Origin of the sequence: Pseudomonas extremaustralis (assembly GCF_900102035.1) — a bacterium.
Classification (GTDB): Bacteria; Pseudomonadota; Gammaproteobacteria; order Pseudomonadales; family Pseudomonadaceae; genus Aquipseudomonas; species Aquipseudomonas extremaustralis.
Window position 1 is genome coordinate 2,706,923 of sequence record NZ_LT629689.1, and the last position, 115,343, is coordinate 2,822,265.

113 protein-coding genes (2 of these 113 running past the window's edge) are annotated in these 115,343 nt (G+C 54.9%); 60 read left to right on the plus strand and 53 right to left on the minus strand.

Annotated elements, in window-relative coordinates:
- The 8 genes from BLR63_RS12345 to BLR63_RS12380 all read left to right on the plus strand — a co-directional run.
- Positions 1–236: the 3' end of a DUF1989 domain-containing protein gene (locus BLR63_RS12345; protein ID WP_010565176.1), read on the plus strand. 475 nt of this gene lie to the left of the window's left edge; 236 of the gene's 711 nt are visible here — the last part of the coding sequence; its start codon lies beyond the left edge, outside the window; its stop codon occupies positions 234–236.
- An 82-nt stretch (positions 237–318) separates the two neighbouring features.
- A complete protein-coding gene (locus BLR63_RS12350) occupies positions 319–924 on the plus strand; it encodes a cupin domain-containing protein (RefSeq protein WP_010565175.1) in 606 nt (201 codons plus the stop codon).
- Between the two features lie 495 nt (positions 925–1,419).
- Positions 1,420–2,418 (plus strand): BMP family protein, encoded by a 999-nt coding sequence (locus BLR63_RS12355; protein WP_081480366.1) that lies wholly within the window; start codon positions 1,420–1,422, stop codon positions 2,416–2,418.
- A 7-nt stretch (positions 2,419–2,425) separates the two neighbouring features.
- Positions 2,426–3,601, plus strand: coding sequence for an ABC transporter ATP-binding protein (locus BLR63_RS12360; RefSeq protein ID WP_158000186.1), 1,176 nt, complete (start codon positions 2,426–2,428; stop codon positions 3,599–3,601).
- A gap of 12 nt (positions 3,602–3,613) precedes the next feature.
- Positions 3,614–3,943: an ABC transporter-like protein gene (locus tag BLR63_RS12365; protein ID WP_010565172.1), complete on the plus strand. Its 330-nt coding sequence runs from the start codon at positions 3,614–3,616 to the stop codon at positions 3,941–3,943.
- Positions 3,940–5,049: an ABC transporter permease gene (locus BLR63_RS12370; protein WP_010565171.1), complete on the plus strand. Its 1,110-nt coding sequence runs from the start codon at positions 3,940–3,942 to the stop codon at positions 5,047–5,049. The genes BLR63_RS12365 and BLR63_RS12370 overlap by 4 nt, the downstream gene beginning before the upstream one ends.
- Positions 5,039–5,965 carry an ABC transporter permease gene (locus BLR63_RS12375; RefSeq protein WP_010565170.1) on the plus strand — a complete coding sequence of 309 codons (927 nt, stop codon included), beginning with the start codon at positions 5,039–5,041 and terminating at the stop codon, positions 5,963–5,965. Before BLR63_RS12370 ends, BLR63_RS12375 begins: the two co-directional genes overlap by 11 nt.
- A 39-nt stretch (positions 5,966–6,004) precedes the next feature.
- Positions 6,005–6,919: a polysaccharide deacetylase family protein gene (locus BLR63_RS12380; RefSeq protein ID WP_230633867.1), complete on the plus strand. Its 915-nt coding sequence runs from the start codon at positions 6,005–6,007 to the stop codon at positions 6,917–6,919.
- Between the two features lie 427 nt (positions 6,920–7,346).
- Here BLR63_RS12380 and BLR63_RS12385 read toward each other — a convergent pair whose 3' ends face one another.
- Positions 7,347–8,036 carry an isochorismatase family protein gene (locus BLR63_RS12385; protein WP_010565168.1) on the minus strand — a complete coding sequence of 230 codons (690 nt, stop codon included), beginning with the start codon at positions 8,034–8,036 and terminating at the stop codon, positions 7,347–7,349.
- Between the two features lie 153 nt (positions 8,037–8,189).
- Between BLR63_RS12385 and BLR63_RS12390 the strand changes: the two genes are divergently transcribed.
- On the plus strand, positions 8,190–9,056 hold the full coding sequence (locus BLR63_RS12390; protein ID WP_231998166.1) for a LysR family transcriptional regulator: 867 nt from the start codon (positions 8,190–8,192) through the stop codon (positions 9,054–9,056).
- A 9-nt stretch (positions 9,057–9,065) separates the two neighbouring features.
- On the opposite strand, the gene BLR63_RS12395 is transcribed toward BLR63_RS12390, so the two are convergent.
- The 9 genes from BLR63_RS12395 to ltrA form a co-directional block, all read right to left on the minus strand.
- Positions 9,066–10,571 carry an NCS1 family transporter gene (locus BLR63_RS12395; protein WP_081480365.1) on the minus strand — a complete coding sequence of 502 codons (1,506 nt, stop codon included), beginning with the start codon at positions 10,569–10,571 and terminating at the stop codon, positions 9,066–9,068.
- 158 nt (positions 10,572–10,729) lie between these two features.
- The gene (locus BLR63_RS12400; protein ID WP_010565165.1) at positions 10,730–12,499 is read right to left on the minus strand and encodes a hydantoinase B/oxoprolinase family protein; all 1,770 of its coding nucleotides are present in this window, start codon (positions 12,497–12,499) and stop codon (positions 10,730–10,732) included.
- A gap of 17 nt (positions 12,500–12,516) precedes the next feature.
- Positions 12,517–14,607 (minus strand): hydantoinase/oxoprolinase family protein, encoded by a 2,091-nt coding sequence (locus tag BLR63_RS12405; protein ID WP_010565164.1) that lies wholly within the window; start codon positions 14,605–14,607, stop codon positions 12,517–12,519.
- A gap of 100 nt (positions 14,608–14,707) precedes the next feature.
- Positions 14,708–16,042: an MFS transporter gene (locus BLR63_RS12410; protein ID WP_010565163.1), complete on the minus strand. Its 1,335-nt coding sequence runs from the start codon at positions 16,040–16,042 to the stop codon at positions 14,708–14,710.
- A 161-nt stretch (positions 16,043–16,203) separates the two neighbouring features.
- Positions 16,204–17,397 carry a beta-ketoacyl synthase N-terminal-like domain-containing protein gene (locus BLR63_RS12415; protein WP_010565162.1) on the minus strand — a complete coding sequence of 398 codons (1,194 nt, stop codon included), beginning with the start codon at positions 17,395–17,397 and terminating at the stop codon, positions 16,204–16,206.
- A gap of 354 nt (positions 17,398–17,751) precedes the next feature.
- Positions 17,752–18,996: a cytosine deaminase gene (codA, locus tag BLR63_RS12420; protein WP_010565161.1), complete on the minus strand. Its 1,245-nt coding sequence runs from the start codon at positions 18,994–18,996 to the stop codon at positions 17,752–17,754.
- A 2-nt stretch (positions 18,997–18,998) separates the two neighbouring features.
- Positions 18,999–20,216: a PucR family transcriptional regulator gene (locus BLR63_RS12425; RefSeq protein ID WP_010565160.1), complete on the minus strand. Its 1,218-nt coding sequence runs from the start codon at positions 20,214–20,216 to the stop codon at positions 18,999–19,001.
- Positions 20,216–21,478, minus strand: a complete 1,263-nt coding sequence (codB, locus tag BLR63_RS12430) for a cytosine permease (protein WP_010565159.1) — start codon at positions 21,476–21,478, stop codon at positions 20,216–20,218. The genes BLR63_RS12425 and codB overlap by 1 nt, the downstream gene beginning before the upstream one ends.
- Before the next feature lie 1,183 nt (positions 21,479–22,661).
- Positions 22,662–23,948, minus strand: a complete 1,287-nt coding sequence (gene ltrA / locus BLR63_RS12435) for a group II intron reverse transcriptase/maturase (RefSeq protein WP_010565158.1) — start codon at positions 23,946–23,948, stop codon at positions 22,662–22,664.
- Between the two features lie 1,206 nt (positions 23,949–25,154).
- Between ltrA and BLR63_RS12440 the strand changes: the two genes are divergently transcribed.
- Complete coding sequence (locus tag BLR63_RS12440; RefSeq protein ID WP_010565157.1) at positions 25,155–26,174, plus strand: GlxA family transcriptional regulator; 1,020 nt, start codon at positions 25,155–25,157, stop codon at positions 26,172–26,174.
- Between the two features lie 86 nt (positions 26,175–26,260).
- Here the strand turns inward: BLR63_RS12440 and BLR63_RS12445 are convergent, their stop codons facing one another.
- From BLR63_RS12445 to BLR63_RS12475, 7 genes are all read right to left on the minus strand, one after another.
- On the minus strand, positions 26,261–27,502 hold the full coding sequence (locus BLR63_RS12445; RefSeq protein ID WP_233095443.1) for an MFS transporter: 1,242 nt from the start codon (positions 27,500–27,502) through the stop codon (positions 26,261–26,263).
- Between the two features lie 395 nt (positions 27,503–27,897).
- Positions 27,898–29,109 (minus strand): M24 family metallopeptidase, encoded by a 1,212-nt coding sequence (locus BLR63_RS12450; RefSeq protein WP_010565155.1) that lies wholly within the window; start codon positions 29,107–29,109, stop codon positions 27,898–27,900.
- A gap of 890 nt (positions 29,110–29,999) precedes the next feature.
- The gene (locus BLR63_RS12455; protein ID WP_010565154.1) at positions 30,000–30,632 is read right to left on the minus strand and encodes a type 1 glutamine amidotransferase family protein; all 633 of its coding nucleotides are present in this window, start codon (positions 30,630–30,632) and stop codon (positions 30,000–30,002) included.
- 129 nt (positions 30,633–30,761) lie between these two features.
- Entirely contained in the window at positions 30,762–31,559 is a 798-nt protein-coding gene (locus BLR63_RS12460; protein ID WP_034128263.1) for an amino acid ABC transporter ATP-binding protein, read from the minus strand.
- 8 nt (positions 31,560–31,567) lie between these two features.
- Positions 31,568–32,227 (minus strand): amino acid ABC transporter permease, encoded by a 660-nt coding sequence (locus BLR63_RS12465; protein WP_010565152.1) that lies wholly within the window; start codon positions 32,225–32,227, stop codon positions 31,568–31,570.
- A 9-nt stretch (positions 32,228–32,236) separates the two neighbouring features.
- Positions 32,237–32,887, minus strand: a complete 651-nt coding sequence (locus BLR63_RS12470; RefSeq protein WP_010565151.1) for an amino acid ABC transporter permease — start codon at positions 32,885–32,887, stop codon at positions 32,237–32,239.
- Positions 32,888–32,917: 30 nt separating this feature from the next.
- Positions 32,918–33,769, minus strand: coding sequence for a transporter substrate-binding domain-containing protein (locus BLR63_RS12475; protein ID WP_010565150.1), 852 nt, complete (start codon positions 33,767–33,769; stop codon positions 32,918–32,920).
- A 178-nt stretch (positions 33,770–33,947) separates the two neighbouring features.
- Between BLR63_RS12475 and BLR63_RS12480 the strand changes: the two genes are divergently transcribed.
- The 25 genes from BLR63_RS12480 (at position 33,948) to BLR63_RS12600 (ending at position 56,808) form a co-directional block, all read left to right on the plus strand.
- Positions 33,948–34,874: a LysR substrate-binding domain-containing protein gene (locus BLR63_RS12480; RefSeq protein WP_010565149.1), complete on the plus strand. Its 927-nt coding sequence runs from the start codon at positions 33,948–33,950 to the stop codon at positions 34,872–34,874.
- Between the two features lie 114 nt (positions 34,875–34,988).
- On the plus strand, positions 34,989–36,203 hold the full coding sequence (locus BLR63_RS12485; RefSeq protein ID WP_010565148.1) for an aminopeptidase P family protein: 1,215 nt from the start codon (positions 34,989–34,991) through the stop codon (positions 36,201–36,203).
- 319 nt (positions 36,204–36,522) lie between these two features.
- Positions 36,523–37,272 (plus strand): caspase family protein, encoded by a 750-nt coding sequence (locus BLR63_RS12490; RefSeq protein ID WP_010565147.1) that lies wholly within the window; start codon positions 36,523–36,525, stop codon positions 37,270–37,272.
- 115 nt (positions 37,273–37,387) lie between these two features.
- The gene (locus BLR63_RS12495; RefSeq protein WP_010565146.1) at positions 37,388–37,612 is read left to right on the plus strand and encodes an AlpA family transcriptional regulator; all 225 of its coding nucleotides are present in this window, start codon (positions 37,388–37,390) and stop codon (positions 37,610–37,612) included.
- A gap of 5 nt (positions 37,613–37,617) precedes the next feature.
- Positions 37,618–38,463: a ParA family protein gene (locus tag BLR63_RS12500; RefSeq protein ID WP_010565145.1), complete on the plus strand. Its 846-nt coding sequence runs from the start codon at positions 37,618–37,620 to the stop codon at positions 38,461–38,463.
- Between the two features lie 79 nt (positions 38,464–38,542).
- On the plus strand, positions 38,543–38,752 hold the full coding sequence (locus tag BLR63_RS32370; RefSeq protein WP_010565144.1) for a hypothetical protein: 210 nt from the start codon (positions 38,543–38,545) through the stop codon (positions 38,750–38,752).
- 14 nt (positions 38,753–38,766) lie between these two features.
- Complete coding sequence (locus BLR63_RS12510; RefSeq protein ID WP_010565143.1) at positions 38,767–40,356, plus strand: ParB family protein; 1,590 nt, start codon at positions 38,767–38,769, stop codon at positions 40,354–40,356.
- Positions 40,353–40,901, plus strand: coding sequence for a DUF2857 domain-containing protein (locus tag BLR63_RS12515; RefSeq protein ID WP_010565142.1), 549 nt, complete (start codon positions 40,353–40,355; stop codon positions 40,899–40,901). Before BLR63_RS12510 ends, BLR63_RS12515 begins: the two co-directional genes overlap by 4 nt.
- Complete coding sequence (locus BLR63_RS12520; protein WP_034128264.1) at positions 40,898–42,088, plus strand: STY4528 family pathogenicity island replication protein; 1,191 nt, start codon at positions 40,898–40,900, stop codon at positions 42,086–42,088. Before BLR63_RS12515 ends, BLR63_RS12520 begins: the two co-directional genes overlap by 4 nt.
- A gap of 264 nt (positions 42,089–42,352) precedes the next feature.
- Entirely contained in the window at positions 42,353–43,108 is a 756-nt protein-coding gene (locus BLR63_RS12525; RefSeq protein ID WP_010565140.1) for a PFL_4669 family integrating conjugative element protein, read from the plus strand.
- Complete coding sequence (locus BLR63_RS12530) at positions 43,105–43,623, plus strand: DUF3158 family protein (protein WP_034128265.1); 519 nt, start codon at positions 43,105–43,107, stop codon at positions 43,621–43,623. The genes BLR63_RS12525 and BLR63_RS12530 overlap by 4 nt, the downstream gene beginning before the upstream one ends.
- Positions 43,620–44,075: a single-stranded DNA-binding protein gene (locus tag BLR63_RS12535; protein ID WP_010565138.1), complete on the plus strand. Its 456-nt coding sequence runs from the start codon at positions 43,620–43,622 to the stop codon at positions 44,073–44,075. The genes BLR63_RS12530 and BLR63_RS12535 overlap by 4 nt, the downstream gene beginning before the upstream one ends.
- Before the next feature lie 228 nt (positions 44,076–44,303).
- The gene (locus BLR63_RS12540; RefSeq protein WP_010565137.1) at positions 44,304–46,271 is read left to right on the plus strand and encodes a DNA topoisomerase III; all 1,968 of its coding nucleotides are present in this window, start codon (positions 44,304–44,306) and stop codon (positions 46,269–46,271) included.
- 1,088 nt (positions 46,272–47,359) lie between these two features.
- Positions 47,360–47,941 carry an STY4534 family ICE replication protein gene (locus BLR63_RS12545; RefSeq protein ID WP_010565136.1) on the plus strand — a complete coding sequence of 194 codons (582 nt, stop codon included), beginning with the start codon at positions 47,360–47,362 and terminating at the stop codon, positions 47,939–47,941.
- Between the two features lie 70 nt (positions 47,942–48,011).
- Positions 48,012–48,269 (plus strand): hypothetical protein, encoded by a 258-nt coding sequence (locus BLR63_RS12550; RefSeq protein ID WP_034113377.1) that lies wholly within the window; start codon positions 48,012–48,014, stop codon positions 48,267–48,269.
- A 100-nt stretch (positions 48,270–48,369) separates the two neighbouring features.
- Positions 48,370–48,864 (plus strand): RadC family protein, encoded by a 495-nt coding sequence (radC, locus tag BLR63_RS12555; RefSeq protein WP_010565135.1) that lies wholly within the window; start codon positions 48,370–48,372, stop codon positions 48,862–48,864.
- 52 nt (positions 48,865–48,916) lie between these two features.
- Positions 48,917–49,663, plus strand: coding sequence for a DUF5983 family protein (locus tag BLR63_RS12560; RefSeq protein WP_010565134.1), 747 nt, complete (start codon positions 48,917–48,919; stop codon positions 49,661–49,663).
- 106 nt (positions 49,664–49,769) lie between these two features.
- Entirely contained in the window at positions 49,770–50,312 is a 543-nt protein-coding gene (gene pilL2, locus BLR63_RS12565) for a PFGI-1 class ICE element type IV pilus protein PilL2 (RefSeq protein ID WP_010565133.1), read from the plus strand.
- Complete coding sequence (locus tag BLR63_RS12570; RefSeq protein WP_010565132.1) at positions 50,309–50,980, plus strand: chemotaxis protein; 672 nt, start codon at positions 50,309–50,311, stop codon at positions 50,978–50,980. The genes pilL2 and BLR63_RS12570 overlap by 4 nt, the downstream gene beginning before the upstream one ends.
- Before the next feature lie 9 nt (positions 50,981–50,989).
- The gene (locus BLR63_RS12575; RefSeq protein WP_034128266.1) at positions 50,990–51,709 is read left to right on the plus strand and encodes a TIGR03759 family integrating conjugative element protein; all 720 of its coding nucleotides are present in this window, start codon (positions 50,990–50,992) and stop codon (positions 51,707–51,709) included.
- Positions 51,691–52,239 carry a lysozyme family protein gene (locus BLR63_RS12580; protein ID WP_010565130.1) on the plus strand — a complete coding sequence of 183 codons (549 nt, stop codon included), beginning with the start codon at positions 51,691–51,693 and terminating at the stop codon, positions 52,237–52,239. Before BLR63_RS12575 ends, BLR63_RS12580 begins: the two co-directional genes overlap by 19 nt.
- Complete coding sequence (locus tag BLR63_RS12585; RefSeq protein WP_010565129.1) at positions 52,236–52,751, plus strand: integrating conjugative element protein; 516 nt, start codon at positions 52,236–52,238, stop codon at positions 52,749–52,751. The genes BLR63_RS12580 and BLR63_RS12585 overlap by 4 nt, the downstream gene beginning before the upstream one ends.
- A gap of 9 nt (positions 52,752–52,760) precedes the next feature.
- The gene (gene traD, locus BLR63_RS12590) at positions 52,761–54,920 is read left to right on the plus strand and encodes a type IV conjugative transfer system coupling protein TraD (RefSeq protein WP_010565128.1); all 2,160 of its coding nucleotides are present in this window, start codon (positions 52,761–52,763) and stop codon (positions 54,918–54,920) included.
- A gap of 40 nt (positions 54,921–54,960) precedes the next feature.
- A complete protein-coding gene (locus BLR63_RS12595) occupies positions 54,961–55,689 on the plus strand; it encodes a TIGR03747 family integrating conjugative element membrane protein (protein ID WP_010565127.1) in 729 nt (242 codons plus the stop codon).
- Positions 55,690–55,827: 138 nt separating this feature from the next.
- Positions 55,828–56,808, plus strand: a complete 981-nt coding sequence (locus tag BLR63_RS12600) for an integrase domain-containing protein (protein ID WP_010565126.1) — start codon at positions 55,828–55,830, stop codon at positions 56,806–56,808.
- A 367-nt stretch (positions 56,809–57,175) separates the two neighbouring features.
- Here BLR63_RS12600 and BLR63_RS12605 read toward each other — a convergent pair whose 3' ends face one another.
- The 5 genes from BLR63_RS12605 to BLR63_RS12625 all read right to left on the minus strand — a co-directional run bounded on the left by BLR63_RS12605 (position 57,176) and on the right by BLR63_RS12625 (position 60,484).
- The gene (locus BLR63_RS12605) at positions 57,176–57,655 is read right to left on the minus strand and encodes a hypothetical protein (RefSeq protein WP_231998167.1); all 480 of its coding nucleotides are present in this window, start codon (positions 57,653–57,655) and stop codon (positions 57,176–57,178) included.
- A 414-nt stretch (positions 57,656–58,069) separates the two neighbouring features.
- Entirely contained in the window at positions 58,070–58,258 is a 189-nt protein-coding gene (locus BLR63_RS12610) for a hypothetical protein (RefSeq protein WP_010565124.1), read from the minus strand.
- A 119-nt stretch (positions 58,259–58,377) separates the two neighbouring features.
- Positions 58,378–58,767: a hypothetical protein gene (locus tag BLR63_RS12615; protein WP_010565123.1), complete on the minus strand. Its 390-nt coding sequence runs from the start codon at positions 58,765–58,767 to the stop codon at positions 58,378–58,380.
- Positions 58,768–59,089: 322 nt separating this feature from the next.
- Positions 59,090–59,482, minus strand: coding sequence for a DUF6957 family protein (locus BLR63_RS12620; protein WP_010565122.1), 393 nt, complete (start codon positions 59,480–59,482; stop codon positions 59,090–59,092).
- A gap of 369 nt (positions 59,483–59,851) precedes the next feature.
- Positions 59,852–60,484 (minus strand): antitoxin Xre/MbcA/ParS toxin-binding domain-containing protein, encoded by a 633-nt coding sequence (locus tag BLR63_RS12625; protein ID WP_016963488.1) that lies wholly within the window; start codon positions 60,482–60,484, stop codon positions 59,852–59,854.
- 227 nt (positions 60,485–60,711) lie between these two features.
- Here BLR63_RS12625 and BLR63_RS12630 point away from each other — a divergent pair, with 227 nt between their 5' ends.
- Positions 60,712–61,260, plus strand: coding sequence for a 3'-5' exonuclease (locus BLR63_RS12630; protein WP_010565120.1), 549 nt, complete (start codon positions 60,712–60,714; stop codon positions 61,258–61,260).
- Between the two features lie 28 nt (positions 61,261–61,288).
- Here BLR63_RS12630 and BLR63_RS12635 read toward each other — a convergent pair whose 3' ends face one another.
- From BLR63_RS12635 to BLR63_RS12690, 12 genes are all read right to left on the minus strand, one after another.
- Positions 61,289–61,771, minus strand: a complete 483-nt coding sequence (locus tag BLR63_RS12635; RefSeq protein ID WP_010565119.1) for a Mov34/MPN/PAD-1 family protein — start codon at positions 61,769–61,771, stop codon at positions 61,289–61,291.
- On the minus strand, positions 61,768–63,552 hold the full coding sequence (locus BLR63_RS12640) for a ThiF family adenylyltransferase (protein WP_010565118.1): 1,785 nt from the start codon (positions 63,550–63,552) through the stop codon (positions 61,768–61,770). The genes BLR63_RS12635 and BLR63_RS12640 overlap by 4 nt, the downstream gene beginning before the upstream one ends.
- On the minus strand, positions 63,536–64,786 hold the full coding sequence (locus BLR63_RS12645; RefSeq protein WP_010565117.1) for a nucleotidyltransferase domain-containing protein: 1,251 nt from the start codon (positions 64,784–64,786) through the stop codon (positions 63,536–63,538). Before BLR63_RS12645 ends, BLR63_RS12640 begins: the two co-directional genes overlap by 17 nt.
- Complete coding sequence (locus BLR63_RS12650; protein ID WP_010565116.1) at positions 64,787–65,953, minus strand: SAVED domain-containing protein; 1,167 nt, start codon at positions 65,951–65,953, stop codon at positions 64,787–64,789. It lies immediately after the preceding gene.
- A gap of 356 nt (positions 65,954–66,309) precedes the next feature.
- Positions 66,310–69,453 (minus strand): efflux RND transporter permease subunit, encoded by a 3,144-nt coding sequence (locus tag BLR63_RS12655; protein ID WP_010565115.1) that lies wholly within the window; start codon positions 69,451–69,453, stop codon positions 66,310–66,312.
- Complete coding sequence (locus tag BLR63_RS12660; RefSeq protein WP_010565114.1) at positions 69,450–70,934, minus strand: efflux RND transporter periplasmic adaptor subunit; 1,485 nt, start codon at positions 70,932–70,934, stop codon at positions 69,450–69,452. The genes BLR63_RS12655 and BLR63_RS12660 overlap by 4 nt, the downstream gene beginning before the upstream one ends.
- A complete protein-coding gene (locus BLR63_RS12665; RefSeq protein ID WP_010565113.1) occupies positions 70,931–72,187 on the minus strand; it encodes a TolC family protein in 1,257 nt (418 codons plus the stop codon). Before BLR63_RS12665 ends, BLR63_RS12660 begins: the two co-directional genes overlap by 4 nt.
- A gap of 99 nt (positions 72,188–72,286) precedes the next feature.
- The gene (locus BLR63_RS31875) at positions 72,287–72,628 is read right to left on the minus strand and encodes a hypothetical protein (protein ID WP_080752870.1); all 342 of its coding nucleotides are present in this window, start codon (positions 72,626–72,628) and stop codon (positions 72,287–72,289) included.
- A gap of 74 nt (positions 72,629–72,702) precedes the next feature.
- Positions 72,703–73,641, minus strand: a complete 939-nt coding sequence (gene copD / locus BLR63_RS12675; protein WP_010565112.1) for a copper homeostasis membrane protein CopD — start codon at positions 73,639–73,641, stop codon at positions 72,703–72,705.
- A gap of 3 nt (positions 73,642–73,644) precedes the next feature.
- Entirely contained in the window at positions 73,645–74,028 is a 384-nt protein-coding gene (copC, locus tag BLR63_RS12680; RefSeq protein ID WP_010565111.1) for a copper homeostasis periplasmic binding protein CopC, read from the minus strand.
- A gap of 359 nt (positions 74,029–74,387) precedes the next feature.
- Complete coding sequence (gene copS / locus BLR63_RS12685) at positions 74,388–75,776, minus strand: copper resistance membrane spanning protein CopS (RefSeq protein ID WP_010565110.1); 1,389 nt, start codon at positions 75,774–75,776, stop codon at positions 74,388–74,390.
- On the minus strand, positions 75,773–76,462 hold the full coding sequence (locus BLR63_RS12690) for a heavy metal response regulator transcription factor (RefSeq protein WP_010565109.1): 690 nt from the start codon (positions 76,460–76,462) through the stop codon (positions 75,773–75,775). Before BLR63_RS12690 ends, copS begins: the two co-directional genes overlap by 4 nt.
- A gap of 205 nt (positions 76,463–76,667) precedes the next feature.
- Between BLR63_RS12690 and BLR63_RS12695 the strand changes: the two genes are divergently transcribed.
- The 5 genes from BLR63_RS12695 to BLR63_RS12715 all read left to right on the plus strand — a co-directional run bounded on the left by BLR63_RS12695 (position 76,668) and on the right by BLR63_RS12715 (position 80,736).
- Positions 76,668–77,021, plus strand: coding sequence for a co-regulatory protein PtrA N-terminal domain-containing protein (locus BLR63_RS12695; RefSeq protein ID WP_010565108.1), 354 nt, complete (start codon positions 76,668–76,670; stop codon positions 77,019–77,021).
- Between the two features lie 166 nt (positions 77,022–77,187).
- Complete coding sequence (locus tag BLR63_RS12700) at positions 77,188–77,724, plus strand: cupredoxin domain-containing protein (RefSeq protein WP_010565107.1); 537 nt, start codon at positions 77,188–77,190, stop codon at positions 77,722–77,724.
- Between the two features lie 93 nt (positions 77,725–77,817).
- A complete protein-coding gene (locus tag BLR63_RS12705) occupies positions 77,818–78,063 on the plus strand; it encodes a DUF2933 domain-containing protein (RefSeq protein ID WP_026140267.1) in 246 nt (81 codons plus the stop codon).
- A 2-nt stretch (positions 78,064–78,065) separates the two neighbouring features.
- Positions 78,066–80,423, plus strand: a complete 2,358-nt coding sequence (locus tag BLR63_RS12710; RefSeq protein ID WP_080943238.1) for a heavy metal translocating P-type ATPase — start codon at positions 78,066–78,068, stop codon at positions 80,421–80,423.
- A 112-nt stretch (positions 80,424–80,535) separates the two neighbouring features.
- Entirely contained in the window at positions 80,536–80,736 is a 201-nt protein-coding gene (locus tag BLR63_RS12715) for a heavy-metal-associated domain-containing protein (protein ID WP_010565104.1), read from the plus strand.
- 30 nt (positions 80,737–80,766) lie between these two features.
- Here BLR63_RS12715 and flgB read toward each other — a convergent pair whose 3' ends face one another.
- A complete protein-coding gene (gene flgB, locus BLR63_RS12720) occupies positions 80,767–81,180 on the minus strand; it encodes a flagellar basal body rod protein FlgB (protein ID WP_010565103.1) in 414 nt (137 codons plus the stop codon).
- A gap of 399 nt (positions 81,181–81,579) precedes the next feature.
- Here flgB and BLR63_RS12725 point away from each other — a divergent pair, with 399 nt between their 5' ends.
- The 5 genes from BLR63_RS12725 (at position 81,580) to BLR63_RS12740 (ending at position 85,811) form a co-directional block, all read left to right on the plus strand.
- Entirely contained in the window at positions 81,580–81,786 is a 207-nt protein-coding gene (locus tag BLR63_RS12725) for a co-regulatory protein PtrA N-terminal domain-containing protein (RefSeq protein WP_010565102.1), read from the plus strand.
- 178 nt (positions 81,787–81,964) lie between these two features.
- A complete protein-coding gene (locus BLR63_RS12730; protein WP_010565101.1) occupies positions 81,965–83,917 on the plus strand; it encodes a copper resistance system multicopper oxidase in 1,953 nt (650 codons plus the stop codon).
- Positions 83,918–83,929: 12 nt separating this feature from the next.
- Positions 83,930–84,178 (plus strand): hypothetical protein, encoded by a 249-nt coding sequence (locus tag BLR63_RS31195; RefSeq protein WP_130926104.1) that lies wholly within the window; start codon positions 83,930–83,932, stop codon positions 84,176–84,178.
- Complete coding sequence (locus tag BLR63_RS12735) at positions 84,150–85,214, plus strand: copper resistance protein B (protein WP_017848904.1); 1,065 nt, start codon at positions 84,150–84,152, stop codon at positions 85,212–85,214. The genes BLR63_RS31195 and BLR63_RS12735 overlap by 29 nt, the downstream gene beginning before the upstream one ends.
- A 129-nt stretch (positions 85,215–85,343) precedes the next feature.
- Positions 85,344–85,811 carry a DUF411 domain-containing protein gene (locus BLR63_RS12740; RefSeq protein ID WP_010565099.1) on the plus strand — a complete coding sequence of 156 codons (468 nt, stop codon included), beginning with the start codon at positions 85,344–85,346 and terminating at the stop codon, positions 85,809–85,811.
- A 333-nt stretch (positions 85,812–86,144) separates the two neighbouring features.
- Here the strand turns inward: BLR63_RS12740 and BLR63_RS12745 are convergent, their stop codons facing one another.
- The 16 genes from BLR63_RS12745 to BLR63_RS12820 all read right to left on the minus strand — a co-directional run bounded on the left by BLR63_RS12745 (position 86,145) and on the right by BLR63_RS12820 (position 102,491).
- The gene (locus BLR63_RS12745) at positions 86,145–86,327 is read right to left on the minus strand and encodes a DUF1289 domain-containing protein (RefSeq protein WP_010565098.1); all 183 of its coding nucleotides are present in this window, start codon (positions 86,325–86,327) and stop codon (positions 86,145–86,147) included.
- Positions 86,328–86,363: 36 nt separating this feature from the next.
- On the minus strand, positions 86,364–87,335 hold the full coding sequence (dmeF, locus tag BLR63_RS12750; protein WP_010565097.1) for a CDF family Co(II)/Ni(II) efflux transporter DmeF: 972 nt from the start codon (positions 87,333–87,335) through the stop codon (positions 86,364–86,366).
- A gap of 11 nt (positions 87,336–87,346) precedes the next feature.
- Positions 87,347–87,622 (minus strand): metal/formaldehyde-sensitive transcriptional repressor, encoded by a 276-nt coding sequence (locus BLR63_RS12755; protein ID WP_010565096.1) that lies wholly within the window; start codon positions 87,620–87,622, stop codon positions 87,347–87,349.
- Positions 87,623–88,105: 483 nt separating this feature from the next.
- On the minus strand, positions 88,106–89,431 hold the full coding sequence (locus tag BLR63_RS12760) for an OprD family porin (RefSeq protein ID WP_010565095.1): 1,326 nt from the start codon (positions 89,429–89,431) through the stop codon (positions 88,106–88,108).
- A 217-nt stretch (positions 89,432–89,648) separates the two neighbouring features.
- Complete coding sequence (locus tag BLR63_RS12765; RefSeq protein WP_034101776.1) at positions 89,649–89,981, minus strand: DUF2790 domain-containing protein; 333 nt, start codon at positions 89,979–89,981, stop codon at positions 89,649–89,651.
- A gap of 187 nt (positions 89,982–90,168) precedes the next feature.
- The gene (locus BLR63_RS12770) at positions 90,169–91,800 is read right to left on the minus strand and encodes a TnsD family Tn7-like transposition protein (protein ID WP_231998169.1); all 1,632 of its coding nucleotides are present in this window, start codon (positions 91,798–91,800) and stop codon (positions 90,169–90,171) included.
- A gap of 443 nt (positions 91,801–92,243) precedes the next feature.
- Positions 92,244–93,394, minus strand: a protein-coding gene (locus BLR63_RS12775; RefSeq protein WP_086008206.1) for an IS3 family transposase whose coding sequence is annotated in 2 segments (ribosomal slippage) — positions 92,244–93,160 and positions 93,160–93,394 — 1,152 coding nt in all. Because the reading frame shifts where the segments join, the coding sequence is not laid out codon by codon here.
- Between the two features lie 18 nt (positions 93,395–93,412).
- Positions 93,413–94,876, minus strand: coding sequence for an ATP-binding protein (locus BLR63_RS12780; RefSeq protein WP_083365951.1), 1,464 nt, complete (start codon positions 94,874–94,876; stop codon positions 93,413–93,415).
- Entirely contained in the window at positions 94,873–97,041 is a 2,169-nt protein-coding gene (locus BLR63_RS12785) for a Mu transposase C-terminal domain-containing protein (protein WP_010567714.1), read from the minus strand. Before BLR63_RS12785 ends, BLR63_RS12780 begins: the two co-directional genes overlap by 4 nt.
- Positions 97,038–97,892, minus strand: a complete 855-nt coding sequence (locus BLR63_RS12790; RefSeq protein ID WP_010567715.1) for a TnsA endonuclease N-terminal domain-containing protein — start codon at positions 97,890–97,892, stop codon at positions 97,038–97,040. The genes BLR63_RS12785 and BLR63_RS12790 overlap by 4 nt, the downstream gene beginning before the upstream one ends.
- A 349-nt stretch (positions 97,893–98,241) precedes the next feature.
- A complete protein-coding gene (locus tag BLR63_RS32560) occupies positions 98,242–98,490 on the minus strand; it encodes a DUF7673 family protein (RefSeq protein ID WP_034128269.1) in 249 nt (82 codons plus the stop codon).
- Between the two features lie 107 nt (positions 98,491–98,597).
- The gene (locus BLR63_RS12800; RefSeq protein ID WP_010567717.1) at positions 98,598–98,948 is read right to left on the minus strand and encodes a nucleotidyltransferase family protein; all 351 of its coding nucleotides are present in this window, start codon (positions 98,946–98,948) and stop codon (positions 98,598–98,600) included.
- Positions 98,949–99,050: 102 nt separating this feature from the next.
- Positions 99,051–99,863, minus strand: coding sequence for a hypothetical protein (locus tag BLR63_RS12805; RefSeq protein ID WP_034115539.1), 813 nt, complete (start codon positions 99,861–99,863; stop codon positions 99,051–99,053).
- A 99-nt stretch (positions 99,864–99,962) separates the two neighbouring features.
- Entirely contained in the window at positions 99,963–100,463 is a 501-nt protein-coding gene (locus BLR63_RS12810; RefSeq protein ID WP_010567719.1) for a hypothetical protein, read from the minus strand.
- Positions 100,463–101,755, minus strand: a complete 1,293-nt coding sequence (locus BLR63_RS12815) for an AAA family ATPase (RefSeq protein ID WP_010567720.1) — start codon at positions 101,753–101,755, stop codon at positions 100,463–100,465. The genes BLR63_RS12810 and BLR63_RS12815 overlap by 1 nt, the downstream gene beginning before the upstream one ends.
- Before the next feature lie 73 nt (positions 101,756–101,828).
- Complete coding sequence (locus BLR63_RS12820) at positions 101,829–102,491, minus strand: tyrosine-type recombinase/integrase (RefSeq protein WP_010567721.1); 663 nt, start codon at positions 102,489–102,491, stop codon at positions 101,829–101,831.
- 320 nt (positions 102,492–102,811) lie between these two features.
- On the opposite strand from BLR63_RS12820, the gene BLR63_RS12825 reads away from it, so the two are divergent.
- From BLR63_RS12825 to BLR63_RS12865, 9 genes are read left to right on the plus strand one after another with little or no spacing between them, the layout of a single operon-like run.
- On the plus strand, positions 102,812–103,147 hold the full coding sequence (locus tag BLR63_RS12825) for an integrative conjugative element protein, RAQPRD family (RefSeq protein WP_010567722.1): 336 nt from the start codon (positions 102,812–102,814) through the stop codon (positions 103,145–103,147).
- Positions 103,144–103,383, plus strand: a complete 240-nt coding sequence (locus BLR63_RS12830; RefSeq protein ID WP_010567723.1) for a TIGR03758 family integrating conjugative element protein — start codon at positions 103,144–103,146, stop codon at positions 103,381–103,383. Before BLR63_RS12825 ends, BLR63_RS12830 begins: the two co-directional genes overlap by 4 nt.
- Before the next feature lie 17 nt (positions 103,384–103,400).
- The gene (locus BLR63_RS12835) at positions 103,401–103,772 is read left to right on the plus strand and encodes a TIGR03745 family integrating conjugative element membrane protein (RefSeq protein ID WP_010567724.1); all 372 of its coding nucleotides are present in this window, start codon (positions 103,401–103,403) and stop codon (positions 103,770–103,772) included.
- A gap of 7 nt (positions 103,773–103,779) precedes the next feature.
- On the plus strand, positions 103,780–104,193 hold the full coding sequence (locus BLR63_RS12840; RefSeq protein WP_010567725.1) for a TIGR03750 family conjugal transfer protein: 414 nt from the start codon (positions 103,780–103,782) through the stop codon (positions 104,191–104,193).
- Positions 104,190–104,831 carry a PFL_4703 family integrating conjugative element protein gene (locus tag BLR63_RS12845; protein ID WP_010567726.1) on the plus strand — a complete coding sequence of 214 codons (642 nt, stop codon included), beginning with the start codon at positions 104,190–104,192 and terminating at the stop codon, positions 104,829–104,831. The genes BLR63_RS12840 and BLR63_RS12845 overlap by 4 nt, the downstream gene beginning before the upstream one ends.
- Positions 104,828–105,640, plus strand: a complete 813-nt coding sequence (locus tag BLR63_RS12850; protein WP_010567727.1) for a TIGR03749 family integrating conjugative element protein — start codon at positions 104,828–104,830, stop codon at positions 105,638–105,640. Before BLR63_RS12845 ends, BLR63_RS12850 begins: the two co-directional genes overlap by 4 nt.
- On the plus strand, positions 105,630–107,147 hold the full coding sequence (locus tag BLR63_RS12855; protein ID WP_010567728.1) for a TIGR03752 family integrating conjugative element protein: 1,518 nt from the start codon (positions 105,630–105,632) through the stop codon (positions 107,145–107,147). Before BLR63_RS12850 ends, BLR63_RS12855 begins: the two co-directional genes overlap by 11 nt.
- Positions 107,110–107,526 (plus strand): TIGR03751 family conjugal transfer lipoprotein, encoded by a 417-nt coding sequence (locus tag BLR63_RS12860; protein WP_010567729.1) that lies wholly within the window; start codon positions 107,110–107,112, stop codon positions 107,524–107,526. Before BLR63_RS12855 ends, BLR63_RS12860 begins: the two co-directional genes overlap by 38 nt.
- Positions 107,526–110,279 (plus strand): conjugative transfer ATPase, encoded by a 2,754-nt coding sequence (locus BLR63_RS12865; RefSeq protein ID WP_010567730.1) that lies wholly within the window; start codon positions 107,526–107,528, stop codon positions 110,277–110,279. Before BLR63_RS12860 ends, BLR63_RS12865 begins: the two co-directional genes overlap by 1 nt.
- A gap of 41 nt (positions 110,280–110,320) precedes the next feature.
- Here BLR63_RS12865 and BLR63_RS12870 read toward each other — a convergent pair whose 3' ends face one another.
- Positions 110,321–110,578 carry a LasR-specific antiactivator QslA gene (locus tag BLR63_RS12870; protein ID WP_034128270.1) on the minus strand — a complete coding sequence of 86 codons (258 nt, stop codon included), beginning with the start codon at positions 110,576–110,578 and terminating at the stop codon, positions 110,321–110,323.
- A 167-nt stretch (positions 110,579–110,745) separates the two neighbouring features.
- Between BLR63_RS12870 and BLR63_RS12875 the strand changes: the two genes are divergently transcribed.
- The 5 genes from BLR63_RS12875 to BLR63_RS12895 all read left to right on the plus strand — a co-directional run bounded on the left by BLR63_RS12875 (position 110,746) and on the right by BLR63_RS12895 (position 115,317).
- Complete coding sequence (locus BLR63_RS12875; protein ID WP_010567732.1) at positions 110,746–111,000, plus strand: helix-turn-helix domain-containing protein; 255 nt, start codon at positions 110,746–110,748, stop codon at positions 110,998–111,000.
- Between the two features lie 117 nt (positions 111,001–111,117).
- Positions 111,118–112,074: a TIGR03756 family integrating conjugative element protein gene (locus BLR63_RS12880; protein WP_034115542.1), complete on the plus strand. Its 957-nt coding sequence runs from the start codon at positions 111,118–111,120 to the stop codon at positions 112,072–112,074.
- On the plus strand, positions 112,071–113,453 hold the full coding sequence (locus BLR63_RS12885) for an integrating conjugative element protein (RefSeq protein WP_034115543.1): 1,383 nt from the start codon (positions 112,071–112,073) through the stop codon (positions 113,451–113,453). The genes BLR63_RS12880 and BLR63_RS12885 overlap by 4 nt, the downstream gene beginning before the upstream one ends.
- A gap of 3 nt (positions 113,454–113,456) precedes the next feature.
- Entirely contained in the window at positions 113,457–113,765 is a 309-nt protein-coding gene (locus tag BLR63_RS12890) for a hypothetical protein (protein WP_042947769.1), read from the plus strand.
- 10 nt (positions 113,766–113,775) lie between these two features.
- Positions 113,776–115,317 (plus strand): conjugal transfer protein TraG N-terminal domain-containing protein, encoded by a 1,542-nt coding sequence (locus BLR63_RS12895; protein WP_010567736.1) that lies wholly within the window; start codon positions 113,776–113,778, stop codon positions 115,315–115,317.
- Here the strand turns inward: BLR63_RS12895 and BLR63_RS12900 are convergent.
- Positions 115,306–115,343, minus strand: partial view of a DUF3742 family protein gene (locus tag BLR63_RS12900; RefSeq protein WP_010567737.1) — the 3' portion only. Its footprint extends 361 nt past the window's final position; only the last 38 of its 399 coding nucleotides appear in the window; its start codon lies off the right edge, out of view; it ends in the stop codon at positions 115,306–115,308. The genes BLR63_RS12895 and BLR63_RS12900 overlap by 12 nt on opposite strands.

The window sequence follows — 115,343 nt, forward strand, 5'->3', positions numbered from 1 at the left end:
TGCAGGCTATCGGTCTGCGCTCCCATGAAGTTCCGCAGCCTTTCAATCTGTGGATGAATATTCCGGTCAAGCCTGATTACACTGTTGAATGGTTGCCGCCGGTATCCAAAGCAGGGGACTACGTTGAAATCCGTGCAGACATGGACGTTATCGTGGTGATGTCCGCCTGCCCTCAGGACATCGTGCCTATCAATGACCTTAACCCGGTGGAAGTTACCTTCTCGGTTCACGGCTAATCGTCAATATCCCAGTAGACGACAGGCCTCCGTAACCCTAGGATGCCTGTCGCTCACTTCGTACAAACTTTTCGAGGGATGCATGTCCACACCCAGCAAAACGCCAGTAGCCAAATCCCAGCATTCCGATGGCCTGCCGAGCTTGAGCGTTCGTCTTCGCCATGCGCGCAAGGTGGCAGGCCTGACTCTCAAGCAAGTTGCCCAGGCTGCCAAGTGCTCCGAAAGCCTGATCTCCAAGCTGGAAAACGACGCAGCATCGCCTTCACTGGCCATGCTGCACCGCCTGGCACTCGCGCTCGGCAGCAACGTGTCGGAGCTGACGTCTGAAGACTGGGAGTCTGAAGAGCCCGTGCTGCGCGCCGGCGGTCGACAAGTGAGTCGTTTCGCACAAGGCACCGCGAAAGGCTATATCGATCTGGAACGCATCACTCATCTGCAAAAAGGCGGGCTGCTGCAAGGCGATATCCATATCGTTTCTCCTGGCATGGTCAGCGACATGATCGAGCATGCGGGTGAAGAGATGGGTTATGTGATCGAGGGCAGCCTCGACCTGACTCTCGGCGAGATCACCTACACGCTGAATGCTGGCGATTCCTTTCACTTCCCCAGCAACGTACCCCATGGCTATCGCAATTCGACCAAGAGTGTCGTCCGTATACTTTGGATCAACACGCCCGCAACGTTCTAATAAACTGCTGTCGGTACACGGCAACGTCCGCCTCGTCGACACCGCCGCTGACAGCGGCGCCCAACATCCAACAACATGCACCGCTCTGATCTGAAATGCATCTTCTGCTGTGAAAACCAGGAGCGCAGCCTTGTTGGCAAAGTATTGTCAGCACGCCGCCTCGCAACGCCGTTAGCTCATACAGGTGTTGCATTTGCGGTGCTCTAGGCGATGTCAGCATAGATGGAAATCATCCGACCACAACGCCCTCGACGTGCCTTCAACGTCATAACTGGCAATATTAATCAAGCACCTTGAATATTTATCCTGCCCCGTCCTCTATTAGTGCAACCTCCGTCCCAACGCATCAAACCAGCGCAACTTAGGTTGGCGAAAGACCTTTGATTTGTGGTGCTACATGGCAATAGATCGCGTCTGCGAATTAGGCATGAACATTGCTTTCACGTTATTAAAGTAACTTGAATTTAATGTAAGCCACTATAATCAGGGGAACGTATGACCCAATCCAGAGTCACGACTCCCTTCACCTTGCTCGCTCGCATTGCAGCGATAACTACCATCTGCTTCTCGTGTGTCTACGCGGGGACAGTTGCTGCGGATCCGTTGAAAGTTGCCATTGTGCTAGCCGGCAACATCACTGACCGTTCCTTCAACCAGTCCGGTTATGAGGGTGTAATTCAGGCACGCGACGCACTGAAGATCGAAGTGGCCTACAGCGAAAAGGTCCCGCAACCAGACCAGACTCAAGCCTTGGCAGACTATGCCCGACGCGGCTATGACGTGGTGATTGGTTATGGGGGCGAGTTTCAGGATTCAGTGGACCGGGTTGCCAAACGCAACAGCAAGACCCAGTTCCTGGTTGTAAACGGCACCAAAAGCGGCGGCAATGTCTCGACGCTGGCGTTCGATATGAAGGACATGGGTTATGTCATTGGCTATATCGGCGGCAAAACGTCACTGAGCGGAGTGGGTGGTTTTGTCGGTGCGCAAAAAATCAAAGCGTACTCCGACCTCAACGACGGTTTCGTCCAAGGCTTCAAGGCCGCCCGACCACAGGGCCAGGTCCTGAGTGCATGGACCAACGACTGGGATGACCTGGCCAAAGGCAAAGAAGCGGCCTTGAATCTGATTGGGCAGAAAGCCGATGTGGTGTTCCCGACCATGGATAACGCTGTACTTGGCAGCCTGCAAGCAGTCCGTCAGGAAAACAAACAGAGGTTCGGCATTTACTACGACGCTTTGAGTGACTGGCCGGATAACCTGCTGCAATCAGCCGTGCTGGATATGCGCGGGGCGCTGCTGACGGTGCTCACTCAGGCGCAAAGTTCGTCACTAGGCGGTAAGTCTTATGTTTACGGCTTTGAAACGCCCAAGGCCTTCCGCCTCGGTAGCTATGGCAAAGCAGTATCTGAGCAGACCAAGACCGATGCCGCGGCATTGATCGAGACCATCAAGCAGCGCAATGCCAGCCAGCAGTCGCAGCGGTGGCGGTAAAAACCTGATGAGCTATTTACAACTGGAGGGAATCGGCAAGCGATTCGGGGACTTCACGGCCCTGGAGGACGTCACTCTGGGAGTAAGCAAAGGCAGTATCCATGCGCTGTTAGGTGAAAATGGTGCGGGTAAAACCACACTGATGAACATCCTCTACGGCTTTTACCAACCGGACACGGGCGTGATTCGCCTTGATGGTCGGGAGCTGTCAATCGACTCGCCCCGTCAGGCCCTGTCTGAAGGTATTGGCATGATCCACCAGCATTTCATGCTCGTGGATAATCTGAGCGTTTTGGAGAATGTCATCCTTGGCTTGCCGGGCCGCCTGCGCCTGAAACTCGCTGATCACCGTCGCAAGCTGATCGAACTCAGCGCTCAGGTCGGCCTGGATGTAGCTCCTGACCGCCTGATCTGGCAACTGCCGATAGGCATGCATCAGCGGGTGGAAATCCTCAAGGCGCTGTATCGGGACGTGGAAGTGCTCATTCTGGATGAACCCACCAGCGTTCTGGCCCCTACCGAGATCGACGCATTTCTGCAAATTCTGGAGAACTTGCGCTCAATGGGCAAAACCATGCTGTTCATCACGCACAAGCTCGATGAGGTGTTTCGGGTTTATGATCGGGTGACGGTACTGCGCCGGGGCAATGTCGTCGGACACGCGCAGGTTAGTGAGAGCACGCCACAGGAAATTTCCCGGCTGATGGTCGGCCGCGAACTGGCCCAGCCCGTCGAGCTTCCCAAGGTTGTACAGGGTCCGGTTGTGCTCAAGGTCCGGGCTTTGTCAGCCAATAATGATCGCGGCATTCAGGCGTTGAATGCTGTCAGCTTCGAGATCCGAGCGGGGGAAGTGCTGGGTATCGTCGGCGTTGACGGCAACGGCCAGGCGGAGCTCGCGGATACGATCGCCGGAATGCGCCATGCGCAGTCCGGGGAAGTCTGCATGCGCGGCCAGTCGATGCTTGGCCACGATGTCGCCAGCCGCCGGAAACGGTTCAGGGTCGGCTATGTTCCCGAAGATCGCCACAGTACCGGGCTGGTCCTGGATTTCACGCTGTGGGAAAACGCCATGCTGCGCGATCACCGACGCTCACCGTTTTCGCGTTTCGCCCTGCTCAAATCAAAACGTGCGCGGGAGATTACCCAAGACTGGTGCTCCCGATACGACGTGCGCATGCATTAGGTTGACCAGCAAGTGCGATTCCTCTCCGGAGGCAACCAGCAAAAACTGATTTTTGCCCGGGAAGTCGAATGCGACCCTGACCTGCTGATCGTCATGCAGCCATGCAAAGGCTTGGATGTTGGAGCTATCGAAGCAGTGCAAGGGGTCGTGCGCGAGCAACGGCAAGCGGGCAAAGCGGTGCTTTACATATCGACGGAGCTGGAAGAAGTCATGGCGATTTCTGATCGTATTGGCGTGATGTGCGCTGGTCATCTGACTGGTGTACTGAATCGCGCCGACGCCACGGCGGACCTGATTGGTTCACTGATGACCAGCACGGCTTCACAAGAGGTTTTGTCATGAATGAAGTCTGGCGCTGGCTGCATCGCCTGCGAATGGTCTGGGCGGTGCTTGCAGCCTTCGCCCTGGGTTCGCTGCTCATCCTAGCGGCCGGCAAAAATCCCATGGCGGCTTATCAAGCGTTGTTTAAGGGAGCCTTTTTCGACTATCACGGCCTGGCCAATACCCTGGTCAAAATGTGCCCGATGCTGCTCGCCGGGCTTGCGGTGATCATTCCCATGCGTTGCGGGCTGCTCATTGTCGGTGCCGAGGGGCAGATCTATATCGGTGGCCTGGCAGCGGCAGCCGTCGCGCTGTATCTGCCACAGATGCCTGCGATGCTGCATGTGCTGCTGTGCCTGCTGTGCCTGCTGGCAGGCATGCTGGGCGGTGGCCTGTGGGGTGCGATTCCGGGGTATCTAAGGGCAAAACGCGGCATCAATGAAGTCATCGTGACGCTGCTGATGAACTACGTTGCGATCAATATCGTCAGCTATTTCGCAGGCGGTCCAATGATGCAGGAAGGCGCGCCCTACCCTTACTCAGCAGAAATCAGCGAAGACTTATGGCTGCCCCTTTTGCTGTCGGACACCGACACCCACATTGGCGTGCTGTTCGCAGCGCTGTTAAGCCTGCTGACCTTTGTCGTCTTCAAATACACCACGATCGGCTTTTCCATGACGGCGGTAGGCAAAAGCCCGCAAGCCGCGCGCTACGCTGGCATGTCCGTGAACCGCAACCTGATCGGCAGCATGATCGCAGATGGAGCCATCGCTGGCTTGGCGGGAGCGATAGAAGTACTCGGGGTCAAATACCGGTTGTATCACCTGTTCAGCCCCGGCTATGGCTACGACGGCATCGTGGTTGCCTTCATGACCAGCCTGAATCCTTTGCTGGCGACATTTTCGGCGTTTTTCCTTGCAGGCCTGAGCACTGGTGCGCAGTACATGCAACGCGCCATCGGCCTGGATGTGACAGCGATTGAAGCATTGCGCGGGCTGATCGTGATCTTTGTCGCCGCCGGGTTGATCTGGAAACTGAACCTGCAAAAGCGTAACAACCCGTTGGCGAAAGCGGCCAGCATCCCGAGCCAGAAAAACACAGCGGAGGGTTTGACCGATGGACGCTAGTTATCTGGATATTCTTGCCACCGGGCTGCGCCTCGCCGTCCCGTTGATTTTCGCGGCATTGGGTGGCATCTGGTGTGAACGTGCCGGGGTGTTCAATCTGGCACTGGAAGGCAGCATCTTGGGCGGCGCGTTTGGTGCGGCTGTCGCTGCTTTTTTCATGCACAGCGTGTGGGGAGGTTTGCTGGGTGGAGTACTTGCGGCGGGTTTGATCGGACTGCTTCTGGCAACCATGACCGTGCGCCTGGCAATCAATCAAATGGTCGCGGGTATCGCCATTAATATGCTAGTCATTGGCATTACCTCATTCTTTGCACGCATGGCGTTCAGCGAACAAGGTGCTTCGGCATTGTTGCCGGGCTTCACGACATTGCCTGTTCCGGGGCTGGCGTCGATCCCGGTGGTCGGCGATATTCTGTTCAAGCAGAATCTTCTGGTCTATCTGCTATACGCCATGGTGCCATTTGCCTGGTGGCTTCTGTTCCGCACTTCATGGGGCCTGAACCTGCGCGCCACCGGTGAGTATCCAAGAGCTGCCGATAGTGCCGGGCTGAACGTGTTCCGGATTCGTTTCTTAAGCATTGTCGGCTCTTGCGTGATCGCCGGACTGGGCGGCTGCTATCTGGTGCTGTCACAAGTGTTCATGTTCACCGAGCACATGAGCGCGGGCAAAGGCTTCATTGCCTTGGCCGCATTGATTCTAGGTAAATGGAATCCAGTGGGCGCACTAGCTGCCTGTCTGTTGTTCGGCCTGGCCGATGCACTGCAACTGCGTTTGCAATTTGGTCATCCGGATGTGCCCTATCAGCTGTTCGTGGTGCTGCCTTACGTCGCATCCATTGCCGCACTGGTGATCTTCGCTGGAAAAATCAGGCCTCCGGCCTCTGTAGGTGAATTCTTCAAGCGCGGTGGCAAATAACACCTAGCCTCGACTTTCAGCTTTTCAACAGGTACCGACATGAGCAAACCTGCAAGCATGATCAAGAGCCCTATTGCGTGGCCGGACGGTGCGCGCTGCGCCGTGGCGATCACCTTCGACATGGACGCCGACAGCTTCCTGCACTTGCATCGTCCCGCAGACAGCCACAAGCGGGTCAGCACCATTTCAACGCTGCAATACGGACCGAAAGTCGGCGTACCGCGTATCCTGCAGTCTTACCGGGACCTGGGTCTGAAACAGACATTCTTCGTCCCGGCCTGGTGCATCGAGCAATATCCGGCTGCGGTCGAGGCGATGGTCAAGGACGGTCATGAGATCGGGCACCATGGCTACATCCATGAGCACGTCAACGAAATCAGCGAAGAGGAAGAGCTGTTCTGGTTGCGTAAATCCATCGACATCATCGAACGCCACACCGGCCAGAAACCCCGAGGTTTCCGCGCCCCGCTGTACAACTTCTCCCCCGCGACCACAGACCTGTTGATTGTCGAAGGCTTCAAGTACGACGCGTCGTTGATGGGCGACGATACCCCATACATCCTGCAAGGCAAAACTGGGCAACTGGTCGAGTTGCCGACCCATTGGGCCATGGATGATTGGCCGCCTTACGTACACATGAGTGACATCGACTACAGCATGCCGATCCGTTCACCCCAGGAGGCTATCTCCGTTTACAAGGCTGAGTTCGATGCCATGTGGGAATACGGCGGGCTTCTGGTTGCAGTCTGGCATCCTTTCGTAAGCGGCCGCCTCGCCCGCTGGCATGAGACGGTGCGCTTCATTGAATACATGCAGGCCAAAGGCGGAGTGTGGTTCGCCACGCTGGAAGAAATCGCCGCGCATGTAAGTCAAGTACATGACCAAGGCTCGACAAATCTGCGGGTGGAGCGTATGCCGCCGTACGATGGTCCCGTCAAGTTCGACAAATATTAGCCAAAACGCTGAATGGCGGTCGCCAACGGGCGACCGCCTCACTACTAGAACCAGTTCCTCTAAATACTAATTTGGATAATTATTGCGTATTCGCCCATGTGAGTTTCGGCGACGGGTCGTTAACTTATCTGCATAGAAATGGCATCGACTCAAATGCCAGATGTTTGAATTCGCAGTAGCGCACGTCAGCACTGGCCCTACTGGGCTCTGCATGGAAGGGGTTATTGCATCGAGCGATTTAACGAGTCGGTACTGCGCAGCACCACCCCAATTACAGTCCGGCTAGGATGCCCTGGCACATAGGTGAAGGGATAGACGCACCATGGCCGAAATAACAAATGGCAAAAGGGCCGTGACGCATAGACACACGGCCCCTTCTTCGTCAGCTGTTTGTTTAACCAAACAGGACCCAGTCACGTTCTCGTAATTACTTCTGGCCCGCAGTCGCCAAGTAATCCAGGCATGTGTCGACAGTTTCTACATCGGCAAATTTTGCGTCGATGTCGAACAGGTTCCAGGCTACTGCGCCCGGGACACGGTCACCGATACATTCTTTAACTGCGATGGTACGAAAACCTTCAGCCAGGCCGTCACATAAAGTCGTGCGAACACATGCAGACGCTGTGACACCGGTGACCAAAATTGTGTCGACGCCAGCGGAACGCAAGTAGCCTGCCAGCGACGTTCCACTGAACGAACTGGCGCGCTTCTTGATCAGCACGAACTCACCCTCAATCGGGGCGATACGCGAGTCGATGGCCCAAAGGTTTTCGTCACTCTGGTTGACCACATCCACTGGAATTTTGTTGTGCCATTGGCCCATATCGGTGTTCGGATCATTGCGATCGGTATTCTGGTAGCACGTTGTCACGTGGACGATCGGAAAGCCCTTGGCGCGAAATTTTTTCATCAGGCGCTGGACGCCCGGAATAATTTCGTCGTCGATCTTATCGCAAGTGAACGGGTTGCCCGGGCGAGTCCAGGCATTGGCCAAATCGACATTGATCAGCGCCGGGTGCTTACCAAAACCGATGCGGCGCTGAAAACCTCGCTCCTTGTAGAGCTTGGTAGATTCTTCGAACGCGCGTTCAAGCATGATCATCAGTTCTTGCGACATAGTGAGTCTCTCCAGTCTAGGTAATGAAGGTTGGCATTAGAAATTGCCTTGACCTGATACTCACGGTAATCCGTGGTATAAATAACATCCAATTCATTATTTGACATTATTGATACCAGTATGAGCATCAATATCCGTTTCGACCTCAAGCAGATGAAAGCCTTTATCGCCGTGGCCGAACACCTTCATTTCAAGCGCGCGGCGGACGTGCTGTTCATTACCCAGCCTGCGTTAAGTCGTTTGATTAGAGCTCTGGAAGAAGAAGTGGAGGCGCAGTTATTCCAGCGCACCACCCGACAGGTTGCGCTGACCGAGGCCGGTCGCCTGTTTCTCCATGAGTGCCAGCAGGTATTTCGCCATATAGAGCGCGGAATCGAGTTGGCGCGTAGCGCAGCGGCGGGTGATATTGGTCACCTCACGGTTGCCTACAACGATTTTGCAATCAACGGCGCCCTGCCCGCGATCCTTGAGCGCTTCAAGGAACTCCATCCGAACGTGACGGTAGAGTTGCTCTACATGCCGTCGCACGAACAGTACAAAGCCATCGATGATTGTCTGATCGACGTAGGATTTCTTTTGGGCCCGGTGTCGATGCCAGGGATCAAATCCCTGCCTGTGTCGCAAGAGAGAATGGTGGCCATTCTTCCCGCCAGACACCCATTGGCTGGCAACACCAGCATCAGGGTCGAACAACTCAAAGACGAGCGCTTCATCTTCGGCGCGGCCAGCGGCTGGAGCCTGTTTCGGGAACAGTCATTTCAGCTCTGCCAACGCTTTGGCTTTACGCCGAACATCATTCAGGAGGCGACCACCAGCATCGGTATCTTCGGGCTGGTGGCCGCTAATATGGGCGTGTCGATCTATTCGGAATGCGCCTACAAGATCCAGCGCGAAGGGGTAGCCATTATTCCCCTGGAAAACGAGCATGCCTGTGTGCAAACCATCGCCGCCTGGAACGACGCATACGAAACGCCCACGGCAGCCAGGTTCAGGGCGTTGTTGCAGGACCTGACCGCCTAGCGGCGTAGCTTAATCCAGGCGATTGATGGGTGTACGGTGAAAGCTGTCATTTTCGCCGTCGTAGCTCCAGTTCATCCCCACGCTGGTGGCGAGCAAAGACTCATTGTCCGGCGTCAGCAGTTCACGTTGCGGATAGCGTTTAGCCACCCAGAACTTCATCAGTACAAAATAGGCCACCAGTCCCACCACAAAGCCGACCACAAAGGCCCAGTCACCCGAGAAGAACGCCAGCACGCTAGCCAGACTCCAGGCCAGCAACCCCGCGGGATTGAACCCACGCCAGTAATAGAACTGTCCTTGCACTTGATAAAGTTCGGGCACATTCAGGTGGCGGCGTCTGAGCAGGTAGTAGTCCGCGATCATGATTCCGCCGATAGCCGACAGAAAGGATCCGTAGGAAAACAGGAATGCAAAGAGGTTGTCGAGGATCGCCCAAGGCATGGACAGCGTGCCGATGATGCCCGCGATGACGACCGCCACTGGATACTTAACGTAGGGCGCGCCAGCGTTGACGAAGGTCAGCGCTGCCGGAATCAGATTGGCCGCTGTATTGGTCGACCATTGCGCCAGAACCACCAGCAACATAAGCACGACCAGACTGATACCCGTGCTCTGCACTTGAATCACATTGATCGGATTCCAGTCTCCTGCCGCGATAAATGATGCCGCACCAATCAGGGCAATCCATGTCTGGGTCAATGGCAGTGCAAGTAACTGAGCAAGCAGTGCGTGCTTGTTGCGTTTGATAAACCGTCGGGAATCCAATGGCGTCTTCAGATAACGGGTGATATTGGGAATATCGATGGCCAGTGTCGACCAGAACGCTACGTTAGCCAGGAACAGCGTCGTCCAGCTCAGTTGTTTGTCGCCGACGAACGTCCAGATATTCACGCCTTTGGTAGTCGCCAGTACGTCCAGCGTCATGTACATCCAGACCGAAATGGCAATGATTGCCGGCGCGGCAATCGAGGACAAAAACTCCACTGCCTTGATCCCCATGGCGGTATTGATGATCTGGACCACAGCAAAAATCACGTACCACAGCGGCCAGTTATCAAAACCGGTCAGGTATTCAATGATGCCATTGAGGGCCAGCGCTCCAAGGTACGTCTGAATACCGAACCAGATTGCCGCAATCACCCCACGAAACAGAGACGGAATGTGCGTGCCATAAATACCGAAAGGCGCGCGCAGGTAAACCGCAAACGAAAGACCATGCTCGGTGCCAATATCGGCCGTCAGGGTCATCAACAAAGCCAGGACAAAATTGGCAAGCAGGATAATCAGCACGACCTGGGTCAACGACATGCCGGAAACGCCGGTGGCGCCCAACTGGAACGTGGCAATCATGAAAGCGATCCCAATCCAGATCCAGGTGAACCCCAGTGTGCCGATCGAACGCTGCTGGCGCTTTATCGGCAAAATCGTCTTCTCCAGCAAATTATGGCGAGACACCGAGACAGGACTTGCCGCTGCTGGGATATCGCTGGCGATATCGGGTGTGTTCAGAGTCATTGACAATACCTCTGGGTAAGTTCGAGGCGCACGGCGACGCTGGCCCTTTTTGAGGAGGCCAGGCCGTGCAGGGGTAAATAAGGGAATTCAACGCTTTATCTGGAGCCCGACAAACCATTGGGTGATCTGTCGGACTTCTCAATGGGACCGATCGAAGGTCAGCCGTTCTGCGCCGTCAGCTGTGCTCGTCGCTTATCAGTGGCGGCTAGATCCAGCTGAACCTGCTCGTCCAGCACCACGCCATAGACTTCATAGGCTTGGTCCAGGCTGCAGAAGTCATCCAGGACATCTTCGCGCACCTGCTCGGCGCTACGCTCCAGCGGATTGCCGTAACCACCGCCGCAAGGCGAGTAGTACGCCATGACATCACCGGCCCGGGAGGCGTAGCCGGAGAACTTCGATGGCATCGAAACGATATCGTCAGGGGTTGCCACATTGTAGATTTCAGTCTTGCCGACCACGCCCTCACAGCCGCCGAAAATACCCCACGGCACGTCGTAATGGCGTTCGCTTTCATGGGTGATGAACCCGTTGGTCAACACCCGTTGCGCTTTCACCACGCCGATCCCACCGCGATATTTTCCGGCGCCGGGCATGACGTCATCGCGTAACTCGTAACGGTCACAAATCATCGGCAGGTGCATGCCGAGGTCTTCAATCGGGTTATTGCGGGTATTGGCCATGAGGTTGTCGATGGCGTCGGGACCATCAGACCGGGGCCGCCCGCCGTAAGCGCCTTCGTTGACCTCCAGGAACACCCAATAGTCGCCGCTGGGTTTGATGCCCGAATAGGCGGCAAAAGAGATCGACGCCGAACTGCCGGCAATGATCCGCTCTGGCAGTACCGGCGCCAGGGCCTTGATGATCAGGTCAATCATGCGGTTGCACTGGGTGAAACGCGCCTCGGCCGCTGCCGGGAAAATCGGGTTGAAAATAGTCCCTAACGGCGCCAGCACGCTGATCGGTCGGAACGAGCCTTCGTTGGACGGTACCGGGCTTTGCGTGGTGTAGGCATCCAGCAGGATCTTGCGAAACGCAGCAAATGCCGCGACCTTGCACGAGCCCTCGAAGGGTACGTTGTACGCAGTCAAGGTTTGCGCCGCGGAACCGGTCAGGTCCACGATTACCGAATCGCCCTGCACCTTCACCGTCACCACCACCGGTAAGCGCTGATCTCTATGGCGACCGTCGTCGTCGAGAAAGCCTTCGGCGCGGTATTCGCCGTCAGGAATTTCCTGAATCTTCTGGCGCATGATGGTTTCCGAGTAGTCAATCAGTTGATTGATCGCATCGAAAGTGAAGTCCTTACCGTAACGCTGCAGCAACTCCTTGAATCGCTTGACCCCCAAATGCGCAGAGGCCACTTGGGCTTCGATGTCGCGGATCAACTGCGTGGACGCGCGGCTGTTGTACTTGAACATCTGCACCAGCGCCTCATTGCGCACACCCTTCTCGTACAGCTTCAGACCTGCCATGAGCATGCCTTCGGCGTACACATCACCCACATCGATGATCAAGCCCGGTGTCGCCGCACCAATGTCAATGTGATGCGCGGTGTTACCGGAGAAGCCGACCAACTCCCCTTCATGAAAGATCGGAATGATAATGGCCAGATCCGGGCTGTGGCTCGAACCGTGGTACGGGTGGTTATGCACCACCACATCGCCCTCATGCCAAGCGCCGCCTTGCAGGGTCGCTTCAATTCCGCGCAGATACGCCGGGATGGAACCGATGTGCATGGGCGTCGATTCGGACTCACAGATGGTCTGATATCGGGTGTCGAACAGACCTGCGCCCATGTCTTGGGACTCGCGAATGATCGATGAGAACGACATGCGGTACAGCACGTGGCCCATTTCTTCGGCGATGGTTTTTAAGGCACCGTTGATGACTTGCAGGGTAATCGGATCTACTTTTTGCTGGCTCATGGCGCGGACCTCAAAGATTACGAACGGGAAATGATCAAGTTGCCATGTGCGCTCACTTTCGCGACCCAGCCTGGCGGCACCAATGAGGTCGAATCGTGTTGCATGAGCATTGCCGGGCCCTCGATGTATTGTCCTGCTTGCAACTTGTTGCGGTCATATCGCGGCGTTGACAAGCTCTGGCCGTCATCGAAAATGGTGGTTCGTTCGTACAGGAAAGCGTCACCGGTATCGCTGTCCTGAGCTTCCGGCAGCGCCGACCAGGCCAGTTTTTGCGACTGTGAATGACCGATGACCCGCAAGCTGACCACTTCGACCGTGGCATCGTCGAAACAATAGCCGTAGTCCTTTTGGTGCTCGCGATGGAACTGCGCCATGACCTCGGCAATGGCCGCACGGTCAACTGCCCCAGCGGGTATCCGCGAGCGCAACTCGAACCCCTGCCCGTCATAGCGGCATTCGGCGATGCGGGTCAGCTGCATATCAGCTGCGCTCACACCATCATTTTCCAGCTGTTTGCGGATGTCCGTCTCCAGCCCCTGCAATGCCTGTTCAATGCGCGCCATGTTCAGCTCGCTGATATCGTTGAGGTTGCACAGCAGCGACCGCAGCGCTTCGTATTGCAGGTCGGTGGTCAACAGCCCGGCCGCGGCAGTGATGCCCGGTGCAGGGGGAATCAACACCGACTTAGCGTTAACCTCATCCGCCAGCGCCGGACCGTGTACGGGGCCTGCGCCGCCAAACGGCATCAGTACGAAATCCCGGGGATCGATCCCTTTGGCGACGGAATTGGAGCGTATCGCCAAGGCCATGTTGTTATTGACGATCTTGAGAATGCCCAGCGCGGCTTGATGGACATCCATGCCCAGTGGTTTGGCAATTTTCTCTTCGATAGCTTTATAGGACAGTTGCGGGTCCACTTGCAGATCGCCGCCAAGCATCTGATCGGGGTCGAGCCGCCCGAGCACAATGTTGGCGTCCGTTACCGTCGGTTCCACACCGCCACGGTTGTAGCACGCAGGGCCAGGGTTGGAGCCAGCCGAGCGCGGGCCGACCTGGAAGCCTCCCGCCGCGTCAATGAACGCCACCGAACCGCCCCCTGCTCCGATAGTGATCAGATCGATCATAGGCACCAGCACCGGATGCCCGGAGACGTAAGAGTCCCGTGGGTTCATGATTTTGATCTGTCCGTCGACCAGCGTCGAAATATCGGCAGAGGTTCCACCGATGTCCACTGTAATGATGTTCCGTTCGCCATCCAGACCCGCGAAGTAATGCCCGCCCATCACACCGCCTGCCGGGCCGGACATCAAAATGTTCACAGGCCGATCGCAGCAGCTTTCCACGGTGGCCACGCCGCCGTTGGACTGCATGATGCGCAGGTCCGCATGAATACCGTTGTCTCGTAGCTGGGTGGATAAATGGGTCAGATAGCTTGAGGTGCGCGGTCCGACGTAGGCATTCATGGCCGTAGTGGAGAAACGCTCATATTCGCGCATGACATCGACCACTTCGCTGGAGCAGCAGACGAACGCTTGCGGCATTACCGCCTGAACAATGGCTTTGGCTCGAAGCTCGTGGCTGCGCTCGAGAAACGAATACATGAAGCCGATGATCACCGCCTCGACGCCGCGAGCCTTGAGCGTCAGCGCGGCGTTACGGACCTCCTCATCGTCCAGCGGCGTCTGAATTTCGCCATGGGGCGGCAGGACGCGCTCGTTGATCGCGATGCGGTTGCGCCGACGGACCAGCGGCGCGCTCTGCCACGGAACGTCGAAATGCAGGGAAAAGTTAAACGGGCGCTTGTGGCGGCCAATGTGCAGGATGTCGCGAAATCCCTTGGTGGTCAGCATCCCAACATTAGCGCCGTTGTGCTCAATGGAAATATTGGTTGCGACAGTGGTGCCGTGGACAATTTGTTTGATTTCGTCGAAGCCGATTTTCGCCTTGGCACATAACTCCATGATCCCGCGCATGACTGCCAGGGACTGGTCCTCGACCGTGGTAGGAACTTTATGGGAAAAAATCTTGCGGCCAATGGAATCCAGCTCGGTGGTTTCCAGAATCAGGTCTGTATTGGTGCCGCCAACATCTACGCCAATGCGTGCCATGTCATGATGCTCCTGCATTATCGCGAATGCCTCAAACCGGGCGTCCGGGGCAAGTTCGCCAGTTAGTTTTTATGTTGCAAGCGTTTCAATGATTGTACGGTCAGGCCAAGGGCTTTAAGCGGGGCTGTGATTCGAGCTCGCGCCCATCCAGTGCGCGCCCGCAAGTTTCCGGCAGGGAAAGACCTCCGGCGAGGGCAAAGATCGCAATCGCGGCGAGATAGAAAGCCGGTGCCATGGAGTTACCGGTCTGCTCGATCAACCAGGTGGCCATGAACGGCGCGGTGCCGCCAAACACGGTGTAAGCCATGTTGTAAGTGATGGCAGAGGCCGTGTAGCGGGTGTGGGTCGGAAAGACTTCGGACAACAGCACCGCTGTGACGACACCGCAAAGCACCGCGCCGACCGCGAGTAGACACGCACCCATCAGGCTCGCAACAAACGTCCCTGAACCGGCCAGCAGAAATGCTGGATATATCGTCACCAGTAGCCATAAAGCGGCGGTCAACATGGTGCGACGCCGGCCAACGTAGTCCGAGTAAGCTCCCGCCAGCGGACAGAGCCCTGCGGCGAATACCAGCGTGAGTACCGAGATCAACAAAGCCGTAGGCCGGGGTAAGCCCCCCTGAAGCTGCAGATAAGTTACAAAGTAGGTTGTGCAGATATAGAAGGACAAGGCCGTCAACGAGATGAATGCACCCAGGCAGCACATCGCGCCGGCCTGGTCGCGCAAGGTTTCTCTGAGCGGCGCATGGACACCGCGTTCGGTGGCTGCGATGGCCTTGAATGCCGGGGTTTCATCCAGCTGCCAGCGCAGATACAAACCCACCAGACCAAGGGGGGCGGCAATCAGAAACGGTAGACGCCAACCGTAGCTGGCCATTTCTTCGGCGCTCAGAAAGGTGTTGAGCAGGTAGGTAACGATGGCGGCGGCAGCAAAGGACGCAAACGTTGAAACCAGTGCGGCACTGCCGTATCGGGCACGTTTGTGGGATGGAGCGTGCTCGATCAAGTAGATACACGCGCCGGCGTATTCACCTCCGGCGGAGAACCCCTGTACACAGCGAATCAGCGTTAACAGCACCGGAGCCATCAAGCCAATGCTTGCATAAGTCGGCAAAAGACCGATCAGGGTAGTTGCACCTGCCATAAGCAGGATGGTCATCGATAACACCCGACGGCGCCCCAGCCGATCCCCCAACATGCCAAAGACCAAACCGCCCAGCGGGCGAAAGGCGAACGCCACGGCGAACACCGCAAAAGTGTTGAGCAGCGCCGTCGTCGTGTCGCCGCTGGGGAAGAAAATTTGCGCAATCGTGGTCGCAAGAAAGCCGTAGATCGCGAAATCAAACCATTCGACAAAGTTGCCGATTGAAGCCGCCCAAACTACTTTTTTCAACTCCACTGGTTGCTGGGGCGTGTGCGAATTAGTTGTCATATCCACCTCACTGTCAGTTGTCGGAACAAGCGATGGGCAGAAGCTAACTAAAAAAAAGAACAGCGGGGCTGTTGGTCTCTGGCGGACCTTGGTTGCCGCCCGCAACGACACGACTCTTACCGACCAAGTCGCTGCGATGTCACTCCAATCGCTTCCTCAGATCACGCTTGGAACGCGCGCTTGCTGAAAATAAGGCTGGCGTTTGCGCCACCAAAACCGAAGCTGTTACTCATCACGCAATCCACCGACTGGTTCAGGCGCGTAGTGCGAATGATTGGCAACGGTTCGACTTCAGGATCAAGTTGCTCAATGTTGTGGGACGCGGCGAGAAACCCGTGTTGCATCATCAACAGCGAATAGATCGCTTCATGAACGCCGGCCGCGCCTAGTGCATGACCGGTCAACGATTTGGTAGAACTGAACGCAGGCAAGTTGCCGTCGAACGCCAGCAAGGCAGCGCGCAACTCGACCAAATCGCCCGCCTGGGTGCTGGTGCCATGGGTGTTGAGGTAATCCACAGTTTCATCACAGGAGCTCAATGCCGCCTGCATGGAACGCAGTGCTCCGTCGCCACTGGGTGACACCATGTCCTGGCCGTCGGAGGCGGTGCCATAACCGATTACCTCTGCGTAGATCTTCGCACCACGCTCAAGGGCGTGCCCCAGTTCTTCAAGAACCAGCACGCCACCCCCACCGCTTATCACGAAGCCATCGCGTGCAACATCGTATGGCCGACTCGCCTGGGTGGGCACACGGTTGTAGCTAGTCGAGAAAGCCCCCATGGCATCGAACATACAGCTCTGGCTGACATGCTCGGCTTCGGCGCCGCCAGCGAATACGACATCCTGTTTACCGAACTGGATCTGCTCAAAGGCGTGACCGATGCAGTGAGCACTGGTCGCGCACGCAGAAGCGATGGAATAGTTGAGGCCCTTGATGGCAAAGAAACTGGCGATACAAGCCGAGACAGTGCTTGTCATGGTGCGCGGCACTCGATAGGGACCGACCTTGCGAATGCCCTGTTCCAGCAACTGGTTGGCCTGGACAATATCTTCGCTGGAGCCGCCGCCGGATCCCATCACGCAGCCCGTTCTGGGATTGGACACCTGCTCTGGCTCAAGCCCGGCGTCCGCAATCGCATCGCGCATCGCCAGATAGGCATAGGCAGCGGCATCGCCCATGAAGCGCCGCTGGCGGCGGTCAATCTGCAGCAAATCCACGTTCAGCAGCCCGCTGACATGGCTACGCAGTCCTGCTTCGGCGTAGGTCGGATTGAAGCCGATCCCCGAGCGCCCTTCACGCAATGCCCGCACAACCTCCACCTGGTCATTGCCCAGGCAGGAGACAATGCCCATCCCGGTCACTACAACGCGCCGTAGGCCTATGGTGTCCCTGGATGATTTTTGAGTATGCAACACGTAACTCCTTTCTCTTTTCGCAACGTGAACAATGCGGCGATGTGGTCGAGTCTAATGGTGATTTTTCATTCTGATAATTCGTATATCAACTTGGTTTATTGCCGAAAAACGCATCAATTAAAATGGGGGCACGGACGTTCCCGGCCGTCGAAGAGACCGAGACAACAATGCAGTCTAGGAAGCTGGCGAGAGGTGACCAGCGCACCGAAGCGATGTCGAATGCACCGGCCTTCCCTGAGCAAGTCAAGCGGTTACCAGGGAAGGCCAGCATGATTCGCTGGCGAAAGTGGCTTAACCTGTGAATCGCTCTACGCGCGCAGGGCTTCGCTGCATCAGAACCTTTCCGTTGCGGATCGACATCAGCACTTGCCCCTGGCTGCGGATCATTTCGTAGTCGTCTGGCGCGGACAGGATCAATACATTGGCCGGTCGGCCGATCTCAAGCCCGTAGCGATCACCCAGGTGCAGCGTCTTGGCGCTGTTATCGGTGATCAGATCCAGAGAACGCTTCAGGTCCTCGTAGCCGAGCATATGGCAGATGTGCAGACCCGCTTCCAGAATGCGCAGAATGTTGCCATTCCCCAGCGGATACCATGGATCGACGATTGAGTCCTGACCGAAGCAGATGTTCATGCCAGCCCGGTCGATCTCCGCAACCCGAGTCAGGCCGCGACGCTTGGGATAACCGTCGAAACGACCTTGCAAATGGATGCTCTCGGTCGGGCAGGAAATAAAATTTATGCGCGAACGCTTGAGCAATCGAAACAGCTTGTAGCAGTACGCATTGTCATAGGAGCCCATCGCCACCGTATGGCTGGCGGTTACCCGCTCACCCATGTCGCGCACCCTCGCCTCCTCGGCCAGCACTTCCAGAAAGCGCGACTGTGGATCGTCGGTCTCATCGCAGTGCACATCTACCAGGCACCCCGTCCGCTCCGCCAGGTCCATCAGAAACTTCACCGAGGATTCGCCCTGCTCACGGGTATTTTCAAAATGCGGAATACCGCCCACTACGTCAGCACCCATGGCCACGGCTTCGGTCATCAAAGCACGGCCATTCTTGAACGATTCGATACCCTCTTGAGGGAACGCAACGATTTGCAGGTCGATGAGGTGCCGGGTTTCCTCACGCACCTCCAGCATGGATTTGAGCGCGGCAAGGCTTGGGTCGGTGATATCGACATGGGTACGCACATGCTGGATACCGTTATCGACCAACATGTCGATGGTCTTGCGCGCACGTACTTTAGTGTCCTCATGGGTCACTAGCGCCTTGCGCTCGGCCCAACGTTCAATTCCTTCGAACAGCGTACCGCTCATATTCCATTTCGGCTCGCCGGCGGTGAGCGCGGCGTCCAGGTGGATGTGTGGCTCGACAAACGGTGCGGTAACCAGATTCTGTCCGGCATCCAGGTCGGTTGCGTCAATGGTTTGAAGCACATCAGTCTGAGGGATAATGGCCGCAATATGCGCCTCATCGAGCTCGATTCGAAAAAGGCCGTTTTTACCGCGCAGTCGCGCGTTTATGATATTCATACTTACTCCTTGCTATTGACGTCGGTCATGCGCCATACCAGCAGCGCGACCGAGGCATTCATGCGAAATAGAGGGTCATCCAGCGACAGCCCGCTGTGTTGTTCGATGCGTTGAATACGTTGGGTGATGGTGTTGCGATGGATCGCCAGCCGGGAGGCGGCCTTGAGGGCATTGCCGTTTTCCTGCAGCAACGCATCCAGGGTCTCAATCAGAGTGAACGGGTGCTTGCGGGTAGGCTCGATCAAGGCGCCGAGGGTCTGCTTCACGAAGTGATCAATCACCGTACGGTCGCTTATGCCCTGCAACAGCCGCAGTACTCCCAGCTCGCTGAAGTCGCAGAGGCCGCTGGCCGGTCGCAGGTTTTCCGCAACGTCTAGCGCTTGACGCGCCTCGCTTAAGGCCTGACGGTATTGGCCACAATCCTCGACCCGGTTTGCCAGCCCCATGAAAACCGTCATGGTTCCAATCAAACTGCTGAGTTCGCGGTGCAGATACAAAAGATCGTCACGCAGCTGTGCACGGTTCGCCAGTAGCACGATGAACAAATCACCTTGTAGGATTACCGGCAATGCTTCAGGTAAACGGCGGTTCCAGGCTTCCAGGTAGTCTTGCAGTGCCTGTTGCGTCTGCTGCAACAATTGCTCAGCCTGGGCCGGGGGATGGTTTTCGAACAGACCTCTGACCGACGACAGCCGCAAGGCCACGAGATGACGTGGCCCTTCAAGAGGAAGCTGCACGTGCTCGGCACGCTGGCGCGCGATAGCCAGGCTCGGGTAGTCGCCGGTCAGCAGTTGGCTGAGGATGTCATGACGTGAACGCCGCGCCTGAGCGGTCTGCACCAGCGCCGTGCCGATCGTGTGGCTGACGAAGACCATCTTTAGAAGATAGGGCTGCTCAATCAGAGGCAGGCCAAGTACCTCGGCCCGCTCGATAACCGCTGGGGGGATGCTTTGAATGAACGTTCCCCCGGTGAGAACCACCAGACCAGCAATCCCCATATCCACACCGTCTTCGACTACTCTCAGGAGATTAGCCTCGTTCCTGGTGTGATTGACACCAGTAATAAACACCAGCTCGCCCCCCATCACCCACTCGGCGATCCCTTCGTTCTCAGCCACATAGGGCCAGCGGACACTGCGATGCAGCTGACCCGCACCAGCACGCACGCTCAGCTCCTCGAGGCCGGTCAGTTTGAGGACTTCCTCAACGGTCAAACTCACTACTCCCCCTGTGCGGCGCTCACCGCGACACGACGACCGCTGAACTGCAGCAATCCTATATAACAGACGGCTGATACAGCGATACCCACCAGCGGAGCGACCCAGGGCGAGCAGTATGCGACCAGGGCCCCCACGGCGTAGGCGCCCAGGCCCATGAGGTTGTAGCGAGGCAAGCTGGCATTCGCTAACAGCGGGTATTTACCACGGTGGCGATACCAGAAATCAGCCATGATTACACCGCCCACAGGAGGAATGATCGAGCCCAGCAGCACCAGAAACGGGATCAGCATTTCGTACATACCGCCGATGGCCAACAGCACACCGACACCCGCGGCAGCAACCGTCATGGTGCGTCGTCGCTCGCTGCGCAGCAGATGGCAAGACGCAGCGGCGACGTTGTAGATGGTCGGACCTTGAATGGTCCAGAGGTTGAGGCAGAGCATGATGACTGCTGCGAAGGACAAGCCTTGAAGGATCATTACCTCAACGATATCGGCCTGCTGATAGACGATTGCACACCAAGCTCCGGCGACCACCATCAAGCCGTTACCTATCAGAAAGCTCACGACACTGGCGATGATTGCCACGCGACCGGTACGCGACAACCGGGTCCAGTTGGTCGCCTGAGTAGCACCGCTGGCGAAGGTGCCAAACACCATCGTCACCGCCGCCGAAAAGGTCATGGTCTCATGGGGAATGACAGCCGCCAGCCCCTTAAAGCCTCCAATATCGCGGGTGGCGATGTACATGGAAACGATCAGCAAAATAAACATCAGCGGTACAGAAACACGCGACAGGACATCCAGGCCTTTGTAGCCCACGATAGCCGTGATGCTGAAACCAAAGCCGAACAGGATCATCAACGGAATCGTCAGTCCTTCGGACAAGCCAAGCATTTTTACCAGAACAATAGCCGCCGTCGCGGTGCCCCAGGCGTACCAGCCCAACTCAGCAAAGCCCAGCAGAAAGTCGGACAGCCTGCTACCCGCCTCGCCGAAACAAAACCGTCCCATCAGGACGGTGTTAAGGCCACTACGCGAAGCAATGAAAGCCAGGGCCGCAGCATAGAGTGCCAATAGGCTATTGCCGATGGTTGCAATCCATAACATGTCGGTGAACGAAAATGCCATGCCCAGCTTCCCACCGGCGAACATTGTGCCGGTAAAGAACGTGAAACTGAACAGAACCATGGAAATGGAAAGAAGCCCCTTGCGCGCAGATTGCGGGGCTTCGCTTAACGGAAAATCGCCAGATGCACTCATGTCTTTTTTCTCCAGATCGAAAGCGTTGATGGACAGGCCTGCAAGGGCTGGAGCAAATACTGGGCCTGTTCTCAAACGCTAGAAAATTAAGAATTAAGCGTGCGAAGCGAATACAAGGTAATGTGCATCTATCACATTTTTATAGGCAATTAATTTGGCTGCGTATGCACGACGCCCTTTTATGTAGCGCGAACGCACTGTTTAGGTACGAAGCCCGGCGTAGCAAATACCTTGCTCAGCATATAGCTGAGAATCTTGCAGGGGCCCTCAAGTCCGTCAATATGGCTGTCGACAGTTCACCGACCCAACACTAAGTCTTTTCTCTGACTGAGCTTGTAGCAAGGCAACGATTTAGCTCGTTTGGGCGAACCCGTTTATAGCGATGCATCAAATCGAGATTGATGTCTCTCCGTCTCTTTGGTGATATTGTACCCCCACTACCGATACCCTCAGTTTTCAAACCAGGATCACCCGCTCCATTGAGGCATTGTTCTGACAACCCCTACGACAAGTAACGGCATGGGCATGGGCTAACGCCAGTGACGGAGGTGAGACGGATGTCTGACGTATTGCGAGTCCCTGCACGACCTCAAGGCTTTGTGTGAGGTAGAATTTTAACGGGTTAGGCTAACGGTATGAGCATTGATCAGCCACCCGTGCAGGATGCAAGCAGTACACCCACGCAAACTCATATTTGGGCGAGACCGAAAATCGCTCTTTATATCGTCCGACGCAGGGCCAGGCGAGAATTCCAGCAAAATACCGCCTAAACTGCTTGGTGTTTAAGCACAGCTGGTGGCGTGACCTGGCAGGTTAAAACATACATGCGGTGGACTTTTCCCCTGCATTCACTTGCTCGGATCAGGCTGCTAACCGATCGCCTTCTTTAGCCAGACAGCCCTTGCGTGCAAGCTAGCACTGCACCGTCTTCAGCGGCCGTTGCCGATGCTCCCGGTGCAGGTACCTCGTACTATGGAGTGCTGGTTGTGGCGCCGGCCGCGATTGGTGCGGCCGAGCCAGCGCCGTATGCGCACCACTGGGCCATGGCTGTGGCACCCGGGCGGCTGCGGTGACTCGCCGGACCGTTGCGGTTCACGCCGGGTGTGCCCGAAGGGGCGGAAGAGCGGTCGCGGTAGGAACGGCAGTTACCTGCCGCCCCCCGCACAGATCCGTACGTGCGGAACTACCGCATACGGCTCCTGCCTCGGGTATGTGACGCAAAGCGATCCTCAGGGTAAGGATGTGCATTTCTAGGTCTCGGGATGTAGAGATCGGCAAGGCGTCCGTACCGTGACCATTGAAGCCGATTACGCTGGCTGCGTCGCTTAAGGGCTTGCCGCCAGAGACGGCATACCGCCAAACGAAAACCGCTAAGACGTATCAGGTTCCCCGGTACCGCGTGGTAATTGAAGTAACCGCTCACCACACGTTTGAGCCATTGCCCTTGAACCCGGACAAGGTCATGACGCCGGCGACTCAACTCCTCACGGATAGCAAGAAGCGTCGCACGCATACGCTTTTTGACAGTCAGTCGCAGTACTTGGAAGTCACCGCGTCGGCTGACACTACAACAGTGGGTGAAACCCAGAAAATCAAAAGTCTCCGGTTTTCTCAAACCTCGTTTCCTGCGATTCGTCACAGCAAAACGACCAAACTCGATCAGTCGTGTTTTCAAGGCGTTGAGCGATAGGCCGAACCTGGCCAACCGTTCCTGCAACTGCACCAGAAACTGCTGAGCCTGCACTTTCGTCCTGAACCCCACCACACTGTCATCCGCGTAGCGCACGACAATCACATCGCCACGGGCGTGGCGCTCGCGCCACTGCCTTGCCCATAGATCCAGCACGTAGTGAAGATAGATATTCGCCAGCAGCGGCGATATCACTGCGCCTTGGGGCGTCCCCTTGGTCGCAGCCACCCTACGGCCATCCTCCACAACGCCCGCTTGAAGCCATTTGCAGATAAGCCCGAGCAAGCGCCGGTCTGCAATTCGGTGTCCCAGAAACATCAGCATCCATTCATGGTCGATCTCATCAAAGAACGACGTGATATCCGCATCAAGTATCCAGTTCACCTTTTGGCTTTTCAGCGCGACCGTTAACGCAGCCAGCGCATCGTGCTGACTGCGGCCCGGTCGAAACCCATACGAGAATCCAAGAAAGTCCTCTTCATAGATCGCATTCAGAACGGTAATAACCGCCTGCTGTACAATCTTGTCCTCCAAAGAGTCAATGCCCAACGGGCGCTGCCTGCCATCGGCTTTGGGAATGTACACCCGCCGCGATGGCGTTGCCCGATAGGCTCCACTGTGGAGCCTTGCGTGCAAATCGGTCACCCGCTGGAGAAGACCTTCCTCATATTCTCGCCACGACATGCCGTCCACGCCCACCGCTGCATCGCGGCGCAAGGCATAGAAGCTCTGCGCCAATAACTGCGGTGTGATGTGGTGCAGCAATGCCGTGAACTGCATGCCCTTGTTCCTTCGGGCTGCTTCACGTACACCTTCAAGTCCCATCGACGCGCAACTGATCCGACTCTGTGTCCGGGGCGCGGGGGACGTGTCGGTGTTTCCCTTGGCTACGTCCCTTTCCTCCACTATCTCCGCAGGGCTTGGCCCCTTGTTCGATGGCTTCTCAGGTACTACGGACGTATCCGACTTCTCAGCGACGTAGGCAGCAGGGTTACGGCTTTTGGCCTTTCCTCCTCCGCCCGGTGCTTGCGCACCGGGCACCGCTGAGATCTCCCAGTTTCTGTGCAAAGGACTTCCCGACGTGCACAGGGTCTCCGACCGCGCGGGATCAGAGCATGACTGGCGTATAACGCCATGCTCCGTATTGCCTTCTGCTTCGGTTAACAGCATCGGCATCCCGAATTCCTGATTACGCGGCTCAATGGCTGGCCCATCGGTTTCCCCTGTCAACGCTTCACCCTGCACCTCACGGTGCAACATGCATGACTCGGGGTCTGGTTGATTCGCCATTTCTTACCAGTATCGAACTTTCATCGACTATCCTCTGCCAGCTTTAACTGGCGCTCTAACCGTCCGGCAAAGTCACCTACCCGATCCCAGCAAAGGGCGATGTTCTCCACCTAAAAATACGTGGACACCATCACTCTTATCGTCAGGATTCCCATGCGCCGAAGAACGTCTTAGCCCAAACCCCTTAAAGCCCAGATAGTCCAGGAATGCCTGCAACCCGGCGTGTCGATGGCCAGCGTCGGGGGAAGGTTCCGTGTTTCCAGGTAATGCTAGGGGACGACACCTAGATCAGTGCCCCCCGCAGGAAGCAAGCGACGCATCCAAGCAAGCTCGCCTTTGCACCAAACCACAAATTTTGTCTCGATATAGATTGGCGATGGGCCAGGGTGAGAATGAAGCAGCATTCCGTATACACTGCTCGATATTTGGCCCTACTGGCGGTGGGATTTGCTCGGTAACTGCATACATGCGATGGACATTCCCTTCCGTAGCCATTTGGTCGGATCGACCGGCTTCAAATCGACCCCCAAGGAAAACCTTGAGTGCAAGCAGGTATCGCTTTGTCTATTGATCGGACACTCGGAGTAAGATCCTAAGACTGAAAGCGGGGTTAACCCTCGTAGAAACAAAATGATGTTGCGAACGTCGGCATATTGCCGCAAAGCGCGTCACTTATGCAGTTGAGGAGTGCGAACAATGGCGAAACTCCAGGCGGCGCTCCCCCCCGCGGCGGGACGTTCGGCTAATGAACCACGGCCAGTGAAAACCGTAGGTTTTCTGGTCATACCAAATTTCACCACTATCGGCTTCGCCTCCGCCGTGGAAACATTGCGCATAGCCAATATGGCGGCGCGTCAACCGATGTTCCGCACGGTTATCATCGCAGCGAACATGGACCCGGTCACGGCCAGCAACGGCATGCGCATCCTGCCCGACTACACCATCACCGATGCACCAAAACTAGATATTCTGTTTGTTGTCGGATCAAACCCGATCGTCTCTAATCACAGCAGTCAACCGTTACTCAACTGGCTACGCAAGCTGGCGCATGATCAGGTGCCACTAGGTGGTATTTGCACTGGGAGCCACTTATTGGCGCGCGCTAATTTGCTCAAGGGTTATCGCTGCACGATTCACTGGGAAGATATCGAAGCCCTGAAGGAGCGTTTTCCGGGGATCATTATTTCCAACCAGTTATTCGAGCTCGATCGTGATCGCTACACCTGCTCCGGTGGCGTCGCCTCTATGGACATGACACTACAGTTGATTGCCCGCGAACCCGGTGGTCGGGACATCGCAGCACATGCGGCCGAGTTGCTACTGTGTGATCGGGTACGGGGCGCACAGGAACAGCAACGCGTCCCATTACGACAGAAACTGGGCACGTCCCAACCTAAGCTCAGCCAGATGGTGGCAATCATGGAAGCCAATCTCGATGAGCCATTGAGCCTTGAGGAGCTCGCGCGGTTGAACGAAGTATCGGTGCGGCAATTGGAACGCCTATTTCACAAGCACCTGCAACGCACACCGAGTCAGTATTACCTGGAGCTGCGTCTTTCGCGAGCGCGGCAATTGCTATTGCGCAGCGAGTCGCAAGTGCGCGACATTGCCCTAGCTTGCGGATTTGTCTCCCCAGCGCACTTCTCCAAATGCTACAGCCGTTTCTTCGGCATATCGCCCATAAGTGAACGAAAAAAAGTGGCTGCCGTGCATTGATTGTAGGAGCCGAGCCTGTTCGTCACGGCGACCTCAAGGACGCGATCAGAGCATGCTCGGCCTATACAGGGTAGTGATGGTGCTGGTCAATCCTGCAAGGCTTTATGCGCGGTCTCGCGACTGGCGAGCATGGCAATCAAAGCAACGGCAGCGGCCGCCAGTAGATACCAGGCTGGCGCCATTTTGTTACCGGTCAATTGAATCAGCCAGGTCGCAATAAAGGGCGCAGTGCCGCCGAAAACCGCATTGGCGATATTGAAGCTAAAGGCAAAACCGCTGAAACGCACGCGGGTCGGGAATATCTCGGCGAGGAAGCACGGCAAGGTGCCATCATTCATCGCCAAGATCGCGCCAAAAGCGATCTGGATCATTAGAATGACGACCAGCGGCTGGTTGTTCAGCATGCCAAACAGCGGCCATGTAAGGGCTAGGAACAGCACCGACGCGGTCAGCAACATGGTCTTTCGTCCGAACAGATCAGACAGTTTGCCCATCAGGAAAATCAGCCCGATATAGGTCGCCAACGACACCGTTGACGCCATGAACGAATCACTCTCGCTCATGCCCATCTCGGTGGACAGGTAGGTCGGCATATAACTGAGCAACAGGTAGAACGCCACCGCATTCAGGCATGTCACACCGATCCCGGTAATCACGCTACGCCGGTGCAAGGTCAAAAGTTCGCGAACTGGAGCGTGGGTCGCGCATTCCTTGGCCTCGAGGCGTTTTTCCATCTCCAGAAATTTGGGTGTGTCTTGCAAACTCATGCGAATGTAACGCCCGACTAGACCGAACGGTGCCGCCAACAGAAAGGGCAAACGCCAGCCCCAGCTGTGCAGATCCTCAACGCTCATCCACGAATGCAGACCGGCCACGAACACTGCTCCGAACAACAAGCCGGCAGCAGTGCTCGCAGGCACGATGCTGGTATACAAACCGCGTTTACCCTCGGGGGCATACTCGGCCAGAAAGGCTGATGCACCGGCGTACTCTCCGGAAGCGGAAAAGCCCTGAAACAAGCGGATTAGGAACAACAGAGCCGATGCCCACAGACCAATATGGTTGTAAGTCGGCAGGATACCGATGCAGAAGGTCGAGACTGACATGATCAGAATCGACCATGACAATGCGCTGCGCCGCCCGTATTTGTCTCCGAAGTGCCCCCAGACTAGCCCTCCCAGCGGTCGGACGATAAACGACAGCGCAAACACCGCGAAGGTTGCCAGCAGACCGGTCGCCTTGTCGGTCTGAGGAAAAAACGTCAGTGCAATAACGGTTGCCAGATAGCCGTAGGCTGCGTAGTCGAACCATTCGACGAAGTTGCCCATGAAACTGGCACTGGCCGCGCGCCGCAGTGCCTTGCGCTCGGACACCTGTTCAAGCTGCTGGTCCAGGATCGGCGTCAGACTTGCGCTTCAGGTGCTCATTGCGAACCTCCGGTGGTAGAGGTGCAATTATCGGAATGAAGAGGCAACGCTGTATCGCTACCTGAAGCGGTATGGAAGTTGGTTTGGTTTGAGCCAGTGGCCGGAATCATGACGTAGAACATGACAAATACCCTCTATTGTTTTACTTGGCAGGGTTTAGGGTCAGTAAATGATGCGCGATATTATCGTGCATACGTTGCTTTTTCCGTTTAACTCAGCCGCCGGGACGGTTTTTTCTACACGTTTGCCACTAATAAAAGAGAACGCCGCACAGGTTCACTGTGCGGCGCGTAATCTCACTTCTTGATGATGTTGTGTTCCGGGCCATACGGGAATTTGGTGATGTTCTCCCCACCCTGCTCGTTGACGATCAATATGTCGTGTTCGCGGTAACCGCCCGCACCCGGAAGGCCTTCAGGCAGCATGATCATCGGCTCAATAGAAACCACCATCCCCGGCTCTAATACCGTGTCGATGTCCTCGCGCAGTTCCAGCCCAGCTTCGCGGCCATAGTAATGGCTCAGCGTACCGAAGGAGTGGCCGTAGCCGAAAGTGCGGTATTGCAGAAGATCGTGCTCAAGGAAAATCTCGTTAAGTTGCAGGGCGATATCACAGCAGCGCATGCCCGGCTTGATTAGTTTCAGGCCGGCCTCGTGCACTTTAACGTTCACTTCCCACAAACGCAGATGCTCGTCGGAGCAATGGCCCAGGAACATTGTGCGTTCCAGCGCAGTGTAATAACCAGCGATCATCGGGAAGCAATTGAGGCTCAGGATGTCGCCTTTGTTAACCTTGCGCGAGGTCACCGGGTTATGTGCACCGTCGGTGTTGATGCCAGACTGGAACCAGGTCCAGGTGTCCATCAGTTCCGAGTCCGGGAAGGTGCGGGCAATTTCTCGCACCATTGCCTGGGTAGCATGCAGGGCGACTTCATACTCCGGCACCTGATCACGCAAGGCTTCCACGATTGCTGCGCCACCGATGTCTGCCACGCGGGCACCATGGCGGATGATTGCATGCTCTTCGGCGGATTTGATCATGCGCATACGCATACAAGGTGCGCCGATGTCCACCAATTCGGCCTGCGGGTAACGACTGGCAAGTTTGTCGCGATTGAGCAGGTTCAGATGGTCAAATTCGATGCCAATGCGTCCAGCTTTCGGCAATGCTTGCTGGATCGCGACGAAATAATTGTCGCGCTGCCAGTCGGTGTAAACGATGTTTTCAGTACCCACGGTGCGGCGCCAAGGCTGACCGCCATCGATGTTGGCGCTGATAGTAACGGCACTGTCTTGGGTAACGACCAGCGCGTACGGGCGGCCGAAGGAGCAAAACAGGAAATCGCTGTAGTAGTTTATGTTGTGATAGGACGTGAAAACTGCCGCATCAATATTGTTTTGCGATAGATACGCTCGCAATTTGGCCTGTCGATTGGCGTATTCCTCAACCGAAAACGTCGATTTCACTTTTTCGCCGTTCTTGATCTGGATGGTTTTAGGCATTTGCATGTCATTTATCCTTGTCGTTGATTCAGCGACGTAAGACGCCACTCTGGCTGGCCGCTGAAGATCATTCGAACAGATGCGAAGTAGGATTTTTTGTGCGAATCCGACCTGTAATTGACCAGACCCGCTATTTTCGAAGGGGAACTCAGGGCTAATCAAAAAGCGCTACACACCGCGATGTTTTGGATGACATATGTCCATGGACGATCTCGACCGTCGATATCGAGTCATAAACGCAGCTTAGATGCTGACGATAGGTGACCAGCGCAACGAAGCGAGCGAGTTCGAGTGCATGGGTCTTCTCTGGGTGAGGCGAGCGGTCATAGGGGAAGGAGATGCAACATTTACTGACACAAACGGTTCAACCGGAGAATAACTCCATGCGCGCCGAGCTGCGCTGCATCAGGACTCTGCTTTGTGGAGCGACATCAGACTACAGATTATTACGTAGTCGCCTGGGGCGGACAGGATCAAACATGAGCAGGCCGCCTAACCGCTAGCCTGTAGGGGTCTGCCAAGTGCAGCGTATTTGCGCTGTTATCGGTGATCAGAGCGAAAAAACGCTTGAGTTCCGAGTAGCCCAACACATCTCAGATGTGCAGACCGGCTTCCAGAATGGGCGAGGGATGCAATTCATCAGCGGATATCATGATATAGACGATAACATTCTTGCCGAGGCAGATCTTCATTCTAGCCCGATCAATCTCGGGACAAGGGTGGCCACGATGCTAGAGAGATTACCGAAACAAGCTTGGTGATGGATAATTTCGGTCGAGAAGTAAATAACATTGATATGCGAACGGTTGAGCACTTTCGAATCGGCCACACAAAAAAACCCAGGGTTCTGTCTCTTAATTTACATCGATAAGCCAGCTCACAACGATTATCTGGAATTAAGTTCGGACCTGGGGAATCGTACCACTTGCGCCTGATTTGACTGCCAGATTCTTTTCAACTTCTAACATAATATACCGCCCATACTCTTGTGCTAGAAATTCGCACATGAGCCCTTGAACAGCTTGGCGGCCAATACATGTCAGGCGTCCACGGTCGACACAGAATGGCGCGGTAACAAATTTGATGTCTTTGTAAATACCGAGGTGCTGGGAATACCCTGTTTCAGGTAGGCTGCAACGAAAACCATTTAGCGCGCCACTCATTGCCAACAACCAGCCCGCACCGCCGAAGGCCCCCAGATTAACAGGCTCGGTGATCCAATGGTCCAGCCGCTGCATGACAGCATCGTAATCCGCATCGGAATGTAGATTCTCCGCGGTACACAGGATCAACACATTAAATAACTGCGCATGGTCCAGCCGAGTAGTCTCGGTAGCTATGCCGCTGCTTGCGTTAAGCGTGCCCCCTTCTAAACTGAGAATTTGCCACTCACAAAGCTGAAAGCCTGCTACATGATTAGCGGATCGTAATGGCTGTATAGCATTCGCTAATGAATATAGGTCAAACCCCTCAGAGAGCAAGAATCCAAATTTCACAATATGCAACTCACCGCCAGGGAATTTAGACACTTTTCTGCATCCTCAGTACCATGCTTAAACGCAACACCGCACAAGATAATATTTAGCATCTAATGCTTCTGGAAAGAGATCAAATGATAGTTTGATCACAAAGTAAGACCATATTGATGTAAATGCAATTCAATTTACACTGCCACCATTCTGCCGCTCATTCCATGACGTAAGGAACTGAAGTAAGCGAGGGCTGGTGGGAGCCCCAAATATTTGGCTAGGAGGTCCCTGTTCCTCTACGCGACCATCAGCGAGAAAGACGACTTTATCCGATACCTTTGCCGCAAATCCCATCTCATGCGTCACGATAACTAATGTCATACCTTCACTCGCAACGTCCTTAATGACATTGAGCACCTCTCCTACTAATTCGGGGTCTAAAGCTGAGGTAGGCTCGTCAAACAGCATAATGCTGGGTTCCATCGCCAACGCTCTGGCTATTGCCACCCGTTGCTGTTGACCTCCGGAGAGTTGACTCGGGTAGCTGGAAGCCTTATGAGCGAGACCGACCTTTTCAAGCTGGGCCTCCGCCATTGCATATGCCGCAAGTTTCGGCATTTTTTTTACAAGCCTCAGGGGGGTGGCAACATTATCAAGAACACGCATATGCGGCCATAAATTGAACTGTTGAAAAACCATGCACACCTTGCGAAGCGAACTCTGGATTGTGTTTTCGGGTAATTGGTACAAACCTCCAGTAACAGAGCTTCCGTAACCAATAAGGCGGTTATTTACCAATACCTCACCACCGTCATATTCCTCAAGAAAGTTTATACATCTCAGCAACGTTGATTTACCAGATCCAGAACCTCCGATGATGCTAACAACCTCGCCTTTTGCGACGGTGAGTGAAATGCCTTTGAGCACTTCATGCTGGCCATAGCTTTTTTGCAAATCACGAATTTCTATAGCGTATGAATTGGACATGCATAACCTCAGCGCTGCAGATAGTTTTTAAAATGACGCTCAGCTCTGGAGCCAATGCCAGCTAGTACAATGGCAATAGCCCAATACGTCAACGCCAATATCGTATATGGTTCCAGCATCGAGTAGCTCTGAACAGCAATTGTCATCGCCACATTAGTTAACTCAGCGACTGTTATAATCGACAAAACAGACGACTCTTTTAGTAGAATTATCGTCTGCCCGACAACTGCTGGTACGCACCGAGCCATCATCTGCGGCCACAGCACAACTCGAAATGCCTGGGTACCTGTCAGTCCCAGATCTCTTGCAGCTTCGAGTTGACCTTTTGGAATTGACTCACGTCCAGCACGAAATATCTCTGCAAAATAGGCTGCACCATACAACCCTAGACCTATCAATCCTACGGTTTCTGCAGTCCAGTCAATACCTATGTATGGTCCCCCATAGAAAACCAAAAATAATTGTAGAAGAAGCGGCGTACCCCGAAAAACATTTAAATACAGCTGATATAAAAAGGCAGCTGGTTTGTTATTAGGCTTGTAAAAACTCTGTAACGCCAGGCCTAAAACCATCCCCAGCGCAATTCCCCCAATACTCATTTTCAGCGTAACGCAAATCCCGGCTAGGATTGAGCCACCGTACTCGTCAAACAGACCAATGCCAATCAAAGGCACCTCCTATGCAATTTTTAGCCTAGCTTCCAGCCAGTTACCCACCCGTCCAGTCGCCATTGTTAGGGCCAAGTAAAGCAGTCCAGTCACGATAAAGAATTCGATGGGGCGGTAGGTAGTTGAGGCAAGGGTTTGAGCTGTCCTCATAAGCTCATGTACAGCGACAGCAGAAATCAATGAGGAATTTTTAATGATATCGATAGTTTCGTTTACAAGAGCAGGCAACATGGCCTTCAACACCTGGGGTGTTTTAATATAAATCAATGCTTGCCAGCGCGACAGACCAAGATCTCTGGCCGCCTCAGTTTGACCGTATGGCAGAAGCTGGAAACCGGAGCGCAATATTTCACCCTGGAAGGCTCCACTATTCAAAGTTAACGCGACAATCGCGGCGGCCAGTGGAGGTAAACTTATCCCAATAGAAGGCAGTGCATAAAATACTAGAACAAGCTGTACCAACAAAGGCGTGCCTCGAAAGAAGCTTACATAAGCAGCGCAGAACATCCGGAGCCACCTATGCTCACCCATCAGACCAAGGCAAACAGCCCAGCCCACCACCAGCCCTAACGCAATAGCGGTCAAAGATACCCATAGTGTGGTAAACAGGCCTGCCAAAAGCTGTGGCAAATAGTGGGCTGTAGCTGTTAAATCAAACATACCTAATTTTCCCGACTAGCATTACTGCATTCAGTTTATCGGTGCTGGAACAGCATCAGTAGGTAGAGGCATTTCGAAGCCGAACCATTTGCGCTGGAGCTTGGCTAACTCACCACTTGCGTTCAGCTTTGCAATACCGTCACTGAAGAATTTAACAAGAGAGGCGCTGTCAGCATCTTTACGACCGGCCCACGCATAGTATGTCGGCGGTCCGAAGGGAGGCTGTACAATTTCAAATACATCTCCACGTTCCTTGATTAAAGGCGCGAGATTGGGTAGGGATTGAACGACTGCATCGACGCGACGGGAGGCCAAAGCCGCATAAGCCTCATTATAGTCCATAAATGCCTTGATTTCTTTCACGCCCGAGTTCTTCGTAGGCTGCAGTACAGTCCGCTCATACTCCTTGAGCACGTCGATTTGTGGGGCTCCAGCTTGACTTCCTACTACCATGCCAATCAAATCTTCGGCACTATTGATCCGAGCGTCTCCTTTACGCTTCAATACTGCCACACTAGCAGTGGAAAAAGGCAAGGTAAAAGCAAAACTTTCTGCTCGCGCCTTAGTTATAGTAAGTGACGTGGCAACGAAGTCGAATCTTTTGCTGGATAATCCAGGAAGTATGCCCTGAAATGGCACATCTAATTGTTTAAGTTTGACCCCGGGCAAATCAAGCATAATCGCGTCGAGCAAGTCTTTCCCGTACCCGACAATTTTACCGTCCTCGATCATCTCAAAAGGCGCATAACGTGCTTCGGTTGCGACGACAATCTCGCCACGCCCCTTGATGTCAGAAAGTAAATCAGCCTTAGCCTCAGCAGCTGCAAAGGACGCTAAAGTGCCAACTAACAATGGAGTCAGCAGCGAGTACAGTGGTCTCATGACGCGATCCTTTCGATGAGTTACGAGTAGAAGTGGGCGAATCGGTTGGCGCTCACACAGCATGTCCACAACCGAAATCATGAACAAACGGCTATTTTTAACGTCGACTCATTAGGTTTACTAATGTCGGCATGACTCATGCTTGTACTGGTAAAATCCCAACTGCTGGAGCCTCGTCATGTCTCGTGCCCTACCTTCTCTTGAGGGATTGCGCTACTTCGATGCTGCTGCACGGCACTTGAGCTTCACTCGCGCATCAAAAGACCTGTTCCTTACACAAAGCGCTGTAAGCCAGAAGATTCAAGCGCTTGAGCAGGAACTGGGCTATGAGCTTTTTTATCGCCTGCCTAGGGGCTTGAGGCTTACGCACCGCGGTGAACGCTTGCACATCGGAGTCGACCAAGCGTTGAGGCTTTTAGGAACGACTTTGCACCAAATTGGAGATGAAGAGCTAAGTGGCACGCTAAAAGTGCGCGTGATGCCCTCCTTCGCTAGCAAGTGGTTGCTGCCGCGGATGCCATCCTTCAATCAAGCCTACCCTGGCATACAGTTGGAGGTAGAAGCGGATCTGAGTACCCCTAATTTCAATAGCGACGGCGTCGACTTGGCAATCAGCTGCGCTTGGACTGACAATGCCAAGCTCTCTCAGCTACACCTATTCGATGACCTCGTTTATCCAGTAGCCAGCGCGGATTTGTTGGCACGATTAGAAATCAAAGATTATGGTGATTTGTGTCAGACGATCTTGTTACATGACTCTATGCCTCACGCTGCCTACAGCACCAACTGGGACGCTTTTTTCTCCCGGCACAGCCGCTACGATATCAATACCCGTGGAGGCTGCTCATTTTCGCGGGCAGACCTTGTGTTGCAGGCGGCTTGTGATGGCCAGGGGGTCGCGTTAATGCGGCATTCGCTGTGTGCCAAAGAGATAGCAAACGGTACTTTGGTCAGGCCGTTCCCTGAGGTAATGCAAGATGGCCAAGTATGGCTAGTGCACCCTAGCATCCATGAAGACCGCCCTAGGGTTCAGGCGCTGAAGAAGTGGATTAAGAGCGAGGTGGAGCAGCACCTGTCACAGCGGCGCTTGAACCTAGGTAGCTAGATATCTGCCTGAGCCATAAGCTCTGCTAATAGTACGGAATTAAAAATCGTCATTTGTTCCTATTGGGCGTGAAGGAGATGCTACGCGCTGCCTTCACTAGACAGGAACCTCGGCATGAGCATGCCTAATTACATTACACTTCAAAATGGACCTAAAACACGGTCTACTTTCAGTGTGAAGGAAATGTCCCGACGCCTTCAACTATTACGTCAGCATATGACCAACACCAGTTTGGACGCCATTGTATTGAGCTCAATACACAACATAAACTATTTTGGCGACTTCCTCTACTGCGAGTTTGGGCGTAGCTACGCATTAGTAGTAACGCACGATAGCTCCATTCTTATCACGACCAATATTGATGGAGGCCAAGGTTATCGCCGCAGCTGGGGAGATAATCTTGTCTATACAGACTGGAAGCGTGATAACTATTTTGTTGCTCTACGTAAAGCAATCCCATTAAAATCTCGCCGTATAGGCGTAGAGTTCGATCATCTATCCCTCGATAAATTTCGCAAGGTAGAAGCCGCTCTTGACAATGCGGAACTAATTGGCATCGCGCCTGGCACCAACCGTATTCGCATGTTCAAGTCAACCGAAGAAATCCAGCTGATTCGTATTGGTGCAGCCGTAGCGGACGTAGGAGGTGCGGCTTGTTTAGAGGCGATATCTGAAGGTGTGCCTGAATACGAGGTAGCACTTGCAGGGACGGCTGCAATGACCAGGGAAATTGCTAAGCGCATGCCTTACTGTGAGCTTCGTGACACGTGGACGTGGTTTCAATCCGGCCTGAATACTGATGGCGCCCATAATCCCGTTACCAGTCGTCGAGTTAAATCCGGCGATATACTTTCAGTTAACTGTTTTCCGATGATCGCAGGCTATTTTTCTTCATTAGAACGAACGGCTTTTTTGGGTGAGCCAAATGCCCAGCAGCGTCGCATATGGGAAATCAACTGCAAAGTACACCAACGCGGGCAAGAGATAATTAGACCAGGGGTTCGTTGCTGCGATATTGCGGCAGAGCTAAATGAAATCTATCTACAAGCGGATCTGCTCAATTATCGCACTTTCGGTTACGGTCACTCAAATGGAGTCCTTTGCCACTATTACGGACGGGAGGCTGGGCTCGAATTACGCGAAGATATCGAGACGGTGCTAGAAACGGGCATGGTGGTATCGATGACACCAATGGTAATGCTACCGGAAGGTACGCAAGGTGCTGGCGGATATCGAGAGGGCAGCGTGCTCATTGTAAATGACAGGGGTGCGGAAAATATTACGAAATTAGGCTCTGGGCCTGAGCACAATATAATCAATCTTCCCTAGCTATTAACATCCAGAGCGGTTCAATTGATCAAGAAGTTCCAAACATCAAGAATCTGCATCATTGATTAATGATATCTGCACCTCTGGGTCATGTGGAGGATACCTAATCAGAACCCGAATTTTTGGTTAAGAGACCGAGATTGTGGCTCTGGATCGCGTAAAAAATCGATTGCTACTCGGGTATTGCTTTCTGGTAGCACTCGAAATTAAATGACCTCACCGATTTGGTCGATGGAGGAAACAGCTAGCATGAATCGCTAGTTTGAATATTGATAGTCGGTGAGAGGCCTATCCATTAGGAATGGAGGTCCGTCACGCTATGGCTATTAATGTTTTTAATTCGCATAGCAAAAGCTTCTATCGCCCTATAGATGCAGCATTGCGCTGGTGCAATCTCACTCGCTACGAAGCCCAAATTATGCACGCGGATTGGTCTCGTCCTGAGAACCTTGCAACCCTCTTTCCCCGATGGCCCAATCTTCACATCGCTGTCGAAAGGATTTTAGACGCCATACGCAATGGAGAACTGCCGTACGGCTGCCTCGGCGTTTCTGTTCCTTTGGGAAGCTACGTAGAGCCCTATCAGCTGACCATACGCCATTCAGACTTACGCCGCTGGATGGAAATTCATTATCCCGACCATAAGCCCAGCTTTTTATTCGAGTCCGGTGAGGATACATCTGCAAAGGTCAGTCTCGGAACGTTTCTTTCAGTGAAAGCAGATCGAGACGAGTTATCGAGAGCGTTGAAAGCGCAACAGCAACACATTCAAGAAATCTTGGGAGAACTCCAGTCGATTGGACTTGAAAGAGATGATCTCAAAGCCTTGGCCAAAACGAATGGTCAACTCAGCGAGCGTAGTGAACTGACCTATCACAATATGATCGGGGCATTGGTCAGCCTTCTTTTGGACCATTCGCCCGCCGGAAAACCTCTTTCGGTATTCACGAATCAAGCAGCCATCGTCGACGCCATTGTCGCCCGTCACAAAGATGTGCCCGGCCTCAGCAAGCGGACGCTGGATGAAAAGTTTGCTGTGGCCAATCGTAGCCTCAAGAAAAACAACTGATCCAGTCAATTGCGTTGCAATGGGCTTGATTGCAGTGCAATGACTCAGCCGCGCTAGTGCGATTCAATCCAAGTCACTTCCCACCACGCGCCAACAGGCGCCAGGAGTGACTAGCATGTCCAACCCATCGGTACCCGAACCCGAAGCGCCTCAACCCCAACGCCACATCATGCGACGTGAAGAGGTTGAACTAAAAACCGGCTTCAAACGTGCGCATATTTACAACCTGATGAAGGAAGGCAAGTTCCCGCGGGCGAAGCGTATCGGGCTGCGCGCGGTCGGCTGGGACTCTCTGGAAATCGAACACTGGATTGCAGAACGCCTTTCACAACAGGAGTGAGGGTGATGCACGTGGTCTCGGTGGTTTCCACCAAGGGTGGTGTAGGCAAAACTACAGTAGCGGCGAACCTCGGCGGCCTGTTGGCCGATGCTGGTCTCCGTGTTCTGCTCTTGGATCTGGATAGCCAACCCACCCTCTCCAGTTATTATTCATTGAGCCAGAAAGCGCAGGCAGGTGCGTACGAGCTCATTGCACTCAATCTAACAATACCTGAACGAATAATTTCTAGGACTGCAGTCGTCGGTCTCGACCTGATTTTCTCTAATGACGATCAAGGTCGACTGAGCACCTTGTTGCTACATGCCCCTGACGGACGACTACGCCTACACAATTTGCTCAACGATTTGCATCTCAATTATGACCTGCTTTTGATTGATACTCAGGGAGCCCGCAGTGTGCTGCTGGAAATGGCCATCTTGGCCTCCGATCTCGCCCTCTCTCCCATCACGCCGGAAATGCTCGCTGCCCGCGAAATGCGTCGGGGCACCTTAAAACTACTGAGTGAGCTCGAACCGTTTCGTCATCTAGGCATCGACCCGCCGCCGTTGCGGCTCTTACTGAACCAAGTGAACGTCAATCGGCTGGACACCCGGATGATCATCCGAAGCCTGCGCGAGAATTTCCCAGAGGCTACCAAGATCTCGGTTCTAGACACCGTAATCCCGGATCGGGTGGCGTATCTCAATGCCGCCTCCCTAGGCTTACCGGTCCACCGAATAGACGCTCGCCCGTCGAGTAAACGCCGGCGCTCGCAGTCTGCGCTAGAAATCATGCAGGCGCTGGCCATCGAATTATTCCCTGAATGGCGTGAAGCGATCTCTTCGGTAATGAGGTGTGCGGAGCCTCGATAAAAAAATCGCCCAATCAGCATTTCACCGATTTTTTTTTGATCGACCTTGAAGCCAATAGAGCTTGGTAAGGAGTTTTCTAATGTTGGATCAGTTTCCTATCGTTGTTCAGCCTTCCATTCGACCACGCGACGCGGCTTGCGAGAAGTACTGCACCGTGGCTTTTCGTTTGCAAGGGGGGCGCTCGGCCATGGTGTGTTTCCTCGCAGAACTCTCCCAACATTTCGAAGGTTCAGGGACTGCCGAAATCGTGAAATTCGAGGTCGGTGACCATTTACGTAGCCGACGTTAACCGAGGCGGTTCCAATGAAGAAGCTCAGTCAGGAGGAAATCACCGACAAGCTGCACCAGGACCACTTCACTCAAGGTCCTGGACTGGAGCGACTGTCCGATCCCGTCATCGACACTCCCATGCTGGTCACTCTGGAACAGTTACGTCCCTACGAACACAACCCACGCTTCATTCGTAACCCGGTTTATGACGATATCAAGGCGTCGATCCGTGAACGCGGGCTGGATCAACCGCCACCGATAACCCGCCGACCGGGTGAAGCCTCTTTCATCATCCGCAACGGCGGTAATACGCGCTTAGCCATTCTCGGCGAACTGTGGCAGGAAACTCGCGACGAGCGTTTCTTTCGGATCCACTGCCTGTTCCGACCTTGGAGCAATGAAATCACCGCCCTACTCGGCCATTTGGCGGAAAGCGACCTGCACGGTCAACTCACGTTCATCGAACGGGCGCTGGCAGTAGCCAAACTCAAAACCATGCTTGAGTCCGATGGCGCAGATCTCTCACAACGGGAGCTGGCTCGACGTCTTGCCGCTGGAGGCTATCCGATTTCGCAGTCGCATATCAGCCGTATGATGGACACCCTCGAACACTTATTGCCTGCCATTCCACAAACTCTGTATGCCGGATTGGGTAAGCCTCAGATAGAGCGCCTGATCGGTCTACGTAGTCAGGCTGAGCGAGCCTGGAACCGTTATCCAACCGCTGCCGTTTCATTTGCAGAGTTCTGGCTAGAGACCATGAGCTACTTCGATGGCGATCCTGAATCTTTTGATCTTGAGCAGATCCAGGACGAATTGCTCGAACGCATGAGCCACCTGCTTGGACAGTCCTACCGTATGCTGGCCCTGGAGCTGAGCGATACCCAACGGGTCGTCGCCACGCCTAGGGCTGTCACCACCACGCCTTCAGAAAACAGCCATCGGCCAAGCGGGCATGAAACTGCGGCAGAGTCGCCCTCCTCCGACCCTAACCCCGAATCAACTGATGCCCAGAGCAAGATAGAGCCAATTTCAGAAGAACGACTCACAGCCCCCGAAAAAAATACTTCACCTGCGGTCAGTCATCTATCACGCGTTCAACAGATTCGTGAGCAAATCGATCGCGAGATCTCCACCGAGCCGACGTCTCCAGTCGAAACCTGCCCAATCGACGACATTTGGATCATCACACCACAGCTGGATACACCTGAACAACTGCGTTTAGCCATTGCTGGACTGGCTCGAGAAATGGCGGCCTATGCCGGAGATGCCGAGAGCATCATTGATCAAAAGCGTGGCTTGGGCTTCGCCCTGAACATTGAGCGACTCGATCTTTCAGCGCCTCGCTCGACGGGCGTTCACCTAATGCTCCTGGCCCTGTTACGGGCTCAAGACGAGGTGAACTGGGAGGATCGCAAGCAAATCCCCTCCGCACTGTTCGGGCAGTTGTTGCTGGGGGTCTATCAACTCCCTCTACCAGATAGACCAGTCACGGACGTGGGTCTGGAGCGACTGCCTGACAGTATGCTAATCAAACTGTTTCGCCTGATCCGCTTGGCCCGGCGCCTAATCGACTTAACACTCATCTTTGAAGACAAAAACTCACCGGAGGAGCTGAGATGAACTTGTCCTTCAATATGCTCAATCAAGCCATGCTAACCCAGGTACTGCACGAACTACGCCTGGGCAACCTGCAACGCTGCAAGGCACTTGGACTGAGTGAGGATGACATCTTCATGCTGCAATCCTTACCACCGACCACGTTATCGCGCCTGGCCCATGCCACTGTCCCTTGGCTTGAGGTCAAGATTGACTCGCCGGTGCTGCATCGTTTGATCGAACAAGCTGAACGTGATGAACAGAACGAACGGTTGATCAACCGAGCGCTCAAGCTCGGCGCCAGCAGCACCATCATGTATCAGTGCTTCGGCCTGGCGCATTCGGAAACAGCCATGCGCCGGCGTCTACTCAAAATAGAAACCCGTAAAGGCCGCCCCCAACATTTGAGCGAAGCGCAGGAGCATGCGTTGTGGCAACGTTGGTGCCAAATACGAACAGAGGACGGCACCGAGGATAAACTCGACGCCATGATGATGCTTGCCGAAGAACAGCAGATCAGCTTGACCATCGTTTGGCAGCAAATCGACCAGTACAGCAACAAAACATGAATGCTGTTCCTTCCGGACGCTGGCAACGTGTCCTGCAGCAATGCACAAAGCAGCTGCATGAGCGCTGGCCTGCACGCCCAACCACTGAGCAGCCCTCCAACCAGGCTCTACAGGCTGGCTTTCTGTTTAGTGGCCAATCTCACGAAGTCGTGCCACGTCGGCTGCTGTTGGATAGTCGGTTGACGCCGTTGGAACGCAATGCCTGGCAGGTGTTTCGACTCATGCTGCAAGGCCAGGGCGTGGTCACGCCGCGCTATGAGGATTTGCAGCCTTACCTGTCGAGCGTGCCCTACGGTGCGTCAGCCTCCCGTGAAACCATTGCTCGGGTGTTGACGATGCTCAGGTTGACGCGCTGGCTCAGTTTGGTGAGTCGCGGACGCGATCAGCTCAGCGGACGTCTTCAAGGTTCGCTGTATGTTCTGCACGATGAGCCGTTAACCCCCGCCGAAGCCATGGAACTGGATCAGGATTACCTGGCGCTGGTCGGGCATGCCCTCGGCCATGCGACGAAGGCGGTGCGTATTGTCGCTCAGCACGTTGTGGAGGAAGTCCGCCAGGACACGAATATCGATCGTGATCGGTTACCGACGCGGCTCGACAGCTGGGGCGAACACTGGACGCAGCAAGGATTGGATCAGCCAGCCGTTGATGCCTTCCACGATTCCGAACGGGAGGAAGATCACCGCGTTCGGAATCGTGCAGGCCCTCGTTCGGATTCCGAACCGGGCCTGAACGTCAATGTTTCAGACACCGTTCGGAATCCGAACGCCGCCTGTACTGTATTAAAAGAAAGTATTTGTACAGTACCGCGCGCGACCCCAGCGGTGGATAACCTGCACTGGCCCGCTGCGCTGCACCTGAGCCCAAGCGAGCGTCAGGCCGTCGCCGTGGCGCTGAACAAGCTCAAACCAGCGGATCGGCAGGCGGTGCTCAACGAAGCGGGAGCACGTTGTGCGGCCGGTGGAATCCGCAAGCCAGCGGCGTATCTGATGGGCCTGATCCAGCGCGCACTGAAAGGTGACTTTCGTCCTTGGGCAGGTCAGGCCGAACCTTCACCCATTGCAGAATCACCTCCACCCGCTCCCTCGCGGCCATCTCGACAACAGGGCGAACCCGCGTCTGCCCTCGCACAAGCGTGCCTGAATGAGCTGCGCCAACTGCGTGGCAAACGCGGTGGACCTCAGTAGATTTGATGCCAGTGGCATCAAATCCATGGTGTTCCACTCTACGAACACATCGGACCAAACTATGAAACTCTTAGGGAAAAGCCGGGACATCTCTTTCGATGAACGTAGACGTCAGTAGATTTGATGCCGGTGGCATCAAATCTACTGACGTCTCCATAATTAGCCCTCTTAAACCAAACCGAACAGACCGCATTCAGTTTTTTGGCTGCCCTCGACCCTCATCTGTCGCAACGTTCCCGTCCAAGCGAATGCGAGGACAACACCGTGGCCGATCACTATCAACTCAACCTGGGTTCATTGCGCAGCAGCATCACCCTGACCCTGCACACCCACCACGCCGCCCGTATCTGGCAAGGTCGGACCGCACGCGAAGGCGTCCACTCGATCATGGGCATGGCCGGCTACATCAGTGTCACCAACCTGATCAAACAAACCGCGGCCCAGGACGATCCCTATGCCGACTGGGCCATGGTGCAACTCGAAGAAAAGCTGATGCAGGCCAAGACCGGAATGCTGGAACTGACCCAACAGCTGGATCGAATCAGGCAGGACCTGCCGACACAGATCGACATGAGCGACAACCTCAACATCCACCCCGTCACCTTGCCGTTGTACATCGGCAGCCAGCTGGGTTTTCTGGCGGTCTACCTGCTGACCGACTACGACACCCTGGTGCGCCGGACCCTATTGGCCCATCACACCGCCTTGATCGGCCGCGTCGACATGGAAGCCTGGATCGACGACGGCGCCCATCTATTGCGCAGCCTGTTCGGCCAGGCGCAACGCTATCGGCATGCTGGCGTCACACGCGATGACATGGCGGCGAACAACGCGCGTGCCCTGGCGGCCATCGATAAACTGGGTTTGCCCCCCATGGACATTCTTGAGGGTCATCGCCGCTCCCAGTTCGCGCCGCCAATCGTTCGCCGTGGTGCGGCGGCAGTGGATGATGCCGACGCGTTGTTAGAAGACGCGGAGGAGCTGCCTACGACAGTGGATGATCCGGAGGACGAAGCATGAATCCCATGAATCCGGCTCACCCAATGCCCTTCGATACGTTGACACAGGATTCCTATCGACAGCTCGAACACGCAGCCTCCCTAAAAGGCCTTTTAAAACCTTTTAAGGGTAAGGGGGAATTGGAGCACCTGGCGCAGGTGGCGAGGGAAATCGAGGCGCAGTTGTGTCACCTGATGGTGGCTGTGGTGCAGCAGGCCGGACAGCCTCCTTACTCACTGCTGGACATTCGATTGGTGCTGCAGAACACCAGCGCGGGCAGCACCTTTTTGCGTTGGCGCACCCGTGATTTTGCCCGTATGGGGGTTGCGGTCTGGGAACGCCAGGTCCGCAACAACTCCCTGTCCCAGGTCGTGCGCGAAGGATTGCACCGTTTCGAATGCGAGCGCATTGCACTGAACCTACAGATGAGCGTGGTGCATTCGCTTTACCGCCAGGCCTCGACCTGCGCGATCAAAATGGCCAGTGCCGAACGGCTGCTGCGCCAGTTCACAACCGCAGCGGAGATATCACGATGAGTACTTTTTTCGTCGGCGAAGGCAACATCGGCAGTGCGCCAGAATTCCAGGAGTTCGCCTCTGGCAATGACGAGCCGCGGCGTTTGCTACGGCTGAATGTGTACTTTGACAACCCCATCCCACGCGAGGGCAGCTATGAAGATCGGGGCGGCTATTGGGCGCCGGTTGAGCTCTGGCACCGTGAGGCTGAACACTGGAGCACCCTGTACCAGAAAGGCATGCGCGTACTGGTCGAAGGTCGTACGGTGCGCGATGAGTGGGAGGACAGCGAAGACAATGCGCGGGTGACCTTCAAGATCGAGGCCCGTCGAGTCGGCATCCTGCCTCACCGGGTGCACAGCGTGGTCATGCGGGAACGCTCCAGTGAACCGACGGCCGCTCAAAATACTGAGCAGGCCAGCTCGCCGACCTCGAAACCCAGGAAACACAGAGGGCAATCACCTAAGGCCTGAACGACTTCAGGCATAAAAATTGCGCCTTTGCGCGAAGTTCCTGGCCTGTCATTGCTCGCGGCTCATGAAGCCCCCCACCCAGTTGCAAACGCTCCAATAAGGTAGCAGCTTCAGCCCATTCAAAGCCGCCCTCACCGACTAATATGAGGAACCTGCCATTCGGGTTTCTCATATCTCGCACCTGCTACTTCGAACAACGCTGCTCCGAACTCAATCCGGAGTAGTTATATGCGCCTCTTCCTCTGCGAAAAACCTTCCCAGGGTCGTGACATCGCCAAGGTTCTCGGAGCCACTCGGCGTGGTGATGGTTGCCTAATCGGCCCCGAGACAACTGTCACCTGGTGTATCGGCCACCTACTGGAGACGGCCCCGCCTGAAACCTACGGCATTCAGTACAAAAACTGGTCGTTGGATCATCTACCTATCATTCCCGTGCAGTGGCAGGTCGAGGTCAAACCCAAGACTGCCGCGCAGTTCAAAATCATCAAACGCCTGCTCAGCGAAGCCACCACCGTTGTCATCGCAACCGACGCCGACCGAGAAGGTGAGATGATTGCCCGCGAGTTGCTGGAGCTCTGCAAGTATCCAGGCTCCGTTCAGCGCCTCTGGTTGTCCGCCCTCAACGAGGCGTCGATTCGCAAAGCCCTCTCCTCGCTGAAGTCTGGTCAGGAGACCTTCCCGCTCTATCACTCGGCCCTCGCCCGCAGCCGTGCCGACTGGCTGATCGGCATGAACCTCAGTCGTTTGTTTACCCTTCTTGGTCGGCGGGCAGGCTACGACGGCGTTTTGTCAGTGGGGCGCGTCCAGACACCCACCTTACGTCTGGTGGTCGATCGGGATCGTGCGATTGCCGGCTTCGTCCCGGTACCTTACTGGAACATTGAGGTACACCTATCGTCGATGGGCCAGCGATTCATCGCGGCGTGGTTACCGCCATGCTCAGGACGGGACGAGTCGGGGCGTTGCCTACAACAAGTGCTTGCCCATCACGCGGTCCAAACAATCACCGACGAGAAGTCCGCCACGGTAATCTCGTTACATACTGAGCACTTCCGAGAACCGCCGCCCCTGCCCTTCGACCTAAGCACGTTGCAGGAAGTCTGCTCGCGTAAGCTGGGGCTCGGCGTCCAGGAAACCCTGAACATCGCCCAAGCCCTGTATGAAACCCACAAAGCCACCACCTACCCGCGCAGCGATTGCCGCTATTTGCCAGAGAATATGTTCAACGAGGCTCCCGCGGTACTAGACGCCCTGCTCAAAACGGATCCTGCACTCAGACCTGCATTCGAGGACCTCGATCAATCATTGCGCTCCCGCGCATGGAACAATGCCAAGGTCACTGCGCACCACGGCATCATCCCCACCATCGAACCGGCAAACCTGGTGCGGATGTCCGAACAAGAACGCCATGTCTACGAACTGATCCGTAGCCACTACCTAGTGCAGTTTCTTCCGCATCATGAGTTTGATCGGACCCAGGTCGAACTGGCGCGTGGCGAAGAACGATTGACCGCTGTGGGCAAACTGATCTTGGTCCAGGGCTGGAAAAGCTTACTCTCCGAAAACACCGAGGAGGATGAGCCCAGTCACAAATCCCAAGTCTTACCCATCTTGCAAAAGGGAGCGCAGTGCGCAGTGGACAATGCCGAACTCAAATCCATGCAAACGGCCGCTCCTAAACCTCTCACCGAGGGTGATCTGATCAAGGCGATGAAAAACGTCGCCAAGCTTGTCAACGACCCACGCCTGAAACAGAAACTTCGGGACACCACCGGTATCGGAACCGAAGCCACACGAGCCGGCATTATCAAAGGGTTAATTGATCGCGGTTATTTGCTGAAGAAAAAACGCGCCTTGATGGCCACCGCCGCGGCCCATACCCTGATCGAGGCGGTACCAGCAGCAGTCGCAGATCCGGGTATGACCGCAATCTGGGAACAGGCGTTGGACGAAATCGAAGCGGGACGCCTGACCCTAGATGCGTTCGTTGCCAAGCAGGCGAACTGGATTGCACAATTGGTCGAACACTGTGGCGCACTCACCTTGGCGGTACCGGTCGAAGCCGGCCCGACCTGCCCCATTTGCAACGCCTCAATGCTCAAACGAAAGGGCAAATCAGGACCGTTCTGGTCATGCTCCCACTACCCCGACTGTAAGGGAACAGTGCCGATCAGAAAAGATACGCGTCGCTCATGACGCTTCACTGTAGATCGGCATGAGTATTGGGGTGATGTGCTGATCAGTGCATCATCAACGGCGGCTGATCCCTCTCTAAGTCGATAAAGTGTTGTCCGATTTCACGGGCCAAGGCAAAGAAAGTGACCGCGCCTTTATCCTGGCAACCGTCGAACAATTGGCCGCTCATCTCGGCAGTAAGTAACCTCTTTCATCGTGCTCAATGTAGTGGCTTATGCGGGATCGCCCACTGGCTTGACGTGATCCCACCCTCTCTGCTGTAGTGTCTCAGGATCATCGCCAACGGCGACCCAAGACCGAATCGCTCCGGGCAGGTCGGTCGAACTCCTTGAGTTCGGAGCCTTCTCTTTCTGCGGAATTTCATTCCTGATTTGTGCTCGACCTGATCACTGTGGCGGATGACCACTGTTGCCTCTACCAGGCAATAGCGGTCATCCGCTTCAGCGATCGTATTCAGTTCCGGAGCCCACCGGGGAAACACTGGGCACCCTTTGTGCGCGGATGCGTGCCAGCATGTTCCGACCCGGGCCACGACAAGGGTCGGTTGGCGAAGCGTGACGCAGTGAATACAGTTTTGCGAGGAGCTTGTCGACTGCGTACGACCGTCAAAGGTGGCTTTTCTCTTCTTCGCCTGGCACCCCGCCAGGCGCACTCTTCACTTTCTTCAGTCCAGTGACTACCACTATATTCCGGCCATAAAAAATCGGGTGGCAGCGTCTTGACGCTCCCCTATGACAGGCTTATACAAAGGGCGTGGTTCGCTGTCGTTGACAGCCCAGCCCAGGTAGCCAGAACCTTCAAGGCTACGCCACGTTCGTGGTGGTTTACCCAAGTGCGATCAGCGTTCGGAAGCTCGCGCGGTTACCGCTTCAGCGGTAATGAATGCCCACTACCCTATGCTTGCGGATCACCACCGCAGATGCTCCTCTGCTGCACCGCTATTTCCCCAGACGCATCGTTCTGATCGTCATCGGCTTGCCGGTGCCGAGTCGTTCATCGCTCGCCTTCACCTTACCCACCCTGACGGGGGCTCGCTTCCCCGTCAGGGGCTGTGCGTCGCCGTTTTCCCTTGAAACAGGAGAAACACCATGGCCCACGCCAACCACTCCCAAGAAGCGACCACTTACTTCAATCTGCACACCGTCGGTATCGGTTATCTCAACCGTGTTCGTGAAGTACAAGTCCGCCGCGGCCAGCCATTCATGGCTTGCGATATCGCAGCCCTGCACGGTGCCACCGATGCGGTGGAGTACACCCGTTTCGACTGCAAAGTCGCTGGGGGTGAAGCTGAACGCTTGATTCGTCTCTATATGGGCGCCGTCAAAGCCGAGAAAAAGGTCTTGCTGTCGTTCCGTATCGGCGACCTGTGGATCGATCCGTTTCTCTACGAGAAAGGCGATAAACAAGGTCAACCGGGCGCCAGCCTGAAAGGTCGTTTGCTGTTCATTGACTGGATCAAGGTCAACGGCACGTTCGAATACAAAGCGCCCGTCAGGCAGGAAGTAACAGCACCTGCTGAGCAAGCGCCAAACAGTGAGCCATCCCCTTCATCGGCTGATACCGAAGCTGAGGAGACCGCAAACCCAACAGAGGCTCGGGTCGAACCTGAATCTCCACCCGCTCCCCGCACGGCTCGCCGTGATGCTACACGTACCGTTCAGTCCGCCTGAACAGTCCACGATGTTCCCATCAAGGCGCTCCCTCGAGCGCCTTTTCTTCAATCCGCACAAGGGAACCATCATGGAATCGTTCTGGCTTTGCGACGACTGCCTGTTCGCTACTGCTTACGAGGACTACAGCACGTTATCGCTCTATTACACGACGGATGAAATTGAGAAACGCATCGCCGGTATCCATCGTGGACTGGTTCGGTTAATGCCCATCAGTGCCGACTTCGATCCCGAAACTGGCTGGGGAATAAAGGCTTTTTCCCCATTGCCCTGCGACGGTTGTGGTTCACACCTACACGGTCAACGCCACCGATTCACTCGGCTGTAAACAGCGCGTCACCTGCTAACGCCCACAACTCTATATCCACCTCGGGGACACCACTCCCCTCGGGTGTGTACCCCTGATTGTTCCCTTCGGAGGTACCACCATGAGCACCCAACTCACACTGATTGAGACCTCGGATTTCGAGGCTGATCGTATCGTCCAAGAAAACCAGGTGATCGACGAAGCACTGCATATTCTGGATCGTCGGCTGTTCGCCCGCGGCCCTAACCTGATGTCGCCTGACGCCGTGGCTTCATACCTAAAACTGCATCTTGTGCAACAAGAGCATGAAGTCTTCGGTGTGATATTTCTCGATGCCCAGCACCGGGTGTTGGCGTTCGAAGTCCTCTTTCACGGCAGCATTGATGGCGCCAGCGTTTATCCCCGCCAAGTCGTTAAGCGTTCCCTCGCGCATAACGCCGCGGCCGCCATTTTTGTTCATAACCACCCCTCAGGTTGTACAGAACCCAGCCAGGCGGATCGCGTCTTGACGGCACGGCTGAAAGAGGTCTTGGCCTTGATCGAAGTGCGCGTACTGGATCACTTCATCGTGGGTGAAGGTCGTCCACTTTCTCTTGCCGAACATGGCTGGCTTTAATCCTCACAGGCGTCTTCGGGCGCCTTGTCCATTATCATTCTGGAGATCCTTCATGAACCCCACGCACCAAGCTGCAGCCCTGCTGACGGCCTCCAACCCATTTGCTCGCGGTTACGACAACCTTCATATCGAACGGCTGCTACTGATCACCTACGAAGACGACTGCCCTCCCTGCTGTCGACCCGTGCACGACGCACAGGCCCATCTGCCCGACGACGAGCTGCAACTGTTCCCCTGCCTGTTCAATGACGATTTCGCCGTGATCAGCGAAGGCCAATCCATTTCGGATGATTTGGATGAACGCTGCCAGTCCACCGGGCTAGTGCGCCAAGTAATCTACGCTGTGACGGGCGAAATGCTCAACGAGCGGCATCACCTCGGAGATCTGTACTCCCTGGAAGAGGCACAAGCCATGGTACATCGCTTAAGCTTCGAAACGGGACACTACAGTCGAGCCTGGGAAATCAGCACCGCACACCTTCCCGAAGCAGCGATGCTTTATCTGAAAGAGTGGGTCAGTAACTTCGCTCTGCGGCAGACCGGCCTTTTGTTCGAGCTTTTTACGCTTCCAGATTGCTGCGGTATCGGTTGCAAACTGATCGGCACGCCATGGACGGACGATAACTTGTTGAACAATGAGGGCAATCGTTATTCGAGCTTGAGACAAGAACAACTCGACGCAGGCACACCGGAAACCTTGGTCAACGTACTGTATTTGGCGGCATTGGCGGATGTGCGATTGTTGATCTTCGACCCCGACGCTGCCGTCTTGGATGGGCTCGCCATTTTCGATGAATAGCAACGTGTTCAGTGTTAACACGACCCACCTTGAATCAACTTTCTCACTGAATCGTTCCTTCACCTCATGTCAGGTTCTGCACTGAATCTGACATGAGGTTTCTTCCATGGAGCGTTTTTTCACGCCTGTCTGCCTGCTGGGTTTGTTGAGCGCCTGCACCGCGCAAATCCCCGATCCTTTGCCGACCAATCCAGAGATAGACAGTGGCTCCAATCGGGCCCAGCACTCGAAGGGCATAGCCGAAGAAAGCTATCCGGCAGAGCTTCGTTATGGCCGCTACACGCTGGTTAGCACCGAGCCCACCACGGAACAACGCGATCTTCTTGCCCAAATCATTGACGTGAGCATCCCGTCCAGCCTGAACCCTTCAGTGCAGGATGCATTGCAGTACGTATTGCAGCGCTCGGGCTATGCTCTCTGCCCCGTTACCGCGTCGGTGAGGGTGCTGTTTACTCGGCCCCTGCCCGCGGCCCATTACCGGCTCGGCCCGATCTCTTTGCGCCGCGCGCTGCAAGTGCTCGCTGGCCCCGCCTGGCAACTCACGACCGACGAAGTCAGCCGTTCGGTCTGCTTCGAACAGCAGAAAACGGAGGCCGGCGGCGCGCTGATCACACCCGTCTCGCCCCATCTGTTGGAGGCACGCCCATGAGAGCCTCGACGTTTCAAACCCTCATCATTGGGCTGCTTTGCTTGGCGGTCGCCGGCCTGAGCGGTGGTTTGTATAACCAGTATCAACGCGTGGCCGAACTGCAGAGCACGAACACCCAACACCTACAAACCCTGGACACCCTGCAACATGATTCAAGCGCACTCAAGGATGCCCAGGAGAAGCTGCAGTACGCGCTGAAAGACCTGAAGCAGATGGTCGATACTGGTGAGCAACAGGTCAAGACCCTCGATCCGATGTTGGATCAGTGGGCGCAAGAGATACAGGAACTGCGTGATGGTCTGGCAGCCCGCGCCACCCAGGCAGACCTGACAGCGCTGCGCCCACGCCTTGAACAGGTCGAGCAGCAGCTCCTGGAGCACAAGACCCAGCCATCCCCCCCACCGCTGACGCCTTCTGCGACCAAACCGAAAAAGACCGCTCGCCCCAAACCCACCCCGCTCTCGCCACCGTTTTCAGTATTGAGTGTCGAGTCCCGCGGTGGTGAGCGCTTTCTGGCGATCGCACCTCATGACAGTCGCTCGCTCACGGATGTCCGGCTGCTGCATAGCGGCGAGCATCTCGGAACTTGGCACCTGAAAGTGCTGGAGCCGAACTCAGCCATCTTCGCGGTGGCCGCTCAGCCAGATCAGACCGTGCACCTCCCTTGAGTAGTGATCATGAACAGAGCGCTACTGCCCACCGTTGTCTGTCTCGCTTCGCTACTGGCCATGGGCGCTGCGGTGGGCAACCCCGTCGCGACACAGTCACGGATCCAGGACACGCAGTCCGCTCCCCTGGGGCGCTCTGACTCTGAACAGGCGACGAGCTGGGGTCTGACGGAGCAGGAGTGGACGCGCTTCGAACAGATCCAAGCCGGCCCGCGCGGTTTCTGGAGCCCGAACCTCGATCCGTTGACCGCACTCGGGGTCGAAGCCCAGACCGACCAAGAGCGCCAGCGCTATGCCGAATTACAGATAGTGCTGGAAGCCAAACGCGCCGAGCGCGAGTTGGCTTACCAAAACGCTTACACCGCGGCCTGGACCAAGCTGTTTCCCGGGCTGCTGCCGATCCAGGGCATGGCGTCCCCACCCCCTGCCAGCTCATCGGTCATGTCGCGCCAGGCCCTGTTTGTGGAGGACCACTGCCAGACGTGCACCGACGAAGCGCAGCGTCTGCAAAGCAGCGACACGGCGTTCGATATCTACCTGGTGGGCAGCCAAGGCCAGGATGAACGCGTCCGTCGCTGGGCTCGGCAAGCGGACATCGATCCGGTCAAGGTCCAACGCCGGCAGATCACCTTGAACCATGACCGTGGTCGCTGGTTCAACCTGGGTGCCCCGGGGCCATTGCCTGCCACATTTCAACAGGTGAATGGACAATGGCAACGCCTCGACTGAGTGGTATTGCGCTCCTGCTGACAATGCTCGCCGTCCAGGCTGACGAACTTCCGCCTCCTGCCTACCAATTGGCGGCGCATGACGCCGACATCCCTTCTACGGTGCTGTTCGCGATTGCCCTGCAGGAGAGTGGTATCCGCGTCCGTGGTCGACTGCTGCCCTGGCCTTGGACCCTGAACATCGCCGGAACACCCTACCACTTCGCCACTCGCCAGGCCGCCTGTCACGCCTTGCTTCAGGCGCTCGCCCTGCATGACGCCAAGCGGGTCGATGTCGGTCTTGGACAAACCAACCTGGGTTACCACGGGCAACGTTTTTCCAGTCCCTGCGAAGCCCTCGATCCCTACCGAAATCTCGCCGTAACCGCCGCGCTGTTGCAGGAGCATCACGCCGCCACCGGTGATTGGGTGTCAGCTGCCGGACGCTATCACCGCCCGGCAGGAGGAGCGCCCGCCGCGCGTTACCGCGCAGGTTTTTCCCGGCAACTCGAACGGTTGCTGGTTTCCTTCGAACAAGGCACACCACCATGAAGCGAATATCCCTTACCTGCTATCTCATCCTGCTCTTGGCACCTTTCGCCCAGCCGGAACTGAGCGTTGCCGAGGATCAGCCGAGCGACGTCACCCGGCCCCATTTTCAAGTTTCCAGGCCGCCAATAAACAACAAGATCCAGCCTGATCGGGTCATGCATGCGGACCTGTCCACGTTTGCCGATGAAGCCTGGATACTGCCCGTCCGCAGCTTTCACTTGAGCCCCGGCCAGATCATGTCTCGCGCCCTGAGCATGCCTGGTTTGCGGCCATTTGTCCTGGTCGGTGACGATCCCCAGTCGCTGGCTTGGTTGCGTCAACGCGCGACTGAACTGCAGGAAATGGGCGCGGCTGGCCTCGCCGTCGAAGTGGCCGATAATGAAGCCCTGGCCCGGATTCGAGCAGCCGCTCCGGGCATTACCATCCTGCCGGTCAACGGCAACGACATCGCCACCCGCCTGCAGATTGAGCACTATCCCGTCTTGATCACTGCCACCTCACTGGAACAGTGAGTCCAGGTCATGGCCGAGCATGCGATGGAGTCCAAGCTCCGGCCAGCGGTGGAGCTGTACACCGTAGCGATCTGCATCGCTGCCACGGTGTTGTGCGTGTACTCGCCCTGGGCTGTGGCCCTGTCACCCGAGATCGGTCTGGTTGCGGCGCTGGCCTATGCCCTGTTCGGCCTGATCCGGCTGCGACAAGCCTGGGAGGTGCTGCGTTATCGGCGCAATATCCGTCGGCTGCCCCGCTACGAACTGACCAGCCGACAGATTCCAGTCAGCCGTAAGCGTTTGTTTATGGGGCGCGGCTTTCGCTGGACACACCTGCACACCCAGCGCCTGGTCGAAGCCCAGGATCCGGCGGTCGCCCACTATGTCGACCAACCGACCTGTTACCGGCTGGCACGTGAACTCGAACGCCGCCTGGAGCATGCACCGTTTCCGCTCTCGTCACTGGCGCGTGTCACGGCCTGGGACAGCGCCTTCAATCCGTTGCGGCCTTTGCCCCCGGTCGGTGGTTCGCCGCTGTTGCATGGGGTCGAACCCAACGAAACGGAAGTCAGCCTGACGCTGGGCGAACGGGTCGGACACACCCTGGTGCTGGGCACGACCCGTGTCGGCAAAACGCGACTCGCCGAGGTGTACATCACCCAGGACATACACCGCGTTGAACACGAGGTAGTGATTGTCTTCGATCCGAAGGGCGATGCCGACCTGCTCAAACGGATGTACGTCGAAGCCAAACGTGCCGGTCGGGAGAAGGAGTTTTATGTCTTCCATCTGGGCTGGCCAGAAATCTCGGCCCGCTACAACGCCGTGGGACGTTTCGGTCGTATCTCGGAAGTGGCGTCACGCATCGCCGGGCAGCTTAGCGGTGAAGGTAACTCTGCGGCTTTTCGCGAGTTCGCCTGGCGTTTCGTCAACATCATCGCCCGAGCGCTGATCGAGCTAGGCCGACGTCCAGACTACCTGCAGATCCAACGGCATGTGGTCAACATCGACGCACTGTTCATCGAATACGCCCAGCAGTTTTTCGCCAAAACTGACCCGAAGGCGTGGGAAGTGATCGTCCAGTTTGAAGGCAAACTCACCGAGAAAAACATTCCCCGGCATATGATCGGGCGCGAAAAGCGCGTGGTGGCGATCGAGCAGTACCTGGCGGTGAAGCGGGTATTTGATCCGGTACTGGATGGACTGCGTTCGGCGGTGCGATATGACCGTACTTACTTCGACAAAATCGTTGCCTCCCTACTGCCGCTGCTGGAGAAACTCACCACCGGCAAGACCTCTCAACTGCTGGCCCCCAACTACACCGACCTGAATGACCCACGACCGATCTTCGATTGGATACAGATCATCCGTAAGCGCGGCATCGTCTACGTCGGCCTGGATGCACTGACCGATGCCGAGGTCGCCGCTGCCGTGGGCAACTCCATGTTCGCCGATCTGGTCTCGGTCGCCGGACACATCTACAAACACGGCATCGACCATGGCTTGCCTACCGCTGGCAGCAGCGCCGACAAGCTACCGATCAACCTGCACGCCGATGAGTTCAACGAGTTGATGGGCGATGAATTCATCCCGCTGATCAACAAGGGCGGCGGGGCCGGCATCCAGGTGACGGCCTACACCCAGACCCTCAGCGATATCGAAGCGCGAATCGGCAACCGCGCCAAAGCTGGCCAGGTTATTGGCAACTTCAACACCCTGCAGATGCTGCGGGTGCGCGAAACCGCCACTGCTGAACTGCTCACCCAGCAGTTGCCCAAGGTTAACGTGCTGACCAAGACCCTGGTGTCCGGCGCCACCGACACCTCCGATCCTGAAGCCAACACGGATTTCACCTCCTCCTCGCAGGACCGTGTCAGCAGCACCAGTGTGCCGCTGATCGAGCCAGCGCATATCGTCAGTCTACCCAAGGGACAGATGTTCTCCTTCCAGGCCGGTGGCCAGCTCTGGAAAGTCCGCATGCCGTTGCCAAAACCCTCCAACGACGATGCCATGCCCAAGGACCTGCAGGAACTCACTCAGCGGATGCGGGCGACCTACAACGAGCAGGCGAGACAATGGTGGAGCGCAAGCGGTGGCGGCCCGACGCTCGACTTCGATCCAGATCGGGTTACGCCTCCACGCACTTCTTCAGCGGTGGATGCAAGTGTTCCTGCTCAGGAGGCCCCATGACACCGTCAGCCCTGCAGTGCATCTCGCGGAGTCAAGAAGGATGACTTCAGCTCAGAACCCTCCACCGCAACCCATCCAGCGCCCAGGGCTAATCGTCTCGGCGATTAACCTGGTCCTGCACGTCATCGGTTTGCTGATCGCCTCATTGCTGTTCTCGATTCTGATCGAGTGGGCCGGTCTGCTGCTGTTCTGGGGTGATCAAGGCCGGCGACACAGTCAGGCGATGCTGAGCAGCGAACTGGGCTGGCTCAGTGAGCACTTCACATCCTCACTGATTATCCAACAGCCTGGACAGACGATTGTCCAGTGGCTGGATTTCCTCCAGCAGTGGTTACTGGTCAAGACCGGTTTTACGGATTTCGCCCAGCAGGCGCGGGCGTCTAGCCAGGACAACCGCTTCTGGAGCGGGCTCAATCAGCTGTATGTGAGCATCGAGGATTTTGTACTGGCGGCGGTGTATGTCACTTTCACTTTCGTGGTGCGTCTGACCATTCTGGTCTTGGCGACCCCCCTGCTTCTGCTGGCCATGTTCACCGGCTTCATCGATGGTTTGATGCGCCGCGACCTGCGGAAATTCGGCGCTGGGCGCGAAAGCAGCTTTGTCTATCATCGGGCCAAGCGAGCGGTCATCCCACTGCTGATCGTGCCCTGGATTCTTTACCTGTCCCTACCCTTTTCGCTCAACCCAATGGCGGTACTTCTGCCTTGCGCCGTGATGCTCGGGGTCGCCATGGCCATCACGACGGCGACATTCAAAAAATATCTCTGAGTGCGACACGAATGCTTATCTGCGGAAGTGTTCAGGAGGCCAGCTCTTGAGAGGCCCAAGCTCCCGGTCGTAAGGAGCCGCCAGTCTCGCGTTAGTGGACAACCCTCACAGGTGTTTGGCTTCGAGAGGAGTTTGATCATGGCATTGGTTGGTAGACGAGATGGGCGCAATTTTGGCTATGGCCGACAACTGAGTTATGCCGGACCGCAAGCCTTGCGCGATCTTTTTGGTGGTGGGCATTACGCCACGGTCAAGGCGCACAGTGATCGCTGGCAGGCGTTTGTCCGCTGGTGTCGTTCGGAGGATGGGCCGGGGTTTAACGATGCGCGACAGATAGATCGGCAGACCTTGCTGGACTACGCAGGGCATCTGCGCCAACTAGTTGAACAAGGCGCTATCGGCATCGCCACCGCGCAAAACCGGTTGTCCAGCGTGAACCGGACTATGGCGGCGCTTCGCGGCGATCAGTCTGTGGCGGTGCCGAGCCCGAGTAAGGCCTTGGGAATGCGGCGTACCAGTGTTCGTCGCTCGACGCCGCAAGGCCAAGACCATGAGCAGGTGAAGCCGATCGTCGACGTGCTCTGCGAACACCAAATGCCACGCGCGGCGGCCATCGTTCAGTTGGCGCGAGCCACCGGCATGCGCTTGCGCGAGGCCATTTTGGCCGACCTACCGCGCCTAAAACATGAGACCGAACACTACGGCAAAATCAACATCCGAGATGGCATCCAAGGTGGCCGCTCACGTGCGTCGGCGCTTCGTTGGATTACGGTAAATGATCCTATTCGTGACGCGCTGAAATTTGCCGAACAGGTTTCACCCAACGGTAGCCGCAATCTGCTTGCACCGAACGAAAGCTATGTCGATTTACAACGGCAAATCGTCCGCCCCGCACGAGAGATGCTCCATTCGCACAACCTCAAAGGCTTCCACGAGCTTCGGGCCGCCTATGCGTGCGAACGCTATGAACAGAGCACTCATCATCTTGCGCCCATCAACGGTGGCCGTTGCTACCAACTCGACCGACGCCTAGATCAGGATGCCCGAGTGCAAATCAGCTACGAGTTGGGACTCGGCCTTATCGACCTGTTATCGACTTACATTGGTGGTCGAACATGAGTAAGCCATTCGATATGAAGCCGTTGCTACTGCTCGCGAACATAGTCCGACATGATCGGATCGGCCGTGACGTGTGAATTGTGCTGGTGGATCTTTGGGAATGGCATGGTCGTTTCCTATGCGGATGGCTTCGGGACGCGAGACATCAGCAACCCGCACACTTCGCATAAATAGCTGCCATATGGCCCGTTTCTGAGGCCCTTGATCGAAATACTCTCCCAGCACTTCGAATATGGCTGATCGTTCTCGGTGGTTTTCTCTTCGCCCTGGTGGCCGTTGGGGCAAGCAAAGTATTCATATGTGCGCATGGTCATAGCCGTGGTTTCCTCTAGCTGGTGATCAGCCTGCGAACATTTCCCGGAACAGTTCAGTAGCTTTGTAGATCTGCGACAGTGATCCCTTGTGCAACCACCTCATTACACGCGACGTCATATCCGTCACTTGGATAAATTAGCCATTCGCATGGCGGGCTGTACCCATCACGACGTTCTTGTTCTTCGAACAGGGTGTACCACCCGTCCTCTGGCGCGAAGACCCAGCCGTTGAGTTCAGTACCATGAAACTGGTCGTGCGTGATATCGATAATCAAACCGTCGACTTCGAACCAGGCATGAGAGGCATTTTGGCTAAGGAGTGGATGTCCCGTAGCACACACATAAACCCCCTCGTACCCCAGAGCTTCCCACAAGATGCGGCCAACGATGTCTGAGGCGATTCCGCATGCTCCGGTCGGAAACTGCTTAAATGCCGATCCAGCTGTATCCGAAAGGGTCTCAAGCCCCCGCCGACATGCTTTCACAACGACATCCAGCTTCACCCGATCAATAGAACCCATTTCGGTGCTCATGCACTTCCTCAGTAACGATCTTCAGGGAAGCGCAAATCGCCCCCCAACTACTGCCTAAACCCCAGTAGACCGGGGCTTGGGGTGCGGTGAGAGACGCTACTTACTTATTCCAAACTGTCCCTCGAACCCCGGAATCCCAAAAGCCGAGGCGCCCATCAATTGCGCGAATCGGGTGCAGGTAAACCAAACCACAGTAGTTGCAACGCTTAGCCCCTCCGTGAGCCGTGATTTCACCGCGAACCGCCTCTGGAAATTCACTTTGAAGCCTTTCCGCTACAATCACCTGGCGATCAGACTGACCGCCACTGCATTTGTCAGGGCAATACCCTGGCGGGTAAAAATTTGCCATGCTTTTTCCTCCTTTTCTTTCACTTCCGTATGTCCGATTGTGGCTCACCTAATAAGAGGCCTACGTCATGCAGGCTTAGCTATTTTCTTCAAATACGAGCGTAGATGCGTGAGTGCCGCACTCTCTGCACTCATGCCATTCAATGTCGTCTGGCGGCATTCACCGTCAGGCAGATACACATACAGCTCCTCACCATGTACCTCGTACTCAGCTGTGCAGTGGACACCATCTTGCTCCAACGAAATCTCATCCATTTTCCGCTCCAGCTCACAAAAAAATGATCATGTAGCACGGAAGCCCTGGGCGCGGTAGCCGCGTTTCCGTGATTACTTGAGCCTAATTTTCAGGCTATCGCCCCGATAGTGTTCAGCGTCTATTTGGCCGTTCGTGGAAACAATTCGTCACATGCGCTCGCCTGATAACGATTCTTCGCATCAAGCAGGCACTCTTCCACAGAGGAATATCCGTAGACCTTCTTTGAAGCCCACGGCCCCACTGCTAGACCAACAGCGAAGGCAATAGCGGCAATCGCTGCTATAGGAACTAAGCCAGTCAGCTTTTTCGCAGGGGCCGAATCTGGCACGCTGCCACTGGGTCGATTTGATCGAAAGGATGCCACTGCTTGCAAATACTCACGGGCAGTCAGCTCCCCTTCATCGTATTTGCGGAAAAGTACAATCTGCTTTGCCAGTTCCGGGGTCAAGGACTTGAGGTCAATAATCGCCAGTTCGTCGGCGCTCAGATCATCCAGTTCATCTGCCATGTTCAAACCCTTCCGACTCCGCCAGAGCGTGCCGTAGCTCAATGAGCTGGGTACGCGCTGAGTCAACAATGGTTTTTTCGAGCTGGTTCATCTGCCGCTGGTTACCAACAACATAGTTTGACACAGCCCATCCAGTAAACCGGGGCCTGTAGCTTGATCCTGGATCCATACAACAGCAACATAGACTGACACAGACACGTCACATTTCAAATACGACGCTCGATTGGTAACAACATAGATTGACACAACAGCAACGGCGTTCATTCATGCCTGAACGCTATGCGAGAGCGACTTGGCACTCACCTGTGTGGGAGTGAGTTTTTCAGCACAGGCTCAGTGCGATGTCTAAATCTGTACGCACCCTTCGACCGGCCCCCATCAGCACATAAACCGTGTTTTTTGTTAGAAACAAGCAGTTGTGGGTGAAAGAAACACCCAGTGTTGTTTTGACCCAATCACCAGGTGCGAAGCGACCTTTACTGTCTTGGATAACGGTCGAAGCGTAAACGAGAGCAGGAATTAGCTCCCTGTCCGTAATGGCTTTCCGCTGACTTGTTGTGACGTCGAGATCCAATATTGCCCAATCAGCAACAAGACAATAGGCACGGGAAGGGAAATGCAGGCGGGCGATCGCTACAGCATCTGGTGTGGTGATTTGGCATCCGTCTATTTTCTCACCATCAGAAAGCACTGAAATATAATCTGCCAAATTCATGACTACCTCCTGCCGATCAAAAAACCCGATTCGAACGAGAAGCATCACTCAGCTTAGCTGCCAGCGGATCATCAGGTTCCGATGCCGACGGATAGCAGCAGGGTGACATCATGGCTGTTTCGTCTTCTCCCTTCATCTCACTGAACGGGATGATTTCTATCGAGCTGTCACCGGATAGAGTGGTTTGCGCCAGTACCCAGCTATGCCATTGCCGTGCGTGTATCTTTCTCAGCGGTAGGTGCCGATGTGGGTGAAACCTAGTGCTTCAATGGATGCCCGTGGATGCCGTATCGGCAAGGCAACCCCGGTATAGGCGCCTGAAATCCATGTTACTCAAGGAGCGGTAGATGCCGTTTGGCTGCGGCTGAATCAAAATGACATGCCCTCCGACACTTGAATCAGCATTTCTTCGACTAGATGTGTGCCAAAGGTTGAAGCGACCATCGACGATGGGCTTTCTCCCAAAAAGCGGGCTTTTGGTTTGGAAAGCCATTGTTTGGCCTTAACTTTGTCACCGAAGATCACCTCGGCCATGGCGGTAATATGTACAAACCGGAAAAGGCGATCGCTCACAGGCAGGGTTAAGAGCTGATTGGCTGACAGTTTTGTTTTTAGCGTTTTGGGTTGAATGATTCTGTCGCGTTCTTCGTCGCTTAGGGTTCCATCATCACAGAGCACCTTGATCAGGCTGGCCGAGAAGCCAGCTACTATCATGTCGTGAATGTCCAGATCCGAAGCATTGACGGAGATATGAAGAAGCGCCTCCAGACGCGTGCGGTAAGCATGATAGGCATCATGACGCAGGACGCCAGCAAACATGGGCCGCACTGATGCTGCATTGTCCATGGGCGTCAGCACTAATGTGCCATTCGCTACCGTTAGCTCCAGGTCGTCCCCAACACCTAACCCCATTTGGTCAAGCAACTCTGGAGGTAGGTCAATGATGATGTCGCCAGTACCGTCCTCAGTATTCTGGCACTTGACTATCCAACGCTCGCTCATGATTGTCCGCCCCTCATCCGCGATTAGAGAATGACACACATCATTATGCTCGGGCGCAGAGCTGACCAAAGGAACGTGCACTCCTCCGGTAGACATGCACTGCCGCTGCTCGAACGCCGGATAGCGAGTGCAACAGCAAAAAATTGGGCAATGGCTTTGCCGCCTTTCCACCGTCACATGGTTACGAGCTTGAGCGTGATCTGGCAACTACACGAAAAGGATATGACATGAACCCTGATGAGCTTTATGTTTCCGTCGACGTCGAGACTTCTGGACCTATACCAGGCGAATACAGTCTGCTTTCCATTGGAGCTTGCCTTGTAGATCAACCTGCCACGTCCATCTATCTTGAACTACGACCTGACAGTCCAAAACACGACCCAGAAGCACTGGCAGTATCGGGGCTGAGTCTGGAGAAGCTGGAGCGCGAAGGACTCACTCCGCAACAGGCGATGCTGACATTTGGTGAATGGCTGAAATCATCCTGCCAAACGGGGCAGAAGGTCATTTTCGTAGGACTCAATGCACCGTTTGACTGGTCATTCGTCAACTACTACTTCCACAAATACTTGGAAACCAACCCCTTTGGTTTTACCGCTATCGACATGAAGGCCTACTTCATGGGAGCTGTAGGTTGCAGCTGGCAGGAAACAAAATCATCCAAGATGACCGCTGCGCTGAAGCCACTCAGCGAACCGAACCATAATGCATTGGATGATGCTCGCTTTCAGGCAGAGCTCTTCGCGCTAATGCTGGCGGGTAAGGGTAACCGCTGACGTGCCTCCCATGGCACCGACTTGAAGCTTATCTAAGCCAGGTTGCCTCAATATATCTGCCGCCCCTGAACGACCAAGCCTTGATGCCTTCTGGTTTTTCGGACTTGCCAACGATAACGGCTATTGGGTGCGGCAGATCCTGCGTGTAACGCGCAGCAAATCTGGAGAAACTTCCTATGTCTGCCGGAGAAATCACCGGAACAGATTGGGGATGCGTATGCCAATAGCCCACCAGACGTAACCCTTGTTCGTTGGCAGCTTGGATCTCCTGACGGCACCGCTCCGCATCCAACTCTAGCCAAGACCAGCCTGACCGATCGGCGCGATGAGGCAACGTGGCCAAGGCCAGCAGCAACCCTTCCGGATTAACCGGGTTGACGAATAACTGTCCCCCTCGCTCCACGCCAAAAAGGCCCTGCCGATGACTATCCAAGATGTCCACGACAGCTTGCGACACCAATAGCTCGGAATCCACCTCCGCCCATCTCCAGCGCCAAGCTATATCCGTCATACCGTTTCGTCCTTATCTTCCGGCCATCCGCGCTCGAGTAGGATTTGCTGCGCTCCCTCTGGCAGTTTGGGACCATGGTATTGGCCTCCTAGGCTCAGAACATCTTCAGGCCTGTAGATACTGCTGACCCAAGATGCAGTGGCGATGTTGCCGGTCAAAGCGCGTAAAGCCACGTGCGACACCATAGAGGCGATATTGGTCATGCCCAGTGAGCCGCCGGGAATAAAGCTTTCCCCACAGGCGGGCAGTGGAACCACACCTCCTCCCGGCCACTCTGTAAATCTATGCAGAAAATCGCCGATATCCGTGAATAAATGACGACCATCAAAAGTGCCGGCTGGTGCGAATAACGCATGGCCTACCTGGGTGTACGGTTCGCTCCAGGCTTGTAAAAGCCCCCAAGTAACGCCGCTGGATTTGGCTCGCCATACAGTGACCTCCGACTGCCAGTCTGCTGTCGTGATCACCACCAGATCTGCGGTATCGAACACTTCTGGTTTGCTGCTAATCACTACTTCGGCAAAAGTCGAATAAGCTGTGCATTCTGTCGTCGGAAGATCTAACAGAATCTTGTCCCTCAACGCTGAGGCTTTCAGTCTACCTAGGCTATCCGCTCCCAGAACGTGCCTCCCCAGATTGGCTGACACCAAAGTGTCAGGATCGATGAGGGTAAGGTGGCCGACACCGGATCGTGCCAATTGTATTGCCACCGCACTGCCTAACGAGCCAACGCCAACACAAACGACTCGAGCATTTTCAAGGTGCTGTGCAGTACCGCTTATATCGCGGGACAGAATGGACGCTCGATCAAGCACGTCCAGGGCAGTTGCTCGGACGAGTGCCGGAGGATGTGCATTTGCGATAGCTGGGCGGCGCCGCGCTGTACGCAAGCCAAACTTTGCCCCCCGCTCCTGCTGTACACCGAGCGAGCGCACATTGAGGCAATATGTTGGAGCATCTGTCCCTCCTGGAAGCTCCAGAACAATCCATCGACTCGCCAACGTTCCATGCTGCTCAAACCATGCCAGCAATTGCTCGGCATCGTCTGGTTGAAGGTGGGGCGTTAGCCACGGCAATAAATTTTCTGGATCCGGGGTGCGGATATCCGGATAAGTCTGAAGCTTGACGTAAAAACCGGGAGTTTCGGCCGCGCGAATGACAGCGGAGCGCCCCACAACCCGTCGGTAATGCCCTTTGAGTGCAGCTATATTCGATGCTAGCCAAACCGTTTCCTGACCGGATGGCACAGCCCGGCGCGGATCGCTGAGAGCAAACAACTGCGAGGCAGCCTGAGGTCGATCCAAAAGTAAAAGGTTCTGATACGACTGTCCGTGCTGAAAAGACCAGTAGGTAGTGATCTCATTCTGAAATTCGATATCGCGCGTTGCCTGGCTTGATCCCATCTTGGACAACGAAACGATCTGGGCCAAGCGAGCAAGGCTGTCCTCTACCACAACCTCCGGGGAGCCCATGATGGGGCGTTCCTGAAAGCCATGAAGGCAAAGCCCCGACTTGGTGGCATGCGGCCAAACCAGCCATGGAGAGGGTTCGACGTTCAGCCGCAAGAGCCCACGGGGAAAGTTGGAGGGGAAACCAATACGCAGGCGCCGCTCCTGCCCCGTGTAATCGATGGGCAAGGGGAAGTGAAAGCACGCCGCTTCGTCAGCCCGCATGGGTGCGGGCTGGAGCAATGCATCGGCAGCATCCTGACCTAGGGTGTTTCGCAGTGCGGCGATTCCGCGCTGCAATGGCGTCTTAATGGGATCAGCCAAGGCGTCCAACTGGCTTTACGCTCGACTGAGAGGTTCCTCCACCGCTGGCACCTCCGAAGAGCGAACCCATCGAAGCAGAGTTTCGAGTAGTGCCATCCGGTCGGCCGGGCATCGTCCAATTCGCAGGGATCTCATTGTTCACTGCCGTGATGAATGCCGGTGCAATACCGAAATTCTTTTTCACTGCCTCGGCAAAGGAATCGTTGGATTCAAAACTTTCCAAACCCAATGATACGGATGCACTGGCGTCCGCATGCCACTTGGTAAATGCTTGACGATAGCCTTGCCCCTCGCCTGGCCGATTCCACTTTTCTGCAAAGTTTTCGCCGTTATCGGCAGGGTTGCAGACAAAGCAATCGTTACCTCTATGCGCGATGTGCTGCGGCATTCTGCGGACAATTTCCAAAATTGCATCGAGCGGAGCCAAAGGCTTCGACTGCGATTCCTTCACGACATCCAGGTATGCGTGAGTGGCCAGGGTGGTGATGACCGCCGATATGGGGCGAGTATCAGCGCTCCTTGTATTGATGGCCCATTCATCGCGATGCCGCTTAAGCAGCTTTATGGTCGCACGCAGGGGATCTTGATCGATGTAGTCCTGATAATGCGGCAAAGGATCTTGTGTCGCGGCATCAAGCATTCGCTGGCTTTTGGCAATCACCAAGCTTTCCAGGGAGATTTCCTGGGCGGATGCGACCTGCAACCAATTCGAGTAAGGAATAGGGCTGCTTGCTTTCCACCCTGTGTCCCGATCCGGAACCTCCAGCTTACCCTCGCCGTTTGCTTCACCATTTCCGTTGATCGCGCGGGCAGGTGTGACATCAATGTGGAAACCTGGATTTTCGTCGGCATAAACGATCCGAATACCACGACGTAGTTGCTTAACTTCTTCCTGAACGCGGGAGCCTTCTCTAAAACGCTGTTCGATCGCCTCTAGAACTTCCTTCGCACCAGCGCCTTGAGCGTGAGGGAGCCAGATAATCGCGTCCGCATCAATGGTGTCCAGATCCGCAGGCGCACCGGTAATTGGCTTAATGGTGGTTTTCAGCCGCATTGAGCCCTGAACGAAGATATGGGCCTCAGCGAGCAACGGATTGTCAGAAGCCGAGAGGATTTTTTCCAATTGGGAGTAGCGGTCATTGATTTTTTCGTACTGCGCTTCCGACAGCGAGATTTCCCGCGCGGCGCGAAGCAGAAAATATTCCCAACTGCTGCGCTTGGTCTGTTCGTTGCTCAAAAGCATTTACATAGCCTCCTGGGCCACCGAGCCCAATTGCAGTGTTTGCGTAAACCGATCGTGGTTTTCTTTGTCCCGATCGAAGATCAGGTACGTATGTTGATGCTGCGTTGTGAGCAACGCGCCAAACTCGATGGCCAGTGCCGCAGGAATGGCGGCGAAGACGTGGATAGGATCAGGAGTCAGAGCCTCAAGCTGGCTCAGTCGTATTTGGAGTGCGTCGCGAAAGGCATGAATCACCCGACGGTTCTGTACCATCGCGTAGCTAGGTTCCGGAATCGACAGCTCTGCAATGCGCGCACCTGGAATGGCGTCAGTCACGTCGCGAATTGGAACTTGCGCAGAAATGGAGAGCACTAGCGCCAGTGGGCCATCACCGTCCGGCGGAGGAGTAAACAGAAACTTGGGCGGCTCAGCGGACTGATCGGGCCAGCGCAGAAGATGCTCGCGGTTAAAAGAGAAGATCAAGCGTTTAGAACGGTCGCCGATGCTCTGACCCAACATCATCAAAGCTGGAATATCGGCCAAGCCCACTACAGCTAGTGCAGGCGCATCGCCATAGGTGCCGCCGCGACGCTTGAGTTGCTGCTCCAGCTCATACTGGACGCTGTCTTTGATATTCTGCCAATAGGTCGCGTCCCTACCTCGCGGTCCGGGCGCAGGGAAAGTGATTTTGATGCCTTGATCGAAGGCCGTTAGTCCTTCAGCAGACATCGCAGTCAACAGATCGCGAACGGGAATGTCGTTGATAGTCTGGAAATGCTGACTCTGGACAATTAGGGGAATGGCTCTGCCACCCTCGGGGGTCGTTGCAGCGATTCGGATGCGTTCTAGGTACGCTTGGTGTAAACCACTCAAATCATTTTCAGGATAACCATCTGCGTCACGATCAATTTTGTCATGACAACCTGGGCACAGGAGCATCAGATTAGCGGTATTGTTTGTGTGCGCCTCAGCATCATGATCCGCGCGTCCCCGAGGGCCTTTGGGACTGGCGGGCAGGATATGCGCCACTTCTCCCCATTTCATTGGCTTGCCGGCACGATAATCGAACGTCAGATCCGTGCCGCACAGTTCACAATGACCAGCGGTCTGGGTCCATACGATCCGCTTCGTCTCATCATTTGTGTTGAAGCGCCCGCTTGCGGGCTTAGCGTCTTCTTGTTCTGCCATTTCGACCTACCCCCGAGAAACATCCATGATTGAAAACGATGATGGCAAGATAAGATCATATTAAGGTCATTTGCCTCGTTTTCAAGAGAGATCTTGAGGGTAACGAATGCTGAGTCGGCATTGAGCATGATGCTTTTTTTGGCTCATCGAAATGGAGTGGTGGCAGCGTTCGTTTTTCTGGCAAGTGCTGGTGGGTAATTGCACTGACCACAGCGTATGTATCGAAATTAGCGAGTTTATGCAAAAGACATAAACTTGCTAATTTCGATACATACCACGCGTAGGACTGATGAAAACGGGCTATGCAGCTCAAACGAGGCTGCAAGCGCAGCCCCTTTCGTATGCATTTTTACGCGTCAGTGCTTGCCAGGCTCAACGGACAAGTGTCGACGACGCATGAGGTGATAGGCCGCCGGGATCACAAACAGCGATAGCAAGGGTGCCGTAACCATACCGCCAATCATCGGGGCGGCAATGCGGCTCATAACCTCGCTACCGGTACCGCTTCCCAAAAGTATAGGTAACAAACCAGCGATAACCACTGCCACGGTCATAGCCTTAGGTCGAACGCGCTGGACAGCGCCTTCACGAATCGCGGCCATCAACCCGCGTTCTGTGTTGTCAACGAGGTCTTGACGCTCGGTCCATGCATTTTTCAGGTAGAGCAGCATGATCACGCCAAATTCGGCAGAAACACCGGCCAAGGCGATAAAGCCGACCCCGGTGGCAACCGACAGGTTGAATCCCAACAGATAGAGAAACCATGCCCCACCAGTCAGTGCGAATGGCAGAGTGGCCATGATCAGCAAGGCCTCATCAAATCGAGAAAACGTTAGGTAGAGCAGCACGAATATGATCAACAGCGTGGCAGGCACCACCAGTTTGAGTCGTGCGTTGGCCCTTTCGAGAAATTCGAACTGTCCTGAGTAGCTCAGGCTCATACCGGGCTGCAACTTAACCTGCTCGCTGACGATCCGTCGAAGATCGGCGACTACTGAGGCAATGTCCCGGCCACGCACGTCGATATACACCCAGCCTGAAGGTCGTGCGTTCTCACTCTTGAGCATAGGCGGACCATCGCTGACCTTGATCTTCGCCACAGTGCCAAGGGTGATCTGACTACCCAAAGGTGTGTAGATCGGCAACTGCTCCAGGGCACCGAGTGAGTCACGCCACTCGCGAGGGTAACGGACGTTGATCGGGAAACGAGCCAGCCCTTCAATCGTCTCCCCGACGTTTTCACCGCCTATTGCGCCGGCCACGATCGACTGCACATCGGCAATATTTAACCCATAGCGGGCCGCAGCGTTACGATCTATATCCACGTCAATATAGCGGCCACCGGTCAGTCGTTCGGCCAACGCTGAACTGACACCTGGCACGTCCTTGGCTACACGTTCGACGGCTTGGGTTACGGCATCGATCTCCGTCAGGTTGGTACCGGCAACTTTCACACCAATCGGGCTTTTGATACCGGTAGCCAGCATGTCAATGCGGTTACGAATCGGCGGTATCCAGATGTTGGTCAAGCCTGGGACACGCACCACTCGGTCCAGCTCCTCCACGAGTTTTTCCTGGGTCATGCCTGGCCGCCATTGCTCGTGCGGCTTGAATTGGATGGTGGTTTCGAACATTTCCAAAGGTGCGGGGTCAGTCGCGGTTTCAGCGCGGCCGGCTTTTCCGAATACGTGTTCGACCTCTGGAACTGTCTTTATCAGACGGTCAGTCTGTTGAAGCAGTTGCGCGGCCTTCTGAGCCGATAATCCCGGCAGAGCTGATGGCATATAGAGCAGGTCCCCTTCGTCCAGCGGGGGAAGAAACTCACCACCCAGACGAGAGATCGGCCACAACGCGCTGACAAAGACCAGCAACGCAACCAGCAGTGTTACTTTGGGTCGACGTAATACGGCGTCCAGAGCGGGCTCGTAGATCCGGATCAGCCAGCGATTTAGCGGATTCTGTTGCTCATTGGGAATTCGTCCACGAATCCAATACCCCATCAGCACCGGTACGAGAGTTACCGACAGTCCAGCCGCTGCGGCCATAGCGTAGGTTTTGGTGAACGCCAATGGACCGAATAGACGTCCTTCCTGAGCCTCCAGCGTGAACACCGGAATGAACGACAGGGTGATGATCAGCAGACAGAAGAACAATGCAGGTCCTACCTCGGCAGCCGCTTCGGTCATCACGTGCCAGTGATGCTCACCCTTGAGTTCCTCCCCTGGGTGGGCCATGTGCCAGGCCTCTACCTTCTTGTGGGCATTCTCGATCATCACCACTGCGGCGTCGACCATGGCGCCGATAGCGATGGCGATCCCGCCCAAGGACATGATGTTGGCATTGATGCCTTGGTAGCGCATGACGATGAAAGCAATCAACACCCCCACTGGAAGGGAGATAATTGCTACCAGGGATGAGCGCAGGTGCCAGAGAAAGATCCCGCAGACCAACGCGACGACGATGAACTCTTCGATCAGCTTGTGGCTGAGGTTTTCCACGGCACGATCAATCAACTTGCTGCGGTCGTAGGTGGTGACGATTTCTACCCCGGCCGGCAAACTGCTTTTCAGCTCGTCGAGTTTGGTTTTGACCGCCGCAATGGTTTCACGAGCATTCTTACCGCTGCGCAGAATCACCACGCCGCCGACAGTCTCACCTTCGCCATCCAGTTCGGTGATGCCTCGACGCATCTCAGGCCCCAACTGAATCGTGGCAACATCGCCCAGGGTGACCGGCACACCGCCGGTGCCCAGTTTGAGTGGGATAGCGCGAAAGTCATTGAGCGTCTTCAGGTAGCCGGAAGCTCGTACGATGAACTCTGTCTCCGCCATTTCCAGCACGGCCCCACCGGTTTCCTGATTGGCCTTGCCGATCGCCTCGGTCACCTCAGACTGCGTGATACCCAAGTTCGCCAACTTAAGCGGATCGAGTTGGACCTGGTACTGTTTGACCATGCCACCCACGGTGGCCACTTCCGCAACGTTCGGCAGTGTCTTGAGCTCGAACTTGAGAAACCAATCCTGTAGGGCTCGCAGTTGCGCCAGATCGTGCCCACCACTGCGATCAACCAGCGCGTACTGAAAAATCCAGCCAACCCCTGTGGCATCAGGTCCTAAGGCGGGCTTGGCACTGGCCGGAAGGCGACTCTGTATCTGGCTCAGGTATTCCAACACCCGCGAGCGGGCCCAGTACAAGTCAGTTCCGTCTTCGAACAGCACGTAAACGAAGCTGTCGCCAAAGAAGGAATAACCGCGCACAGTCTTGGCCCCAGGCACTGAGAGCATGGTGGTTGCCAATGGATAGGTCACCTGGTTCTCGACGATCTGTGGGGCTTGGCCTGGATAAGGTGTACGGATAATTACCTGAACATCCGACAGGTCTGGCAATGCATCGATGGGCGTACTTTGAACCGCCCAGATACCCCATGCCGTGACGAACAGCGTCGCCAGCAACACAAGAAAGCGGTTGGCCACCGACCAGCGAATAAGGGCCGCAATCATGGCTGGCTCCCAGAGCGTTCCAGACGCTCAACGCGCAGACCATCATCCGTCTGGCTGACAGCAATCCGAACCTTGTCGCCCGTTTTTAGGCCCTTCATCAGAGCTGGAGTGGCGAGAGGGAAAGTCATCGTCATGCCTGGCATACCCAATGTCTTGAAGGGACCGTGGGCGAGCGTGACTTCTTTGTCGTTGATCTCAACGATCTGACCATCGGCCTCATGCAAAGCTCCGACGGTTACAGTAGATGGCGAAACGTCCAATGAGCTTGCGACAACGCCCTTGAGACTGGCCTCCGAGTCGAGCAGGAACTGGCCAGAGGTCACCACTTTCTGCCCCTCTTCCAAGCCTTTCAATATAGCCGTCTTGCCATCGTTATCCTGTCCTAACTGCACCTCCACCGGGCGATATCGACCAGCGTCTTCAGAGAGCATCACCAACGCACGTCGACCGGTACGAATGACGGCCTCGCTCGGCACCCACAAAACACTTTGCTCCGTCGAACGGTTGAGGCTTACCTGTGCGGTCAAACCTGGTCTAAGTCGACCATCCGGATTGGGTAACTCGACTCGAACGCGAAGTGTGCGACTGTCCGAACTGGTTTCCGGAAGAATCGCACTTACGACGCCCTTGAGCACAACTCCAGGGAACGCGGACAAACGCGCTTCGGCTGCTTGCCCTATGACGATTGACCCAGCTTCCGACTCTGGTACAGCCACGGCCAGCCAGACACTGCTCAAACCATTAACACGAGCCAGCGTCTCGCCTGCGGCCACCGTCATACCTTCACGCACACTCAGTTCTTGAAGCACACCACCAATAGGGGTGGTCAGAGTCAGGTTCGGCTGAACCTTGCCACTGCGCTCAACTTGAGCAATTAACGAAGTTGGCATTCCGGTTAGCCGCAATCGCTGCCGGGCCGCTGTAAGCAAGCCAGCATCGCCACTACGCTTGAGGGCGAGAAATTCCTCCTGAGCAGCTGCCCAATCCGGAACCAACATATCTGCCAAGGCGGCATTCGCTTTCAGCACATCACCAGGTGCATGGGCATACACGCGCTCGACAAAACCCGCCGTACGGGCCTGAATGACTGCAACGTCCCGTTCGTTGAAGGCCAGCACACCTACCACGTTCAGTGTCGAGGCAAATAAGCCTCGACTGACACTTGCCAATCGCATACCAAGGTTCTGAGTCAGGCTTGGATCAATTCGAATGGCAGCGCTGTCCCCCTTGGTATCTGCGTATTGAGGGATCATCTGCATGTCCATGAAGGGTGACTTACCCGGTTTATCGAATTTCTGTTGTGGGTACATTGGGTCATACCAATACAGAACTTTTCGATCAGCAGAGGCTTTGGGTTCCTGATCCTGCACAACACCAGCTACTCCGCTCATTCGCGGTTGAGCTAACCAGTAACCACCGGCAACACCCAAGGCAATCGAGATGCCGACGACTAAAGTCCCTTTCCATACTTTAAAAATCATTGAGCGGACTCCCCGTAGGAGAAATACAGGCGAGCGCTGGTAAGAGCACGTTGCTCTTCAACGTCAATCTGCTTGAGACGGGCTTCGATGAGTTCGCGTCGGGCGGCCACAACCGATTTCAAATCACCCTTGCCGGAGCGGTAGCTGGCCATGGTGAGTTCGACCTTTTCTTTAGCCAGCGGCAACAAGCTTTCCTGATTACGGTTGACTGAACGATTGAGGCGCTCGTAGTCGGCCAGTTCATCCTCTAGTTGCTGGGTATGCTCGCGTGACAGGGCTTCGCGCTCAGCCTCAAGCTGGTTTAGTTCGGCGTGCTTGGCCGCAATCTTGGGGTTTTGCCGAGAGTCAGGAAACAGCGGGAGATCCCATGAAAACTGCACGCTGACCATATCACCGAACTGTTGGCCGCGATGCTGATAGTCGAATTCCCAGCTCCAGTCAGATTGCTTTTCCGCCTTAGCTTCACGAATCTTGGCTTGTGCTTCTCGGGTCATCGGCACAAAAGCAGCTAGTTCGGGGTGATGTTGCAGCTTATGGGAGTAACCAGAGGTTTCGATGGGCCAATCAGGCAAGCTGCCCACCGGTTTGTCATTGGCGGCAGGGCCAATCCAGCGCTTGAGGGCAGCCCGGGCCTGCGCACGTTGGCGAACTAAATCATCCTGCAGCTCGGCCAGTTGAGCAGCTTCCTGTTTAGGTGTGACCGCATCGGCGGGTTGAGCGCGGCCACCCGCAATCTGTGACCGGACGGTATCGCTTAGAAGACGGTTTTCTTTATAGAAGTCCTGGAACATCACATCTTTACGCTCAACCGAGTAGCTACTGATCCAGGCCAGTGCCGTGGACTGTCGGACGTTCAGACGCGCCACTCGACGCTCGGCGGACGCTCTATCAACAGCCGCATCCGCGACCTCGATACGTGCTTTGCGCTTGTCGCTGTTAGGCATCTCCTGCCTGATCCCGACCACTTGCATGGTCATGAAGTCCTGGTCGATGCTCCATCTGTCCGGACCACCAATGGGGTAGTTCTGGACGCCCAGCAGTAGCTTGGGATCTGGTAGTTCGCCAGCGGGAATGGCCGCGCTGGTGGCTGCTTGAATTTTGGCGTCTTGTGCGGTCAACGACGGTGCATTGTTTTCGGCCAGCCGCAAAGCTTCATCGAGTGTCAATACGCCAGCGAGGCACGGCAATGCCAGTACGCTTGCCGCCAGGCCGGCCACAAGGGACCAACCTGTGCAATAGCACTTGAAGTTCATGTTCACGATTCCTGTGATGATCCACCGCGCGCTTCATAAGACATGCGCGCAGATATGCCATCCCGCTAAAGCGGAATGAGGCTCAGTGTGGTACAGGAATCAAGTACGGGGCGGTCGCCATACCCCTGAAGGGGTTTGTACGAGTGGGAAATGGCTGGAGAAGGGCAGAACGAGAGGACTGGACAAGGTGATAGGAGGCTTGATGATCGAGACTTGCAGCATACCGCCAGTTTTGCATTCCTGGCCCGGCTTACAGGGTTTTCCATGCTCGGTGGGACTTTTCATGTCGTGGCAGCAGTCTTGCCCCATACCATCCATCATCGCCATGCCCATGGTTTTCATCGGGCATGGTTCAGTCGATGCCTGAACACCCGCCATCCCGCTGAGGGGAAGCGCCAAGCTAATCAGGAAAATTAGGCAAAACCGCAGGTAGCGTTTCATGAGCTGGAGTGTAGACGGTGCAAATGGCCCTTACAATTCACCCTTGAGACTCCTTTGTCGGCTATCACCAACCGCTATGCGGCGCTCATTTCCATTACTGGGCTTAAAGTACCTAACCATGCTATGAGACAAATAATGATGACTGCCATTGAAAATTCGAGCTTCATGCTACGGCGCAAGGCATTGACCGCGACAGCATAGTCTCCATTTCGAACAGAACGTTCCAAGAGCGGGCTTAGGTGAAAACGGTTGAGCGTCGCTAATACGATCATCCCGGCAAAGAGCAGGACCTTCAAAAATAGCAACTCGCCATAAGTGCTGAGCATCACCTCATCGAGATTTGGCCCAACGATAAATAGGTAGTTCGCCACTCCCGTAATGCTGATGATCACTACAATCACCGCGCCGGCCGATTCAAACCCTGTCAGTACCCGAGCAAGAATTCGTGCTTCTCGCTCACCTTTCAGTGATTTCAAACGCAGCAGCAGGGCAAATGCCGCTAGCGCACCCAACCAACCGCCTGCGGCCAAAAGATGGAAGATGTCGCTAATAAAGTGCCAGTAGCGACGGCTTCCCTCGTCCATTGCTCCGTGCCCCGTCCATGCCAGCGTCGCTAGCGCAATCGCGCCACAGACAGTGACAATCCAAAGACTCAGTGTTGGAAAGCGCTTGTTCAGGGAAACGCCAATAATTGCCGTCACCAACGCCCCTATTCGGACCATCCAGGTCAAACCGACGTCAGTCCCCATGAGAACCATTTGAAAAATATGGTGATGTAGCTCCATAAAGCCCGATACGCCACTCATTGCTTTCGCAAGCAACAGCATGGCTGCAAGGGACAGAGCTACACCTACAACAGATGTACCGTAAAGAAGCGACTCAAAATTCAAAACCGCTCCCGATACTCTTTCTTTACCCCTCAGGCTATAAAGACCGAAAATTGCCAGTCCAAATAAGAGCATAAGATCGAAATAAAGGGCAAAGCGAACAGCGATATTTATTGAGTCGCTCATGAATCATTTCACTTTGAAGGAAAAGTTACCGGTAATCGGGTGAGTGTCCGAGGAGACGGCACGCCATTCGACTTTATAAGTACCCGTGGTCAATGGCGATGCGGGCGTGATAACCATCGTCTTCGGATCACTGCCACCTGCAACGCCGGCTTTTACGCCCATAGGAGAGTTCGGCATGCCAGGCATATCGGTCATGATCAGTTTGGCACCAGAGAACTGAGTCGTTAGATTCTCAGAAAAGTGCAGTTCAATTTTAGAAGGAGCCGCCGCATCCGACCCTTCAGCGGGAGTAGAAGAAACCAGCTTTGGATGCGCCTGAGCAACTGCACTCAGAAGCAAACCCGCAGTCAGCGCAACAGCTACGGTGGTAGTTTTAAGGAATGACATGCAAGACTCCTCACAGCAAGAGCTGTTGGTTCTAGGTTTTTTAGGGAATATCTAGTTTTTACTTTTTGACGCTTGTTAAAGCCACTGGCGAATACCTAGCAGATTCCGTGTCCTAGGGCGGGCTGGACAGGAAGAAATCACAAGAACTCTAACGTCACAGTGCGAGTACACGATGCCACATGAACGCAAACTATTCGATTACATTTCAGTCAGCTTGAGGTGGGATTTTGGACACTGATAAGCGCGTATACAGGGCCGAATACGTGACTCCCTTTGCGACGCGCCAAGAGGTTTCCGTCATCCACGAACGTTCCCTTTGAGCTAACCACATGCTGCTATATATATATGAGCAACGGGCCTTACGCCTTTTTTTCATCCGCACAAGGGAGTTCAATATGAAAGGCTGTTTTTCCGCTTGATGACGTACACCAAATCTTGCCGTCATGCGCTTCTATGATTGATCGAGTGATCGACAAACCTAGCCCTGCATTGCTTGGGCTCCCTTCTCTGCGAGCCGGGTCCACGCGATAAAAACGATCGAACAACTTTTCAAGATGCTCAGGCGCGATTGGCTTTCCAGGGTTCTCCACGGAGACCGATATTGAAGTTCCTTTCTGCCGGATATCGACACTAATACACTCCCCTTCGGGGGTGTACCGGAGTGCATTTGAGAGCAGATTAGAGATGGCCCTGTCGAGCATAAGGACGTCACCTCGGACGCTCCCCCTCCCTGTGACTTTGAGGTCGATCCCTCGCTCATCAGCAAGCAAGCGGTAGTATTCGAGTAATTTCTCTACTACCGCTACCAGGTCTATCGGTTTGTTTTCATGTGTAATCAGACCGTTGTCTGATTTCGCCAGAAAAAGCATGTCATCAATCATCCGGCCCATACGTTTTAAATCATCAAGATTTGAGTACAGATTATCTTCGTAGTCCTCAATATTCCTTTTTCTAGATAAAACCACTTCAGTGTGAGTCATCAAATTACTGACCGGCGTTCGTAATTCGTGAGCAATGTCCGCAGAGAAGTTCGATAAACGAACAAACGCATCGTCCAATCTGGATAACATTGCGTTGAACGACAACACCATCTGCTGGAGCTCTTTAGGAACGGGACCTAACGGAATACGCTCTTTGAGTGATTTAGCTGACATTGAAGCCGCGACCTGAGTAACTAGGCGGATAGGCCGTAGGCCACTACTCGCGACCATCCAGCCCAGTGCAGCACTGACCAGCGCGCTGATCACCAGCCCTATCCAAAACCAGCGTTCAAGCGTCTCGAAGAAAGCCATATGTTGAGTAACATCAAAGATCAACATCACGGTCAATGGCTTGTCTTGCCCTGTCACAATGGCTTGTGCCGTCACTCCTCGAAATACCTGCTCCTCATCTCGCCACTCCCAGACATTGCTGTTTGTGATTGTTCGGTAGTCTTCCGGCACTACGATCGGACCAGGATCAGCAAACAGGAGCTTGCCGTCACCATCGATGATAAGTGCTGTCAAATCACGATGAGCACCAAGCAGCGCCTCCAGCTCGGGCTTAACATCACTGAACTGATCAATGCTATTCAACCCAGTCAAAATTCTTTGCGTCGAGTGAAGCTTTTCGTTCAGCGCCTGCTGATCCAGCATCTTGAAGTGATGCCGGCTAAGGTTGTTAAAACTGAGTCCGGCGACGGTGAGCACAGCTGTTACAGCAAGCATGAACATCAGGCTCATGCGGGTAGTCAGTGACATTCGCTTCATTCCGACCCCGAGTCCGGTGCGTCCAACATGTAACCCATCCCCCGAGAGGTGTGGATCAGCTTGACCTCAAAATCATCATCAATCTTCGCTCTGAGCCTCCTGACCGCGACCTCGATGACGTTGGTATCGCTGTCGAAGTTCATATCCCAAACTTGGGAAGCAATAAGTGACTTGGGGAGAACCTCGCCTCGACGACGGAGCAGCAATTCGAGTAACGCAAACTCTTTGGCTGTGAGATCTATACGTTTGCCTCCACGGACAACCCTGCGCTTGAGCAGGTCAACCTCAAGATCCGCCAATTTCATGTGGGTTTGGGAGGGGGCTGTGCTCCCTCTTCGCAGCAGCGTTCTGACGCGGGCCAGCAATTCAGAAAATGCGAAGGGTTTTATAAGGTAATCGTCTGCCCCCAGCTCAAGTCCTTTGACGCGATCCTCAACGCGGTCTCGCGCCGTGAGAAAAAGCACGGGGACATTTTTTCCGGATGCTCGCACCTTCTGAAGTACTTCCCATCCGTCCAGCCCAGGCATCATCACATCGAGAATCAGCAGGTCATACGCCTCGCTCAAAGCGTGCTGAAGCGCGTCTTGGCCATTGGTAAAGCGATCAACATTGAACCCCGCCTCAGTGAGTCCTTGCTGCAAATAGATACCTATTTTGGGTTCGTCTTCCGCAACCAGAAGTCTCATGGGGGTGGCTCTCAAATAATTGTGAGGCTGAGTCTGCAACGAAATGCTTCTGCCAACCAGCAACTGACAGAAAAGTAATATTGGCTTCAGGTAGTTGTCAGCGAGCGCTGTCTAGGGTTCAAACATGAGTACTTCTTGGTGCTCGACCGACTCTTCAGCATGAAACCTAAGGGAGCCGGAAAATAAATCCATAAGGAGCTGTCCTATGAATCGCCTAAAAGTCCTTTTCTTTGTGAGCTCGATACTCGTCTCGGCTTCTGCGTTGGCTGAAGGTGGCGCAGACCGGATCGCGGAGCGTATGGAGAGCCTGCGCGACAAAGCAGAAGCAACCTTGGTACAAGCTGAAAAAGCCCCTGAAGGACAGCGCCATGTACACATGGCCGAGCATATGAAAATGCTGGGCGAAATCATGAGCCAGCTCCATCAAGATCACCCAAACGCATCAATGTCACCTCAGCAGCACCTCGCCTGGATGGAAAAACACGATGCTATGGTTGATGACGTTTTGAGCCAAATGCAGCGCGAGCACAAACTGATGCTTTCTGAAAACCATCAGTGACCAACCAGGTCTCATTGGTTTTTTGAACCGGTCCTCTAAACACGGCGTCATTCGGGCGCCGCGTTTTCTTTTGAAAACTTACAGAAATGTAGTGTTCAGGTCAGTTAAGTGGCAGCTCCGCCCCTTTAGCATAGCCAGTGATTCGCTCTTAACCCACGAGGTCACCATGAAAAATAAGCTTATTACCCCAGTTATTGCGGCAATCACCCTACTCTTCGGTGCTACAGCGATGGCCAGCGCAGGTCATGGGAAAGAGGATATTGGCCAGCCTGGAGTCGCCTCTGAGGTTACTCGCACGGTTGATGTGGAGATGGGTGATATTTTCTTCAAAACTAAAAACATCGACGTAAAGCCCGGTGAAACAGTTCGCTTTGTACTTCACAACAAAGGGGCGCTGCTGCACGAGTTCAATATCGGTCAGGCCGCTGCTCATGCGGCGCACCAAAAAGAAATGGCGAGCATGTTCCAGAATGGAACGCTTACACCCATCGGTGCTGGGAAGATGACGGGCAACATGGGCCACAGCATGGGAGGGATGAAGATGGTCGGAATGGAACATAACGACCCGAACAGCGTGCTGGTCGAGCCAGGAGCAACCAAGGAGTTGATCTGGACCTTCAACAACAGCGCCGGACTTCAATTTGCCTGCAACGTGCCAGGTCATTACCAGTCGGGGATGGTCGGTCAATTTGACTTGAAGTAAGCCTGAGCTGACAGCTAAAACCGCGTCGACGCGAGAGTTGACTACGCTCTGAGGCAGAGATCAGAGCAACTCGCTCACACTGGGGTCTAGATCATGAATAACCATCAGCATCCGTTTGGAAGCACCACCCCTCCATTTTGGAGGCGCAAAACAGGCGTTGTACTGATCATGCTCATCGCGATCGGTGCCTTCTACGTGGTGCGGGAACATTTCAGCCACGTTTATCCGTATTTGCCCTATCTCATTCTGTTGATCTGTCCATTGATGCATTTTTTTGGGCATGGACATGGCGGACATGATCATGGCGATCAGGCAGCAACCAACAAGGACGAAAAATAGCTATGCCCACTACACCGAGCCATCACGATCACGGTCCCGCCCACGCTGCCTCGCCCCCTGACGGTGATCTACGTGACCCGGTGTGCGGTATGGCGGTTACGCCTCCAAGTAAATTTGGCGAGTCTTATCAGGGACAGATGTATCAATTTTGCAGCCAGAAATGCCAAGAGAAATTTCGGGCAGATCCAGACCACTACAGTGGTAATCATCCCAGCACTGAACCCAGCATCTCCGCTACAGAGCCTGTGCTACAAGTAGCCACTGAATTTACCTGTCCTATGCACCCGGAAATAAGACAGCCAGGGCCCGGCAATTGCCCTAAATGTGGCATGACATTAGAACCGGTCATGCCCGCGCTAGATGACGATGACAAAACCGAGCTCCGGGATTTCGCTCGCCGCTTTTGGTGGTCGCTGCCTTTAACCGTGATAGTGACCCTTCTAGCCATGGCGGGTCATTCATTACAATTCTTCCACGGCTCGGTTCAAAACTGGATCGAGTTCGCTCTGGCGACGCCGGTCACCTTATGGGCAGGTTGGCCCTTTTTTGTAAGGGCCATAGCATCTGTTAGAAATCGCAGTCCAAACATGTGGACTCTGATTGGGCTGGGGACTGCCGCAGCCTATCTTTACAGCGTCGCGGCAACCCTATTTCCCCAAAGTTTTCCCACCACCTTCATGCAAGATGGACGCATCGGCGTCTACTTCGAAGCCGCTGCGGTCATCATCTCGCTCACCTTGCTTGGGCAGATTCTTGAGCTCAAAGCACGTTCACAAACCTCCGCCGCCATTAAGTCCCTTCTAGGCCTGTCTCCCAAGACTGCACGCAAGATCAACGCCGATGGTCAGGAGGAAGACATTCCTCTTACCCATGTTCACTTGGGAGACCATTTGCGGGTCAGACCTGGTGAAAAGGTGCCAGTTGATGGCTCCGTACTCGAGGGAGAAAGTGCGGTGGATGAATCCATGCTCACTGGTGAACCTGTGCCGGTAATGAAAAGAGCAGGGGATAGTTTGATCGGCGCCACGCTTAATACTCATGGGAGCTTGGTGATGGAGGCGCAAAAGGTCGGCGCCGACACCATGCTGTCGCAGATAGTACAAATGGTCGCTCTAGCCCAACGCTCCAAAGCGCCAATGCAACGAATGGCCGACTCGATTGCCGGCTACTTTGTGATGGGGGTTATCGCGATTGCGTTGCTGACACTCTTAGGCTGGGGGCTATTCGGCCCAGAACCCAGCTGGGTCTTCGGCCTGATCAACGCTGTCGCCGTACTTATCATCGCTTGCCCCTGTGCACTGGGTCTCGCAACGCCCATGTCGATCATGGTTTCGACGGGTAAAGCCGCCAGTATGGGTGTGCTGTTCAGGGATGCCAGAGCCATCGAAAACCTTTGCAAGATCGACACACTGATTGTCGATAAAACTGGGACCCTGACAGAGGGACGGCCGGTATTTCACAGTGTGGAGGCCACACCAGATTTCAACCCACACGATGTTCTTCAACTGGCCGCTAGCCTTGATCAAGGCAGCGAACACCCTTTGGCTCATGCCATCGTCGATCACGCCCGAACTGAAAATGTTGCGCTCACCAAGCCTGAATCGTTTGAGTCCGGGTCAGGGATTGGAGTCAGTGGCCTCGTTGATGGTAAGAAAGTACAGCTGGGCAACACTGCACTGATGGAAGCTGCCGGCGTGAGCACTAAGGTCTTACAAGACCGTGCAGAGTTGTTGCGCCTTGAAGGCATCAGCATCATCTATCTAGCAGTTGACGGGGTCTTGGCAGGATTACTGGCGGTCTCAGACCCGATAAAACCGACCTCTAAAGAAGCAGTCACCAAGCTTAAGGCTGATAACGTAAAAATCATCATGGCCACCGGAGACGGGCTCACCACCGCACGTGCTGTCGCCAGGGAGATGGGTATTGAAGAGGTTCATGGTGAAGTGAAACCTCAGGACAAGGAGCGCCTGGTGGCGGACCTCCAGCAATCCGGTCGAAAGGTTGCCATGGCCGGCGACGGTATCAACGACGCACCGGCCTTGGCGCGAGCAGACGTGGGCATTGCCATGGGTACAGGGACTGACGTCGCGATGAATAGCGCGCAGCTCACGCTGGTAAAAGGCGACCTGATGGGGATTTTACGAGCACGGGCACTTTCGGTTGCAACGGTGAAAAACATGCGGCAAAACTTGGGGTTCGCCTTCCTTTACAACTCAATGGGTATCCCCCTCGCCGCAGGCCTGCTCTACCCACTGACGGGGCACCTTCTGTCGCCAATGATCGCTGCGTTAGCCATGAGCGTCAGTTCTGCATCTGTAGTTTTCAATGCTTTGAGACTGAGGAATACCCGAATAGATTGAGCGTAACCGATGCTCGCAGCCCGTTAATACATAACCCTTGACCTTGCCATTGTGTCAACGTTGATGCTGGTGTTGCGGTGAAAAGAGACCGCTCAGCACAAGAGGAATAACCATGTTCGTCTTAAACGTATCAGGCATTGGTTGCGGTAGCTGCGTCAGCAAAATCACCAAAGCAATTCAGTCACTGGACAGCAAGGCTACGGTTTCCGTGGATCGCGCGGCAGGTAAGGTAACCGTTGAAAGCAGCGAACCCCCAGAGCAGGTCCGTAAAACTGTGGAAGCACTCGGTTTCCCTTCCCAAATCAGCGCCTGAGGCGCTGATTCCCTCGCTGGGTGAGGTTTATTAGTCACCTCGTAGAGCTTTAAGTAGCCCCTTAAATGCTCCATTCAATCGAGTAAAAGCAGTTTCGAAATGAATCGAATTTTCCGTATATTTTGCCACCTCGACCTGTTGATCCACAGTATTTTGATCAATGGAAGGTTGGTTCGGCGTGCTGTAAAGCAAAGCGCCGCTGTGAATATCACTTGCTAATTCGTTTACGGCAATATGTTTTGGGTTTGTTGTTTTCAAAGAGAACGGAGTAGCAAAACCTCCTTTTGTCTGGCTAGCCAGGACAGCGGAAAAGTCCAAATCTCTGGCCTTAAAGTTAGGAGTGTCGACATTAGCGATATTATTGCTAAGCACCTCAGCTCGTTGGCTGCGAAAAAGTAATGCTCTTTCTGCGGAGCCAAGCGCTTTTTCAAAATTAATACTCACCGGTGGCCACCTTTAGTTACGCTAAGTTACGCTGCCATTTAGCATTCCCACCTATATCGAACACTCAAGTGCTTAACGTAGTGCATCCGAGTCGAGATACAATTCAAGTGCGAACGAAAAAACGTCAAACCTCCGCGAAAGTGACCGGAAGATTACACAACCGCACAGGTAAGTTTTAAAGAGTAAATGGCGGTTATGTGACGCTGGATGGCTTAGACCTTACGGACTATTCACTCTGTATCTCAAGAGAAATATCGCAACCTGACACAACTGTAATATTGGCCTAAGCTTCCTGTCAGGGGATGAGTCTTATAGTCCTATTGAGCCTCAAGCTCACCTCTTAGAGTCAACGATTGATGTGGATTCAGGGGGCATCAATACTCATCCGAGGAACCCCAAATGAATCCTATCAAAACCTTGTTCGTCATCGCTGCTCTGACCGTTTCTTCTTTGGCTATGGCTGAAGGCGGTGGTGACCGGACTTTCGCACGCATGGAAGTGGCCAGGAATAATTCGATGGAATCGTACCGAGTGGCTCAAACGCAAAATGCCCAACCTCCTGTCGCTGAAAGCAAAGCCAAGGCGATGGACCACAAGAATTGCTAAATAGCTGGGCCCTCCAAGCTGACAGAAATGTAATCACTGCGGTGGTTTAAATGTGGCAATTTCTGAACTCGCTTGCCGTAAGAGTTTGTCTTTTGTGACGGTGGGCAAAGCTGATCCGGGCAACTCATGATCGGTTGTTTCGCACGGCTTCCCTTTTGACTGATTGGAAATAAACGGCATGCATTCCAAAACCTCTAGACGGACATTCGTAAAAGGCTTGGCCGCTGGTGGCATTCTCGGCGGCTTTGGCCTTTGGCGCACTCCTGTATGGGCGGTGACAAGTCCTGGTCTGCCGAGCGTACTCACCGGCAATGAATTTGATCTGTTTATTGGTGAAACCCCGGTAAACATAACCGGCTCGCCGCGAACAGCCATGACTATCAATGGATCATTGCCAGGACCTTTGCTGCGTTGGCGCGAAGGAGAGACGGTCACTCTGCGTGTAAAAAACCGCCTGGACCAAGACACCTCAATCCATTGGCACGGGATCATCCTGCCGGCCAATATGGACGGTGTACCTGGCTTGAGTTTCCATGGCATTGCACCCGACGGCATGTACGAGTACAAGTTCAAGGTTCATCAGAATGGTACGTACTGGTACCACAGCCACTCGGGCTTACAGGAGCAGGCAGGGGTTTACGGACCAATCGTTATCGACTCGAAAGAGCCTGAACCTTTTCAATACAACCGCGACTATGTGGTGATGTTGACTGACTGGACCGATGAAGATCCTAGTCGTGTCATGGCCAAGCTTAAGAAACAGTCGGGCTACTACAACCACCATAAACGCACTGTTGGTGATTTCATCGACGATGTCAGTAAGCAAGGTTGGTCAGCAACAGTAGCTGACAGGAAGATGTGGGCTGAAATGAACATGAGCCCAACCGACCTTGGAGACGTCAGCGCAGATACTTACACCTATCTCATGAATGGCCAGGCGCCCAACGGTAACTGGACCGGTATTTTCAAGCCGGGTGAGAAGCTACGCCTACGCTTTATCAACGGCTCGGCGATGAGCTATTTCGACGTCCGCATTCCTGGTTTGAAAATGACCGTTGTGGCCGCCGACGGCCAACACGTGAACCCAGTGAGCGTTGACGAATTCCGCATCGCCGTAGCTGAAACGTATGACGTGATCGTAGAGCCTGCCAGTGAAGAGGCTTACACCATCTTCGCCCAGTCTATGGATCGGACGGGTTATGCACGCGGAACCCTCGCACTTCGTGAAGGGCTAGTTGCTCAGGTACCTGCTATAGATCCACGTCCAATCGTCACTATGGATGACATGGGGATGGGCGGTATGGCTGGTATGGACCATGGCAGCATGGCCGGTATGGGCGGCGCCGAGAAGAAGTCAGGTGAAATGTCGGGCATGGCTGGCATGGACCACAGCAAGATGACCGGTATGGACCAAAGCGACATGACCGGGATGACCGGCATGGACAGCGGTGACATGACTAACATGGCGGGTATGGATCACAGCAAGATGGCGGGCATGGACAAAAGCGACATGTCCAGCATGGCCGGGATGGACCACAGCAAGATGGCTGGAATGGGTAGTGGTGATATGTCAGGGATGGCTGGCATGGGCGGTATGGGTGGAGAAATGCAGACACACCCTGCCTCCGAAACCAACAACCCCCTGGTTGACATGCAAGCCATGAATCCAACGCCAAAACTAAACGATCCTGGAATAGGCTTGCGGAATAATGGTCGTCGAGTGCTCACTTACTCCGACTTGAAAAGCACTTTCCAAGACCCTGACGGCCGCGAGCCAAATCGTACCATCGAGCTTCATTTGACCGGTCACATGGAGAAGTTTTCGTGGTCGTTTAACGGCATAAAATTCTCTGACGCCGAGCCGCTTCGCCTGAAGTACGGTGAGCGTCTGCGCATCACCTTGGTGAACGACACCATGATGACCCACCCCATCCACCTTCACGGCATGTGGAGTGACCTCGAGGATGAGAACGGCAAGTTCATGGTGCGCAAGCACACGATCGATATGCCGCCAGGTACCAAACGCAGCTATCGAGTTACCGCTGATGCCTTAGGCCGTTGGGCCTATCACTGCCACCTGCTTTTCCATATGGAAATGGGCATGTTCCGTGAAGTACGGGTTGATGAGTAAAGGAGACGATCTGTGAGCACATACCTTAATCGTAATTCCCTGGTGGGTTGCCTCTTTGCCGTTGGCCTGCTGGGTGGACTCCCGCCCATGGTGCTGGCACAAGAAAATGGCAGCGATCATTCAACCAATGTTCCTGCTACAGCAACGGACAAGCCAGCAATGACGGCGAACGATTCGAAGCTAGATCACGGGGCAATGGACAATAGCAAGATGAGCCATGAGTCGATGGATCATGACCAAAAAACCAAAAAGGCAGATTGAGATCATGACCAGTAAATTTTTACGCCCAACGTTGATGGCACTTGCAGTCTCTACCAGTCCTGCATTTTTCTTCATGGCCCAAGCTGCTGAGGAGATGGATCCGTCGATGGCGATGCCATCAAGTGCGAACGCGAAGCCTTCAACTGCGCAGAAATCCAAACCAGCCAAAGCAAAAGATGGCGCAATGGATCACTCCAAGATGGACCACGGCTCAATGGGAACTATGGACCATAACAAGATGGGGGCCATGGATCACAGCAAGATGAGCATGGACGACGGGCAAATGGACGGTATGGAAAGCATGGCTGGAGGGGCTACGACCACAAGCCGAACCCCTGTCCCCGTACTTACCGACGCTGACCGTGCAGCCGCCTTTCCAGATGTGGCAGGTCATGGTGTACACGACAAAAAAATCAACTCGTTCATCCTTCTGGATAAGTTTGAGTACCAAGACGCTGACAACGGGAGTGCGTTGGCCTGGGATGCCAAAGGGTGGATCGGCGGTGACGTTGATCGCCTGTGGCTGCGTTCGGAAGGTGAACGTACCAATGGCGTGACGGAAAACGCCGAACTCCAAGCACTCTGGGGGCACGCCATCGGTCCATGGTGGGATGTCGTCACGGGCGTTCGGCAAGACTTCAAACCCGGGTCGCCTCAAACATGGGGAGCGCTCGGTATTCAGGGCATGGCCCTCTATAACTTTGAAGCTGAAGCGACTGCCTATATCGGTGAAAACGGTCAAACCGCTGCTCGATTTGAAGGCGATTACGACATCCTGCTGACAAATCGCCTGATCTTACAGCCGACAGTCGAAGTAAACATGTATGGAAAAAATGATCCCCAGCGCGGCATAGGATCTGGATTGGCCAACACCGAAGTAGGGTTCCGGTTGCGTTACGAGATTGTTCGCCAATTTGCCCCTTATGTCGGGGTTACCTGGAATCGCTCCTACGGCAAGACCGCCGACCTGGCCAGCGATGAAGGGGAAAAGACCAACGAGGCTCGATTTGTAGCCGGTATTCGGATGTGGTTCTGAGTGGTTTGAGCAAAAGCCCTACGATTTTTGAATAACAGGGGGGCGGCTCCCCGACTCAAATATAATACCTTCAACCAAACCTTTGCAGCGGCATTCATCTCGCCGCCGCCAAGGGAAAAGGAAATATCCATGACAGGTAGCTTCCGACTCTCAAGTCGATTTCTGCGTATCGCAACGTTCGCCGCACTGTTCATCGGTTCAACCGCTCAAGCAGCACAGGCGTTGGCCATCGATGTTCACCGAGATGCTAACTGCGGATGCTGTAAGAAGTGGATTCAGCATCTTGAGGCCAATGGCTTCACCGTCATAGATCATGTAGAGACCAACATGAGTGCTGTCAAACAAGATCTGGGGGTCGCTCCACGACTCTCGTCTTGCCACACTGCGATGATCAACGGAAAGTTTGTTGAAGGTCACGTGCCTGCCGAGCAAATAATTGCGATGAGCAAACGTGACGACCTTCTCGGAATCGCCGCCCCTGGTATGCCAGCAGGTTCTCCAGGAATGGAAGTCGACGGAGTGCATGAGGCTTACCAGATCATCGGCCGGAACAAAGCTGGCACAGATCAGGTCATTGCTGAATACCCCGAAAACTAACCCCCCCGATCCATCCCGTTACAGCATGGTCACCGTTCATGGCCATGCAGTGGGACTTGCTCTGTCGACATTATTCTCAAACAATTCGCCAAGGACGATCAGCAACAGTTGTACAGGCGCACTTAAACCACATCGGATAACCCCGCACCGCTGTCCTCAATAACAATTTTAGATGAGTTCAAGTAATTGGTGATGACGCCGTGACACGCACTGCGCAGCAGATTGCTGACCGCGATAGTGATCGGTTTGGAAATGGCGTTGCCCCTCAGCTTGCCCTCCCAAACCAGGACATCTGTCTCGGCTGAAAAAGTTGAAAATGTAAATGACGGTGGTTTAAGAGTTCTTTTTTTGCAGGCTTTTCAGGCGCAGGGTCGCCCGTTGTACAGAGGCCATTTTTTCTGGACGCTTCATTCGTTTCCATTTTTTGATGTCTTCCTTGGTGCGACCGCAGCTGACGCACAGTTCGCTGTTCAGCTGGCAAACAGAGATACAGGGATTTTCGATGTCCTTGGCCATTGTTCAATTTCTCGTCGAACTCTACGTGCTACGGGTTCATTGCGAAGCAAGCACGGCGAGCTGATCGGGTGAATCAGCGACCAACTTCGTGCGGTACTCAACTGTCAAATGAGTGATCTCATGAACCGTTGCAAGCCGTTCTCGTATGTTTTCCGCATTCACTGCTGGGCTGCCCAGAACACTCACAATCGCAGCGCGGGCTTGCGGCCCCACCTGCCAGACATGAAGATCAATGATCGAAGCATCTCCCGGTTGCTCAACCAGTTCACGAATCTCTTCAGCGACATGATCATCTGTCTGATCGAGCAATACACCCGCAGTCACCCGCATCAACGACCAAGCCCAGCGCGCAATGACAACTGCACCCACAATCCCCATTGCAGGATCGAGCCATACCCAGCCAAGGTATCGACCAGCAAGCAGTGCTGCGATGGCCAGAACCGAAGTCAGTGCATCTGCAATGACGTGAACGTAAGCAGAGCGCAAATTATTGTCGTGACCATGCGCATGGTGAGATTCATCGTGGCCGTGGTCATGCCCATGGTGATGATCATGACCACCAGACAGCAAAAGCGCGCTCACCACATTCACTGCTAATCCTACAATTGCGATAAAAGTCGCTGTTCCGAATTGCACTTGAGTCGGTTGAAAGAGACGAAATAGCGACTCTCCGGCAATTCCCAAGGAGACCAGTCCCAAAATCAGAGCAGAGGCGAAGCCACCCAGGTCTCCCACCTTGCCAGTTCCAAAACTGTAGCGCGCACTTGAGGCATGTCTTTTTGCGTAACCGTAAGCAGCTGCGGCAATGCCAAGTGCTCCGGCGTGCGTTGCCATGTGAAAACCATCTGCCAGCAATGCCATTGAGCCAGTGAGATAACCGGCAGTGATTTCAGCAACCATCATTACGACGGTCAGAGCCACTACCCACAAGGTTCGCTTTGCGTTTTCTTCATGTGATTTCCCAAGGAACATATGGTCGTGGGAAAAGTCGATGTACGCATTACTCATTTGGGTAAATCCTATTTGGAATAGCGGCGAATGGCTTCGAGAAGCTCATCGACGCCTTTCGCTCTTTCTTCGTTGCTGAGTGTGGGATTCGCGACGTGTTCACGAGCGTGATCTTCGATGATTTCATCCATCAGCCCATTAATAGCGCCACGGGTCGAAGCGACCAAAAGCAAGGTTTTGGAGCAGTCATCATCAGAGTCGAGTGCTCGCTCAATCGCCTGGATCTGCCCAGCGATGCGCTTCACGCGTTTAAGAAGATTGTCTTTGCTTGATCTCAAATGACCCATACCATACCCCCCTGCCTATATTGAGTGCATCATCACATGCTCCAACGAACCATACAAGCGTGCCGTGGAAGCCTTCCGACCGGCAGCGTTGCTGCAATAAAATCTGCAATCGAAACAATATCGTTTTGCTGGGCAAAACCAATAAAGTCGAGGAGCAGATACGCCCCTCAGTCACGCTTAGATGGCGGGTGTCTGTAGGATTATCTGAATGCCCTAGCCTTGGATCGCGCAGAACCCCGTACAACTCAGGGATAGGCTATGAGGCCTCTCAAGCAAGACGTCATCTTCCGCAAAAGCGACTCAGTACAGTAGTTGGCCCCATAGTGCGAACACTGGAACGACGGCTAAGACAAATAAACTGTAACGACAGTCCACAAAAAAAGGCGCCACTAGGGCGCCTAAGCCGTCTCCAAAACCAAAGGAGAAACAAAGAGACGGGGTGTATCTGGTAATCGGACACCTGATGCCGAGGGCTAGCGCCCGTTAAAGGAGTTGCAGTGGATATTCGACAATCAGTCGGACCTCGTCCAAATCAGATTCGAAATCGGTGGCTCGTGTCGTTGCCTGGCGAACACGCAAAGACATATCCTTCAGAGAACCTGACTGGATGACGTACTTAGCCTCAATGTCTCGCTCCCAACGCTTTTGGTCCTGTAATGGGGCACCATCCGCTCCGCGACGCATGTACACGCTGTTCGCGTTGGAATAGTCCGCGTCCCAACCCTTCGCGTAACGAGTCATGAAGCTAAGACCGGGGATGCCGAAAGCCTGCATATCTAGATCATAGCGTAGCTGCAAAGATTGCTCTTTCGGGGAGTTGAAGTCGCTGTACTGAATAGAGTTATCCAAGAAAATCGAATCTGATTGACGTAGGTAGTCAAAGTCGTCGTTGCCATTGTTACGCTGATACCCGACGGTCACCGTATGAGCTCCGAATTTGACCCCGGTCTTGCCGCTCCAGATGTTGTTATCGAAGCTCCCCAGAAGTTTTTTTCCCTCATCAACGGCTCGGTAATAATTAAAGCCACCGATCAGCGATACGCTGTCTGAGAGTGGATAGCTCAATGTGGTGCCCGCGTAATACTGGTTCCAAACATCCTTGAATTGGCTGGTGTAAAGACTTACACCTACGTGCTCATTGACGGTGTAATCGCCCCCTAGATAAGCAATCCACGGAGCATCAACCGCCCCGGCGTAGAAAGTCGAAAAGCCATCACGCATGCCACTGGAGTTGGGTTGGCTCATCGCATGCAGCCGACCACCCTGAAGGGTCAGGTCTTTGATGCTGGTGTTGGTAAACGTTGCACCACGGAAACTTTCCGGGAGGAGTCGGGAATCCCCATACGCCACGACAGGAGTCGACGGAAAGACATCCCCTACCTTGACGACTGTATCCAGGAAACGGACCTTTGCGGCGCCGCCTACTTTTGAATAGGAGTCTTCAGGTTGGCCTTTACTGTTGTGCGGCAAGACATCGACTGAACTTCGAGCTCCCGAGCGACCATCGCCTGAGTCAAGCTTGAGGCCTTCCATTGCAAACGCATCGATGCCGAACCCGACGGCGCCTTGTGTAAAACCAGACTCAAAACGACCGATAATGCCATGAGCCCACTCTGCTGAGTAGCCATTGCCCGTAGGACTTGACTGGCCTTTTCGATAATCTCGATTGAAATAAAGATTTCGATTGAGAATACTAAAGGTGCTCCCCTCAATGAACCCTTCAGGCTTTTGTTCAACGCCCACTGCAACTTGCCCCATGCTCATGCCAAGGGCAATGAGAGAAAGACTGTAAAAGCTTTTATTGTTCATTTAACACTCCAGGCTTTAGCTTGGCAGAGTTTCTTTGTGAAATATTTTTATCATTATAAAAGCCACCGGCACGTGAGGGTTTCCTCTACGCGCCGGCAGACATAATTTCATACAATAGATAACTCCAGCGTGACCTGAAAATTACTTCTATGTCAGCGAACAGTAAGCATGCCTAAAAATATATCGAGTAGTCTGGTGCAGACATCGCTTATCTCTACTAGCTTCCGTGCGGGCAGTTTGTGCCCATGACCATGTACTCCAAGGTGTTGATCTTGCCCGCCGAATCTTCATAAGTCATGCGCGAAGGGGCTACGCCGCAGGTTTTATTGGCCTGAGTGGTACTGATTACCTTCTGGACATCAAGGTTCATTCCATATTCATAATGAACAACTTCAGGTATCGCCTTTCCGTTTTCTAAGGCGTACTGCTCCATTGCCTGTTGGTTCTCTTGCATCATCCGACCATACACACGGTCACCGCCTCCTTCAGCCATGGCTAATGAAGATAAGGTCAAAATCGAAGCGGCGCAAAACGCTTTCATTGCTGTCATTGCTTTCATGATTTTCTCCTAAAGCTCAATTTTCTGAGTTAAAGAGTAACAAGTGAAAGCTTTCAGAAAGCTGCCGCGAAGGTTACTAATGTGAAAGGTGGACCCTACTCCGCGTTTACGCTTTCAAGCCAGATGGCATTTTTGTTATCACCAAAGGTTGGCAGAAGCTAACGGAACACAGATGCCCTCAAAAGCTTATTGAAACCGGTGGTCCCTCCCAATCCCTTGATACGCCGGTAGATCTGAGCAAGGCCTCTGCGTCGACCCCTGTTCTGGCCAGGCTTTCCAGATCCCACTCGAAGAAACTGGAAAAAACCAGGAAAACCTTGCTTGATACCGCTGAGGTCAATCTTACCGTCGAGTAATTCACGGGGAGCTTCATCCTGATGAGTTCAGAGACAGTCCACACCAAAGTTCTTAGACGGAAATGCCATACTGACTCCTGATAAATCTTGATCTGTTGATAAGTAAGGGGGAACCTCTGCTTGCGTAGATCCAGCTCATGAGGTAACGAACCTGGGAGTAGCGATTGCAAATTCCGAATGTTCACTCTCTTCGGATCTTTCGTAACTTTATACAGCTCATCTACGCCCGCTTCGATAAGGGCTGCATAGGCGCCGTCTCTTGAGTCGACGGACTTTTCGACCGTAACTGTAGGTTTTTTAGGTGCATGGAGTTTTGCCATTAACCATGCGTTATCATTTTCTAGAATCCATTGCGTAGGTTTGTACGCCTTCTTCCAGAGGTACTCGACATCGGCGTCGGTACGCAGCGCTAAAAGCAACTCAATTTTTTGGCGATATCTAGTTTTTTGGTTAGGAAGCGATTGTTCGCCTTTGGGAACTCGCGTAGAAACAGAGGCACTCGGCAGGATAGACTCATTCTTCAGAGCCTCTTCAAAGTTATCTGCACTGGAAAACAAATGAAGAGCAATGATCAAATGCCGCGCGAGCGGCATATTTAGCTGACCTTTATCTGATTTGAGCCGGATCCATTGCTCATGCTTTCCGTTGTTGTAGGCTGGATCAATCTGCGCCAAAAGTTCATCGCCGTAAGCGCTTTGGATGCTGTCGAATAGTTTCGCAATGCCCGCATTTTTTCCGAAAATGAATCCGCGCTTCTTGCATTGGCGGACGTAGCACGAACTCAATACCGTGCTGCCTATCGGAGGAATATTGCGTTGCAAGATATCGTGTGCGAACAGAGCGACTTTCTGTTCCATCTTTGAACCCTTGTGTATTGCTGCGCTGTTTAACGGGCTCCAGCCGCATGCGCATGGCTCAGTCAGATTGGGAAGCAGTTTCAATTTACGGTAGAACGGGCGAGAGCACTCGGGGCAGGCATGGATCAATGCGTCGCCATGACGCCAACAGACGGCAACACCGGGTATCTGGTGAGATCGATGCCAGTAGGCAGAACCCCGCTCAATCAAATCTTCCTGAACGCAGGTAGGACAAAGCTTAGCCTTGCCATGGGTGGACTCTTCTCTGCGGGGCACCCGTACCACCCCGTCATAACCCAGCGGTCCTTCGTTGTTCTCCGGCCCCTGCTTAACCCCAAGAAACGGCCGGTAAGCAGGAAAAGTAGTATTGCTACTGATCAGCTCTGCGAGATTGCTCTCCGATTGCCCCGGCAGCCTGTGCGCGAGCCTCTCGATCTGCTTGGGTACGATGCCACCAATGCAAAAGGGTTTCGTTGCGAACAAATCGCGGTAGGTTTCTGCCGCGGTTCTATTGCCTGACAGATAGTGATAGCGGGTGACACGAGAGTGCAGCATTTCATCCGGCATCGACACGGGAAAAAATAATAGATCAGACATCATTTACCAATTAAAGGTAGGGGTCGAAGAGAACGTGCATCCGGGGCCAGTATATATGCAACCCGTAAAATTCTGTATCCGGTCTGGATTTGGAAATTACACAGCCGCTCAACTTTGAATCGTAGTAAATTCATCTAAACCCCGCCGCGCCCGTACTGCTTGAAATACAGAACACGTATCGATAACCCGTGTAGGTCAGCCAATGGCGATTGCAAAACTATTTCGGGTGATCGCGGGTTAATACGTTTTAGATGATGATTGTGATCATCCAGCGTATGCCGGCGCTATTCTGGTGGGTGTAAATTTTCATTAACAGAAAAACAATGTGTTCACGGTGAATTGATTTAGAACTTTTTTTAGATAGAGGGAATGCCCGGCTGGATTACAGCGGGGGCCGAATGCTCGCGACCCTGTAGAGCGAAGAATGAATCGCCCCGGATTCTCTAGACACCTTGCAAGCTCATTGCATAACGCTTTTCAAACTCTACCGGTGACAGCTGATTGTTGAAACCATGGCGGCGTTTTGCGTTGTAGAACATCTCGATGTAATCAAACACATCACTACGAGCATCTTCGCGCGTGGAATAGATTTTCCGCTTGATCCGTTCCCGCTTTAGAAGCTGGAAAAAGCTCTCAGCCACGGCGTTGTCATGACAATTGCCTCGGCGGCTCATGCTGGCAACCAAATTGTTCGCCTTCAAAAAACTGCGCCAATCGGAGCTGCTGTACTGGCTGCCCTGGTCGGAGTGAACCATCACCTCCTGTTTCGGTTTTCGCCTCCAAACCGCCATCAATAACGCATCAATGGCCAAATCACTGGTCATCTGCGATTTCATTGACCAGCCGACGACCTGACGAGAAAACAGATCCAGCACGACCGCCAAATACAGCCAGCCTTCATACGTGCGAATGTAGGTGATGTCGGTGACCCAAACTTTGTTGGGTTCTACGACATCGAACTGGCGCTTCAGCAAATTGGGTGAGGCGACCGCTGGCTTACCGCCGTACTTGCCAGGGCGGCGTCGATACCCTGTCTGAGAGCGCAGACCTTCAAGACGCATCAGCCTCGCCACACGATGCCGACCACAATCCTCACCGACCTCGCGCAGATCGTCATGAATTTTGCGATAGCCATAAACACCGCCGCTCTCCAGCCATGAATGCTTGATCAAACCCAGCAATCGTTGGTCGTCTTTAGCGCGTGCAGATTGCGGCTCAGACAACCAAGCGTAATAACCACTGGGATGGACTTTCAGCGTCAGGCAAAGCCGCCGAATGGAATAGTCGCCCGCTCGCTGCTTGATAAAGGCGTACTTCAACCGCACTCCTTGGCAAAGTACGCGGCCGCCTTTTTTAAGATGTCTCGCTCTTCGGTGACCCGCTTGAGTTCGGCTCGCAGACGCCGCAGTTCCGCGTGCTGATCATCGTCTTGCTGCCGTTCTGCCTGAGGTTTGCTGTAGCGCTTTATCCAGGCATAGAGGCTATGCGACGACACGCCAAGACGCGCCGCCACATCAGCGACAGGCAGCTTCTTTTCGGTCACTTGATTGACCGCTTGGATTTTGAATTCTTCGGGATAACGTGGGTTGCTCATGGCACCTCCTGATTGGCCTCAGTTTAAGGCATGGAGGTGTCTACGAAACCCGGGGCGATTCACGTTGAGCCAGCCCGAAGCGCGCAGAGCTTCGAGAGGAGCGTCATGTTCGCTAAGCGCTTTAGCCTCTGAGTTTTCCACAGCAGTAGCAATCGGCGATGGGTGGTCTTTCGCAAGAATGCTTGGAGATGGGTCTGCCGGCTTCTCACGGGATACAACGCTTCGAAGCAAGGCAAGGCGATCCTCTCGTGCCAAACCATCGAAGACCATCATTTCGCTCAGCTGATCCTCGATCGGCAGCAAATCGTCGAACTGTCGCATCCGCTTCGGATCTCGGCTACGCAGAGCTGAAAGGGCTGGCTTTAGAATCTGCATTTTTGAGTTGCTTACCTTCACCAGGATCTCAGCAGTCAAACACTCCGAGCCACTCTGGACCGCATAACGCTGACTCAATACCAGCAGCTTGACCAAGAAATCTGTGACGCCTTGAGTGTGCTCATACAGCGTGTCAAAAATCTCGTCGGTCAGCTCAGCAATCTGCTTGCACCACTGATAGCTCCAGAGATTTTCGACCAACAACCGCCACTCCTCATCATCCTTTTCGAATCGTTTGAATTCGAGCGTGCCGGCACCACAGACTCGGCGGGCAGTCCGCATGGCTTCTGAGAACAGGCTAATCGTCGAATTCGTGCCACTGAAAACGACCGGGATCCCAATGTTATTTACCAAATGCAGAAAAAAATTCAGCATGCTCTCCTTACCACCGGTTTTCGCCAGGTGGAGGTTTTGCAGCTCGTCGATCAATAAGGCGCCGATGAAAAATGTGCTGGCCACCTGCTCCATTTGTTGCAGCGCATCATTGATGTTTCGATGCCTGTAGCGCTTGTGGTAGTCCTTGTCTCCCAGAGCGTCACCCACCGCATAAAAAAACTGCTGACAAAATCCAGCCAGCGATCCATCCCGAGGGCAGTCAAGCTTCAGCCATGTGATTTGGGTATGAACAAACTGCTTTCCTTCATAGCGCTCATGACGGATTGTCTGTGGATAAAGGCTCAAAATGGCGTGGAGTGCCGTTGACTTGCCAATGCCGCTCAGGCCAACGACGGTAAACGTTTCTGCAGTGGACTTGAACGCATCGTGGTAACGCTGAGCCCCAGATAAAGAATGCAAATGCCGGACGGTAGCGGGCGACATCGGGTTACGCCCAACATACCCTCGACGAATGAGCAGTGAGAACAGGGCCTCCAGTTCCAGATGTAGCAAAAACGGCTGTACCACGGTTCTTAGCCGGTCGATACAGTGAATTCGAGTGGCTCCTTCGAGCGTCAGCTCTTTCGGATCCACCGGCTGAGGAAAATTCGAGATCAGCTCAACAGCCGCCGCCTCCGACAATATCGGAGGCAAAGCTTCGATAAGCGGGTTACCCGCATACTCACTAATGTCCTGTCTGACGTAATTGGCAAACGTCTGTGCACCTTTCATTTTGCCTGTCCTGGCCGAATTCTTTTGAGCAAATCGATAACCTGCGCAGTGCGCTCGCCGGCATATGAATCATGCGCTTTCGGTGTCAATTCAGATTGAAGTGAAGCTGGCTCCGCCCTAACGCCTTCAGGAACAACAGCATTTTCACGCTCACGGAGACGTTCTTCTGCGCGGTTCTCGCGGATGTTTCCAGTGGCCTCTGCCTTGGTGGGCGGAGCAGGTTCCAGTTTTCGTTCTGCGAGTGCATGACTGATGATCTGGTGGACCTGATCGCTAAGCTGCACACGGCTTTCCAGCTCGGCTCGCCGGCGAGTAGGCGGTTTTTGGCGATAGGCTTCGAGCAGATCAAAAATCTCGTCCGAGCGGTAATTCGCGTAACCGGCATCCGATCGTCGAAGATCACAACGGATAAACTGCTTGGCCTCTCCCTGAATCCAAATGTGTGCCGCAGAGTTCGGATCGAACCAACACTCTATTGACCAAACGCCCCCTTTGCGAGCCTTGGCAAACCAATCTTTCTCTATGGCCATATCACACACGTAGTGCATGCCGCGAAACATCACCCCGCCCTTTTGAACGGTCGCGCGCTCGCGAGGCAAGAGATGGAGGTAAACCAGCTCGTCAGGACGTTTGTTGGATTCGATCAGGTCGTTGTCGCAGGCCCAATTCCATATCCCGTTGGGTGTAGGTTCAACGCCGTCATTCATCATCGCCTGAGTCAGTCGTTCAGGCTGTCGATGGTGCCCGTTATAGTGGAGTACGCACTTGATGAGGATTTGGGTGAACTCTTTGAGATTCAGCGTGGCATCGAGCCGGTAGTCTCGCTCGCCTCGCTCTTTGTCTCGCGCTGCTACCCCGCCAGGTAGCCATCTGATACCCGTCAAATCATTCAAAATGCCAAACCGACTTTCCACCATAGGCTTCCAATCCGGCCGATAAGGCGGAGCAGTGCCCATCTCAATTCCCAATCCTGACGATAGCCCCTCTGCTGCGAGTGACAGCATCTCTCCTCGGTCGGCGTAAATCTGGTGGGGCAGGTGGTGACAATTCCAATCATCTGCATTGATTTCGACGCCGTTCTGAGCGCAGAACTCGACTTTGGAGGTAAATGCGTTGAACAGCGCTTGCCTGGCCCCATTCCAACTAGGGCCCTCCAATCCTACATAGAGACCAGCAATCATTCCGGAGAAGCTATCCACAACGATATAAACTACGGGCCGGCCAATGAGCATCCGCCTGGAGTAGCTGTTGACCAAATAAATATCGGCAATAGTCGCGTCGATCTCGAACTGATGACAGGGTCCACGCAGCCAATCGCGAACGGTACCTGAAAGCGGACGGCAGTCTTTTAACCATCTCCTCAATCCTTTACGGCCACGCTCGGTTTCAATCTCGTCGAAAAAAATCTGTCCCCAATATTGGAACTGCCTCAAGCTGGGGAGTTCTGAACCAGGCAACAAACGAAGCTCTTCTTCACTGTTTTTAGAGATGTCTCGAACTGAGTAGAATCGTCTCAACATTTCGTCATATGCGCTCGAAATAGAAGATTTCTTATCTCTTACATATAGAGCATACCCAACACGGATGCATCGTTTATCAACCGCACTAAGCATCTTGGAAGGCGAAGTAAGAACGCCTTGAAATTTAGGCTTTCGCCCTGGTGGCCTACTTGGATCATATTTTCTATCCGCAACACCTACCGCCGTATAATTACTAAGCAATGAGTTGCGAACTTGACCATAAAACCAATATCGGTAAAGAAGCCGATAGATCGTTTTCCGCTGGATTCCGAGCTCTGACGCCCGTCTGCTAACAAGCCGGCCTAACTCACCTCGTACAAATATTTGTCCCGGGTATTCAGGATCTAATAGAGGGGCGATAACGGCCCACTTTTCGTCCCGGCCTTGCTTGGCTCTCTCATCCAACTGTTCCTCAAGCACAAGCATAAACTCGGGCGTGGTGATGGCTGCTGGTTTGGTGTGACCAGATGCTATCGAGCGACGCAGCTCCTCCAGACCAACCGCGTACGGCTGCCGGGGTGGGTCAGCTAGATCTATCACAACTGCTAAGTCACGCGTTTCATCCTGGTAAAGGAGCCTGGCTATCGTAGAGATGACCGACAGATCGGTTACAGGCTCGAAAACGTCATTAACGAGAACAGTCATGACATTTTCTCCTTCAACGATACTTGGACAGGGCTCGCGGAAACTTCGAAGTCAGGAACTAGACCAGTAAGATGGAGAGGAGTGTTAACCAAATCTATTTTCAGTATCTTGGTCCAAACCAGATGAAAGAAAATTGCTTGAGCGTCTATATAGGAAATTGACAGAAGGGATGCTATTTTTCTTAGACAGGTGGCCAAGGTCCACGAATATTCCCGGCTGTTCACTAGGCACTCAATAAAATTCGAATGCAACGGCAGTTTCATTAAATCACGAGAGAGCTTCGAGTATCTCCTGATTAGTCCAATATTTTTTATCAAATCTCGTGTAAAAAACTCGTCTGTTACGATTTTCCAATCAACACCTTGGCTTTCCCAAAAGCGCTTTTCAATCTCAAGTTTCTCAAGCGTTCTTTTACTTCTGTTGCCAATTAAATCGGAACGATACTTCACCGTCCTAGCTACCGATTTGAAGTTTCCGCTCGGGTCTTTAACAGTTAACAGGAAGTCTGTTGTCATCACATAAGGCAGTGTTGTTCTAGGGTATCTTGGATAGCGTACAGCTATCGCCGACGCTATCGCTTGCGCACGCTCTGTGGGTAGTAAAGGGTATTGCTCTCGGATATCCACGACGTCTTCAGAAAATTCACACACAAGGAAGTACGAACGCTCGAGATCTGACAGTAGGTGATGAATTCTCTCGATCTTCACACCTTGAATCTTGTGCGAACGACCTATCGACGGGACATCTTGTACCCGCAGCCAAGGCACGTAGCTTGCCCCGGCGCCTTCGCCAAATCCATTTGCAATGTGCCGTTCAATGTCCTGCTGTGATGCAAACTTACGACCTCGCAACCCACGCCTCCTCAGTCGATGCGGACCGCTTCACCTCGCGTCGAGAAAAAGTCGTAGAAGGACACGACTGCCAAAGCGGCCGTATTCAAAACATTTTCCAGACTACACCCGCTGAAAGTTGAAGCGATGAATCCAGACCAAAGGGAAAGCCTGGAAAGGAAAACCCCTGTAGATACGGGGGGTTGAGCCTTGTGTCAATCTATGTTCATCAGTGTCAAACTTTATTGTTTTGTGTCAATCTTTATTGTTCAAAACCAGCCGCTGACCCTCAACGATTTCGCGGACGCGAAAACCGCGCCTCTCCTACTGCCGAAGCCCGCAAGCGCGGGCAGTGAGTGGCAGTCTTTTCCTATCGACTTTCGGCCAATTTTTGAGCTAGGTCCTGGAACGATCGATCATCTGGTCCATTACGTCTGAACGCAGAAAGCAACGTCAGCATAAAATTGTAATTTCTGGCATCCATCGCACGTAGCTGAGAGCCTATGTCGAATGGATATTTTTGGGCGTTCCAAAGGTGCAATACGAACGCTTGCAGTGGCGGTTGCTGCAAGATTGTCTGGGCATGAATAGCAAACTCACTGGTAACCCCGGTGGCCATGTTGATTCCCTGTCATTTGCGGGACGCGAAAACCGCGCCTCTTCTACTGCCGCTGCCCAGCGTTTGACGGCTGGGCTTGGCATGCACCTGGGAAGGATTTTCCCTGATCAGTTGGTCGGGATGGTTGAGGTGGAATTTTCAACCTTATAGACCACGACACTTGACTGCTCTAAAGCCTGATGGATGCGGGGCGTCTCTACCTCACCTCCATACCAATCAAGATCGATGATCACAGGAACAACTCCGGCTATCGAGGCCTTGAGGCGCTGCGCTTCACAGGTCCAGGTAGTAAATGGACTGCTATCGCCCTGCAAGGTGAAAATCTCGACCGCAACATCCAGATCGCTGTCTGGCTTATGCGCGCCACGAACTCGGCTGCCAAAGAGATACGCCTTTCGAATTAGCGGCTCGGAGCTGGCCCATTTCGCGACGGCTGCTGACATAGTCTCAATGTTCATGGTCCTTTTCCGTGCTGGTTTCGCGGACCCAAAATTGGGCGTCCTTCTATGCACCTGCCCCACGTTTGACGGCGGGGCTTGGGTGTCCCTAGTGCGATTTCCCTAGGATCTTCGGTATGAGGGAGATATGTGGCTGAACAGCTCATCGAGTTCACCTGAGGTGGGACTATAAGCGGGTTCAAATTGGCCGCTAGCGCCGGCAAACACGTACTTTGAGCACAGGCATTCATCCGCTGACTGCTCGCAGTTTTTGCATGGGGGATTACAAAGCTCGATCATCTGATCAATAGCTGTTGAAGGGTCATCGGGATCATAGATATCAGGGTAGTAGGAGCTTTCCATAACTATGAAATCGCCCCTCGCAAACATCAAAACATCTTCAACACACTTAAACTGCCAGTTTGATAATGCCTTCAGTGCTGGCAAAAGCACCACCCGGCAGTAGTCGAATCGATAGTTCTCAAGGTGACACATAACTCGGCCCTCATCCTCCGCGAGGCTTTGGTACGAAATTTCCCCATACCGTTCCTCTACACTCTCATATCGCTTGGTATCGAGCCGGATGTGCTTTAAGGCATTGTTGATCGCGTCAATAAGTTCCATTTTACGGTTGCCGAGGTATGCGCCGGCCACCGAGAATCTCTCGTCAAAAGTTTTTACCAGATCCTTACGAGATTCTTTTATCCCATCAGCAGATCTCACAGCCTGTAAGTAGTCAACGCTGTGTGCCAAAAGTAGGTTCACTCCAAATACTTGGTGGAGCGCAACCGCGTTCAGTTTGACCTTCGCTTCGAGATCATCCTTTGCAGGCTCAAGGATATTAGTGATGAATTGACGATAGTCATCACTTGCCAATTGAAGGGCTTCGGTCACTTCAGTTTCGGGTTTAGGCTTAAGATTGCCGATGATCGCCATACCGTACCTCGGGTAAAAAACCAACTTGCAGATGGATCCTTGGCCAAAAGAATCGAGCCTAACTCTTCCTTGAGCAGGACGGTTACTCACCGAGAAATATCATCGACGAATAGGGTGATTCGGTCGGTAATGGTACGCTTCTAGATCGCTATCTAAAGACCAGATGAATAACTCGCTCATGGGGAACCGCGCTAAGCACCTCTCATATTCTTTGATGATGCTGAGATCACCAAAGCTAGTACCTTCACCGATTCGAGTGTCAGACTTATTTTGGCCAGCTTTGTCCGGAAACTCAGCCAGCCACTCGAGAATTTCTCTCGTGTTGGGAAACTCGCTGAGCCTATAAGGGGGCTCGTCGGCGAACGCGGCGCGTACTGCATCACAGAAGCGCTGTGCTGTTTGTCGGCGGAGTCTTCCATCGCCGTTTTGAGCGACATGATTACCGGTCTCGAGGATAGTGGCCATCGGCAGAATAAACGTGCAACTGTTGTCTGCATACTCGAGGAAATCGGCACCCACACGCTCGGCGTCCTGATTGAGCCCCGGCACGTTTAGCATGTTTACGAACACGCTAGTATCGATCAAGCAGATTGAGCTCATTATGCCTCTCCCTGCATTTTCCGGAGCCAATTCAACGCATTTTGCCGTTTCTGCGTGACCGTGACGGGCGATTTCACAAAACGATCCACGATACCGTTGGTTACGAGCTCCCCTAATGGCCCTTGAGAGACCAACCCGGCGTAGTCCTGCAGATCAGCAAGGCGTACCAAGCGGCTGTCGCCATCCTGCGGATCACGGTAGCAAAACACCACATCGCCCAATGCACTATCTGGAAGTGCATCCATCAAAGCTGGGTTGTGGGTGCTGAGCAGCAGGCGCACACCACGGAGCTCTGCTTGCTCACGCATAGTTTTCAGTAGTTGGCGCGCACGTGACGGGTGGACACCGTTATCGACTTCCTCGATTACCAGCGTCGACTCCGCCGGTGCAGACAGCAGAGCAGCGGCGATAGCCAGCACTCTAAGGGTGCCATCAGAGAGCAGTTCAACGGACCAATTACGCTCGACCGATCCGAAGTTCTCAACCAGCTCCAAGGATACGCGTCCGCGGCGATCCTCGAAGAAGTTCACATCCTTTACGTCTTGCTCGGGCAAACTCTTGATGAACTCGATGATCGCAGGACGGGCCTCCTCGTCCTGCCAGAGTGTATAAAGCACACCGGACAGGTTAGAGCAGTCACCACGCAGCTTCTTGTCCGGATAACTATCGCCACGCATCAGAGCAGGCACGGGATCAAGGAACAAGGTATTAGCAAGTAGGTACTGGAAGTGCTCAGTCGTTTGCGGGATGACTTTCTGTGCTTTCTTGTGCCCTGAGTCGAACAAAGCTGAACTGGCGAGCTGGTTTAGGATGGCGATCTGGTCAGTGCATGTGATTTGTGGCTTCTTACCACCTGTGGAGAAATTATTGTATGCAACGCGTACGTCAGTACTCAAACCGCTAGAGGACTGCTCGATACGGTAAAGCGGGAATTTTTGGAGAGGCGAGCTGATACTTTCGTGAACGATGTGCAACTCATCTTCTCGCAGGGCGATTTCAACACTTAGGCTATTCCAGTCCAAGTCGTCGGTTTCGCAACCCAAGGTGAATGACCGGCCCTGGTGGTAGGGAAGGTCCTTAATTTGACCACGGAGAATCTGCTCAGACTCATCGACCCGGTGGCGTAACACCGACAGCTTCTGACCCTGGCCCAGCCAGCATAGGAAGCGGAAGGCCTCTAGCGCGTTACTTTTGCCTGAGGCATTGGCGCCTATCATTAGCGTCAAGGGCGACAGCGGTAACCGCTGCTCCCGATAACTTTTGAATCCCTTGATAATGATATTTGTCAGCATGGTCACTCCTTCCAAGGCTTGTTGATCTGCATCCGTATTTTCTTGAACTCGTCCGGTGTCATCCTGATGCCCATCAAATAATTCTCCGCACAATATCGCCCAAGCGGGCAGGATCCCCCGCACAGAGCTTCTTGACCGCCTCCAAACTTTCGATGCCCAAAATCTCGCTGATATGCCTCAAGTCGATGCCACGGCGCTTGAGCTTTACCGCGAGCGTCCGCCGCCCTGACTGCGCACTGGCCCCCTCAATCCCCGCAAGGCCAAACAGGCGCGTATATAACCGGCTGAGCTGATTCGCACTGTAGTAGGTCTTGCCGTCTCGACGCTGCGCACTGATTTTCAACCCTTCACCAGTTCGACCGGAGACGAACAAGGGCGAGTCCGGGTCGAGGCCACGATATGCCATCACCCTGGTAGAAACGCCATGACCGCGTACAAGGCGTTCTGCAAGGTGTGTATCTATAGCGTTAGTCAATTTCTTGCTGGTCCAGCACAACGGCCTTGAACGATGGTTGTAGGCAATCTCTGCCCGCACCTGAGAGTCGATCATTACAGCGCCTGATTGCGTCAAGTAGTCGCTCACACGCAGACGGCAAATCTCCGTCACGGTCATGCCGGTGCCAAAGCAGGTAAGCAGAAGGGCAGCATCCCGGCATCCGTTCTCAGGGCTGCTAACTTTCGCAACCCGAAAAGCATGCTCAAGCTGCTCATCTTCGATAACAATCGCTTTGGGCATTATTCACTCTAGATGCTGATTTATCATCAATCCTGACATAGTACGTCAACAAAAAGGCCGGAGATAGCCCCGGCCTGTTGGTGTTACTCACGTTCACGGAAAATGGGTTGTGACGATATCGTCATCAACTAAGCTCATCGAGAGTGGAATTTCCCTAGAGCCTCAACCACTCTCTCCATCAAAGATCGAAGGACCACATAGCTGTAAGTAAACATCTCCAGTACCTCCCCAGAAAAAGCGATTCATCAGACCTCAGGTTTCTTGCGGAAAAATTCGACCTCTAACTTGATTCTGCTCCCAGATCCATATGGGCCAGCATCATGCCAACTACCATCTTTCGCTGCTTGTTACTGCTTTCACTGGCCATCGTTCATGGCAGCGGCTATGCCGCATCGGCTCATGAGCAGGAACAGCTCAGCCTGATCCAACAGCAGCTCGACATTATCGAACGCCTTGCGACGCGAGCGAAGGCAGCCCGTACCCTTGAACCAAACGAACGCTATCGCTTCGACTATCCCCGCCTGACAGAGGACATCCAGCGCATCCGCCAAGGTATGCGGAACTACCTATCCCCGTCCCGTGCTCAGCCCCGCGACCCCGATGAGCTGGTCGGCGATTACCGCCTCGACACTCCGATTGCGAAGCCGTCGCCATGAGCATGACTGACGCTCAGATCTCTGCCTTCCAAAATGCGTCCGGCTTCTCGGTGCTAAGCAGCTCGACGCTGTGGCTTTCCCTGGTTCTGGTCCTGGCTTTGCTGTGGTGCGCCTGGGTGATGTGGACGGCTTACCGGGGTTGGGCCACCGGCAGTGTGCGCTTCGGCGCGCTTGGCGGAAGTACCGCACGCGTGCTGCTCACCTTGTTGGTCCTGATGTTCTTCACCCTGTCCTAACCCAGGAGATCGCCACCATGCTCAAGTGCTTTACCCCTCTGAAAAAAAATCTGCGAGATCGTGCCAGCCAACGCTTGATCGGTCTGCTGCTGGTACTCGGCCCAAGCCTAGCTTTCGCCGAGCTCCCCACCATGGAAGCCCCTTCGCGCGGTGAAGGATCCGGATTGATCGAGACGATCAAAAACTACGCCTACGACGGCGGCATCTTGCTCGGTCTGCTAATCGCCCTACTCGCTTTTCTAGGTGTGGCCTGGCATTCCCTGACTGTCTATGCCGACGTGCAGAACCAACGCAAGACCTGGAAAGACTTAGGTGCGGTGGTCGGTATCGGTGCTCTGTTGGTGGTGATCATCATCTGGTTCCTGACCAAGGCTGCCGCGATTCTGTGAGGACGGCATGAACGACACAATCGAACATCTTGCCGACGGCACCTTGGTCTTTCTGCCGGAGCGGCTCAATCGCGATCCTGCCGTATTACGCGGTTTGACCAATGATGAGATGTGGGTAGCGCTTGGCACCGGCGCAATCATTGGCCTGCTGCTGGGCGTTCCTCTGACGATCGCCACCGCTTCCATTGCCGTGGCGCCGACCAGCATGATCGCAGGCATGGCCGTGGTGTTATTGGCCGGTGGCACGCTACTGCGTCGGGCCAAACGGGCCCGCCCCGATACCTGGTTGTACCGCAAACTCGAATGGGTACTCGCCAGCCGTTGGCGCCTGGGGCGCGGAAGTTTGATTCTCCACTCCGGCGCCTGGACGGTTCGCCGTTCGCGTCGACTGCGCCCTGCCCTGTCCCGGTGGCAGCCATGAGCCGATTTCGAAACAAGGTCGATGCCCAACAGGCGCATATCTTCAGCCTGCGTCTGGCGGTAATGATCCTTGCCCTGGTCTGTGCCGGGCTCTGGTACGGCTGGCGTTCGGCACCGACCGATCTGACCGTGCATGTCCCCCCAGATCTGCGCTCGGGCAGCACGCGCAAGTGGTGGGATATCCCCTCAGAGAATGTCTATGCCTTTGCCCTGTACATCTTTGGCCAGCTCAACCGCTGGCCCTCAGATGGCGAGCAGGACTATCGCCGCGCCATCTATGGCTTGCAGTCCTACCTGACACCCTCCTGCAAAGCCTTCCTCGATGGCGACTACGAGTACCGCAAGGCCGCTGGCGAGTTGCGCCAGCGGGTGCGTGGCGTCTACGAAATTCTGGGCCGAGGCTACAGCGAAGATCCGGAACTCAGGGTCAAGCAACTCGATCGCGACAGCTGGCTGGTCAAGCTCGACCTCAACGCCGATGAGTATTACGCCGCCGAACCGGTGAAACGAGTGGTGGTGCGTTATCCATTACGCGTGGTGCGTTTTGACCTGGATCCCGAACGCAATAAGTGGGGGCTGGCACTGGATTGTTATCAGGGCACGCCGCAAAAAATCGCCCTGCCTGGAGGTGAGCCATGAAGCGGATTTCTACCCTGGGGCTCACCGTCGCACTAATATTATGGGAAGCTGCAGTGCAGGCCGTCGAGCTGATGCACTGGGAACGCCTTCCCCTCGCGGTCCCTCTGGTGATCAATCAAGAGCGGGTGGTCTTTATCGATGAAGATGTTCGAGTCGGTGTGCCCTCAACCCTGACGGGCAAGCTGCGCGTGCAATCAACCGGCGGCACGTTGTACCTGCGCGCGTCGGACGCCATTGCACCGACCCGCCTGCAACTGCAATCGGTCGCGACGGGCGAGGTCATCCTCCTGGACATCGCGGCCACACCTGGCGATCAACCGCTGGAGCCCGTGCGTATTCTTAAGAATGCTCCGGCGCAGGCTGCCGAGGCAGAATCTAGCACTGTCCCTGTTCCAGCACGCACGCCGATCCCGGTCGCTTTAACGCGCTATGCCGCACAGAGCCTGTACGCGCCGCTGCGCACCGTAGAATCCCTGCCCGGCGTACGCCGCCTACCGCTCAAGCTGCGCAGCGAACTGCCAACCCTGCTGCCGAGCGAAAACGTTTCCAGCACACCCATCGCCACCTGGCGACTCGGTGATTACTGGGTGACAGCGGTGAAGTTGCGCAATCGTGGTTCAGAGACGGTGCAACTCGATCCGCGCCGGCTTCAGGCCAAGCTGTTCGCCGCAGCCTTCCAGCATGCTTTTCTCGGGCCGGTCGGCAGTGCGGAAGACACCACGATTGCCTACCTCGTCACCCGTGGTGCTGGCCTCGAACACGCCGTGCTGCTTCCGCCCGTTGCGCGAGGTGCTGATGATGAAGGCTAACGCCTTGCTCAAATGGCTGGTACCGGCTGCGCTGCTGGCCGTGGTGGTGATCATCCTGAAAAGCTGGGTCGCGGGTGGCAGCACGCCCTCTCCAGAGCACCCGGTTGATCAGGGCAATATTCAGTTATCCGCCGAGCAAGCCAAGTCGCTCGGCATTGCGGGCGATACCCCGCGCGACACGGTCGCCACCCTGGTCGGCCAGGTGAAGGCCATGCGTAGCGACATGCTCGGGTTGAAGAAACACAACGAGTCGCTGTTGACGGAGAACAACCGCCTGCGCGAGCGGGAAAACAGTGTCGATTCGCGTATCCAGACGGCGCTTGGCAGCGTGACCCAGCAGGTCGACGAAGGTCGCCGACAAGCCAACGAGGCCCGGCTCAAAGCGGAACAAGACAGTCGTCAGGCTCGCGGTCTGCTGACGCAATTGCAGGACCAGTTGTCGGGGCTGACCGGCAAAGGCAAGGATATGCCAATAGGATTGGGGCTTGAGCCGGGCGACGGAGCTCAGTTCGACGGGCAGCATTCTGCCAATGATGCGCTGCAGTGGATTGAGCCCTCGGATGCTCCGCCCACCAACGCCCGAGGCAAAACCAAGATCTCTTCCGCACTGAGTCTGCCTACCGCCTTCAACTCACTGGAAGGCTTGAACGATAACGCGAATGATCGCAGCCAGAAACAGCTACGTGCAGTCACCCAGGGTGAGCGTGACCTCACGCGATCCGTTGATCGTTCCGAAGACGCGAAACCGGTCTACACCATTCCCGAAAACGCCACGCTGATGGGCTCGGTCGCCATGACCGCGTTGATCGGCCGAGTCCCGGTAGACGGCACCGTGAATGATCCCTATCCCTTCAAGGTGCTGGTCGGCCCCGAGAACCTAACAGCCAACGGCATCGACCTGCCGGACGTTGCGGGTGCCGTAATGAGCGGCACGGCGTCCGGTGACTGGACCCTGTCTTGCGTACGCGGACAGGTCGAGTCAATCACCTTTGTGTTTACCGATGGCACCATCCGCACAGTGCCGCAGCCGAAAGCAGTAGCCAGCCGCAATGCCTCCACCAACAAGAACTCGAACACCGACAAGATACGTGGCGGGCTCGGTTACCTGTCCGATCCGTACGGCATTCCTTGCATCGCTGGCGAGCGCCGCTCGAACGCCCAGCAATACCTCGGCAGCCAGAGCCTGATCACTGCCGCCGGTGCCGGTGTCGCAGCGCTGCTCGAGGATGAGCGGAACAACAGTAGTGTGATCAGTTCGGGCGGCAGTACGCTCGGAGTCACCAGCAGCAGTGGCAATAGCGCACTGAATTCAATTCTCAGTGGTGGGGTCAGCGACATCCGCGAGTGGGTGAACAAACTGTATGGCGAAGCCTTTGCTGCCGTGTACGTACCACCTGCAGCACAGGTCGCACTGCACCTCGACCATGAGATCACCATCGACTACGAGCCCAAGGGCCGGAGCGTTCGCCATGAAAAAGACCATGCTTCTCTGCCTGACCTGGATTAGCTCGCTCTGCTGGGTCCTGACGGGGTGTTCCACCGACAAAGACACGCTGCTGCCCCATGGCGAGCAAACCATGATGGATATCTGGAACGGCGCCGGTTCGCAAGGCACTCAGCAGCAACTGCTGGATGCTCGACAGCAGTTACGCCGCCCGCTGGCTCAGGCAGATGTCTCCGCGGCTCTCCAGGAACCGTACACGCGCACAGCGGCGAACGAGATCCGCAACCTGTTCCCGCGCCTGCCCAATCCCGATCTGGTGCTGTACGTGTATCCGCATTTGAGTGGTACCGAGCAGGCTCCGGTTCCGGGTTACTCGACCGTCTTTCCGTTCTACCAACGGGTGCAGTACGCATTACCCGGTGAACGTCAGGAAGACTTGTAGTGCGTGCCGGCGATGCGGGCAACCGCACTTCTGCATGGAAAGCCTGGCGCCACCCATTGCGCCCTCGCGCCACCTTGGCCGATGAAGCTGCACTCTATGCGCATAACCCCAGCTTCACCGATCACCTGCCATGGGTCGAATACCTCGACACCGAGCAGTGTTTTCTACTGGATGACAACCGCTCGGTGGGTGCCGTGTTCGAGTTGCTGCCCATTGGCACTGAAGGGCGCGAACCCGATTGGTTGATGGCCGCCCGCGATGCCCTCGAGGATGCCCTGCAGGATAGCTTTGACGAGCTGGACCAAGCGCCGTGGGTGGCGCAGTTTTTCTGTCAGGACGACAACGACTTCTCCCCCTACCTCAATCGGCTCACTAGCTATATTCAGGACAGCGCGCGAGGCACCGTCTTCACCGAGGCGTATTTGCAACTCAGCCGCCGTCATCTGAAGGCCATCGCCAAGCCGGGTGGGCTGTTTGAGGACAAGGTGGTGACGCGCCTGCCCTGGCGTGGCAACAACCGCCGGGTGCGCCTGGTGGTTTATCGCTGGCTCGGGTCTGGCGATGAGGAGACGGGACTCAGCCCGGTGCAATCCCTGCAACAGGCTTGCGAACGTATCGGTGCTTCGTTGCAGGCGTGCGGGGTGCAATCGACACGAGTCGATGGCCGAGGCCTATATGCCTGGTTAGTGCCCTGGTTCAATCCAACCCCCAAGCTCACCGATGAATCGCCCGAGGAGTTCTATCGCCGCGTGGCCTACCCGGAGTCGGGCAACGATGAGTCGCTGGAACTGCCCTTCGATCACGATTTCGCCGAGCGGTTGTTCTTCAATGAGCCGCGTTCGGATGTGCCGCACGGATTCTGGTTTTTCGACGATCAACCCCATCGGGTGATGGTGGTGGACAAACTGCGGCGGGCGCCACTGATTGGCCAACTCACTGGCGAAACCCGCAAGGGTGACGCGGTGAATGCGCTGTTCGACCAGTTACCCGAAGGTACGGTGATGAGCCTGACCCTGGTGGTCAAACCGCAGGATGTGCTCGAAGAGCAGTTGAACCGCCTAGCGCGCAAAGCCATCGGTGAAAACCTGGCCTCGACCCAAACCCGCCAGGATGTCGAAGAGGCTCGCGCGATCATCGGCCGCCAGCACAAGCTGTACCGTGGCACCCTGGCGTTCTACGTGCGCGGTCACGATGAACAGCAGTTGCACCAGCGCTCGGTCAGCCTGGCCAGCGCGCTGCTGGGTGCGGGGCTGCAACCAGTACGTGAAGGCGACGAGGTCGCCGCCTGCAACAGCTACCTGCGCTGGTTGCCAATGGCGTACAACCCGGCCTGCGACACGCGCAACTGGTACACCCGCCTGATGTTCGCCCAGCACCTGGCGAATCTGGTTCCGGTGTGGGGCCGCAGCACGGGCACCGGCCACCCGGGCATAACCCTGTTCAATCGTGGTGGCTCGCCGTTGAGTTTTGATCCGTTGTCACGTCTGGACCGGGCCATGAACGGTCATCTGCTGTTGTTCGGCCCCACCGGTGCCGGCAAGTCGGCCACCCTGGTCACCCTGTTGATGCAGGTCATGGCCGTGTACCGCCCTCGCCTGTATATCGTCGAGGCCGGCAACTCATTCGGTTTGCAGGGCGACTACTTCGCGACACAGGGCCTGTCGGTCAACAAGGTCCAATTGAAACCTGGCGCCTCGGTCAGTCTCGCCCCGTTCGCCGATGCCTGGCGCCTGGTCGAGCAGCCGGATCAGGTGGCGAGTCTGTCGATCGATGAGCTGGACGATGAGGCGGTAGCCAGTCGCGAAGACCAGCGCGATGTTCTCGGCGAATTGGAAATCACCGCTCGCCTGATGATCACCGGTGGCGAGGCCAAGGAAGAAGCCCGCCTGAGTCGAGCCGATCGTAGCTTGATCCGCGAATGCATCCTGGATGCGGCGCAAACGTGTGTCGCGGCGGGTCGCCAGGTACTGACCCGTGACGTGCGCGACGCCTTGCTGCACGTCGCCGCTGACACGCACTTGCCGGAGAAGCGTCGTGAGCGTGCCCAGGAAATGGGCGAGTCCATCGACCTGTTTTGCCAGGGTTTCGAAGGGGAACTGTTCGATCGCGAGGGCACGCCTTGGCCCGAGAGCGATGTGACCATTGTCGACCTGGCCACCTATGCTCGCGAAGGCTACGAAGCCCAGATGTCCATTAGCTACATCAGCCTGATGAACACCGTGAACAACCTTGCCGAGCGCGACCAGTACCTGGGTCGACCGATCGTCATGGTCACCGACGAGGGCCATATCATCACCAAGAACCCGCTGCTGGCGCCATTCGTGGTCAAGGGCACGAAGATGTGGCGCAAACTCGGTGCCTGGTTCTGGCTCGCCACACAGAACCTGGCCGACTTCCCCACGGCCGCGCAGACCATGCTCAACATGATCGAATGGTGGATTTGTTTGAACATGCCGCCCGCGGAAATCGAAGAAATCGCACGGTTCAAGAAACTCACGCCGGCACAGAAAGCCTTGTTGCTCTCCGCCAGCAAGGAGCCGGGAAAATACACTGAGGGGGTCGTGCTATCGAAGAAGCTCGAAACGCTGTTTCGGGCCGTGCCGCCAAGTCTTTATCTCGCCCTGGCCATGACGGAGCCCGAGGAAAAAGCCGAGCGCTGGACACTGATGCAGGAGAACGGCTGCTCTGAGTTGGAAGCGGCGTATCGGGTAGCGGAACTGATCGATAGAGCGCGAGGAATAGAACTCGCATAGGGGAATCTATTCAGGCCTCTCGCTCTAAAGCGAGTGATCGGTTATTGCGGTACGCCCCGGAGCCGCTGCTGAATCCTCAACAAGAATCCGGCTTCGAAGGCATCCTGGCAGTCACCGACAGGAAAGGTCTTGCGGGTTTGCGCCAGCTCCCACCACAGGGGAATCTCGCCGGGCGTATCAAGCCAAGCCTGAGCACATTGCACGCCACGTTCGATCATCGAGGCAAACTCGTTGCTCCATGGTGTCAGAAGACTTGGGCAACCATCCGCCGCAGGAATTGAAATGTAGTTTTCGTCCATACACACCCTAGATTTCTGATTTATTGTTAGACGCGGAGTACAGCCTCGAAAATCCTAACGAAGCCAAATGAAAGCTCGATAACAGGCATGAGCATCAAATAGCCTAGATATGCCAATGTAGACTATATCCCGTGGATTGAGAGTCCCTCAAGGCGCAATTTGCGCGCATGACTCAAGACTACGAACAGCTTCGTCTGCATCTGGCGGAAAACATCCGCTTGATGCGACGCGTGAAAAACCTTACCCAAGAGCAACTTGCGCTCATGGCCGAGGTGGATCGCACCTACGTCAGTCAAATCGAACGATGCACGGGCAATCCGTCGCTGATGGTCCTGTGCAAACTCGCCAATATTCTCGAAATCACGACGGATCAGCTCCTCACTGAGTCAGACACCCTTCGCCGTGCATTGAGCATCGAATAGCTACCTCGTCGCCCTGCAAATCCTTGTAAACCGACAACGCCAGCTTCAGCTTTATCACTGACGGTGTACGTTCAATCATCGAACGTGTCCAGGCCATTAGCCCAAAGAGCCTGGATCATGCCTGTCGTATGCCCATCAATTGCGCCCCAGAAGTTACGACCTTTGGCACTGAGCCTCCTGCTGGCGTGCGGGCCAAGCGTGGCGCTGGATACCGGCAGCATCACGTCCTCGGTGTTGTCGCCAAATTGCCTCGCCTACAGGGTCGTCGGCATTTGTTTCTGGCTGCTCTGCACGCCCTTCGGCTGCAAAGTCAAAACCTCGACCAAGGTGCGTCATTTCATTCCTGAGCTGGTGGTCTCGAGCTACGCCACTACGGGCAATAATCCATGGTCCGAGATGGCCACCCTCTCCTCTCCCATTGGCGGTGCGGAAGGTGGCGGCAACCTGATCACGCCGAACAGCCACCGCGACAACCTGCCTCGCTTCAAAAACGTTGATGGCATCGGTCATCCAGGTGGCTGGGCCGCCACTCAACTGGCCTCGCATTCCGGCTACGCCTGCGCCAGCGGCGCTACTGCGTTCATGCCCTACTACCTGAGCACCCTGGACTCGCTGGCCTGGCGCCATGGCATACCGGAAAGTCTTTACCCCGAGTCGCTCATGCCGGGGATCCGTGAAATCGGTCGGCAGGCCTTGGGAAACATGTGGGGCAACGTCTATCCCCGGCAGGGTTTTCTGGTACAGCCCGACGATTTCAAGGCGGCCGCGGTGATGGCGCAACGGGCCGGCGATGTCATCACCCGTAACGGGCAACCACATGTGTACTTGCCGCTCACACCCGCACCACGCGACGGCTACTGGCCGCCGGGTCCGATCGTTGAAAACGATGCTTCAACCCACAAATGGCAGTTGCTCTCCCCCCAGATTCAGCCCACGTGTGCCATCTTCCCCAGCGATCCGGTGCAGAGCGCTGATGGCGGCTACGCCTGGGCGCTGTGGCGCCCCTATAGCTGTTGCAAACGTGAGGGACAGACCTTCCTGTTCAGCATCGACTTCGAAGGTGGTGTTTCATGAGTCGGCTTCTCGCACGACCATGGCTGGGCCCGATGAGTCTGTTGCTCTGCGGACTGCTCTCCATTGCCACGCATGCCCACGCCGCCGAGGGCGATTACCGCCTGGGTACTCACGGCGAAGTGCTCGACGACCGGGTGATGTACACCATTGGTGGCGGCTCGGCAGTCGGCTCACCGAGCTCGCTCTACCGACCCAGTGGTCTCGGTGTCGGCGGGTCCTGGCGAGCGAACATGATGTGCGGAAACATGAGCCTCACCAATACCCTGCAAAACCAGCTGAACGGTGCCACTGAGGGTTTCCAGCAGATCATGGGCAGCGTTGTGCAGAACGCGACCCAAGCGGTGATGTCGCTGCCAGCGTTGATCATCCAGCGCGCCAACCCCGGCCTTTATGAGTTGTTGAGCAACGGGGTGATGCAGGGCCGTATCGACTTCGATCGCTCCAAACTGACCTGCCAAGCCATGGCCGAGAAAATGGCGGACAAGGTCGGCCAAGCCGGCTGGGGTGCGCTGGCCAAGAACCAGGAGATGCAGAGTAATCTGGAGCAAACCGGCGGTGATGCAGTGGCCACGGTGAAAAATACCGAGTCCCAAAACGGCAACAATGGGGTGTCCTGGGTCGGCGGTTCGAAGGCTGGTGGGAATGGGCAGACACCCATTCGGGTGACCTCCGACGTAGTGCGCGCGGGCTACAACTTGCTGCATAACCGGACGGTGGCTGACAGTACGTCGATCAGTAGCAGCGACTGTTTGGGTGGAGCCATTTGCCAGACATGGGCTTCGCCCCAGGAGGAATCCGAATGGGCCGTTCGGGTGTTGGGCGAGAGCGAAGTCGCGACCTGCGACAGCTGCGAAACCCTGCGTGCTGCCGCTGGCAGCGGATTGACGCCGCTGATCCAGGAGGCCTACAGCGAACGCCTCAAGGCCCTGCAAGGGCTGCTGTCCGGTTCACTGTCGCCTACCCCTGACAATCTGGCTAAAGCCTCAAGCCCAATACTTCCAGTGACCCGTGGCGTGATCGAAGCCTTGCGCGACGATCCCGACCAGGATCTGCTGGCGCGACGCCTGGCCAGTGAAACGGCCTTGTCCAGCGTGCTCGACAAAGCGTTGCTGCTACTGCGCACCCTGCTGGCAGGCAGTCACGAACCGAACATCGCTTCAGCCGAGCCGGCCCAGACCGCCTTGACGAAAAATATCGACGCCCTGGAGCGCGAAATACGTCTGCTACAAACCGAGCTGCAGGTCCGGCAGATGCTCGCAACCAATACCGCCAGCCTGGTGCTCGATCGACATGCGGGTGGTGCCGATGCTTCGCGTACCGTCGAGCAAGGCGACCCTGAGCCGGGCCGACTCAATGATGCTGACGCTAGGCGCAAGTGAGCCATGAAACGCTCACCGCTATTCACTCTGCTTTCAGGTCTGAGGATTGCCGTGGTGATGATCCTGACCGCCGCACTGGTCGCCTGGATCGGCCGCACTGCGCTGGGTAGTTTCGAGGTCTGGCAGCAGGCATTCGAATCGGCACGACCTTATCTGCGGTGGTGGCGCGCCCTGCTCTACGCCGCCCTCTTTGCGCTCTGGTGGGATCTGCTTCGGCGCTACCGACATCGACCACAGCATCGACTGCGCGTGAAACGCATTGGAGCGTTAGGGCTCGTGCTCTTTACCTGCGTCGAACTCACCCGACTGTGAGGTCACCACCATGCTCATGAGCACCAACAGCTACCTGGAGTTTTACCTCTCTCTGCTGGCCTGGATCATCAACAACGGCCTCTGGAGTGTCCTGTCCGACACCGGGCTATTCGCCGCGCCCTTTGGCGCAATTATCTTGCAGGAATGGTTGTCTGCCCGTCAGCAAGGCGCGGATGAAGGCAACAAGGGACTGCTCTCGGTGCCGCGGATCGAGAACCGGTTGTGGCTGGCCTATATCGTCGTCTTGTTCGGTTGCGCGCCCGTCTTTCCGCTGAGCCTCGCCTCAATGGCGTTCGATGATGCGGCGAGTCAGCGCTGCGGCGTGAGTGTCGCCAAACCGACGGAAACCGCCTGGGGGACCACCTTCAATACTATCGGCGAACGCTCCGCCAACGTACCGATCTGGTGGTTTCTGGTGCATGCCTTGAGCAAAGGGGTAACCGCGGCGGCCACCGCCTCCATCCCCTGCGCACCGGATATCCGACAAATGCGCATGGAGATCGACAGCTCGCGCATCGACAGTCAGGTACTGCTGCAGGAAGTTGCCGACTTCACTCGCGATTGCTATGGTTATTCCCGTTCTCGGCTATTCACCAACCGTCCGCAGTTGGACAAGGCACAAAGTTATGACGCGTCCTGGATCGGCTCAAACTATTTTTTTGACACACCCGGTTACTACGATACGGATCGTTCACGCACACCGCGAGTCAGCTGGCCGTATGACGAAAGCCGAGATGTTTCCTTACCTCGGCTGGAGAATGGCGCGGGCTATCCCACCTGCAAGCAGTGGTGGAGCGATAGCGGTGTTGGCTTGCGCGAACGTTTGATCCAGCAAGTCGATCCTTCGCTGCTGACTCAGCTGAAAGGTTGGTTGACTGGCCGTTCGAGCAACGAGATCGAGGATGCCACCCTGCGCGAACTGGTCAGCCCGCGCCAGCAATCGATGTCCATGTCGCCCGGACAGGTCTACCAGGACTATGGCTCCAGTGCTCGCGGCGGGTCGATCAATCAGGGGCTCAATAATCTCGCCACCAATACCGGGCTAGCCCTTGGCTCCTTCAGCAACTTCCCGGCGATGAATGCGTTACGCGCCGCTCTACCGATGGTGCAGGCTTTCCTGATCATGGGTGTCATCATCAGCTTGCCGCTGATTCTGTTGGTCAGTACCTACCAGTTGAAGACCGTCATGACGGTGACGTTTGCGCTGTTCACCTTGCACATGCTGAGCTTCTGGTGGGAACTAGCCCGCTGGGTCGACTCCAGCATGCTCGACACCTTGTACAACCAAGTTTCGGCTTCCAATCAAGTGCTGTTATCGCTGCCCACATCCGGCTTCATGGAGGGAACCGTCACGGCACAGGTGATCGAGTATGTGATGGGGGCGATGTTCATCGTGCTACCGATGCTGTTTCTAGGGGCCATGAGCTGGGCAGGATATTCAGTCGGCAACGGGATTCAAGGCATGTTGGCGAACGGTAGCAAAGCCGCAAGTGATTCAGCGAGCAAAGGTACGGATCAAATATTGGGGGCTACTAAGCGCTCAATTAGATGACTTGCTGTCGCCTATATAATGCCCAT

Coding starts and splice junctions, on each gene's coding strand:
- BLR63_RS12475 (WP_010565150.1), bottom strand. CDS start 33,769: ATGAGACCACTGTACTCGCTGCTGACTCCATTGTTAGTTGGCACTTTA.
- BLR63_RS12715 (WP_010565104.1), top strand. CDS start 80,536: ATGTTCGTCTTAAACGTATCAGGCATTGGTTGCGGTAGCTGCGTCAGC.
- BLR63_RS12850 (WP_010567727.1), top strand. CDS start 104,828: ATGAAGCGGATTTCTACCCTGGGGCTCACCGTCGCACTAATATTATGG.
- BLR63_RS12530 (WP_034128265.1), top strand. CDS start 43,105: ATGAATCCCATGAATCCGGCTCACCCAATGCCCTTCGATACGTTGACA.
- radC (WP_010565135.1), top strand. CDS start 48,370: ATGAGCACCCAACTCACACTGATTGAGACCTCGGATTTCGAGGCTGAT.
- BLR63_RS32370 (WP_010565144.1), top strand. CDS start 38,543: ATGTTGGATCAGTTTCCTATCGTTGTTCAGCCTTCCATTCGACCACGC.
- BLR63_RS12840 (WP_010567725.1), top strand. CDS start 103,780: ATGAACGACACAATCGAACATCTTGCCGACGGCACCTTGGTCTTTCTG.
- BLR63_RS12610 (WP_010565124.1), bottom strand. CDS start 58,258: ATGGATGAGATTTCGTTGGAGCAAGATGGTGTCCACTGCACAGCTGAG.
- BLR63_RS12880 (WP_034115542.1), top strand. CDS start 111,118: ATGCCTGTCGTATGCCCATCAATTGCGCCCCAGAAGTTACGACCTTTG.
- BLR63_RS12580 (WP_010565130.1), top strand. CDS start 51,691: ATGGCAACGCCTCGACTGAGTGGTATTGCGCTCCTGCTGACAATGCTC.
- BLR63_RS32560 (WP_034128269.1), bottom strand. CDS start 98,490: ATGGCCACCGGGGTTACCAGTGAGTTTGCTATTCATGCCCAGACAATC.
- BLR63_RS12600 (WP_010565126.1), top strand. CDS start 55,828: ATGGCATTGGTTGGTAGACGAGATGGGCGCAATTTTGGCTATGGCCGA.
- BLR63_RS12645 (WP_010565117.1), bottom strand. CDS start 64,786: ATGCTTTTGAGCAACGAACAGACCAAGCGCAGCAGTTGGGAATATTTT.
- BLR63_RS12660 (WP_010565114.1), bottom strand. CDS start 70,934: ATGATTTTTAAAGTATGGAAAGGGACTTTAGTCGTCGGCATCTCGATT.
- BLR63_RS12765 (WP_034101776.1), bottom strand. CDS start 89,981: ATGACAGCAATGAAAGCGTTTTGCGCCGCTTCGATTTTGACCTTATCT.
- BLR63_RS12695 (WP_010565108.1), top strand. CDS start 76,668: ATGAATCGCCTAAAAGTCCTTTTCTTTGTGAGCTCGATACTCGTCTCG.
- BLR63_RS12635 (WP_010565119.1), bottom strand. CDS start 61,771: ATGACGGATATAGCTTGGCGCTGGAGATGGGCGGAGGTGGATTCCGAG.
- BLR63_RS12735 (WP_017848904.1), top strand. CDS start 84,150: ATGACCAAAAAACCAAAAAGGCAGATTGAGATCATGACCAGTAAATTT.
- BLR63_RS12545 (WP_010565136.1), top strand. CDS start 47,360: ATGGCCCACGCCAACCACTCCCAAGAAGCGACCACTTACTTCAATCTG.
- BLR63_RS12380 (WP_230633867.1), top strand. CDS start 6,005: ATGAGCAAACCTGCAAGCATGATCAAGAGCCCTATTGCGTGGCCGGAC.
- BLR63_RS12620 (WP_010565122.1), bottom strand. CDS start 59,482: ATGAATTTGGCAGATTATATTTCAGTGCTTTCTGATGGTGAGAAAATA.
- copD (WP_010565112.1), bottom strand. CDS start 73,641: ATGAGCGACTCAATAAATATCGCTGTTCGCTTTGCCCTTTATTTCGAT.
- BLR63_RS12730 (WP_010565101.1), top strand. CDS start 81,965: ATGCATTCCAAAACCTCTAGACGGACATTCGTAAAAGGCTTGGCCGCT.
- dmeF (WP_010565097.1), bottom strand. CDS start 87,335: ATGAGTAATGCGTACATCGACTTTTCCCACGACCATATGTTCCTTGGG.
- BLR63_RS12535 (WP_010565138.1), top strand. CDS start 43,620: ATGAGTACTTTTTTCGTCGGCGAAGGCAACATCGGCAGTGCGCCAGAA.
- BLR63_RS12820 (WP_010567721.1), bottom strand. CDS start 102,491: ATGCCCAAAGCGATTGTTATCGAAGATGAGCAGCTTGAGCATGCTTTT.
- copC (WP_010565111.1), bottom strand. CDS start 74,028: ATGTCATTCCTTAAAACTACCACCGTAGCTGTTGCGCTGACTGCGGGT.
- BLR63_RS12855 (WP_010567728.1), top strand. CDS start 105,630: ATGAAGGCTAACGCCTTGCTCAAATGGCTGGTACCGGCTGCGCTGCTG.
- BLR63_RS12650 (WP_010565116.1), bottom strand. CDS start 65,953: ATGGCAGAACAAGAAGACGCTAAGCCCGCAAGCGGGCGCTTCAACACA.
- BLR63_RS12360 (WP_158000186.1), top strand. CDS start 2,426: ATGAGCTATTTACAACTGGAGGGAATCGGCAAGCGATTCGGGGACTTC.
- BLR63_RS12895 (WP_010567736.1), top strand. CDS start 113,776: ATGCTCATGAGCACCAACAGCTACCTGGAGTTTTACCTCTCTCTGCTG.
- BLR63_RS12700 (WP_010565107.1), top strand. CDS start 77,188: ATGAAAAATAAGCTTATTACCCCAGTTATTGCGGCAATCACCCTACTC.
- BLR63_RS12460 (WP_034128263.1), bottom strand. CDS start 31,559: ATGTCCAATTCATACGCTATAGAAATTCGTGATTTGCAAAAAAGCTAT.
- BLR63_RS12625 (WP_016963488.1), bottom strand. CDS start 60,484: ATGAGCGAGCGTTGGATAGTCAAGTGCCAGAATACTGAGGACGGTACT.
- BLR63_RS12755 (WP_010565096.1), bottom strand. CDS start 87,622: ATGGGTCATTTGAGATCAAGCAAAGACAATCTTCTTAAACGCGTGAAG.
- BLR63_RS12385 (WP_010565168.1), bottom strand. CDS start 8,036: ATGTCGCAAGAACTGATGATCATGCTTGAACGCGCGTTCGAAGAATCT.
- BLR63_RS12825 (WP_010567722.1), top strand. CDS start 102,812: ATGCCAACTACCATCTTTCGCTGCTTGTTACTGCTTTCACTGGCCATC.
- copS (WP_010565110.1), bottom strand. CDS start 75,776: ATGAAGCGAATGTCACTGACTACCCGCATGAGCCTGATGTTCATGCTT.
- BLR63_RS12705 (WP_026140267.1), top strand. CDS start 77,818: ATGAATAACCATCAGCATCCGTTTGGAAGCACCACCCCTCCATTTTGG.
- BLR63_RS12845 (WP_010567726.1), top strand. CDS start 104,190: ATGAGCCGATTTCGAAACAAGGTCGATGCCCAACAGGCGCATATCTTC.
- BLR63_RS12370 (WP_010565171.1), top strand. CDS start 3,940: ATGAATGAAGTCTGGCGCTGGCTGCATCGCCTGCGAATGGTCTGGGCG.
- BLR63_RS12630 (WP_010565120.1), top strand. CDS start 60,712: ATGAACCCTGATGAGCTTTATGTTTCCGTCGACGTCGAGACTTCTGGA.
- BLR63_RS12355 (WP_081480366.1), top strand. CDS start 1,420: ATGACCCAATCCAGAGTCACGACTCCCTTCACCTTGCTCGCTCGCATT.
- ltrA (WP_010565158.1), bottom strand. CDS start 23,948: ATGCAGTTCACGGCATTGCTGCACCACATCACACCGCAGTTATTGGCG.
- BLR63_RS12690 (WP_010565109.1), bottom strand. CDS start 76,462: ATGAGACTTCTGGTTGCGGAAGACGAACCCAAAATAGGTATCTATTTG.
- BLR63_RS12830 (WP_010567723.1), top strand. CDS start 103,144: ATGAGCATGACTGACGCTCAGATCTCTGCCTTCCAAAATGCGTCCGGC.
- codB (WP_010565159.1), bottom strand. CDS start 21,478: ATGAGTGCATCTGGCGATTTTCCGTTAAGCGAAGCCCCGCAATCTGCG.
- BLR63_RS12405 (WP_010565164.1), bottom strand. CDS start 14,607: ATGGCACGCATTGGCGTAGATGTTGGCGGCACCAATACAGACCTGATT.
- BLR63_RS12710 (WP_080943238.1), top strand. CDS start 78,066: ATGCCCACTACACCGAGCCATCACGATCACGGTCCCGCCCACGCTGCC.
- BLR63_RS12395 (WP_081480365.1), bottom strand. CDS start 10,571: ATGACTCTGAACACACCCGATATCGCCAGCGATATCCCAGCAGCGGCA.
- BLR63_RS12725 (WP_010565102.1), top strand. CDS start 81,580: ATGAATCCTATCAAAACCTTGTTCGTCATCGCTGCTCTGACCGTTTCT.
- BLR63_RS12585 (WP_010565129.1), top strand. CDS start 52,236: ATGAAGCGAATATCCCTTACCTGCTATCTCATCCTGCTCTTGGCACCT.
- BLR63_RS12550 (WP_034113377.1), top strand. CDS start 48,012: ATGGAATCGTTCTGGCTTTGCGACGACTGCCTGTTCGCTACTGCTTAC.
- BLR63_RS12445 (WP_233095443.1), bottom strand. CDS start 27,502: ATGGGCAACTTCGTCGAATGGTTCGACTACGCAGCCTACGGCTATCTG.
- BLR63_RS12740 (WP_010565099.1), top strand. CDS start 85,344: ATGACAGGTAGCTTCCGACTCTCAAGTCGATTTCTGCGTATCGCAACG.
- BLR63_RS12485 (WP_010565148.1), top strand. CDS start 34,989: ATGAGCATGCCTAATTACATTACACTTCAAAATGGACCTAAAACACGG.
- BLR63_RS12875 (WP_010567732.1), top strand. CDS start 110,746: ATGACTCAAGACTACGAACAGCTTCGTCTGCATCTGGCGGAAAACATC.
- BLR63_RS12375 (WP_010565170.1), top strand. CDS start 5,039: ATGGACGCTAGTTATCTGGATATTCTTGCCACCGGGCTGCGCCTCGCC.
- BLR63_RS12390 (WP_231998166.1), top strand. CDS start 8,190: ATGAAAGCCTTTATCGCCGTGGCCGAACACCTTCATTTCAAGCGCGCG.
- BLR63_RS12540 (WP_010565137.1), top strand. CDS start 44,304: ATGCGCCTCTTCCTCTGCGAAAAACCTTCCCAGGGTCGTGACATCGCC.
- BLR63_RS12870 (WP_034128270.1), bottom strand. CDS start 110,578: ATGGACGAAAACTACATTTCAATTCCTGCGGCGGATGGTTGCCCAAGT.
- BLR63_RS12570 (WP_010565132.1), top strand. CDS start 50,309: ATGAGAGCCTCGACGTTTCAAACCCTCATCATTGGGCTGCTTTGCTTG.
- BLR63_RS12800 (WP_010567717.1), bottom strand. CDS start 98,948: ATGAACATTGAGACTATGTCAGCAGCCGTCGCGAAATGGGCCAGCTCC.
- codA (WP_010565161.1), bottom strand. CDS start 18,996: ATGAATATCATAAACGCGCGACTGCGCGGTAAAAACGGCCTTTTTCGA.
- BLR63_RS12400 (WP_010565165.1), bottom strand. CDS start 12,499: ATGAGCCAGCAAAAAGTAGATCCGATTACCCTGCAAGTCATCAACGGT.
- BLR63_RS12415 (WP_010565162.1), bottom strand. CDS start 17,397: ATGGGCATTGTCTCCTGCCTGGGCAATGACCAGGTGGAGGTTGTGCGG.
- BLR63_RS12560 (WP_010565134.1), top strand. CDS start 48,917: ATGAACCCCACGCACCAAGCTGCAGCCCTGCTGACGGCCTCCAACCCA.
- BLR63_RS12515 (WP_010565142.1), top strand. CDS start 40,353: ATGAACTTGTCCTTCAATATGCTCAATCAAGCCATGCTAACCCAGGTA.
- BLR63_RS12815 (WP_010567720.1), bottom strand. CDS start 101,755: ATGCTGACAAATATCATTATCAAGGGATTCAAAAGTTATCGGGAGCAG.
- BLR63_RS12665 (WP_010565113.1), bottom strand. CDS start 72,187: ATGAACTTCAAGTGCTATTGCACAGGTTGGTCCCTTGTGGCCGGCCTG.
- BLR63_RS12470 (WP_010565151.1), bottom strand. CDS start 32,887: ATGTTTGATTTAACAGCTACAGCCCACTATTTGCCACAGCTTTTGGCA.
- BLR63_RS12745 (WP_010565098.1), bottom strand. CDS start 86,327: ATGGCCAAGGACATCGAAAATCCCTGTATCTCTGTTTGCCAGCTGAAC.
- BLR63_RS12890 (WP_042947769.1), top strand. CDS start 113,457: ATGAAACGCTCACCGCTATTCACTCTGCTTTCAGGTCTGAGGATTGCC.
- pilL2 (WP_010565133.1), top strand. CDS start 49,770: ATGGAGCGTTTTTTCACGCCTGTCTGCCTGCTGGGTTTGTTGAGCGCC.
- BLR63_RS12605 (WP_231998167.1), bottom strand. CDS start 57,655: ATGAGCACCGAAATGGGTTCTATTGATCGGGTGAAGCTGGATGTCGTT.
- BLR63_RS12760 (WP_010565095.1), bottom strand. CDS start 89,431: ATGAACAATAAAAGCTTTTACAGTCTTTCTCTCATTGCCCTTGGCATG.
- BLR63_RS12885 (WP_034115543.1), top strand. CDS start 112,071: ATGAGTCGGCTTCTCGCACGACCATGGCTGGGCCCGATGAGTCTGTTG.
- BLR63_RS12575 (WP_034128266.1), top strand. CDS start 50,990: ATGAACAGAGCGCTACTGCCCACCGTTGTCTGTCTCGCTTCGCTACTG.
- BLR63_RS12595 (WP_010565127.1), top strand. CDS start 54,961: ATGACTTCAGCTCAGAACCCTCCACCGCAACCCATCCAGCGCCCAGGG.
- BLR63_RS12655 (WP_010565115.1), bottom strand. CDS start 69,453: ATGATTGCGGCCCTTATTCGCTGGTCGGTGGCCAACCGCTTTCTTGTG.
- BLR63_RS12490 (WP_010565147.1), top strand. CDS start 36,523: ATGGCTATTAATGTTTTTAATTCGCATAGCAAAAGCTTCTATCGCCCT.
- BLR63_RS12510 (WP_010565143.1), top strand. CDS start 38,767: ATGAAGAAGCTCAGTCAGGAGGAAATCACCGACAAGCTGCACCAGGAC.
- BLR63_RS12520 (WP_034128264.1), top strand. CDS start 40,898: ATGAATGCTGTTCCTTCCGGACGCTGGCAACGTGTCCTGCAGCAATGC.
- BLR63_RS12785 (WP_010567714.1), bottom strand. CDS start 97,041: ATGACTGTTCTCGTTAATGACGTTTTCGAGCCTGTAACCGATCTGTCG.
- BLR63_RS31875 (WP_080752870.1), bottom strand. CDS start 72,628: ATGAAACGCTACCTGCGGTTTTGCCTAATTTTCCTGATTAGCTTGGCG.
- BLR63_RS12615 (WP_010565123.1), bottom strand. CDS start 58,767: ATGGCAGATGAACTGGATGATCTGAGCGCCGACGAACTGGCGATTATT.
- BLR63_RS12440 (WP_010565157.1), top strand. CDS start 25,155: ATGGCGAAACTCCAGGCGGCGCTCCCCCCCGCGGCGGGACGTTCGGCT.
- BLR63_RS12480 (WP_010565149.1), top strand. CDS start 33,948: ATGTCTCGTGCCCTACCTTCTCTTGAGGGATTGCGCTACTTCGATGCT.
- BLR63_RS12450 (WP_010565155.1), bottom strand. CDS start 29,109: ATGCAAATGCCTAAAACCATCCAGATCAAGAACGGCGAAAAAGTGAAA.
- BLR63_RS12860 (WP_010567729.1), top strand. CDS start 107,110: ATGAAAAAGACCATGCTTCTCTGCCTGACCTGGATTAGCTCGCTCTGC.
- traD (WP_010565128.1), top strand. CDS start 52,761: ATGGCCGAGCATGCGATGGAGTCCAAGCTCCGGCCAGCGGTGGAGCTG.
- BLR63_RS12810 (WP_010567719.1), bottom strand. CDS start 100,463: ATGAGCTCAATCTGCTTGATCGATACTAGCGTGTTCGTAAACATGCTA.
- BLR63_RS12495 (WP_010565146.1), top strand. CDS start 37,388: ATGTCCAACCCATCGGTACCCGAACCCGAAGCGCCTCAACCCCAACGC.
- BLR63_RS12805 (WP_034115539.1), bottom strand. CDS start 99,863: ATGGCGATCATCGGCAATCTTAAGCCTAAACCCGAAACTGAAGTGACC.
- BLR63_RS12350 (WP_010565175.1), top strand. CDS start 319: ATGTCCACACCCAGCAAAACGCCAGTAGCCAAATCCCAGCATTCCGAT.
- BLR63_RS12835 (WP_010567724.1), top strand. CDS start 103,401: ATGCTCAAGTGCTTTACCCCTCTGAAAAAAAATCTGCGAGATCGTGCC.
- BLR63_RS12780 (WP_083365951.1), bottom strand. CDS start 94,876: ATGAAAGGTGCACAGACGTTTGCCAATTACGTCAGACAGGACATTAGT.
- BLR63_RS12410 (WP_010565163.1), bottom strand. CDS start 16,042: ATGACAACTAATTCGCACACGCCCCAGCAACCAGTGGAGTTGAAAAAA.
- BLR63_RS12500 (WP_010565145.1), top strand. CDS start 37,618: ATGCACGTGGTCTCGGTGGTTTCCACCAAGGGTGGTGTAGGCAAAACT.
- BLR63_RS12770 (WP_231998169.1), bottom strand. CDS start 91,800: ATGTCTGATCTATTATTTTTTCCCGTGTCGATGCCGGATGAAATGCTG.